This window comes from Sphingomonas sp. NIBR02145 (assembly GCF_027359115.1).
GTDB classification, from domain to species: domain Bacteria; phylum Pseudomonadota; class Alphaproteobacteria; order Sphingomonadales; family Sphingomonadaceae; genus Sphingomonas; species Sphingomonas kyeonggiensis_A.
This window is the reverse complement of sequence record NZ_CP114791.1, coordinates 4284699-4396173: the sequence shown is the minus strand read 5'-3', so window position 1 is coordinate 4396173 and position 111475 is coordinate 4284699. Positions and strand designations below refer to the sequence as shown.

At 67.6% G+C, this 111475-nt stretch carries 103 protein-coding genes and 4 pseudogenes (2 of these 107 only partly in view); 46 read left to right on the top strand and 61 right to left on the bottom strand.

From position 1 onward, the window contains the following. A protein-coding gene (locus tag O3305_RS20145) for a hybrid sensor histidine kinase/response regulator (protein WP_269574129.1) crosses the window boundary here: on the bottom strand, window positions 1-879 show its start. It extends 1026 nt beyond the left edge of the window; only the first 879 of its 1905 coding nucleotides appear in the window; it begins with the start codon at window positions 877-879; the stop codon falls past the left edge of the window. A 263-nt stretch (window positions 880-1142) separates the two neighbouring features. Between O3305_RS20145 and O3305_RS20140 the strand changes: the two genes are divergently transcribed. Then, window positions 1143-1346 carry a hypothetical protein gene (locus tag O3305_RS20140; protein WP_269574128.1) on the top strand — a complete coding sequence of 68 codons (204 nt, stop codon included), beginning with the start codon at window positions 1143-1145 and terminating at the stop codon, window positions 1344-1346. A gap of 189 nt (window positions 1347-1535) precedes the next feature. Beyond that, window positions 1536-1931: a BLUF domain-containing protein gene (locus O3305_RS20135; RefSeq protein ID WP_269574127.1), complete on the top strand. Its 396-nt coding sequence runs from the start codon at window positions 1536-1538 to the stop codon at window positions 1929-1931. Window positions 1932-2160: 229 nt separating this feature from the next. Here O3305_RS20135 and O3305_RS20130 read toward each other — a convergent pair whose 3' ends face one another. The 3 genes from O3305_RS20130 to O3305_RS20120 form a co-directional block, all read right to left on the bottom strand. Continuing rightward, the gene (locus O3305_RS20130) at window positions 2161-2577 is read right to left on the bottom strand and encodes a hypothetical protein (protein WP_269574126.1); all 417 of its coding nucleotides are present in this window, start codon (window positions 2575-2577) and stop codon (window positions 2161-2163) included. Between the two features lie 161 nt (window positions 2578-2738). After that, entirely contained in the window at window positions 2739-3050 is a 312-nt protein-coding gene (locus O3305_RS20125) for a hypothetical protein (protein WP_269574125.1), read from the bottom strand. Between the two features lie 120 nt (window positions 3051-3170). Next, window positions 3171-4304 (bottom strand): DUF2252 family protein, encoded by a 1134-nt coding sequence (locus tag O3305_RS20120; protein WP_269576571.1) that lies wholly within the window; start codon window positions 4302-4304, stop codon window positions 3171-3173. 352 nt (window positions 4305-4656) lie between these two features. Between O3305_RS20120 and O3305_RS20115 the strand changes: the two genes are divergently transcribed. Next, on the top strand, window positions 4657-5205 hold the full coding sequence (locus O3305_RS20115) for a PRC-barrel domain-containing protein (protein ID WP_269574124.1): 549 nt from the start codon (window positions 4657-4659) through the stop codon (window positions 5203-5205). A 131-nt stretch (window positions 5206-5336) separates the two neighbouring features. After that, on the top strand, window positions 5337-8540 hold the full coding sequence (locus O3305_RS20110) for a helicase-related protein (RefSeq protein WP_269574123.1): 3204 nt from the start codon (window positions 5337-5339) through the stop codon (window positions 8538-8540). A gap of 158 nt (window positions 8541-8698) precedes the next feature. Here the strand turns inward: O3305_RS20110 and O3305_RS20105 are convergent, their stop codons facing one another. The 6 genes from O3305_RS20105 to O3305_RS20080 form a co-directional block, all read right to left on the bottom strand. Beyond that, entirely contained in the window at window positions 8699-9484 is a 786-nt protein-coding gene (locus tag O3305_RS20105) for an SDR family NAD(P)-dependent oxidoreductase (RefSeq protein WP_269574122.1), read from the bottom strand. A gap of 5 nt (window positions 9485-9489) precedes the next feature. After that, a complete protein-coding gene (locus tag O3305_RS20100; RefSeq protein WP_269574121.1) occupies window positions 9490-10680 on the bottom strand; it encodes a zinc-dependent alcohol dehydrogenase in 1191 nt (396 codons plus the stop codon). A 34-nt stretch (window positions 10681-10714) separates the two neighbouring features. Next, window positions 10715-11320 carry an SRPBCC family protein gene (locus O3305_RS20095; protein WP_269574120.1) on the bottom strand — a complete coding sequence of 202 codons (606 nt, stop codon included), beginning with the start codon at window positions 11318-11320 and terminating at the stop codon, window positions 10715-10717. 243 nt (window positions 11321-11563) lie between these two features. After that, the gene (locus tag O3305_RS20090) at window positions 11564-12580 is read right to left on the bottom strand and encodes an ATP-dependent DNA ligase (protein ID WP_269574119.1); all 1017 of its coding nucleotides are present in this window, start codon (window positions 12578-12580) and stop codon (window positions 11564-11566) included. 119 nt (window positions 12581-12699) lie between these two features. After that, on the bottom strand, window positions 12700-12993 hold the full coding sequence (locus O3305_RS20085; RefSeq protein WP_269574118.1) for a hypothetical protein: 294 nt from the start codon (window positions 12991-12993) through the stop codon (window positions 12700-12702). Between the two features lie 138 nt (window positions 12994-13131). Next, window positions 13132-13638 carry a hemerythrin domain-containing protein gene (locus tag O3305_RS20080; RefSeq protein WP_269574117.1) on the bottom strand — a complete coding sequence of 169 codons (507 nt, stop codon included), beginning with the start codon at window positions 13636-13638 and terminating at the stop codon, window positions 13132-13134. A 233-nt stretch (window positions 13639-13871) separates the two neighbouring features. Here O3305_RS20080 and O3305_RS20075 point away from each other — a divergent pair, with 233 nt between their 5' ends. After that, window positions 13872-14072 carry a hypothetical protein gene (locus O3305_RS20075; RefSeq protein WP_269574116.1) on the top strand — a complete coding sequence of 67 codons (201 nt, stop codon included), beginning with the start codon at window positions 13872-13874 and terminating at the stop codon, window positions 14070-14072. 27 nt (window positions 14073-14099) lie between these two features. Here O3305_RS20075 and O3305_RS20070 read toward each other — a convergent pair whose 3' ends face one another. Together O3305_RS20070 and O3305_RS20065 are read right to left on the bottom strand one after the other, a co-directional pair. After that, window positions 14100-15218, bottom strand: coding sequence for a glycoside hydrolase family 130 protein (locus O3305_RS20070; RefSeq protein WP_269574115.1), 1119 nt, complete (start codon window positions 15216-15218; stop codon window positions 14100-14102). Next, complete coding sequence (locus tag O3305_RS20065; RefSeq protein WP_269574114.1) at window positions 15215-15997, bottom strand: SDR family oxidoreductase; 783 nt, start codon at window positions 15995-15997, stop codon at window positions 15215-15217. Before O3305_RS20065 ends, O3305_RS20070 begins: the two co-directional genes overlap by 4 nt. Window positions 15998-16127: 130 nt before the next feature. Between O3305_RS20065 and O3305_RS20060 the strand changes: the two genes are divergently transcribed. Both O3305_RS20060 and O3305_RS20055 read left to right on the top strand, forming a co-directional pair. Then, a complete protein-coding gene (locus O3305_RS20060; RefSeq protein ID WP_269574113.1) occupies window positions 16128-16427 on the top strand; it encodes a plasmid stabilization protein in 300 nt (99 codons plus the stop codon). A 7-nt stretch (window positions 16428-16434) separates the two neighbouring features. Next, on the top strand, window positions 16435-16623 hold the full coding sequence (locus O3305_RS20055) for a hypothetical protein (RefSeq protein ID WP_269574112.1): 189 nt from the start codon (window positions 16435-16437) through the stop codon (window positions 16621-16623). A gap of 1 nt (window position 16624) precedes the next feature. Here O3305_RS20055 and O3305_RS20050 read toward each other — a convergent pair whose 3' ends face one another. Beyond that, the gene (locus tag O3305_RS20050; protein WP_269574111.1) at window positions 16625-18847 is read right to left on the bottom strand and encodes a hypothetical protein; all 2223 of its coding nucleotides are present in this window, start codon (window positions 18845-18847) and stop codon (window positions 16625-16627) included. Between the two features lie 279 nt (window positions 18848-19126). Between O3305_RS20050 and O3305_RS20045 the strand changes: the two genes are divergently transcribed. Beyond that, window positions 19127-19618: a DUF421 domain-containing protein gene (locus O3305_RS20045; RefSeq protein WP_269574110.1), complete on the top strand. Its 492-nt coding sequence runs from the start codon at window positions 19127-19129 to the stop codon at window positions 19616-19618. Window positions 19619-19760: 142 nt separating this feature from the next. Here O3305_RS20045 and O3305_RS20040 read toward each other — a convergent pair whose 3' ends face one another. The 4 genes from O3305_RS20040 to O3305_RS20025 form a co-directional block, all read right to left on the bottom strand. Further along, window positions 19761-19919, bottom strand: a complete 159-nt coding sequence (locus O3305_RS20040; RefSeq protein ID WP_269574109.1) for a hypothetical protein — start codon at window positions 19917-19919, stop codon at window positions 19761-19763. 87 nt (window positions 19920-20006) lie between these two features. Further along, window positions 20007-20891 (bottom strand): NAD(P)H-hydrate dehydratase, encoded by an 885-nt coding sequence (locus O3305_RS20035; RefSeq protein ID WP_269574108.1) that lies wholly within the window; start codon window positions 20889-20891, stop codon window positions 20007-20009. Next, window positions 20888-21664 (bottom strand): histidine phosphatase family protein, encoded by a 777-nt coding sequence (locus tag O3305_RS20030; RefSeq protein WP_269574107.1) that lies wholly within the window; start codon window positions 21662-21664, stop codon window positions 20888-20890. The genes O3305_RS20035 and O3305_RS20030 overlap by 4 nt, the downstream gene beginning before the upstream one ends. A 19-nt stretch (window positions 21665-21683) precedes the next feature. Continuing rightward, on the bottom strand, window positions 21684-22259 hold the full coding sequence (locus tag O3305_RS20025; protein ID WP_269574106.1) for a DUF4142 domain-containing protein: 576 nt from the start codon (window positions 22257-22259) through the stop codon (window positions 21684-21686). 129 nt (window positions 22260-22388) lie between these two features. On the opposite strand from O3305_RS20025, the gene O3305_RS20020 reads away from it, so the two are divergent. Together O3305_RS20020 and O3305_RS20015 are read left to right on the top strand one after the other, a co-directional pair. Further along, complete coding sequence (locus tag O3305_RS20020) at window positions 22389-22784, top strand: DUF3597 family protein (protein ID WP_269574105.1); 396 nt, start codon at window positions 22389-22391, stop codon at window positions 22782-22784. 71 nt (window positions 22785-22855) lie between these two features. Further along, entirely contained in the window at window positions 22856-23083 is a 228-nt protein-coding gene (locus O3305_RS20015) for a hypothetical protein (RefSeq protein ID WP_269574104.1), read from the top strand. Between the two features lie 100 nt (window positions 23084-23183). Here the strand turns inward: O3305_RS20015 and O3305_RS20010 are convergent, their stop codons facing one another. The 4 genes from O3305_RS20010 to O3305_RS19995 all read right to left on the bottom strand — a co-directional run bounded on the left by O3305_RS20010 (window position 23184) and on the right by O3305_RS19995 (window position 27770). Further along, window positions 23184-25328, bottom strand: a complete 2145-nt coding sequence (locus O3305_RS20010; protein WP_269574103.1) for a catalase — start codon at window positions 25326-25328, stop codon at window positions 23184-23186. A gap of 99 nt (window positions 25329-25427) precedes the next feature. Then, window positions 25428-26327: an iron-containing redox enzyme family protein gene (locus O3305_RS20005; RefSeq protein ID WP_269576570.1), complete on the bottom strand. Its 900-nt coding sequence runs from the start codon at window positions 26325-26327 to the stop codon at window positions 25428-25430. 475 nt (window positions 26328-26802) lie between these two features. Then, entirely contained in the window at window positions 26803-27522 is a 720-nt protein-coding gene (locus O3305_RS20000; protein WP_269574102.1) for a Crp/Fnr family transcriptional regulator, read from the bottom strand. After that, window positions 27519-27770, bottom strand: coding sequence for a DUF6894 family protein (locus O3305_RS19995; protein WP_269574101.1), 252 nt, complete (start codon window positions 27768-27770; stop codon window positions 27519-27521). The genes O3305_RS20000 and O3305_RS19995 overlap by 4 nt, the downstream gene beginning before the upstream one ends. A 171-nt stretch (window positions 27771-27941) precedes the next feature. Between O3305_RS19995 and O3305_RS19990 the strand changes: the two genes are divergently transcribed. Next, on the top strand, window positions 27942-28697 hold the full coding sequence (locus tag O3305_RS19990) for a Crp/Fnr family transcriptional regulator (protein ID WP_269574100.1): 756 nt from the start codon (window positions 27942-27944) through the stop codon (window positions 28695-28697). A 71-nt stretch (window positions 28698-28768) separates the two neighbouring features. Here the strand turns inward: O3305_RS19990 and O3305_RS19985 are convergent, their stop codons facing one another. Next, window positions 28769-29011, bottom strand: a complete 243-nt coding sequence (locus O3305_RS19985) for a DUF6894 family protein (RefSeq protein ID WP_269574099.1) — start codon at window positions 29009-29011, stop codon at window positions 28769-28771. Between the two features lie 189 nt (window positions 29012-29200). Here O3305_RS19985 and O3305_RS19980 point away from each other — a divergent pair, with 189 nt between their 5' ends. The 3 genes from O3305_RS19980 to O3305_RS19970 all read left to right on the top strand — a co-directional run bounded on the left by O3305_RS19980 (window position 29201) and on the right by O3305_RS19970 (window position 30804). Further along, on the top strand, window positions 29201-29980 hold the full coding sequence (locus tag O3305_RS19980) for a transglutaminase-like domain-containing protein (protein WP_269574098.1): 780 nt from the start codon (window positions 29201-29203) through the stop codon (window positions 29978-29980). 91 nt (window positions 29981-30071) lie between these two features. After that, window positions 30072-30482 (top strand): low affinity iron permease family protein, encoded by a 411-nt coding sequence (locus O3305_RS19975; protein WP_269574097.1) that lies wholly within the window; start codon window positions 30072-30074, stop codon window positions 30480-30482. 82 nt (window positions 30483-30564) lie between these two features. After that, window positions 30565-30804: a GlsB/YeaQ/YmgE family stress response membrane protein gene (locus O3305_RS19970; RefSeq protein ID WP_269574096.1), complete on the top strand. Its 240-nt coding sequence runs from the start codon at window positions 30565-30567 to the stop codon at window positions 30802-30804. 88 nt (window positions 30805-30892) lie between these two features. Here the strand turns inward: O3305_RS19970 and O3305_RS19965 are convergent, their stop codons facing one another. The 5 genes from O3305_RS19965 to O3305_RS19945 all read right to left on the bottom strand — a co-directional run bounded on the left by O3305_RS19965 (window position 30893) and on the right by O3305_RS19945 (window position 34363). Next, window positions 30893-31102, bottom strand: a complete 210-nt coding sequence (locus O3305_RS19965; protein ID WP_269574095.1) for a hypothetical protein — start codon at window positions 31100-31102, stop codon at window positions 30893-30895. 1 nt (window position 31103) lies between these two features. Next, window positions 31104-31334, bottom strand: coding sequence for a hypothetical protein (locus O3305_RS19960; RefSeq protein ID WP_269574094.1), 231 nt, complete (start codon window positions 31332-31334; stop codon window positions 31104-31106). A 64-nt stretch (window positions 31335-31398) separates the two neighbouring features. Beyond that, window positions 31399-31902: an Hsp20 family protein gene (locus tag O3305_RS19955; protein ID WP_269574093.1), complete on the bottom strand. Its 504-nt coding sequence runs from the start codon at window positions 31900-31902 to the stop codon at window positions 31399-31401. Between the two features lie 252 nt (window positions 31903-32154). Further along, window positions 32155-33711 carry a Y-family DNA polymerase gene (locus O3305_RS19950; protein WP_269574092.1) on the bottom strand — a complete coding sequence of 519 codons (1557 nt, stop codon included), beginning with the start codon at window positions 33709-33711 and terminating at the stop codon, window positions 32155-32157. Beyond that, window positions 33632-34363 (bottom strand): ImuA family protein, encoded by a 732-nt coding sequence (locus tag O3305_RS19945; RefSeq protein WP_269574091.1) that lies wholly within the window; start codon window positions 34361-34363, stop codon window positions 33632-33634. The genes O3305_RS19950 and O3305_RS19945 overlap by 80 nt, the downstream gene beginning before the upstream one ends. 261 nt (window positions 34364-34624) lie before the next feature. Between O3305_RS19945 and O3305_RS19940 the strand changes: the two genes are divergently transcribed. Together O3305_RS19940 and O3305_RS19935 are read left to right on the top strand one after the other, a co-directional pair. After that, entirely contained in the window at window positions 34625-37213 is a 2589-nt protein-coding gene (locus O3305_RS19940) for a TonB-dependent receptor (protein WP_269574090.1), read from the top strand. Continuing rightward, window positions 37210-39318, top strand: coding sequence for an Atxe2 family lasso peptide isopeptidase (locus O3305_RS19935; protein ID WP_269574089.1), 2109 nt, complete (start codon window positions 37210-37212; stop codon window positions 39316-39318). Before O3305_RS19940 ends, O3305_RS19935 begins: the two co-directional genes overlap by 4 nt. A 59-nt stretch (window positions 39319-39377) precedes the next feature. Here O3305_RS19935 and O3305_RS19930 read toward each other — a convergent pair whose 3' ends face one another. The 5 genes from O3305_RS19930 to O3305_RS19910 all read right to left on the bottom strand — a co-directional run bounded on the left by O3305_RS19930 (window position 39378) and on the right by O3305_RS19910 (window position 42737). Continuing rightward, complete coding sequence (locus O3305_RS19930) at window positions 39378-39503, bottom strand: hypothetical protein (RefSeq protein WP_269574088.1); 126 nt, start codon at window positions 39501-39503, stop codon at window positions 39378-39380. 28 nt (window positions 39504-39531) lie between these two features. Then, window positions 39532-41298 (bottom strand): asparagine synthase-related protein, encoded by a 1767-nt coding sequence (locus O3305_RS19925; protein ID WP_269574087.1) that lies wholly within the window; start codon window positions 41296-41298, stop codon window positions 39532-39534. Then, a complete protein-coding gene (locus O3305_RS19920; RefSeq protein WP_269574086.1) occupies window positions 41295-41948 on the bottom strand; it encodes a lasso peptide biosynthesis B2 protein in 654 nt (217 codons plus the stop codon). The genes O3305_RS19925 and O3305_RS19920 overlap by 4 nt, the downstream gene beginning before the upstream one ends. Window positions 41949-42012: 64 nt before the next feature. Continuing rightward, window positions 42013-42141, bottom strand: coding sequence for a hypothetical protein (locus O3305_RS19915; RefSeq protein WP_269574085.1), 129 nt, complete (start codon window positions 42139-42141; stop codon window positions 42013-42015). Between the two features lie 308 nt (window positions 42142-42449). Beyond that, window positions 42450-42737, bottom strand: coding sequence for a hypothetical protein (locus O3305_RS19910; protein WP_269574084.1), 288 nt, complete (start codon window positions 42735-42737; stop codon window positions 42450-42452). A gap of 115 nt (window positions 42738-42852) precedes the next feature. Between O3305_RS19910 and O3305_RS19905 the strand changes: the two genes are divergently transcribed. Both O3305_RS19905 and O3305_RS19900 read left to right on the top strand, forming a co-directional pair. After that, complete coding sequence (locus tag O3305_RS19905) at window positions 42853-43440, top strand: hypothetical protein (protein ID WP_269574083.1); 588 nt, start codon at window positions 42853-42855, stop codon at window positions 43438-43440. A gap of 265 nt (window positions 43441-43705) precedes the next feature. Next, on the top strand, window positions 43706-43885 hold the full coding sequence (locus O3305_RS19900) for a hypothetical protein (RefSeq protein ID WP_269574082.1): 180 nt from the start codon (window positions 43706-43708) through the stop codon (window positions 43883-43885). Between the two features lie 62 nt (window positions 43886-43947). Here the strand turns inward: O3305_RS19900 and O3305_RS19895 are convergent, their stop codons facing one another. The 6 genes from O3305_RS19895 to O3305_RS19870 form a co-directional block, all read right to left on the bottom strand. Then, window positions 43948-44448 carry a DUF1543 domain-containing protein gene (locus tag O3305_RS19895; RefSeq protein ID WP_269574081.1) on the bottom strand — a complete coding sequence of 167 codons (501 nt, stop codon included), beginning with the start codon at window positions 44446-44448 and terminating at the stop codon, window positions 43948-43950. After that, complete coding sequence (locus tag O3305_RS19890; RefSeq protein ID WP_269574080.1) at window positions 44445-46022, bottom strand: FAD/NAD(P)-binding protein; 1578 nt, start codon at window positions 46020-46022, stop codon at window positions 44445-44447. The genes O3305_RS19895 and O3305_RS19890 overlap by 4 nt, the downstream gene beginning before the upstream one ends. 270 nt (window positions 46023-46292) lie before the next feature. Then, window positions 46293-46385, bottom strand: coding sequence for a hypothetical protein (locus O3305_RS23210; RefSeq protein WP_502958209.1), 93 nt, complete (start codon window positions 46383-46385; stop codon window positions 46293-46295). A 65-nt stretch (window positions 46386-46450) separates the two neighbouring features. Then, window positions 46451-47923 (bottom strand): phytoene desaturase, encoded by a 1473-nt coding sequence (locus O3305_RS19880; RefSeq protein WP_269574079.1) that lies wholly within the window; start codon window positions 47921-47923, stop codon window positions 46451-46453. 70 nt (window positions 47924-47993) lie between these two features. Continuing rightward, a complete protein-coding gene (ispH, locus tag O3305_RS19875; protein ID WP_269574078.1) occupies window positions 47994-49853 on the bottom strand; it encodes a 4-hydroxy-3-methylbut-2-enyl diphosphate reductase in 1860 nt (619 codons plus the stop codon). 123 nt (window positions 49854-49976) lie between these two features. Continuing rightward, a complete protein-coding gene (locus O3305_RS19870) occupies window positions 49977-50564 on the bottom strand; it encodes a LuxR C-terminal-related transcriptional regulator (protein ID WP_269574077.1) in 588 nt (195 codons plus the stop codon). 273 nt (window positions 50565-50837) lie between these two features. On the opposite strand from O3305_RS19870, the pseudogene O3305_RS23170 reads away from it, so the two are divergent. Continuing rightward, window positions 50838-50990 (top strand): annotated as a pseudogene (locus O3305_RS23170) (NAD(P)-binding protein); the annotation flags it as partial. Here O3305_RS23170 and O3305_RS19865 read toward each other — a convergent pair. The 5 genes from O3305_RS19865 to O3305_RS19845 all read right to left on the bottom strand — a co-directional run bounded on the left by O3305_RS19865 (window position 50952) and on the right by O3305_RS19845 (window position 55683). Beyond that, window positions 50952-51308, bottom strand: a complete 357-nt coding sequence (locus O3305_RS19865) for a hypothetical protein (RefSeq protein WP_269574076.1) — start codon at window positions 51306-51308, stop codon at window positions 50952-50954. The pseudogene O3305_RS23170 and the gene O3305_RS19865 sit on opposite strands and share 39 nt — an antisense overlap. Before the next feature lie 109 nt (window positions 51309-51417). Then, complete coding sequence (locus O3305_RS19860; protein ID WP_353739206.1) at window positions 51418-53142, bottom strand: cryptochrome/photolyase family protein; 1725 nt, start codon at window positions 53140-53142, stop codon at window positions 51418-51420. A gap of 405 nt (window positions 53143-53547) precedes the next feature. Further along, a complete protein-coding gene (locus tag O3305_RS19855; protein ID WP_269574075.1) occupies window positions 53548-53814 on the bottom strand; it encodes a GlsB/YeaQ/YmgE family stress response membrane protein in 267 nt (88 codons plus the stop codon). Window positions 53815-54112: 298 nt separating this feature from the next. Next, window positions 54113-55147, bottom strand: a complete 1035-nt coding sequence (locus tag O3305_RS19850) for a FecR family protein (protein ID WP_269574074.1) — start codon at window positions 55145-55147, stop codon at window positions 54113-54115. Beyond that, window positions 55144-55683, bottom strand: a complete 540-nt coding sequence (locus tag O3305_RS19845; protein WP_269574073.1) for an RNA polymerase sigma factor — start codon at window positions 55681-55683, stop codon at window positions 55144-55146. Before O3305_RS19845 ends, O3305_RS19850 begins: the two co-directional genes overlap by 4 nt. A gap of 413 nt (window positions 55684-56096) precedes the next feature. On the opposite strand from O3305_RS19845, the gene O3305_RS19840 reads away from it, so the two are divergent. Beyond that, window positions 56097-56312, top strand: a complete 216-nt coding sequence (locus O3305_RS19840; RefSeq protein WP_269574072.1) for a sigma factor-like helix-turn-helix DNA-binding protein — start codon at window positions 56097-56099, stop codon at window positions 56310-56312. A 78-nt stretch (window positions 56313-56390) separates the two neighbouring features. Continuing rightward, window positions 56391-56636, top strand: a pseudogene (locus tag O3305_RS19835) (nucleotidyltransferase); the annotation flags it as partial. Between the two features lie 345 nt (window positions 56637-56981). Here the strand turns inward: O3305_RS19835 and O3305_RS19830 are convergent. From O3305_RS19830 to O3305_RS19810, 5 genes are all read right to left on the bottom strand, one after another. After that, window positions 56982-58160, bottom strand: coding sequence for a cysteine desulfurase family protein (locus tag O3305_RS19830; protein ID WP_269574071.1), 1179 nt, complete (start codon window positions 58158-58160; stop codon window positions 56982-56984). Between the two features lie 163 nt (window positions 58161-58323). Next, a complete protein-coding gene (locus O3305_RS19825; protein ID WP_269574070.1) occupies window positions 58324-58938 on the bottom strand; it encodes a GntR family transcriptional regulator in 615 nt (204 codons plus the stop codon). Window positions 58939-58941: 3 nt separating this feature from the next. Then, the gene (locus O3305_RS19820; RefSeq protein WP_269574069.1) at window positions 58942-59832 is read right to left on the bottom strand and encodes a phytanoyl-CoA dioxygenase family protein; all 891 of its coding nucleotides are present in this window, start codon (window positions 59830-59832) and stop codon (window positions 58942-58944) included. After that, a complete protein-coding gene (locus tag O3305_RS19815) occupies window positions 59832-60437 on the bottom strand; it encodes an acyl-homoserine-lactone synthase (RefSeq protein WP_269574068.1) in 606 nt (201 codons plus the stop codon). The genes O3305_RS19820 and O3305_RS19815 overlap by 1 nt, the downstream gene beginning before the upstream one ends. 78 nt (window positions 60438-60515) lie before the next feature. After that, window positions 60516-61259, bottom strand: a complete 744-nt coding sequence (locus O3305_RS19810) for a LuxR family transcriptional regulator (RefSeq protein ID WP_269574067.1) — start codon at window positions 61257-61259, stop codon at window positions 60516-60518. 211 nt (window positions 61260-61470) lie between these two features. Between O3305_RS19810 and O3305_RS23165 the strand changes: the two are divergent. Both O3305_RS23165 and O3305_RS19805 read left to right on the top strand, forming a co-directional pair. Further along, window positions 61471-61620, top strand: a pseudogene (locus tag O3305_RS23165) (transcriptional regulator domain-containing protein); the annotation flags it as partial. A 31-nt stretch (window positions 61621-61651) separates the two neighbouring features. Continuing rightward, a complete protein-coding gene (locus O3305_RS19805; protein WP_269574066.1) occupies window positions 61652-62260 on the top strand; it encodes a DNA -binding domain-containing protein in 609 nt (202 codons plus the stop codon). Window positions 62261-62366: 106 nt separating this feature from the next. Here O3305_RS19805 and O3305_RS19800 read toward each other — a convergent pair whose 3' ends face one another. Beyond that, the gene (locus tag O3305_RS19800; RefSeq protein ID WP_269574065.1) at window positions 62367-63197 is read right to left on the bottom strand and encodes a hypothetical protein; all 831 of its coding nucleotides are present in this window, start codon (window positions 63195-63197) and stop codon (window positions 62367-62369) included. A 484-nt stretch (window positions 63198-63681) separates the two neighbouring features. Between O3305_RS19800 and O3305_RS19795 the strand changes: the two genes are divergently transcribed. Beyond that, complete coding sequence (locus O3305_RS19795; protein ID WP_269574064.1) at window positions 63682-65106, top strand: thiol-activated cytolysin family protein; 1425 nt, start codon at window positions 63682-63684, stop codon at window positions 65104-65106. 56 nt (window positions 65107-65162) lie between these two features. Then, window positions 65163-65882, top strand: a complete 720-nt coding sequence (locus tag O3305_RS19790) for a hypothetical protein (RefSeq protein WP_269574063.1) — start codon at window positions 65163-65165, stop codon at window positions 65880-65882. Between the two features lie 457 nt (window positions 65883-66339). On the opposite strand, the gene O3305_RS19785 is transcribed toward O3305_RS19790, so the two are convergent. The 3 genes from O3305_RS19785 to O3305_RS19775 form a co-directional block, all read right to left on the bottom strand. Beyond that, on the bottom strand, window positions 66340-66732 hold the full coding sequence (locus tag O3305_RS19785) for a hypothetical protein (RefSeq protein ID WP_269574062.1): 393 nt from the start codon (window positions 66730-66732) through the stop codon (window positions 66340-66342). 2 nt (window positions 66733-66734) lie between these two features. Next, complete coding sequence (locus O3305_RS19780) at window positions 66735-67562, bottom strand: TIGR02587 family membrane protein (protein ID WP_269574061.1); 828 nt, start codon at window positions 67560-67562, stop codon at window positions 66735-66737. Window positions 67563-67655: 93 nt separating this feature from the next. Beyond that, a complete protein-coding gene (locus tag O3305_RS19775) occupies window positions 67656-67898 on the bottom strand; it encodes a DUF7662 domain-containing protein (protein WP_269574060.1) in 243 nt (80 codons plus the stop codon). Between the two features lie 217 nt (window positions 67899-68115). Between O3305_RS19775 and O3305_RS19770 the strand changes: the two genes are divergently transcribed. Together O3305_RS19770 and O3305_RS19765 are read left to right on the top strand one after the other, a co-directional pair. Continuing rightward, window positions 68116-69825 (top strand): histidine kinase famiy protein, encoded by a 1710-nt coding sequence (locus O3305_RS19770; protein ID WP_269574059.1) that lies wholly within the window; start codon window positions 68116-68118, stop codon window positions 69823-69825. Between the two features lie 205 nt (window positions 69826-70030). Further along, window positions 70031-72964 (top strand): PAS domain-containing protein, encoded by a 2934-nt coding sequence (locus tag O3305_RS19765; RefSeq protein ID WP_269574058.1) that lies wholly within the window; start codon window positions 70031-70033, stop codon window positions 72962-72964. 193 nt (window positions 72965-73157) lie between these two features. Here the strand turns inward: O3305_RS19765 and O3305_RS19760 are convergent, their stop codons facing one another. The 3 genes from O3305_RS19760 to groES form a co-directional block, all read right to left on the bottom strand. Continuing rightward, the gene (locus tag O3305_RS19760; protein ID WP_269574057.1) at window positions 73158-73808 is read right to left on the bottom strand and encodes a GAF domain-containing protein; all 651 of its coding nucleotides are present in this window, start codon (window positions 73806-73808) and stop codon (window positions 73158-73160) included. A 1250-nt stretch (window positions 73809-75058) separates the two neighbouring features. Further along, window positions 75059-76678, bottom strand: a complete 1620-nt coding sequence (groL, locus tag O3305_RS19755; protein WP_269574056.1) for a chaperonin GroEL — start codon at window positions 76676-76678, stop codon at window positions 75059-75061. A gap of 52 nt (window positions 76679-76730) precedes the next feature. Further along, window positions 76731-77045 (bottom strand): co-chaperone GroES, encoded by a 315-nt coding sequence (groES, locus tag O3305_RS19750; protein ID WP_269574055.1) that lies wholly within the window; start codon window positions 77043-77045, stop codon window positions 76731-76733. A 276-nt stretch (window positions 77046-77321) separates the two neighbouring features. Here groES and O3305_RS19745 point away from each other — a divergent pair, with 276 nt between their 5' ends. The 3 genes from O3305_RS19745 (at window position 77322) to O3305_RS19735 (ending at window position 78191) form a co-directional block, all read left to right on the top strand. Then, window positions 77322-77561 (top strand): hypothetical protein, encoded by a 240-nt coding sequence (locus O3305_RS19745; protein WP_269574054.1) that lies wholly within the window; start codon window positions 77322-77324, stop codon window positions 77559-77561. 91 nt (window positions 77562-77652) lie between these two features. Further along, a complete protein-coding gene (locus O3305_RS23160; RefSeq protein WP_353739205.1) occupies window positions 77653-77910 on the top strand; it encodes a hypothetical protein in 258 nt (85 codons plus the stop codon). Window positions 77911-77999: 89 nt separating this feature from the next. After that, window positions 78000-78191, top strand: a complete 192-nt coding sequence (locus O3305_RS19735) for a hypothetical protein (protein ID WP_269574053.1) — start codon at window positions 78000-78002, stop codon at window positions 78189-78191. A gap of 180 nt (window positions 78192-78371) precedes the next feature. Here the strand turns inward: O3305_RS19735 and O3305_RS19730 are convergent, their stop codons facing one another. Then, on the bottom strand, window positions 78372-89378 hold the full coding sequence (locus O3305_RS19730; protein WP_269574052.1) for an autotransporter-associated beta strand repeat-containing protein: 11007 nt from the start codon (window positions 89376-89378) through the stop codon (window positions 78372-78374). Window positions 89379-89656: 278 nt separating this feature from the next. After that, window positions 89657-90589 (bottom strand): helix-turn-helix domain-containing protein, encoded by a 933-nt coding sequence (locus tag O3305_RS19725; RefSeq protein ID WP_269574051.1) that lies wholly within the window; start codon window positions 90587-90589, stop codon window positions 89657-89659. A gap of 720 nt (window positions 90590-91309) precedes the next feature. Here O3305_RS19725 and O3305_RS19720 point away from each other — a divergent pair. The 3 genes and pseudogenes from O3305_RS19720 (at window position 91310) to O3305_RS19710 (ending at window position 94519) form a co-directional block, all read left to right on the top strand. After that, window positions 91310-92251 (top strand): ArdC family protein, encoded by a 942-nt coding sequence (locus tag O3305_RS19720; protein ID WP_269574050.1) that lies wholly within the window; start codon window positions 91310-91312, stop codon window positions 92249-92251. Continuing rightward, window positions 92248-92647: pseudogene (locus tag O3305_RS19715) on the top strand (DUF2958 domain-containing protein). The gene O3305_RS19720 and the pseudogene O3305_RS19715 overlap by 4 nt, the downstream one beginning before the upstream one ends. A 102-nt stretch (window positions 92648-92749) precedes the next feature. Further along, window positions 92750-94519, top strand: a complete 1770-nt coding sequence (locus O3305_RS19710; protein WP_269574049.1) for a ParB/RepB/Spo0J family partition protein — start codon at window positions 92750-92752, stop codon at window positions 94517-94519. A gap of 34 nt (window positions 94520-94553) precedes the next feature. Here O3305_RS19710 and O3305_RS19705 read toward each other — a convergent pair whose 3' ends face one another. Further along, window positions 94554-94949, bottom strand: coding sequence for a thermonuclease family protein (locus tag O3305_RS19705; RefSeq protein ID WP_269574048.1), 396 nt, complete (start codon window positions 94947-94949; stop codon window positions 94554-94556). Beyond that, window positions 94936-95151, bottom strand: a complete 216-nt coding sequence (locus O3305_RS19700; RefSeq protein ID WP_269574047.1) for a hypothetical protein — start codon at window positions 95149-95151, stop codon at window positions 94936-94938. The genes O3305_RS19705 and O3305_RS19700 overlap by 14 nt, the downstream gene beginning before the upstream one ends. A 382-nt stretch (window positions 95152-95533) precedes the next feature. Here O3305_RS19700 and O3305_RS19695 point away from each other — a divergent pair, with 382 nt between their 5' ends. From O3305_RS19695 to O3305_RS19640, 12 genes are all read left to right on the top strand, one after another. Continuing rightward, window positions 95534-95833, top strand: a complete 300-nt coding sequence (locus O3305_RS19695) for a DUF736 domain-containing protein (protein ID WP_269574046.1) — start codon at window positions 95534-95536, stop codon at window positions 95831-95833. Window positions 95834-95975: 142 nt separating this feature from the next. Beyond that, window positions 95976-96203 carry a helix-turn-helix domain-containing protein gene (locus O3305_RS19690; RefSeq protein ID WP_269574045.1) on the top strand — a complete coding sequence of 76 codons (228 nt, stop codon included), beginning with the start codon at window positions 95976-95978 and terminating at the stop codon, window positions 96201-96203. Then, complete coding sequence (locus O3305_RS19685) at window positions 96200-96778, top strand: S26 family signal peptidase (RefSeq protein WP_269574044.1); 579 nt, start codon at window positions 96200-96202, stop codon at window positions 96776-96778. The genes O3305_RS19690 and O3305_RS19685 overlap by 4 nt, the downstream gene beginning before the upstream one ends. Further along, window positions 96766-97362 carry a lytic transglycosylase domain-containing protein gene (locus tag O3305_RS19680; RefSeq protein ID WP_269574043.1) on the top strand — a complete coding sequence of 199 codons (597 nt, stop codon included), beginning with the start codon at window positions 96766-96768 and terminating at the stop codon, window positions 97360-97362. Before O3305_RS19685 ends, O3305_RS19680 begins: the two co-directional genes overlap by 13 nt. A gap of 220 nt (window positions 97363-97582) precedes the next feature. Continuing rightward, a complete protein-coding gene (locus tag O3305_RS19675; RefSeq protein WP_269574042.1) occupies window positions 97583-97939 on the top strand; it encodes a hypothetical protein in 357 nt (118 codons plus the stop codon). 255 nt (window positions 97940-98194) lie between these two features. Continuing rightward, window positions 98195-100156 carry a relaxase/mobilization nuclease RlxS gene (rlxS, locus tag O3305_RS19670; RefSeq protein WP_269574041.1) on the top strand — a complete coding sequence of 654 codons (1962 nt, stop codon included), beginning with the start codon at window positions 98195-98197 and terminating at the stop codon, window positions 100154-100156. Between the two features lie 104 nt (window positions 100157-100260). Then, window positions 100261-100506 (top strand): hypothetical protein, encoded by a 246-nt coding sequence (locus O3305_RS19665; protein ID WP_269574040.1) that lies wholly within the window; start codon window positions 100261-100263, stop codon window positions 100504-100506. A gap of 374 nt (window positions 100507-100880) precedes the next feature. Then, complete coding sequence (locus tag O3305_RS19660; RefSeq protein ID WP_269574039.1) at window positions 100881-102791, top strand: alpha/beta fold hydrolase; 1911 nt, start codon at window positions 100881-100883, stop codon at window positions 102789-102791. A 128-nt stretch (window positions 102792-102919) separates the two neighbouring features. Further along, on the top strand, window positions 102920-103183 hold the full coding sequence (locus tag O3305_RS19655) for a hypothetical protein (RefSeq protein ID WP_269574038.1): 264 nt from the start codon (window positions 102920-102922) through the stop codon (window positions 103181-103183). Window positions 103184-103385: 202 nt separating this feature from the next. Continuing rightward, the gene (locus O3305_RS19650; RefSeq protein WP_269574037.1) at window positions 103386-104318 is read left to right on the top strand and encodes a tetratricopeptide repeat protein; all 933 of its coding nucleotides are present in this window, start codon (window positions 103386-103388) and stop codon (window positions 104316-104318) included. A 52-nt stretch (window positions 104319-104370) separates the two neighbouring features. Further along, complete coding sequence (locus O3305_RS19645; RefSeq protein WP_269574036.1) at window positions 104371-104709, top strand: hypothetical protein; 339 nt, start codon at window positions 104371-104373, stop codon at window positions 104707-104709. Window positions 104710-104751: 42 nt separating this feature from the next. Beyond that, window positions 104752-105861, top strand: a complete 1110-nt coding sequence (locus tag O3305_RS19640; protein ID WP_269574035.1) for a tetratricopeptide repeat protein — start codon at window positions 104752-104754, stop codon at window positions 105859-105861. 294 nt (window positions 105862-106155) lie between these two features. Here the strand turns inward: O3305_RS19640 and O3305_RS19635 are convergent, their stop codons facing one another. Beyond that, a complete protein-coding gene (locus O3305_RS19635; RefSeq protein ID WP_269574034.1) occupies window positions 106156-108468 on the bottom strand; it encodes a putative bifunctional diguanylate cyclase/phosphodiesterase in 2313 nt (770 codons plus the stop codon). 72 nt (window positions 108469-108540) lie between these two features. After that, a complete protein-coding gene (locus tag O3305_RS19630; RefSeq protein ID WP_269574033.1) occupies window positions 108541-110625 on the bottom strand; it encodes a FecR domain-containing protein in 2085 nt (694 codons plus the stop codon). Between the two features lie 149 nt (window positions 110626-110774). Here O3305_RS19630 and O3305_RS19625 point away from each other — a divergent pair, with 149 nt between their 5' ends. Continuing rightward, a protein-coding gene (locus O3305_RS19625; protein ID WP_269574032.1) for a ShlB/FhaC/HecB family hemolysin secretion/activation protein crosses the window boundary here: on the top strand, window positions 110775-111475 show its 5' portion. The gene runs 964 nt beyond the window's last position; 701 of the gene's 1665 nt are visible here — the first part of the coding sequence; it begins with the start codon at window positions 110775-110777; its stop codon lies beyond the right edge, outside the window.

Genomic DNA, 111475 nt, shown 5'->3' with positions numbered 1-111475 from the left:
CAGATTGTTGAAGTCGTGCGCGATGCCTCCGGCCAGCTCGCCGAGTGCCTGGAGCTTCTGCGACTGGAGGAGCGCGGCCTGGGTGTCGCGCAGCTCGTCCTGCGCGAGCTTGCGCTCGGTCACGTCGCGCGTGATCTTCGCGAAGCCGATATGGGTGCCGACCTCGTCGTAGATCGGATCGATGACGACATGGGCCCAGAACAGCGATCCATCCTTGCGGACGCGGCGAGCCTCGGCCTCGAACTTGCCTTCGCGCAGTGCCGTCTCGAGCGCCATGGCCGGCGTGCCCCGCGCGCGATCCTCTTCGGTGTGGAAGAGCGAGAAATGCTCGCCCAGCACCTCCTGCTCCTCATAGCCCTTGATTGCGCGGGCGCCGGCGTTCCAACTCGTGATGCGTCCGCTCGGATCGAGCATGTAGATGGCATAGTCGTGTACGCCCTGCACGAGCATGCGGAATTGCAGTTCGCTGGCCAGGCGCGCCTGTTCGAGCTGGCGCCGCTCGGTGATATCGCGCGTGATCTTGGCGAACCCGACCAGCGTCCCATCCTCGGCGCGGATCGGGTCGAGCACCGCATGCGCCCAGAACCGGCTGCCGTCCTTGCGCACTCGCCAGCCCTCGACCTCCGACCGCCCCTCGTCGGCCGCCTTGGCAAGCGCTTTGGCGGGAAGCCCGGCCGCGCGATCCTCCGGCGTAAAGAAACGCGAATAATGCTCGCCGACGATCTCCTCTGCGGCATAGCCCTTGAGCCGCTCGGCACCCGCGTTCCAGGTGACGATCCGGCCTTCGCGATCGAGCATGTAGATCGCATAGTCGATCACCGACTGGACCAGTATCTCGAACCGGTTTGCGACAGGATCCTCGAGCGGCGATTGGACCATATTATTCCCTGAAAAGAAGGCGCTGCGCCGCCATAGCGCGCATGGGCACGGCCGCGCAAATCCCGCTAGAAGGCGGAGATTGCTGGAAATTGTCCGGCTCCTCCGGGCCGCAGGATGCGCCACGACCGGAGCGCGCCCGAGGGGCGAGCATAGCTCAAACGGCGGGCCAGTTATGACTGTGGGCGGAACGTGCGCGTTGCCAAGGGGTTGATATCACCGCGTGGAAAGTATGCCCTGAAGTCAGCTAAGTGCAGGAAATCATTGTGTCGGATCCTCGTATCGTCGCCATTGGTCTGCTTACCCGGCAGGACCCGGAACGGCTGGGAGAAAGCTTCCGGGGCGCGATACCAGTGCCGGCCGATGGAGGGTTCGACGATCTCTTGCGCCAGCTCGACCAGGTCGAGCTGGCCGCCTCGGGCCGCGGCGTCCTGTTGGTTGCCGATCCTGCGTCGCACGGCGAGACATGATCTTCGCTCCGCCGGCTTGCTGCCATGCACGGTCCATAGCGGAGTTCGCCCATCATAGCGCGGCAGGCAAGTTCGCCCCCTATCACGCTCGAACCCACGATACCGTTTGCCCGACACGAGTCCTGATCTGGGTTAATTCGTGATTTATTAGGTAGTTAGCGCCCAGATGACCTCTGCAAGGAGAATTCGATGCTGCAACTTCTCTACATCAGCTCGGCGCGCAAGAACGAAGTCATCGATCTCGACCAGCTCCTTGCACAGGCGCAGCGCAACAATGCGCGCGACGAGATCACCGGCCTTCTCTACACCGATGGGCGTCGGTTTCTCCAGGCGCTCGAAGGACCGAAGACCGCGGTCGAGGACGTCTTCCTTCGCATCATCGCCGACCCTCGCCACCATGCGCTGGTGCTTCTCTCGCGGCGCGAAACCACGCGGCGCGAATTCGGCGAATGGTCGATGGCCCGCCGCAGCTTCCAGGAGACGCAGGACCAGTTCGGCGGCCGTATCGCCGCACTTTGCCGGGATACCGATCCGTCGATCCGCGGCACCTTCGCCGGGCTGGTCGACGTGCGGGACGCCGCCTAGCCCTCCTTGGGTCCGAAGTCGCCCATATCGTCCCGCGACGGCTGCTGCGGCGGTCGAGCGCGATCCGAACCCGGTCCGCTAGCTCCCCTTGCGATAGGGCTTGCCGACCACGTCGAGCTGTGTGCCGCGCGGAATATCCGCGACAAGATCCTCGTTATAGCCGGTCGTCATCAGAATGGGCAGCAACGGCTGGCAACCGAAGTACCCACGGCACCGGCGAAACACAACGCTAGGACTTGCCGCCTGTGGCGGTGTCGCCAGCCAGCATCGATTCGACCATGGCGCCACCGACGCCCGCGATCGCAGTCTGCGCCAGCTCCTTCACTTCCTGCCGGCCGATATCGATCGCACTCTCCGTGGCGCCGCGCGCGACGTCCTCCAGCGTGTCCGCGAGCGGACCGAGAACCTCGGCTTCGCGGCGCGTTACGGGCAACAGCAGCGCGATTCCGGCGCCGATCGTGGCAGCACCAAGCGCGGCGGTAATCGGATTTTCCGCGACCTGCCGCGCACCTGCCGATGCCAGCCGGCCGAGGCGACCGCCAGCGCCGGCGATCGCGGCGCGGCCTGTGTCGATGCGGCGTGCCTTGTGCGCGCCCCGTGCCTCGCTCGTGGCGGCGTTGAGCTTCGTAGCGGTCTGACGGGTCATGCGAGCGCCTCCTTTGCGCGTGCCTGGCTACCGGACCCGGACCGAACCAGCCCGGCCTTGAAAATGCGTCCGGCCGCGAAGCCCAGCAGCGAGGCCGCGCCGATCGCGATCACCGGGTTGCGCCCGATGACGCGCCGCGTGCCGTCGGCGATTTCGTCCAGTTACGTGTTCCGCACCGTCTTCGCGAGCCGATCGAGGGCGTCTCCACCACGATGGACGGCGCTTCCGGCAGTATCGCCAAATCTTTCCCCGGCATCGTCGCCGAACTGGCGCACGATCTCGACGACGGTGCCCATGGCATCGGCAGCTCCTGCCTTTCGCTCTTCGGCAATCCGGCCAAGCCGCGCGATACCCTGGTCGACAAGGGCATTGCTCGAGGTGCCGATGCGGCTGGCGATGTGGGACAGTGCCGAGGGCGACGCCGCCTCGGGCGCCGCGGCGGCGCCGGCGGCTTCTGTCGGAGTCGTCGTCATGTGATTTGCTCCCGTCGGAATTCGCGCTTTCAACCGACGCGAATGCACCCTGTTCCCTTTCGCCGGCAGAGTCAGGCCGTCCGCCACCGGGGACGCGACGATCGCAAGGAAGGGCGTGCGTCAGGCGGCCAGCGCGTAGCGCCTGCAATGCTCGAGATACCCCTCCTCGTGGCTCCCTGCGAGGGAAACGACGCTCTCCCAGAGCCAAGAGGGGGCGTCGATCAATCCGCGCCGGTCGGCGTCAAGCGCCTCCCCCCACGCCTTGCGGTCATGGGCGTCGAGTTGCCTCGCATGCGCCTTGGCCACCACGAAGGCGAGATAGCGTGCAGCCCTAATCGCCTGTCCCTGGCTGAACTGCTCGACTTCGATCTTGAGGTCCTGGGGCGCCAGTTCGCGCAGCACCAGGCTGCGGCCCAGCATATGCACGGGCATCATGCGCGAGCCGAGGTGAGGCGAGAGTGCCTTCGCGGCGGTGACAACCCTTTCCCCCTGGTCCTTGGGCAGGCGGGCGCCCCGATAGGCCGGCGCGATCGGCTCGACCGCCTCTTTCAAATCCATCAAGGCGTATTCCGATTTCCCCTTGCCCGTCTCCAAGCCGACGATCGCCGCGAAACGCAGCGACCCGAGCGAGCTGCAGCCTTTCATCCAATAGGCTGCATCGACGAGCCGGACGCTGCGCGCCTTCCCTTTGCGGTCGAGCGACAGGATCAGCCGCGCGACATCGCCATCCTCGAACAGGCTTTGCAGCGCGGCACGCTCGTCGGGGTCCAGCGCCCAGAAGCGCTTGCCCAGCGGCAGCCTCGGCTCGATCGCGTCCAGGCGCTCCTTGGCAAGGTGTTTCCAGCGGCGTCCCAGCGCTCGCCGCTTGACGCTGCGGACGAGCTCGGGCTCCACACCGGGGTCGTCCCGATCGGGATCGCTCAGCGCCGCGCCATAGCCATCCACCATTTCCTCCATCATTCGAGCGGTCACGACACCCGGAAGATCGGAACCGCGTGCCGCCGTCGCGAGCGACAGGCCCAGGCGAATCAGGTCGTGGGCCGGATTTCCGATGACGGCCTGGTCGAGGTCGCGGATCTGAATTTCCACGTCGCCCAGTTCGTTGGCGAGCGGTCCGAGATTGCCGAGGTGGCAGTCGCCACAAATCCATATCGCCGGCCCCTGCGGGATCCGGCGCGCGGCGGGCGATGCCGCCAGCCATTCGTAGAATTTGGCGGTGTTGCCGCGGACGAAGGCGTGCGCGGACCGGGCCATCTTCATGGCGCGGCGACTTTCCAACATGGTCTTGCGGTCGGCTGGGAGTGGCATCGGCAAATCTGGCTTCCTCATTGGGAAACGCTGCAACGCCCGAGCGGCCGGATTGTAACAAACTGTTGCTGCAACCATGCTCCCAACCGTCGCCTAGGGGTTTAACCTGAAGCAAGTGCCTGAGCGAGCGCGAGATTTCTGAGGAACGCCGTGCCCGCTTTCGAGTTGAGCAGCGCACCGACGCCATAGGGCGACGCGCCACTTTGGCAAAGGCCGCGACCTGCGCGTCGCGACCGGACAATCATCGGAGGTCGCCACGCTTATTGCGATTACTGGCTGGGTAGCGCCCTGCGCGACCATGATCGCGGCGATGATGACCGCCGCGAACCTCGGTGCCCGTTTGACGGGATGGGGCTTCGTCGTCTTCACCGTCGGATCGCTCGGCTGGGCGACGGTCGGCCTTTCCAGCGGACAGACCAATTTGCTCGCGACCAACTGCTTCCTGACGCTCGTCAACGCGGTGGGGATCTGGCGCTGGCTGGGCCGCCAGCGCGTCTATGAGGATGGCGGGAAGTCCGCCTCCCAGGCGAGCCGGCGCGCCGCCGCGCCATCGCTGTTCACTGCCACCGGCCTGGCCGGGATGCCCGTCGTCGACAGCGTCGGCGACCGCGTGGGGAAGGCGGTCGAGGGGCTTGTCGAATGCGCGACCGGCGAGATCAGCTATGTGGTAGTGGCGAGCGGACCGCCCACCGGGATTGGCGAGGCGCTGCGCGCAGTGCCGCGCCAGGCGATCCGTTTCGGCTGCGACTTCCTGGCGCTCGATATGCCGCGCAACCTCTTCGACGCGATCGAGCCGCTCGACGGCGGCGACTGGCCCGTGAAAGTCGTGCTGGACCATGCGTCGTGATCAGCATCGGCCGCTCGGGTGCGGCTCGCCGTCTGCGCCCAGCGCGTGGGGATGCGGCTCCCCGGAGGACGCTTGCCCAGCCTCCGGCTGGCATGACCTTCCCATTCGAAAGGTAGAACAGCGTGTCATCCATGCCCGAGCCTGCGGTCCGCGCCCTCGCTACCCCCGATAAGGTGCGCCCCGCCCCGATCGGCGCGGCCGCGGCCCAGTTGGCCGAGATCCTTGCCTTGGAAGACGTCATCGTCGCCGCTGGCGATGAACAGCGGGCGGCGGCGCTTGCCCGGACGCTAGACGCTCTCACCGAAGCAGAGATCATCTACTGCCCCGGCAGCGACGCGATTCCGGGCGACGACGCGCCGGCATCCCCGGTGAATGTCGGGCAACGCGTCTCTGCGTTGCGCCGCCTCCGCCTCGCCCAGGCGCACGAGCGCCAGCGCCGGATCGCATTGGTGACCAGCGGCGAGGCGCTCGGCCATCGCTACCCGCCGCCACAGGCTTTCGATGCCGAGCCGCCCAGGGTTGTCCGCGGCGAGGCAGTGGACCTGGCCGGCCTCTTCGACGGCCTCGTCGAGGCTGGCTATGTCAGCGACGAACGGGTCGACGAACCGGGAGAAGTGGCGCTTCGGGGCCAGGTCCTCGACGTGTTTCCGGCCGATGCCGAGCTTCCGCTGCGCGTCGAGATTGTCGATGGCGTGATTGTTTCCATCCGGAGCTACGATCCGATCGACCAGCGTTCGGTAGAGGAACTCGACGCGCGCGAGCTTGGGCGCGTGGCCGAGCCGGATATTGGGAACGAAGGCGTCTCGCTCGTCGATCACCTCCCGGGCGCCCGGCTCGCGATCGAGACCGGCGCGGAGGAGCGCCGGCGTCGATTGCTCGCCCTCGTCGCGGATGCCGAGCGGAGGCGTCCTGGCAAGGCGCGCCGGCACGTCGTCGGCGATCGCGACTGGTCCGCAGCGATCGCGGAGCGCAAGGCTATAGAGCTGGAAGCCGAACCGGCTCCCGTCCCCCGGTTCGTGGAGGAAAGATCCCCAATGCGCGCCTTTGGAGCATTCGCGCGCGCGCTGCTCGCGGGGGGTGGCACCCTGGCGATCCTCGGAACCGCCCGCGACCTGCGCTTTCTTCGCGCACGCGTCGCCAAGGCGGCAAAGGCCGAGATCACGGACATGCCGGACTGGGAGAGCGTCGTCGGAGCCGAGCCTGGCCGCCTTCTCGCCCTGGAAGTGCCCCTGGACCGCGGCTTCCGCCGCGGCAATCTGGTTGCCGTTGCGGCCGCCGATCTGCTCGGCAGCCGGGCGGAACGCGGCGATGAGATCGCCGACAGCCACCAAGCATTGGTCTTCGCGCTGGACGAGATCCGCATCGGCGACGTCGTCGTCCATGAGGACCATGGCATCGGCCGCGTCCATGGGCTCGGAGCCTCGCCGGCAGGGGACACGGAAGCGATCGCACTCGAATATGCAGGGGGCGCAATGCGGCTCGTGCCGATCGGCCAAGCCGATCGCCTGTGGCGCTACGGCGCGGACGCCGACGCAGTGACGCTGGACAGGCTCGACGGTTCCAGTTGGGAGAAGCGCCGTTCCGCGATCGACGCCGCGATCGCGGAGACCGCAGCGGGGCTGATCGAGATCGCAGCGGCGAGCGCCGGGCGAACGGCGCCGGTGCTCGCGCCGGACTCGGCTGAGTATGAGAAATTCGCCGGCGGATTCGCATTCACCGAGACGCGGGACCAGGCCAGGGCGATCGATGCGGTGCGCGCCGATCTCGCCTCGGGAAAGCCGATGGACCGCCTCGTCATCGGCGATGTTGGATACGGCAAGACCGAGGTGGCGCTGCGCGCGGCCGCGCTCGCTGCGCTTGCGGGATATCAGGTCGCGATCGCCGCCCCCACCACCGTGCTCGCGCGCCAGCACCTTGAAAATTTCGCCGCGCGGTTCGAGGGAACCGGAATAGAGGTCGCGGGTCTGTCCCGGCTTTCCACGCCGGCCGAGCGCAGGCGCGTCCGAGCCGGCATCGCGGACGGCTCGATCCGGGTCGTCGTCGGCACGGGCGCCGTGGCCGGCAAGGGCGTCACCTACAACAGGCTAGGCCTGGTCATCATCGACGAAGAGCAGCGGTTCGGCACAGCCGACAAGGAACGCCTTCGTAAGCTGGGGGCAGGCCATGCGCTCTCGCTGAGCGCGACTCCGATCCCGCGCACGCTGCAAAGCGCACTTGTCGGCATCCAGCAGCTCTCGATCATCGCATCGCCGCCAGCGCGGCGGCAGCCGATCCGCACTGCGGTCACCGCGTTCGACAAGGCCGCGATACGGGCGGCACTGCTGCGCGAGCGCAGCCGGGCGGGCCAGAGCTTCGTGGTCGTGCCGCGTATCGAGGACATGGCGCCGCTCGCCACAATTCTCGGCGAGCTCGTGCCGGAACTCGAGGTGCTGACTGCCCATGGCAAGATGGGCGCGGCGGAGATCGACGAGACCATGGTCCGCTTCGCTCGGGGCGACGGCGACGTCCTGCTGGCGACCAACATCATCGAGGCCGGCCTCGACGTACCGCGCGCGAACACCATGGTGATCTGGCGGGCGGACCGTTTCGGCCTGAGCCAGCTCCACCAGCTGCGCGGACGCGTCGGTCGCGGCGGACGCCGTGGCCAGGTCATCCTCCTGACCGACCCGGACAAGGCGCTGGCGCCGCGAACGTTGAAGCGCCTGCGGACGCTCGAGGCCTTCGATCGGCTCGGCGCAGGCTTCGCGGTGAGCGCGGCGGACCTGGACATGCGCGGCGCGGGCGACCTCATGGGCGACGCACAGGCCGGCCATATGAAGCTGATCGGCATAGACCTCTATCAGGATCTGCTGGGGGCGGCGCTTCGCGCCGCGCGCGGCGAATCCGTGGAGCGCTGGACGCCCGATCTTCGCCTCGGCATCGAGGGCCGGCTCCCGGGATTGTTGATTCCGGAAGCTGAGATCCGGATCACTTTCTATATCAGGCTCGCCCGTGCGCGATCGTCGAGCGAGATCGATCGGATCGAGGAGGAGCTGGAAGATCGGTTCGGATCGCTGCTTCCCGAAGCGAGGACATTGCTTGCGATCGCCCGCGTCCGAACCGAAGCGCGCTCGGCAGGCATCGCCCGCATTGATGCCGGGCCGGCTGCGATCGCGCTGACGCCGCGACCCGATAGCGGTCGCGCGTTCGAGGCCCTCGCGCTCGAGCGGAAGGGCGACCGGCTGATCGCAAGGGATCGCATCGAGGATCCGCTCGCCAGGCTCGAGCGGATAGAGGAATTGCTCGCGACGATCCGCGAGGCCGGCGAGGGCGGAGCCACGGACCCTGTTCGGTAAGGCCAGGCCCGGCTAACGGCGAAGCGCGTCGCGACCCGGACGCCATTGCCGGACTTCGCCCCGGGCTAGCCGTCCTCGCGATCGGCTCTTGCCGGCGCCAGCGATGGCTTCGCCGCGAAGTCCTCGAAGCTTGCCTCGCCACCCTGGGCCAGATCTAGTCAGTCGGAATCGGCACCAGGCTCGGCCATGCCCCGATGCAGTTCCGCCAGCACCGATTGCGGCGCGATTCCTGCAGCTGCCACCTGCAGCTTGTTGGCGAGGCCCGACACGATATGACCCTTGCCGGCCATCAGCGCATCCCAGCCGTCCTTCGCCACCTTGGCAGGATCGGCCTTGGAATCGTCCCGGCCGACCTTGGTGTCGAGCATGTCGGCACGTGCAAAGAATTCGGTGTCGGTCGCGCCAGGCATCAGCGTGGTCAGCGTGACGCCCTTGGCGTCCTTGAGCTCGTTGCGCAGCGCCTCGGTGAAATTGTCGATGAACGCCTTGGTGGCATTGTACACGGCATTGAAGCTCCCGGGGATGTATCCGGCGATCGAGCCGGTCACCAACACCTTGCCGCTGTCTCGAGCTACCATGTCGCGCAGGACGTTCTGGAGCAGATAGACGGTGCCGGTGACGTTGGTGTCGATCGAATGTCGCCAGGCCGCGACGTCCTGCTCGAGAAAAGGACCACCGGTGCCAATGCCCGCGTTCGCGCAAACCAGATCGATGGCGCGGCCGGCAGCTGTCGCGAGCAGCGCCTCGACGCCGTCGAGCGTCGAGAGGTCGGCCTGCACCGACTGTACCTCGGTGCCGAACTGCCGGAAGTCCGCTGCCGCCGCATCTATTAGCGGTTCGTCGGCGACGACGATCAGATCATAGCCTTCCTTCGCCGCGAGTGTCGCCAGTTCGAACCCGATCCCCGTGGAGGCACCGGTCACGATCGCGAGTTTGTTCGCCATTTTCCCTACTCCGCTGCCAGCGCCAGGCCGGGCTTGAGCACGACTTTGGTCACTTCGTTCTGGTTGTCGTGGAACATCTTGTAGCCCTTGGGCGCGTCCTCGAGCGGCAGCGTGTGGCTGATCAGGAAGGTCGTATCGATCTTGCCTTCCATGATCGCGTTGAGCAGCGCCGGCATGTAGTGCTGGACATGGGTCTGGCCGGTCTTCAGCGTCAGGCCCTTCTCCATGAAGGCTCCCAGGGGAAACTTGTCGACGAAACCGCCATAGACGGCTGGCATCGAGACGCGGCCGCCCTTGCGGCAGGCGTGGATCGCCTGACGGATCGAGTGGATGCGATCGGTGCCGAGAAAGGTGCTTGCCTTGATCTGGTCGATCACATTGTCGACGAAGAAGCCATGCGCTTCGAGCCCGACCGCGTCGATCACCGCGTCGGGGCCAATGCCGCCGGTCATCTCCATCAGCGCCTCGTAGGTGCGCGTCTCTTCGAAGTTGATCGTCTCCGCACCGAACTTCTTCGCGAGCTCAAGCCGGCGCGGAAAATGGTCGATCGCGATCACGCGCTCGGCCCCCATCAGGAAGGCCGACTGGACCGCGAACAACCCGACCGGGCCGCAGCCCCAGACCGCCACCGTGTCGCCGGGTTCGATCTGCGCATTCTCCGCCGCCATCCAGCCGGTCGGCAGGATGTCGGAGAGGAACAACACCTTCTCGTCCTCGATCCCCTCGGGGATGACGAGCGGGCCGACGTCGCTGAAGGGAATGCGGACATATTCGGCCTGTCCGCCCGAATAGCCGCCGGTCATGTGGCTATAGCCGAACAGCCCGCTCATCGGCTGCCCGTACAGTTCCTGGGCGATGTCCTGGTTATCGGCGGGCAGCCCGTTATCGCAGGCTGAGTACTGGTGTTTGCCGCAATGGTAGCAGCTGCCGCAGGCGATGGTGAACGGCACCACGACGCGCTGGCCCATCTTCAGCGTCGATTTGGGACCGACCTCGAGCACCTCGCCCATGAACTCATGGCCGAGAATGTCGCCCTTCATCATCGTCGGGATGTAGCCGTCGTAGAGATGAAGGTCGGATCCGCAGATCGCGGTGGAGGTCACCTTGATGATCGCGTCGCGCGGGTTGAGGATCTCGGGATCGTCGACCGTATCGACGCGGACGTCGTGCTTTCCGTGCCAGGCCAGTGCGCGCATCAGCGTGCTCCCTCTTCAAAAAGACTCGCGCGCATCAGTTCTTCCCTTCGTCCTGGAGCCGCTTGTTGCGCGCGCCGGTGGCGATCTCGCCGGTTTCCATCAGTTGCTTGAAGCGGCGCAGGTCCCGGCGCGCCTGAATGGCCGGCTCGCGCTGGAACATCTTCGCGATCAGCTTGCCGATCGCGCCGGCTGGCGGATCGTAGAGGATCGTCGCAGTCACGATCGTGCCGCGACCACCTTGCGCATCGCGAAAGTCGATGCGACCGCTGTTCGGCACGTCGGCGCCATCCTCGGAAGCCCAGGCGATGAAGCTGCCGTCCCGCTCCTCGGTGATCGCCGAGGTCCATTCGACGGTCCTGCCGCCGGGGGCCTTGACGACCCAGTGCGAGCGCCTGTCATCGAGCACGTCGATGCGTTCGACATTCTCCATGAACGTCGCAAGATTGGCGAAGTCGCGCCAATAGGCGAACAGCTCTTCGCGCGGCCGGTTGATCGTCACAGTACGACCGACCAGCACGTCGGCGTCACCCTGGCCAGGCTTGTCGATCAGCGTATCGGTCGCCGCATCGACCGCGGCCGAATCCTTGGAAGTCGCCAGTGGCGCATCGTCGCGCTGCGGCGTGTCGAGAGTCTCGCCCATCTTCGTCTCTCCGGGAGATTATCTCGTTAGAACAATGCGCTATTCGCGCCGTTCCGGCCTGCATCGATCCGTCCGTCGCGCGCCGCTTTCCATCTGTCGCCACAGTTCAGCCTGGGTTTCGCGCGGAACTGCCTGTCATGCCCGATCGGCCTGCGGCGCGCCTTGACCAAATGACATGTCGGCGGTGACCGCTCGCGCCGCGCGCCTGCGGATCGTCCACCCCGGGGCGATTCGACCGGTAGATCACGCCTTGGCCAGGATCACCTCCAACTCGGCGGGCCGGAGTTCGCGTATCAACTGGTCTCGCGTACATTGCGCCGGTGCCTTGTCGGGCCTCCAGCGCAGGAACCGCGTGCCATGGCGAAAGCGCCCTGCGCTGACCTGGTCGTAGACCACCTCGACCACCAGCGCGTGGCGCAGCTTCACATAAGGCTTGGCAACCCCGCTCCACCGGCTCGGTGCGCCGGGTGCGTCGCCGGTGAAGCCCGGCTCGCCCACGGCTCCGGTCACCCTTTGCAGGATTTCAGCTCGGTCGGCGGCCGCGAAACTCGAGGTGAAGCCAACATGATCGAGCAATCCGTCCTCGTCGTAGAGACCGAGCAACAGGGACACGCTTCCCTTGGCGCCCTGTCGATAGCCACCCACGACGCAGTCGGCGGTCCTTAGTTGCTTGACCTTGCGCATAGCGCGTTCGCCGGCACGATAAGGTTCGCCCAGCGGCTTCGCAACAATGCCGTCGAGCGCGCCGCCGCTTCCGGCGAGCCAGTTCCGTGCCACCTGCGCTTCCTCGGTCCGAGGGGACAGCATCAGCCGGGGCAATGCATGCGCCGCGTGGAAGGCCTCGAGCGCAGCGCGCCTTTCGATGAGCGGCTTGTCCGCCAGGAAAGTTTCGCCGAGCTGCAGGCAGTCGAACAGCATGAACTGTGCGGGTGCCTCGGCGACCAGCTTGGCGACACGGGAAGCCGACGGATGGAGCCGGGCCTGGAGCGCCGCGAAGGACAGGCTGTCCCCAACGGGAATGATGAGCTCGCCATCGAGAAGGAAGCGCTTCGCTGCAAGGCCCCGCAGCATATCGACGATGTCGGGAAAATATCGGCCGAGCGGCTTGCCCCACTTCGACCAGAGCTCGACCTCCTCTCCCTCGCGCAGCGCAAGCGCGCGAAATCCGTCCCATTTGGGCTCGAACTGCCAGCCGCCGCCCATAGGCAGGTCGTCGGCCAGCACTGCCTCCATCGGCTGCGGAATCGAACGCGACTTCATGATCGCGCCGAGCAACGATCGGAGCGCCGCGCCCGTTCCTGCCACGCCGGCGCCGTTTCCAGGTCGGTGCGGATGCCTGCGAATTTGCGAAAGCTTTTCGCGATACTGTGCGATCGGGGTCAGCGCCGGGTGAGCCGCCTGCGGTTCGCGCGGACCTTGCCGCCATAAAGACGCAGCAAAGCATCGGCCACGCTGTGCGGCGAGCTGCCATAGCTGCCCGTCAGCAGGCGGGTATTGGCCTCGACCAGTGCCAGCCATTTCTCGGACACCATGCGGCTCGCCTCGGCGCCGGCGCCGCTCCCGCCGCTCGCGATCTTCCAGGACCGCAGGCCGATCACGATGCTCGCCTCGACGCCGAGCTGCCAGAGGCGAAAGCCGATGGCGAACGCTTCCAACGGGGATTCGCGATCCATGGCGTTCTCCATTTCCGTCTCGGCCTCGGCATCTTGCCGGGCGGATTTCCCGCCGAGCGTTTCGCAAGCCGGCCTTTCGCGATCTTCGGCAGCAAGCGCTTAGGGTGCGGGCGAACCGGCGCCCGCATCCGGTCCTGCTCAGGCGGTGATCAAATTCACGGCCCGGGGCTTCGCCACGGGAAGCCCCGACGCTTCCTCCTGCGCAAGCAGGCTCTGCTTCAGCGCCAGCATCTCGTCGCGCAACGCGACGAGATCGACATCGGTCGCCCTGCACTGGGCGAACATGCCCTCCGAGGGCATCTCCTCCTCGTGCACATGGTGCTTGATCTCCTCGGAGAGCACCTTGACCTTGGCGTCGTAGAAGTCGTCGCCGGGATCTCCGGCCTCGATATCGTTGACCAGCACCTTGGCGCCGTCATGCTCGACATAGGCTTCCTCGAGGATATCGTCCTCGATCTTACCCTTGAACGCCGGGTAGAAAATCTCTTCCTCGATCGCAGTATGGACCTTCAGCTCCACGCAGATCTGATGGGCGATCTTCTTCTTCGCGGCGGCACCGTTGGTGCCTTCATATTGCTCGAACAAGGCCTCGACCTTGCGGTGATCGGCCTTGAGCAGTGCGATTGCGTCCGTGAATTCAGCCATGTTGGATCTCCCGCTTGCGCGCGATCTAAGCGGTCCGGAATTGCGTTCGGTTCCGCCTGCGAATCGATTGCAACTGAAAGGCGGGCGTCTTTCCGGCATCGTGATTTCGTCGCAGCGGTGCAGATACGGCCAGCGTGAATTGGCCCTCGGCAGGCAATAGTCGCTCCGCCGGTGGCCGGAGAGAACTTCGAGGCGGCGACCGCGTTATCCGCCGGTGCTTCGAGGAGATTTGCATGACCGACGACGCTTCCGCCCCGCAATCCAACAGCAAGACCGCGCTGACCGATGACATCGTCAAGCATTTCTCCGGCGACGCGCCGCTGACGGAAAAGGCCAAGGGTTTCGCCAAGGCGCGTCCCTGGACCAGCGCGGCCTTCATCGGTATCGCCGCGATGGCGCTGATCAACGGGCTGCGGGGCGTCCGCCGGCGCTGACGCCCGCGGCGGTGCCGCGCCTGTCCGTCAGGCGAAGCTGCTCTTTGGTATGTGGGTGACACGGCATGCGAGGTCCGCCTCGCCCGAGGCCACGACATAATGATCGCCCGCATCGGCGATGCCGGTGGTGAACACGACGTCGCGGACGTACATCTTGTCCTCGAGCGGCCTGGTCAGTTCGGGCGCCGCCTCGAGCAAAGGCGTATGCTCGGTGCGCAACACCCTGGCGGGATCGTCGCGGTCCAGGATCGACCAATAGGTCCGATAGATGCCGACGATCTCCTTGGGCTCGACGCCGTGCCACAAGGTGAGCCAGCCGGCATCGGTGAGGATCGGCGGTGTGCCACCGCCCATTCGCGCCGTAGCGATCGTCCCCGCGTGCGGGCGGATGCCGGGCTCGCGGTGCGGCTTCCAGTGGAGCGCGTCGGGCGAGGTCGCGAGATTGATCGACGGGCCGCCGCGCCATTCGCTGCCCGGGGGATAGGTGAAATAGAGATCGCCGAGCGGCCGCGTCTGCGCCCAGTATTTGCCGTCCACCATCCCTTCGAAGATCAGCATGTCCTTGTTCTGGTGGTCGAGGACCACGTCCTCGAAGGTGAAGTCGAGGCCGTTCTGCGAGCTGTACAGCGTCGTCGAGTGGCGCTCGGGACTCACCGAGCAGGTCGTCATCAGCCAGCGATCACCGACTTTCGACACGCGCGCATCCTCGACGCCATAGCATTGGAAGCTGCCCTTGGGGGCGATCGCCTTGTCGTAATGGATGTCGACGATCTCGAGGCCATCCGGCGTGAGCTCGACGGGGAGGATCCACGAGAGCGAAGTCAGCGCCATCACCTTCCAGCGACCGCCGCGGATCAGGAACTTGCGGGGATCGCCGGTGTCGACCAGCTCGAGCGGCCAGGGATCGAGGACGTAGCGGCCCTCGTGCCAGCGGATTGCGTGGATCTTGCCGTCGACGATCGGATCGCGGAGCGCCTCCGCCACCCGGACGAAGATCGCCAGGTTGCCGTTGGGAAGCCGCGTCAGCGCAGGGTTGAAGGCGCCGAGCACATAGGTCTCGGCATCGAAATGCCCTGCCAGCGGAGAGCGCGACAGGTCGATGTCGTCGGGGCCGAAGACGAGCCGGTCGATCGGGAAGCTGGTCATTCCTTGTCCTGCGTGCGAGGCGCGATCGTCACCTGCTGGACGACGGCGCGCCGGGGCTGGGTCAGGACGTAATGGACCCCGACGGCGATATCCTCGGCGCGCAACATCCACTCCTTGTTGATCTGCTCGGCCTGCTCCTCGGCGGTGAAGCTCGAATATTGAAAGTCGGCGCCCGTCTTGCCGGGCTCGACCAGCGCGACCTTGATTCCCTTGGGGCCGAGCTCCTTGCGCACCGCTTCGGCAAAGCCGGCGATGCCGGCCTTCATCCCGGCATAGACGCTGGAATCCGGCCCCAGCACATGCGCGCTCATCGAGCCGATCAGGACGATGTCGCCGTGATCCTGCATCACCTCCGCCGCGGCATCGACGCTCGCGAGATAGGCGGTGAAGTCGGTGGCGATGGCATAGCGGAGTTCCTCCGCGTTCATCTTGGTCACGCCCTGCGCCGGGATCGCCGCATTGAGGACCGCGATGTCGAACGCGCCGAAATAGTCCTTCGCCGCCCCCACGAAGCGGGCGACGCCGTCGGGGTCGGCGAGGTCGATGTTGATGCCGTCGCCCTTGCCGACCTCGCGGATGCGGCCGAGCCCGTCCTCGAGATGCTGCGGATCGCGGCCGCAGACGAACACGTCGACGCCTTCGGAGGCAAGCAGCACGGCGATCGCCCGGCCGATGCCGGTGGTCCCGCCGGTGACGATCGCCTTGCGCCCCTTGAGGCTCGGCATCTCGGTATGCGCGTCGGAAAGGTCGCGGGCGGGCGGGTCGGCAAGCTCGGTCATGGCTGCATTCTCCTTCCCGCCACGAACCAAAGGGACGCGCGCGGGTTCCCGGCATAACCCAGGTTATGGCGCGCAACTGGCCGCCGAAATCGGGCGTTGTTGCAGTCGGTTAGACGATGGGAGAGCGATCATGCCCCAAGGCGACAAGAGCAGTTACACCGGCAAGCAGAAGCGCAAGGCCAAGCATATCGAGGAGGGCTATGAGGACCGCGGCGTCGGCAAGGAGGAGGCCGAGCGCCGCGCCTGGGCGACCGTCAACAAGGAGTCCGGCGGCGGCAAGAATTCGGGATCGGGACGAGGCAAGCAGGAGAATCACGACAGCGCCCGCAAGGGCGGCGAGAAGGGCGGCGCCTCACAAAGCGCGGCCAAGCGCTCGGCGGCGGCGAAGAAGGGCTGGGAGACCCGCCGCCACCAGGCGCACGCGCATTGAGGCGGCGATGAGCGACCCATGGGGAGATCGCCGGGCAGGCGACGCGGCGGACCGCGACTATCTCGAGCGGCGCGCCCGGGAGGAACGCGCGCGCGCCGAGCAGGCGGACGATATGGGCGTGGCCTATGCCCATCGCCGGCTCGCCGAAGCCTATGAGCAGCGTCTTGCGGCGATGAAGACCGAGCTTGGCGCCTAGCTTACCAGAGCAACTCGATCGTCGCGTCCGCCGGAACGTGATACTCGATGCGGCCCGCGGACGCGTGCCGCGGCCGCAACGCCTTGCCGCCGTGCGCCGACAGGGTGAATTCCGGTAGCCCGGCGCTTCCCGCCCGGATCAGGCTGAGCCGAGCGTCGCGGCCTGGGCTGCCCGCGAGCTGGAAGCGCAGGGCCTTCTCTCCCGGGCGGTCCAGGCCGAGCAGGAAGTGATCGCAGAACAGCAGGAAGGGCGCACCCTCGACGCGGTGAAAGGCGCGGCTGGCGAAGACGAAGGCCGAGCCCGCGCCATAGATTTCCTGCCCGACCTGCCCCGCCGGCTGCCCGTCGACATACAGGTCCTCCACCGGGAAGGAGAGCGCGCGGTCGATATGGCCGTTGGTCGGGCGCTGCTTCGGCGCGATCGCGTCTTCCGGAAGCGCGTCGGGATAGTAGAACCAGGCGCGGTCGAGCGCGTAGCGGCAATATTCGCAGATCAACAGCTTCGCGGCGGGATCGAGCTCGGGGCCGGCGTCCTTCAGATAGCGCTCGAACGCCGCGAAGCTGTCGAAGCACTCGTACATCGCCATATAGGGCGCATCGTGGAGCGCCGTCGCGCCCAGGAAGTTGCGATAGTGGCGGGCATGGCCGATCTCGGATTCCCACATCGCAGTGTTGTGGAAGAAGCTCGCCAGATAGACATAGCTCTGGCGCAGATAGGTTTCCTCGCCGGTGATCCGCCATAGCCGAATGCAGGCGGCGGCCCCCCAGGCGGTCAGATTTGCCTGGTAGTTGAGCTCGAAGCGCATCTCGCGCGCCGCGTCGATCGCCGCGCGCGCCTCGTCGAGGTAGCGCCACTCATCGGTCAGCTCGAAGGCCTGGAGCATGACATAGGCGTACATGCCGCCGACATCGGTCTGGCCTAGCCCGGCATCGTCGCGCGCCGCCTGCAGCACCTTGAAGTCGCGCACGTCATATTGGATCGGCCATCTGTACTCGAAGTGGCGGGCAGCGCGGATTCCGTAGTCGAGCGACTTGCTGAACAGCCGCAACGCCGGCTTGTCGCCGTCGATGGCGAGGCGCCCGAGCTTCGACAGCGGATGATAGAGATACCAGCTGTCGACCGCATTCCTGTCCTTGTCCTTGCCGACATTGGGCAGATAGCGGCGCAGCGTTCCGAGCCTCGGATCGTAGAACTTGCCGAGCCCGGCCGCCAGGTCGACACCGATGGCGGCCTTCCCGCCGGCCCATACCTCCCAGTCGCGGATCCCGCTCAGCACGGAGAGCTGGACCATCGAATCCGGATATTCGGCGGCGGTATAGGGATGGACATAGCTATGGCCATAATGGCGGATCGTCGCCTTGGGCGAACGGGCGAGGTCGCGCAGCGAATCCTCGGCGCGAGCGGTCCAGTCGCGATAGGCGATGTCGGGCTGCTCGATCTGGCCGAACACGGCGCCGAGCAGCGAGAGATAGCGCTGCGCCATCGCCTGCTCGTCGCCATCGCTGTCGTCGTGGAAGGCGATCAGGGCGTGGGAAAGGAGGACTTCCTCGCCCGCGGGCAAGGGATCGACCGGCGGGGTTCCGCGCTGCGGCGGCGTCGGCAGGAGATAGCCGATCTCGGGCCAGACGCCGCCGACCGCGCCGTCGGGCTTGGTATCGGTCAGGGCGAAGTAACGGTTCAGCCGGGTGAGGTCCTGGCAATAGAGCACGCTGCCGAAGTCCGGCTCCTCGAGCCGGAAATAGATCGCGCCGGTGTTGAAGCCGCGCTGTGCCGCCTCGACCTGCCCGACCGCACCCAGGGGATCGTCGCGCGCGTCGAGCGGATATAGGTCGCGCGGCACGAAGGAGGTGAGCAACGGGACCTTGGCCTCGAGGCTCGTCGCCACCTCCAGCACCGGAATCGCACCCTCGACCAGGCGCACCGCGATCCGGTGCGTACCGATCGGGCTCCTGACCTCGATCCGCGCAGCCTCGCCCTTCCGGGCGCGCACCGTTCGCGCTTGCCGATAGCCCGCCGGGCAGAAGGCCGCCCGCATTGCGATGCCGCCGCGCCCCGGGCGGCGCACGATTACCCAGATCGCGTCATGGCCCGCCGCGAGCGAGATGGTCCGCCCGCCGAGCGACAGCTGGCAAAGCTCTGACATCGTGCCGCGGCGCAGCTCCTCTCGCAGCAGCACCGCGCCCGGCGTGGCGCCGGCAACCGGGTCATGGCTGCGACCGTGCATGGCTAGGCGACCTCCCGCCAGGCGGCGCGGCGAGGCTGCCGAGACACCTGGGTAGATCGGACAGGCGTACGGCCCGCCGCCGCGCGACCCGAACGCCGTACGACCCCGACGCTTAGCGCTCGAACCCTCGGCGAGCCCGGACGGACGAACCCGGGTTCGTCGATCACGCGCATGCTAATCATTCGACAGCCTCCCGATGCTTTTGCGCGAGAACCCTGCCAATCGGGCGCGGTTCCGGCTTGCGTGAAACCCGCGCTAAATCGCGGGCGTTGGCCGGGCATGGAATGGTTTCGCCAGCTTATCGGGCCCGACGAGGGGGCCAGCGCGCTCCAGCTTTGCTTCCGGGTGCTGCCGCTCCTCGCCTTCGGCATCCTGTGCGTGCGGATCGCGGGGCGCCGGACCTTCGCGCATTTCTCCCCGCTCGACATCGTCGTCGCGCTGATCGTCGGATCCAATATCAGTCGTGTCATGACCGGCAAGGCGCCGTTCTTCCCGGTATTGGCGGCAACGCTGGCCCTGGTGGTCCTGCACCGCCTGCTGGCCTTTGTCGCGATGCGCTGGCACTGGGTCGCCGCGCTGGTCAAGTCGCGACCGATCACGCTCGTCGAGGACGGCAAGGTCGATGCCAGGGCGATGCGGCGCGCCAACCTGTCGGACCAGGACCTTGCCCAGGGAATTCGCAGCGAGCAGATCCGCGACTTCGACGATGTCGCGCTGGCGACGCTTGAGAGCAGCGGAAAGCTCAGCGTCGTGCCAAAGCGGCGTCGCTAGCCGCGCGGCGAGCCCGGCTGCTCGGGCGGAACATCGTCGGCCCCCTCGGCGGGCTGTTGCGAGGATTAGTTCGTGGGATCGACGTCGGTGCTGCCCGGGTTGGCGCGCTCCGCCTCGCCCGGTCCCTCATTACGCTTGTCGGTCATGCCTGGTCTCCCTTGGCGGGCTCAGCATAGTCCTCGGGCTTCACGCTGCCCACGCCCGGGCGGTCCTCGACCGGCTCCGGCGGAAGGCCGCCCGGCGTCTGGTCATCCTTGTCCTGCCCGGCATCGGCGGGCGGTTCGGAAATCTGCCTGTCCATCGCGTCATCCTTTCGTCGCGCACAGAATATGTGCACCAGGGTTCAACCCGCCGGAATTTCCCCGGGGTCCGCGCCCCGCCGCAATTTTCATCGCGTGCCGAACGTGGCGAGCAGCGATGGTAAGCGCGGCGGAAGCTCGCGGGCGAGGAAGCCGATCGGGCCCGACTCCTCGGCCAGGCTGCGTCCGGCCTCGCCGTGCAGCCACACGGCCCAGGCAGCTGCCAGGCAGGGCGCCGCACCGCGCGCCAGCAGGCCGCCGAGGATACCGGCCAGCACGTCACCCGATCCCGCGGTGGCCAGGCCCGGGCCGCCGCCTCGATAATGAAGCAATTCCCCATCCGGGGCCGCGATCCAGGTCTCGGCCTGCTTGAGCACGACGACCGCACCGAAATGCGTGCTGGCGCGGCGCGCCAGCGCGTCGGGCGCATCGCGAAGCTCGGCCGCGTCGCACTCCATCAGCGCGATCATCTCGCCGGGGTGCGGCGTCAGCACCACCCTGCCATCGCGGGCGCGGACCGCGTCGGCGCATCCGCGCGCGCCCGCGATGACCGCAGCGTCCAGCAGGATCGGCAGGTCGGCGCGCGCCTCGGCAAGGATATGGCGCAGGATCGTAGCCGCGGCAGATCGCTCGCCCATCCCTGGCCCCAGGACCAGGCTGTCGCAGCGATCGAGCAGGGCGGCGATCCGTTCGCCGGCCTTGCCGGCCAGCTCGCCCTCGTCATTGGTCGGGAGCGGGAAGATGGCGGCTTCTGGCATGGCGATGCCGAGCCCCAGCCTCGCCGGCTCCGGCACCGCGAGCAGCGCCTTGCCGGCACCGGCACGCAGCGCCGCCTCGCCGGTAAGCGCGAGTGCGCCCGGAACCGTCAGCGAGCCGCCGGCGCAGAGCATGCGCCCGCGCGCATTCTTGTCGGTCTCCTGCCCGATCGCCGGCAGCGGATGCGCCGCCAGCCAGGCGGAATCGAGCGCGCTCATCCGCGTGCGGCGACGCGCGCGTCGGGCGCGCGCGTCACTTGCGCCGCGGGATCTTCCTCCATTGGCGCCACTTCATTGTAGCGGATCAGCACGAGCCCGCCGTCCTTGCCCGTCGATGCGTCGAAGCGATATTCGGTCACCGAGCAATTGGCGACATCGCCAAGCCTGTCGACGGCCAGAATCTCCTCCTCGCTCATATTCTCGAGGATGTAGCGCAGGCAAAGCACTACGACCTGGTGGGCGACGATCATCACACGGCGTCCGCCGTAGTGGAGCGACACGGTGTCGAGCAGGCCGCGCAGCCTGAGGATCACGTCCGCCCAGCTCTCGCCGCCGGGCGGACGATGGTAGAATTTGCCGAGCAGCCGGCGAAATTCCGCCTGTTGCGGCTCCTGCGCTGCGACACCGGCGGTGGTGAGCCCGTCCAGGATGCCGAACTCCTTCTCGCGCAGCCGCTCGTCGACGCAGACCGGCTCGGCGGGCTCGGCACCGCCCGCGTCGCGGAAGCGGCGCGCGGTGTCCTTCGAGCGGACATAGGGGCTGGAAAGGATCACATCGGGCAGGCCGTTGCCGCAGCCGCGCGCGAACCAGCGGCCGAGCGCCTCCGCCTGCTGCTCGCCGAGCGCCGACAGCGGGACATCGACGTCGCGCAGCGTCAGCGGGATGCGCTCGAGACCGGCCGCATGCGCCTCGTCGCGCGCGACATTGCCCGCGCTCTGGCCGTGGCGGACCAGCCAGAGCTGCAGGGGCCAGCGTGGGGCGGACTCGCGCATTGCCTCGCGAGGCCGTCGGTCAGAGCGACTTGGCCATGTTGAGGTGCGCGGCGACGGTCGGGATCAGCTTGGCCGCGAAGTCCCGCAGCGACTGCGGTACGGCGTTGTCGCCGGCATTGGCCTTGAGCGCATCGAGCGTCTTCTGGTGAGCATCGACCTGGGCCGTCGCATAGGCCTTGTCGAAATCGGCACCCTTCACGCCCTTGAGCGAGTCGAGTACCTGCTGCTGCTCGGCGGTGAGCGTGGCATCGGGAACGATCGCCGGCGTCGCGGCGCTCGCGGCGGTCTTGAGCTTGGCGGTCGAATCGGTGTGCGCCTTGATCATGTCGGCGGCGAACTTCTTGGTCTTGGCCGAAGCGCCCTGCGCATCGGCGAGCTGGGACGTCGCGATCTCGAAAGCGTCGCTTGCCGCCGCCGCATTGGCGAAGGTCTCTCCGGCCGAGGCGGCAGGGACCATCGCCATGTCGTTGGCCATCGTGCCATCGCTATTGGCGGTGACGGTCGTGGTATCCGTGGAGCTGGTCTCGGTCTTCGAACCACAGCCTGCAAGTGCCAGCGCCGCGGCGCCAAGCGTCATCCAACGAACTGCGTGCATCCTTGCCTCCCGATTGTCGCCCCTTGCGGGCTCGCTCCTCCAACGCCCGCATTTCCGGCGCGTTCCGCGCGAACCCTTTGAAGCGGTTCCGCGTTTTCTCGCCCGACGCCAGGAGACAAGGAGCAGGCCATGGGCATCTTCAGCAGCATCAAGGACAAGATCTTCGGTCACAAGGCCGCTACGCCTGCGTCCGCACCGGCGCCGGCCCCGAGCCCCGCGTCGCCGGCGCCCGCCCCGGCTCCTAACGCGACGCCCGCGCCCAATCCGGCCGTCGATGTCGGCGCCGTACTTTCGGAGATGGCGGAGATGAAGGGCGGCGGCGGCAACTACCAGACCTCCATCGTCGACCTGCTCAAGCTGCTCGATCTCGATTCGAGCCTCGAAGCGCGCAAGGCGCTCGGAGAGGAACTGGGCGTCCATGCCGGCGAAAACGGCAGCGCGGAGCAGAATATCGCCCTGCACAAGGCAGTGATGGCGAAGCTCGCCGAAAATGGCGGCGTAGTGCCCGACAGCATGCGCGGCTGACCGGGTCCTTGCCCGGCCTTTCTTAACCTGGGTTGGCGCGCGAGCTCGGCTCCGGCGGCAGAGCTTCGAGCATGGAAAAGAACCTGATCCAACGGGCGCTCGAACTCGCCGGAACCGGCGCGTACGAGCGAATCGACCAAATCGAGCGCAAGCTCACCGCCGAGGGGTATTCGCACGTCGCCTCTCATCTGGTCGGGCCGACGATCCGGCGGCAGCTGCGCGACACGGCGCGGCGCGCGCGCGGCGAGACGGCCCGGCGCAGAGGACGCCCGCCCTCGGCGCAGGGCACCACGCCATAGTCACGGGCCCTACCGGCGATATCCCGGCGGTGGGCCGGGTACCCGGCGACTGACTCGGTTGCCAAAGGGACGCGCCGCGCGGCGCGTCCCACGCGACACCCTATTCGACGGGATTGTTCTCGAGGAACGCCTCGGCATCGAGGTCGACCTTGAACTCGCGCTCCCAGAAGCGAAGCTGCCCGGTGGCGTCGAGAAAGGCCTTGGCGGACGCCGCTCCCTCGAGTTGGACGAGCGCCTCGTCCATGTCGGCCTCCGCGATTCCCGCCTTGGCGAGAAGCGGCATCGCCTCCGGGGTGTAGCCGATGAACTTGAGGTGCCCGAACGCATCGGCCACAAAGTCGCGGGCCGCCCCGTCGCGCGCGAGCTGTGCCGCGCCCTCCGCGGTCACCAGCAGCGCCACCGCATCGTACAGGACCGAGGGGCCGCCATCGATCTTCTGCTTGCCTTGCGCCAGCGTGCCGTCGTCGAGGACGACGCCGCCGACCTTCGGGGTGACGAGCTCGTAGCTCGCGGGAAGCGCCTCCACTGCCTTGACCAGGGCGGCAAGCAGTGCGGCCGGCGCGCCGTCACTGACCAGGATGCCGAGCTTGCGTCCGGCGAAGCTGCCGGGCGCGCGCTTGACGATGCTGAGCGCATCGGAAGGCGGCAGGTCGTCGCGCGGCGAGACCGCCGCCTTCGCCGCCGGCGGCAGCTTGGCGAGCCCGAGCCCTGCGGCGACGGTGCTGGCGAGTGCCGCGTCGATGTTGCGCAGATGGCCGACCATCCGCTCGCGGATATCGACGCGTGCGCATTTGGACAGCTCGAAGACCAGCGCATCGCCGATATGCTTGCGCTCGATCGGGGTCTGGCTGACGAAGAACTGGCGCGCCTGGCTATAATGGTCGGCGAAGCTCTCGGGACGAAGCTGGACCTTCTCGCCCGCTTCCTCGGCCGCGAAATGGCGATAGCCCGCCTTGGGGTCCTCGCGCGGCCCGCCCCAGCTGTTCGGCTCGTAATTTGCGCGGCCCTTGGGGTTGCGCATCGCCATGTGCCCGTCCTGCTGGAAATTGTGGACCGGGCAGCCGCGCGGCTGGTTGATCGGGATATGGGTGAAGTTCGGCGAGCCAAGCCGCTTCAGCTGCGTGTCGAGATAGGAGAAGTTGCGGCCCTGGAGCAGCGGATCGTTCGAGAAGCCGATCCCCGGCACGACATTCTGGGTGCAGAAGGCGACCTGCTCGGTCTCGGCGAAGAAATTGTCGACCAGCCCGTCGAGGACGAAGCTGCCCACGATCCGCACCGGCACCTGCTCCTCGGGGATGATCTTGGTGGGATCGAGGATGTCGAACTCGAAGCGCTCGGCGAAATCCTCGTCGAACAGCTGTACGCCCAGGTCCCATTCGGGCGGCGTCCCCATGTCGATCGCGTCCCAGAGGTCGCGGCGATGGAAATCGGGATCGGCGCCGTTGATCTTGACCGCCTCGTTCCACAGTACCGACTGGAGGCCGAGCCGCGGCTTAAAGTGGAACTTGACGAAGGTCGACTTGCCCTTGGCGTTGATCAGCCGGAAGCTGTGGACGCCGAACCCTTCCATGAAGCGGAACGAGCGCGGGATCGCGCGGTCGGACATGGTCCACATGATCATGTGCATCGCCTCGGGCGTGAGGCTGATGAAGTCCCAGAAATTGTCGTGCGCCGTCTGCGCCTGGGGGAAGTTGCGGTCGGGCGCCGGCTTGGCCGCATGGATGAGGTCCGGGAACTTGATCGCGTCCTGGATGAAGAAGACCGGGATGTTGTTGCCGACCAAGTCCCAGTTGCCATCCTTCGTGTAGAATTTGCACGCGAAGCCGCGCACGTCACGCGCAAGGTCGAACGAGCCCTTGCTGCCGGCGACGGTCGAGAAGCGCGTGAACATTGGCGTCTTCTCGCCTACTTCGGTCAGGATGCGGGCGGTCGTGAATTCCTCGAGGGACTCGGTGAGCGTGAAGGTCCCATGGACGCCGTAGCCGCGGGCGTGGACGACGCGCTCGGGGATGCGCTCGTGATCGAAGTGGAAGATCTTCTCGCGGAAATGGAAGTCCTCGAGCAGCGCCGGTCCGCGCGCGCCCAGGCGCAGCGTGTTCTGGTCGTCGGCGACCGCCACGCCCTGTTGCGTCGTGAGCGCGCCCTCGTCGCCAGCGAGCTGGTGGAGCTCGCCGCCATTGCCGCGCTTCGTCTCGAACTCGGCCGGCGCATCGCCGACCAGCTTGTCGTTCGTTCCCTTGACCATCTCCGCATCTCCCTTTGAGCCGGGCGCCCGGCGCCGATTGCCTGGGTGCCCGGTGACGTCGTTCGTTCGTCGATCGCCGGGATCGCCCGGCGGGACCGGTCAGGCGCCGGGCATCAACTGCGCGCGGTAGCGCGCGAAGCAGCGCTCGCCGCAGCGCAGGCGGATCAGGGCACCCTCGGCCATCGCGGTGGCGCGGCGCGGATCCTCCTCCACCGCCGGGCGGATCGCCTCGCGATTCCAATCCTCGCTGTGCTTGACGTCGAGCACCGCGTGCAGCGTGAAATAGCGTGCTTCCTTCGGGCTCAGGCCGACGCGCTTGAGCCCCTCGGCGACCAGCGCGGCGCGACCCGGCGCAGTCAGCTCGATCACGCCGAGGGCACCCACCGAATGCCAGGCATAGCGGCGCTGGGTCGCCATCGCGGTCATCGCATTGGCGAGGCACAGGCTTTCCCACACCGTGTTCTCGATCACGGGATTCACTTCGAGCGTCTCGACGAGCGCATCGAGCATCGGCCCGTGCATTCCCTTCTCGGTGCCGTGCCCCATCTCGTCCCAATAGTTGCGGGCGAGCTCCAGCTTGGGGCGTACCGGCAGCTTGACCTGGGTCATCGCGACGAGATCGTCGAAGCCGGCCTCGCCGGCGGCTTCCTGCTCGAAGAACCAGCGCAGCTCGTCACGGTCCGCCTCCTCGGCGAGCCAGGGGAAGAGCGGGTCGCCCTGCCCGGGGCCCACCGCCTTCAGCCCCTCGAACCAGGCGATAAAGCCCTCGACATCGGTCGGCGCCGCCGCCGCCTCCTCGGCGACCTCGGCGCGCAGCTCCTCGAGGAAACCGCCCTCGAGCCGCTGCATCTTGACGTCGCGCTCGAAAATCTTCTGCCAGTCGTCATCGGCGAGTCCGGGCGCCAGCCGCTCGCGATTCCAGTGCGCCAGTCCCCGCTGGAAACTATCGGTAAGGAACTGCGAACCGCTCTGGGTTCGTCGGTCGGCGGTAGCAAGCATCATCATCTCCGGGATTTCCTGCTCGCTGAACGTGTCGCCATATCCGCCGTTCCCCATCACGGCGCGGTTTCAAGCATTTGATAACATGGATTATTAGATCGGAACGGCGCGGCGGCGACGGCTTGCTCGAGACGCGCGGCTAGCGCTTCGTAATGCGGACGCTCACGTCCCATGCGCGTGTCCGCGTGCGATCCCGAAAGGATGGCAGTGTCGCTTAATGAAATGCTGGATTCCGGCCCGGAGGCATCGATGGCGAAGTCGAGGCACTAATACGCGAAGCCGACGCGCCGGCACCGGCCCAGGATAGTCTCGGGAGCAGACTGCGCAATCGAGCCTGGAGGGCTGTCATCTTCTCCACGGCGCCTGTCCGACAAGCGAGCCCAGGCATATTCCTCGATCGACCGGGTCGCCGCCGTCTTCCACGCAAGGCTTGGCCGCTGCCGGTGCCACGTCCCGCTTCAGGCGTCAGAAGGGCTCAGCGCGGCAATTTCTCAAGATAGAGATAGTTCGGGTCGAACTCGGCAAGCGTTTCCAGTCCCGGCAGGTCCAGTATCTTAACATGGCCGCGCCGGACATCGGCGAGTCCGCGTTCGCGCAATTGTCGGACGATGCGATTGACGTGGACGGGAGTCAGCCCGACACACTCGGCAAGTTCGACCTGGGTCAGGGGAAGTGCGAAGGCGACGCCATTGGTCATGCCGACCAGTTCGAAGCGGATGCGAAGCTCGCACAACAGGTGCGAGACGCGGGCGATCGCCATCCTGCGACCAAGCGACAATTCCCACTCGCGGTGCGACGCCGCGTCCATGTTGGTGCAAAACCAGTATAGGCGCGAAAGGTGCGGATGGTGCTCCGACAGCGCCTTCAGGCGCTCGTGCGGTACGATAGCGACCTTGCACGGCGTCAGCGTCATCAGGTGATGATCCAGTCGCTTCAGGGTAAAGCCGTGCAGGTCGACGAAATCGCCGGCGAGATGCAAATCGGTAATCTGGCGCTCGCCTTCGCGTAGGTCCTTGTGACGGCACATCATGCCTTCGAGCAGCAGGGTCGAGCTGGACAAGCGTTGCCCGGCGCGAATGAAATTCGTCTTCGCCGGCACTTCGCGCGTCTCGGAAATCAGCGCAAGCAGCACAGCTTCTTCCTCGAGCGAGACATCGTCGCGGACCCGGAGCATCCGCAGGTGCTTCTCGATCATTGCTCCATCCGCGTTCGCTGGACCAAGACGGCCTCTGTGAAGGGAATCGACAGAAGTACCCTGTCGTCCGCGTCGCAGATATCCAGGCGTCCGGAGAGGTCGACGATGCCACGCATCAGTTCCTCTCCGAGAACCGACCGGATGCCCGTCAGCGCGGACTGGCGGGCCGCATCGAGATCTACGAATTCCTGGCCTTCCTCGTCCCGAGTGCAGCCATTGCCGTTCTGGATATGGAAGAAATACCGCATGGCGGCGATAACTTCCTCGAAAGCAAGAGGTTTCAAGCTTTCGTCGGATCCAGCAGATGCAGCTGCGCGCGCTGCGTTTGCCGGCTGAAACCAACCCAGGTTGTGGAATTACTCCCGCCCAAACGGGCAGCAGCGCGACAGGGGCGCCGATCTTGCCCCTAGGGTGCGCGCATGCAGGGAGTTGGAAAATTTGCGCTGGAGCGCGTGGCCGAGCGTCTTGCCGCGCAGCACGGGCTGGGTGCATGCGAGCGCCAGGCTATCCTGGCGCTTCCCGGTACAGTCGTTCGTTGCCGAGCCGCTGCCCAGATTACGCAGGGCGACGGCGACGATCGCCTCTACCTCGTCATTGAGGGTTTGCTGGCCGGCGTCCGCCAGCTCGCCGGCGGACGACGCCAGGTCGCAGCGCTCTACGTCCCTGGCGACCTTTGCGGACTCGATAAGGCGATCGGGATACGACGCGGCTGGGAGGTGGGTACCGGCTGCGACACGCTGGCACTGAGCCTGTCGTGTAGCGCCGTACGAGGGATCGCGCAGGAATATCCCGCGGTCGCGTGGGCCTTGTGGCGCGAGACGGCGGTGCAGGCGGGAATCACCGCGGAATGGCTGGTCGGCTTGGGCCGACGCGACGCCCGGACACGCCTTGCCCATCTGCTTTGCGAGATGGGCCTGCGCCTGGAGGCTACTGGCCTAGGGTCACGGCAGCATTTTCGGCTCGATGCGTCGCAGATGCTCTTGGCCGATGTCCTGGGCCTGACGCCCGTGCATGTAAGCAGAACCTTTCAAGATCTGCGCGCCGAGGGCCTGGCGATCGCGCGCGGACGGATCATCGAGGTTCCAGATTGGCCGCGCCTCGCGCGCGCCGCGGAATTCGAGGCCGACTATCTGCGGGCAGGTCCCGCGGCAGCTTCTCCGGCCACGGCGCAATGACCGCCGAGGGCAAGGGCCAGGCGATCCTCAACTGACGGTCGCCGGTCGGCCTCTGCCGAGGACGGTGCCCGCTATGAGATCTGGTGCGCCAACTCGGAGAGATAGATACGCGCAACGACATGATTGCCTGCGTCCTGGATATCGAGGGTTCCCCGGACTTCCTCTGGCCGGCAGCGGGCGTAGTGGCGCAGAAACGCACGAGCGCGCGAATGCGCCTTCCTCAGCGCCGCCGGCAGGTCCCTGCAATCATGGCTCTCACGTCCGAAAATCTCGGCGTCGCCGTGGCGGGCGACCTGGAAATGATAGAGGGGCATGCCGACATAATGCGCAATTAATCAATCGGTTGCAGCACCGCAGGCTTAGCCTCGAGTTATCAGGCGGGCGTGTCTGCAAACGCTTCTCGCGGACCTTTCGCAAATCTCAGGGCCACTGTCTTTCAGCCAATTTTACGCCGCACCCGTGTCGGCCGGGTCCCAACCCAATTCCGGCGCGTTGCGGCGCGCATGAAGATCGATATCCATACCGAGATCGCGTACCGGCTGGCCCAGCCGACCGACATCCTGTTGCAGCTCGAGGCGGCGGCGATCCCCGAACAGTGCGTCGAGAAGGCGCATATCGAGGTTTCGCCGCATGCGCATTTCGCGCGCGTCCCGGCACAAGACGGCATCGGCGAGCGGATTTGGGTGCGCGCGGAAGGCCGGCTCCTTGTCAGCTACCGCGCTACAGTCTCCCTCCAGCGGCTGCTGACCGAGTGCGCCGACCTCGCGATCGTGCCGCCCCACCAGCTGCCCGGCGAGACGGTCCAATATCTGATGGCGTCGCGCTATTGTCCCGCCGACCAGTTCCAGAGCTTCGTGGCCGCTGAGTTCGGTAGTATCGATGGCGGGGCCAGGGTGCTCGCGATGCGCGATTGGATCCAGCGCAACTTTCGCTACGTCCCAGGGGTAAGCAATACCGAGACCACCGCCGCCGATACGTTCATCCGGCGCGAGGGCGTCTGCCGCGACTATGCGCACGTCCTGATCACCCTCGCCCGCGCAGCAGGCATTCCCGCGCGCATCGCGAGTGTCTACGCCCTGGGCGTCGAGCCTCAGGACTTCCATGCGGTCGCCGAGATATTCCTCGGCGGCGAATGGCACCTGCTCGACGCGACCGGCATGGCGACGGAGGCGGAGATGGCAAAGATCGGCATCGGTCGAGACGCCGCCGACGTCGCGTTCCTGACCGCCTTTGGCGAGGCGGTGATGGAGAACCAGTCCGTATCGGTCAAACCGGCCCAGTGACGGCGCAAGAGAGCGGTGGCGACCCGTTCGCCGGGTGAAACCGGCGCGAATGACGCTTCGTTGCTCCTTCCACCTGAGCAAGGAGGAAAAGATGGACCAATTCTTCACGCGCGTAGCGAGCCGCTCAGCCTCGCTGATGGGGCATCCCCTGGCCTTCATCATCTCGGTCGCGTTCGTGCTGCTCTGGGCCGCGAGCGGTCCGCTGCTCCACTATTCGGACACCTGGCAGCTGATCGTGAACACCGCGACGACCGTGCTCACCTTCCTCGCCGTCTTCCTGATCCAGAACAGCCAGAACCGCGACGGCGCCGCGATGCAGGCCAAGCTCGACGAACTGCTGCGCGCCGTCGACAAGGCGCGCGGCGAGTTCGTCGGCATCGAGCACCTGACCGATGCGCAGATCTGCGAGATCCGCGACGCGCTCGAGAAGGACATCGCCCAGGACCATGGCAAGGAGACGACGACCCGCCCGACGGTCGAGCGCCTGCTGGCGCGCTATTGACGGCGCCGTCCGGCTTCGGGCTCCGGCGTGCGGGAACCTGCACCGTGGCCGGCGCGTCTCGCCCTGCGCAAAGAGAAGGTCGATGGGATTCATTTTGTGGCTGGTCGTGGGCGGCGTGATCGGGTGGCTCGCGAGCATGATCATGCGGACCGATGCACAGCCGGGCGTCTTCCTCAACATCGTGGTCGGGATCGTCGGCGCCTTTATCGGCGGCCTCGTCGTCGCCGGCGGCTCGATCAACAACGCGCCGCTGACGGTGACCTCGTTCCTGGTCTCGCTGCTCGGCATCGTCAACCTGGTGCGGCGCGGCAGCCTTCACTGACGGCGCGGCGCGACGCGCGGACGATATCGGCGTCGCGCTATTTCCGAAAGACTGGGCGCCGGCTGCCTAAGGCAGCCGGCGTCCTGTTTCAGGGAGCACCTTCCAGCGCGGCACGCGCCGCGCGGATTGCCTCGGTGGCGACCCGATCCGGCGCCGATGGTCCGGGCCGTCTGCCGAACCCGAGCGCGGTCTCGAGATCGCGCCGGATGTGCGCCGCCACCCGCTGCAGATCGGCCTCGCTGGGCTGGCCGCCGCGTGCGATGCACGCGACGATCTCCGGGGCGATCGTCCCGGGCATGTCAGGCGGCTCCGGGCTGGCCCGCGTCGAGCTGGCGGAGCGCCGCGAGCAGCTCGCCCACGGGGACGGGATCGCTGAGCTCGGGCGGCTTGCGCAGCCTGGGTTGCGAGCGGACGGCGTGTGCGTCCGAGGCCCAGGACGCCAGGATGGCACGCTTGACCTCGGGCTCGAGTTGCGGGTGCTCGACCAGTTCCCGCGGATCGCGCAGCAGCCCCAGGAAATGGACGGTCATCGTCGAATCCTCCTCGATGCGGTCAATCGGGACATGCCCGCCCTTGCCAGGCGGGCATGTCGGCTTACGCCGCTTCGCGGTCTGCGGGCTCGGCCTCGCTTACGGGTGTGGAAGGGCCCTCCAGCCGATCGTTGGCGGGCGCGGAAGCCGTGCCGCCGATCGCGATGCGCCGGGGCTTCATCGCCTCGGGGACTTCGCGCTTGAGCGCGATCCGCAACAGGCCGTTGTCGAACTGCGCATCCTCGACGACGACGAAGTCGGCCAGCTGGAAGCGGCGTTCGAAGGCGCGCGTGGCGATGCCGCGGTGCAGGAAGCGACCGGTGTCGCCCTCCTCCTCTTCCTTGCGGCCGGTCACGCTGAGCTGGTTGCTCTGCGCCACGATCTCGATCTCGTCGGGGCGAAAACCCGCGACCGCCAGGGTGATGCGATAGCGGTCCTCACCGGCCTGCTCGATATCGAACGGCGGGTAGCTGTCGGTCTCGCCGCGCGCGCCTGCCTCAAGCAGGTCGAACAGACGGTCGAAGCCGACCGTCGAGCGGCGATAGGGCGAAAAGTCGAAAGTCCTCATATCCAAATCCTCCATATGAGCAATTTGAGCACGAGGCGCACCGGGAGAGAGCCGGTGCCCTCAGGTCCTGCCGGACCGAGTTTTCGCGTCCGGCGACGCGAAGATGGTTTTTGCAAAGACGGCTTCAAGACCTCTTTCGGAGAATTTTTTTCGGCATCGCCGGGCCCGTCGCGAGGACGCAGGCGGCGCGTCCGCATGCGTTCCCCGAGGTCGAGCCGACGTCCTTTCGGCACCTGGCCCGTCCCGGCACGATCAGGCAAAGGCACCGTGGATGAACCAGGTCATCGGGCCGGTGGCGCCGCGCTCGCCATCGCCGAGGCGAAACAGCCAGTAGCGCCCGCCGCCCTCGACCTCGACCTGGAAATAATCACGCACCGAATAAGGCGCCCGTGCTTCCGTGCCGCCCTCGCGCCACCATTCGCCGTGCAGGCGCTCGGGCCCGTCGGCCTGGACCACCCGGTAGCGCTTGCGTCGCCAGACGAACATCGCCGGCGGATGATCGGGCAGCATCGCCGTCACCTGGATCGGCTGGGGTGGATCGATCAGCCGGCCGGGGCGCGGCAGGTCGTCGGCCCAGCGCGCGCCTGCGGCAGGGGCGAGCGCGGGCAAGGTCGCCACCGACCGCTCGGGCATGCCGCCCGGCAAGGGCGCGGCGCGGCGAAGGCTCGCTTCGCCGAAGCGGTTCGCGAGCGTGTCGACCAGGCCCGCCACGTCCGCCTCGCGACGGCCGGCGCGGGCAAGATCGGCCTGGGCGGCGGCCAGCGGCTCGACGAGCTGCGCTACCAGGGTCATCGCCTCGATGCCGAGCCCCGGCTCGATCTGGTCGATACGCGCCTGGAGCAGCCGGGCGAGATGGGCAGCGTCGCGCGTCGGCGTGGCGGTACCGACGCGGATCGCCTGCGTCTGGCCGTCGACGCGCTGGAAATGGCAGTCGAGCCGGCGCGCGCCCTTGCCGAGCCGGACGAGCTGCGCGGTTATGTCGCCGACGAGGTCGCCGATCACCCGGCCGAACGCCTCCGGCGTCGCGATCGGCTCGAGCAGGGCGCGGTGGGCGCGCGGCACCTGCGGCGCGAAGATCGGCTCGATCGGCTCGGGCGCGTGGCCGAGCGCCTGGTCGAGCCGCTGGTGCAGCACCCGGCCGAACCGGCGGGCGAGCGGGCCGCGCGGCGTCGCGAGGATCTGCTCGATCCGCTCGAAGCCGAGCTTGCGCAGCCCTTCGACCAGCGGCGCCTCGAGCCGCAGCGCCGCGAGGGGCAGCAGCGCCATCGCCTTGCGCTGGTCGCCAGGGGGGATCGCGACCGGCCGGCCGGCAAGCACGTGCCGGGCGACCGCATGGGCGCAGCCCGGCGTATCGGCCACCGCGACCTGTACAGCGAAGCCGGCGCCGGCGATGCGGCGGTGCAGGTCCTTGAGCAGCGCGCGCTCGCTACCGAACAGCGGCGCGCAGCCGGTGACGTCGATCCAGATGCCCCGGGGCGGATCGGGGGCGACGACGGGGGAATAGCGCGAGCACCACAAGGCGAGGCGCCGGAGCGCGGCGAGATCGCCTTCCGGATCGGCATCGACCACCATCAGCCCGGGCGCCAGGCTGCGCGCCCTGGTGACGGTCATGCCGGGCGCTATGCCTAAGCTGCGCGCAGCGGGATCGATCGCGGCTACGATCTTGCGGCCATGATCGGGGAGCGCGGTGACGAGCGGCCGGTCGCCGGCCGGCGCGGCGTCGCGAGACTCAGCTCGCGAGACGCCGCTCGTCCGCCGCAGCCGGTCGGTCGACCAGCTTGGCAGGTAGAGCGAGACGACCCTGCGCATCGCAGGCCTCCACGATCCAGGACTTGGGCTCGCCGCCGCGCACCCGCTCGAGGCGCAGGTCCCAGCGGGCGCGGCCGAGGCTGGGGATGCCGAGCGGCTCGCTGGGCGCGGCGAGCACGCGCCAGCGAGTGACCGCCGCGGTGCCTTCCGCGACGGCATCGACCGGGAAGGCCCGGCGGAACACGAAGGCCGTGGTGCCCGAGCTCTCGGCGGCAAGCTGCAGCCGCTTCGATGCCGTCGTCGTGAGCTTGGCGACCTCTCCCACCACCCCGGCGAGCCCGGGATGGCGCAGGCACTCCTCCATCGCCAGCAGGACGTTCGCGTCGCTGCCCGCCTCGACATGGACGACGCGGTCCGGATGCAGGCCTGCCAGGTCGAGCGCGGGCGCGAACAGGTCGCGCCATCTGAGGCACCAGAAGACCGGACCCTCGATCCGGGCGAGGATGCCGGCAAGGAAGACGGTGGCGGCGGCGTCGTCGCACAGCGCATCACTGCCGGCGACCTCATGGAGCGCGCCGGTCGCCAGGCCGCCGCCCGGAAGCCGCCCGTCGAGCGACGCGATCCCGAACGGTACCGCTGCGTGCCGCTGCCCTACGCCTTCGATGGCGGCGATGCGTGAACGCAGATCGGCAATGACAGCTGGCTGCCGCATGAAGGTCCAAGACTCGACAAGAGGTTGATTCGTTCCCTTTTTGTTCGGAAGAATGCCGGGCCGTCAAGAACGGGGCCCGACGCCGAGGTCCGGACCGGCTTGCCGAAAACGCGGGCCGGGCCGTTCGCGCAGAGACGAATCCTCGGGTCGTTACGGGGCCGTCAGCCAAGAAAAATATTTTGTGATCCGACCCCGTATTCCGCCGGCCCGCCCGTCAATCCCCCCAACGCCGCACGAAGCTCGGCGATTGGGAGGGTGGAAATGAGAGTCTCGAGAAAAGCATTCTGCGCCGCGCTGCTCGGCGCGACGGCGATCCCGGCCGGCATGGCGATCCTGCCGGCAAGCGCGCAGGAGGCATCGATCGCCTTCGAGCTGGCGCAGCAAGACCTTGGCGCAACGCTGCGTGCGCTCGCCCGCCAGGGCGGCCGCGAGATCCTGTTCGCCGACGCCGATATCCGCGGCCGCCAGGCACCGGCGATCCGGGGCAGGTTCACTATTGAGGAGGCGGTTCGCCGGGCGATCGCGGGCACTGACCTCGTCGTCGAGCAGCAGGCCGGGGCGCTCGTCGTCAGGGTGCGCGCCCGAGCAGCTGCGGAGGACGGCACCGACCCGGCGATCATGGTGACGGGCACGCGCATCCGCGGCGCCACCGGCCCCTCGCCGGTAATCGTGATGACGCGCCGCGGCCTCGAGGAGCAGGGCCTTCCGGACATGGCGAGCATTTCGCGGATCATCCCCCAGAATTTCACCGGCGGGCAGAACCCCGGGGTCGCGGGGGGCGGTGACCAGGGCGGCTACAACAACCTTAACAACGCGACCACGCTCAACCTGCGCGGGCTGGGCTCCGACGCGACGCTGACGCTCATCAACGGTCACCGCCTTCCTTACGACGCCGTCAACCAGGGCGTCGATATCTCGATCATTCCGCTGGCGGCACTCGAGCGCATCGAGGTCATCACCGACGGGGCCTCGGCATTGTACGGCTCGGACGCGGTCGGCGGCGTCGCCAACCTCATTCTGCGCCGCGACTATGATGGTATCCAGGCGAGCGCGCGCATCGGCGGCTCGGCCGATGGGGGCAATGTCCAGCAGCAATATTCGGGGGTCGGCGGCGCGCGCTGGACCGGCGGCGGCTTCATGGCCGCGATCGACTATAGCAAGGCGACGCCGATCTACGCCGACCAGCGGGACTATACGCGCGGCCTTGCCCCGTCTCAGATGCTCGGCAGCGGATATCGGCAGGTCAGCGGCGTACTGACCGGCCATCAGGACCTTGCGAGCTGGGTCTCGTTCGAGCTCGACGCCGAACTCGCCGACCGCCGGTCGCGCAAGGGGGTCGCCTATTCCGTGACAGCCCCGGTGACCACCTATGGCCAGCTCAGCCTGCCCATCGTGCGCTCCTATTCGGTTACGCCGTCGCTGCACTTCAAGCCTGGCGGCGGGTGGGAAGCGACCCTCGCGATGACCGATGGCGAGAGCGCGACCGTCAGCAACGCGAAGCGCTACATCAACGGGCTGACCCTGGGCCGCTCCGCCTATGACAACCACCTCACCAATTTCGAGGCGAGTGCCGAGGGCCCGCTCGCCCGTCTTCCTGGCGGCGAGGCGCGCCTCGCACTGGGTGGCGGGTATAGGCGGTTCCGGCTCGACTTCGATGTGCGATCGACGAGCGGCGGGGTCACAACAATAGCCCGTGACGCCAGCGAGCGGCGCGAGAGCCTGTTCGGCTATGGCGAGCTTTCACTGCCCCTTGTCGGCGCCGCCAATCGCATGCCCTGGCTCGACGCCCTGCGCCTCAGCGCCGCAGTCCGCTACGAACGCTATGCCGGCATCGACGAGGTCGCGACGCCGAAGCTGGGCCTGATCTACGCCCCCCATCCGGGCATCACGCTCAAGTACAGCTGGGGCAAGTCCTTCAAAATCCCGACCCTGAACCAGGTCAATCAGGCCCGCCAGGCCATCCTCCTGCGCGCCAACCAGTTCTCGACGCAGCCGACCCCGCCGCTCCCGGCGGGCTCGACGGTGCTGCTCGTGGCCGGCGGTAACGCGGACCTACGTGCAGAACGCGCGACCAGTTCGACGCTGTCGATCGAGTTCAAGCCGCTCGATGGCCTGCGTATCGAGGCGAGCGGATTCGACATCGACTATCGAGGCCGCATCGCCAACGCCGTGAGCGACTATACGACTGCGTTCACCAATCCGGCCGCGGCCAATTTCGTCTCTTTCGCACCCAGCGCCAGCCAGTTGCACGGCCTGATCGCCGAGGCCCCGCTCGGGCTCGAGAACCAGAGCGGGCAGGCCTATGATCCGGCGCGGGTCGCAGCGGTCGTCGATGCGAGCCTGCGCAACACGGCGCGCGAACATGCCCGCGGCGTCGATGTCGCTATCGACTATAGCGCCGCGCTCCGTGGCGGCGGCCAGCTCCAGTTGGCAGCATCCGCGAGCTATCTCGACGACAAGCGACAGCCGGTGGCGAACCAGCCCTATGAGGAACGCGCCGGGCTGATCTTCACCCCGCCGCATTGGCGGGCCCGTGCCTCGGCGAGCTGGCAGTCCCGGACGCTGCAGTTCGCCGCCGCGCTCAACTATGCCGGCAGCACACTCGACAGGCGCCGCCCGCCCCAATCGACCGTGGGCGCCTTCACCACGCTCGACCTGAGCGGGTCGTTCCGCCCCGCCATCGAGCATGGTCCGCTCGCCAAGCTCGAGCTTCGGCTCACGGTACAGAACCTGCTGAACGAGGCGCCGGATCCGATTAGCAATCCATCCGCCGCCTCGATTCCATTCGATTCGACCAACCAGTCGCCGATCGGACGGTTCGTCGCCTTGTCGGTGACGAAGCAATGGTGACGCGTCGCCTCCTGATTGCCCTTGCCGCGCTGGTGCTATCGAGCCCGGCAAGGGCCGCCCCGGACTGTATGGACCTCGTACCGTCCGGGGCGCACCTGCCCCGGCACGCCCTGGTGCCCGAGGACCTGGTGCGGCTGCGCGACATCGGCCCGGTCGATCCCAACCAGCAATATGACCGACTCTTCTCGGTCTCGGCCGATGGCACACGCGCGGCCTTCCAGCTTCGACGGGGCGATCCTGCGACCAACAGCTTCTGTATCGCCATGATGGTGGTCGATATCCGGGCCGGCGGACTCGCACGCATCGTGGATCGTGGCGGTACGTTCCTGCGGCTCTCCTATGACTTCCGCGGCAAGGCCGAGTTCCCGAACGGCTTCGCCGATCCGATCACGCCGCGCTGGACGCCGGACGGCCAGTCGATCGTCTATCGCAGGCGCGACGCGGGGGCCGTACAGCTGTGGCGGGCCGCCGCCGATGGCAGCGGCAGCGCGCCCCTGACGACGAGCGCCGACGACATCGGCGACTTCCGGATCACGGCGGATGGGCGCGGCATCGTCTATGCGACCCGGCCGGGGCTGCGTACCGCCCTCGCCGCCATCGATCGCGAAAGCCTTGTCGGCTATCATTATGACGACCGCTTCGCGCCCTCGGCCAGCGATCGGCCCTTCGCGCCGGCACCGATCCCCAGGTCCATCCACTTCCTCGACCTGGCCAGCGGCGCGACCCGGGAAGCGGCTCCAGCCGAGGCAGGACTGCTGGGCGCGGCGTCGATGCAGGAGGGGAGCTGGACCGAGACGCCGACGGTCGCCGGGGCCCGGGCCTGGGTGGAGGTCCCAGTCCCGAGCCTGTATCCGACGCGGGGCAGGCTGCATGCCGATACCGGCGCGCGCACCTTCGCCTGCGACGCGCCCGAATGCGCCGATGCGAGCTTTCCCTGGTGGGTGCATGGCAGGGTTCGCTTCATGCGGCGCGAAGGCTGGGCGAATGCCGCGACCGCAATCTACGAATGGACGCCGGGTGCCTCCCGCGTCCGCCGGCTATACGCCACCGACGACTTCCTGCTCAGCTGCGTGCCGACCGGGCCCGGGCTCACCTGCCTGCGCGAAGGCGCGAGCCAACCGCGCCGGCTCGAACGGCTCGATCCGGCAAATGGCCGACGCGAGATACTCTTCGATCCCAACCCCGAATTCGTGCGCCTGACGCTCGGCAGGGTCGAGCGCCTGCGCGTGCGCAACAGTTTCCGCCTCGACGCGTTCGCCGACCTGGTCCTTCCCGTCGGCTATGTGCCGGGCCGGCGCTACCCGCTGGTGGTGGTGCAATATACCTCACGCGGCTTCCTTCGCGGCGGTACGGGCGACGAATATCCGATCCAGGCCTTTGCCAATCGCGGCTTTGCGGTCCTGAGCTTCAATCGACCACCCCTGGTCGGCCTGAAGGGGCATACGGATTTCATCAAGATGGAGCAGGTCAACCTCAAGGGGTTCGCCGACCGCCGCAGCGTGCTCGAGACGCTCGAGGCGGCGGTACGCGAAGCGATTGCGCGCGGCGTCGCCGACCCTGGCCGCATCGGCATCACCGGTCTCAGCGACGGCTCCTCCACTGCGGGCTTCGCCTTGCTGCACAGCAAGCTCTTCTCCGCCTATGCGATGAGCAGTTGCTGCTGGGACACCAATCTCGCGATGCGCGTCGGACCGAGCGCCGCCCGGGAATTCTATGCCATGGGCTATCCGCGGACGACGGACGACGCTCCGGAGGCGAGGAAATTCTGGCAGGAGATCGCCATTTCCCCGAACGCACGGCAGGTTCGTGCGCCCATCCTCGTGCAGGTCGCCGACACCGAAGCACTGAGCGCATTGCAAAGCTACACCGTGCTGCGCGAGCTGAACCGCCCGATCGACATGTTCGTTTTCCCCGGGGAAGGGCATGTCAAATGGCAGCCCGCACACCGGCTCGCGGTCTACACCCGGTCGATCGACTGGTTCGACTATTGGCTGAACGGCGCGAAGCCGGCGGGCCGTGCTTCCGAACTCGCGCATTGGGACGCGCTGCGCCGAGAGATGGAGGTGATGCCCGGCGCGCCGGCGAAGACGTCCGCGCGACCCTGAGGCTGGGCTTTGCCTACATGGGAGACCGAGCGGGCGACTTGCGCCCGCTCGGTCTCCGGTCAGTCGTCCATGAGACCCGGGAACACCATGAACCCAGAATCGCCGTCGGACACACCGGTCACGCCGCCCTGGGTGGTGGTGCTCACAGCACCCAAGTCGATCGGGTTCCTGTCGTCGGTAGCCATCGTCTTCTCCTCATACAGCCCCGGTGGATCATGCCCGAGCCGGCAGGGGCTCATTGCAGAGGCGCGACGACCAGGTCGCGGTCCACGCCTCCGCATTGACCAGTTCGAGCAGGCGCACATTCTCCTCTCCGGTCGTCTGTCGATCGGGCCGGAGTGCTTCCTCGATCGCGCCGGGATCGAGAATTCCATGTCGGGCAAGCTGGCCGTCCATCAGGCGCTCGCGCAGTTCGGCGCGTCTGCGCCGGACGATCTCGCCGCAGAACGGATCGGGGGTGCCCTTGACCCTGCGCTCGACGATCTCCCTGGGCAGCCATTCGGCGAAGGCGGCCCGCGCCACCGCGCGGTCGCGGCCCCCCTCGCGCCATTGCCAGCTTGGAATCGACAGGCAGGTCTCGAGTATCGGCTGGGAAAGCAGCGGATTGATCAGCGACGCGATCCGGCTCCGGTCGGACTCCAGATTGAGATGGGCACGAAGCAGCCCGGCGATATGCACTGCCTTGCCCGGCAGCGCGCCACGCGGAGCCTCGAGCCACGGGTGCGCGAACAACAGCCCGCACAGCGCGGCGGCGAGGTCGGGATGGAGGAAGCCGAGATTCGGCTTCCAGCGATAGCCGGGTGGTTGCCGCGCGACCCGCACCGCAGCGCGCGTCACGCGCAGCGGACCTGCGTTCGTATGCCGGCAGATATCGCGCAGCGTCGCGAACGCGCCGGCCCCGGGGCCCTCGCTCAGCATCCGATCCGCCAGCGCCGCGGCGGACTGCGAAAAGGCGAAGACATTGTCGCCGCCATTGCCGCTGAAAAAGGCATCGGCATCGATCCTGGCGGCGATCGCGCGGTGCGCCGCTTCATAGGGCTGCGCCTCGGCACGGCCGATCGGATAGGGCAGATGGGCACCGAGCGCATGTCCCAGATCGACCTGCGCCAGATCGTAGCGGCACGCCTCCAATGACAGGCCGAGTTCGTCGCACAGCGACCGGGCGTAGGCGCGCTCGTCCCCGGCCGGATCGTCGGTATACAGGGTGAGGCAGGCTGCATTCCGGTTCGAGCGCGCCAGGCAGGCCGCGATGATCGAGGAATCGAGGCCCCCCGACAGGCTGAGCAGCGGGTGCCGGTAAAGCGACGACCAGGTGCTGACGCATTGCTCGACGACACGCCGCAGCCGCTCGGCGGTCGCGGCGCTTTCCTCCCCGTTGCGTGGCGTGACGAAATCCCAGGGCGACCAGCCGCGCGTCGTCGTTTCGGAGGCGCCGTCGAGGATCAGCACTTCGCCTGCGAGTAGTACGCCCACGCCCCCCAGCGCGGTTTCGGCGGTGGGAAGGCCGGACGAATATAGGAACCGGCCGAGCCTGTCCCAGGCAATTCCCCCGAGATCGGCGCCGGCGAGCGAGAGCAGTTCGACGTCCGAGGCGAACAGCTGGGTGCCGCCGGAGCGCGCCCGGAAGCAGGGCAGCGCAGCGGACGGATCGCGCAGGATCTGGATGGTGCCGCCCTTCGACCACAGCCCGAGATAGCCACCCCACCAGGACTTGAGCAGCGCCTCCCGCCCGCCCTGCACCAGCGCAGCCCGCTCGGCCTCGCCCAGCATCTCTGTCGCGCGCGGCGGTCCATGCCGGTGGAACAGCGTGCCGATCACCATGCTGTCCGCATCGATTTCCAGGGAGCGGCAAGCCTCATCGACCAGCACGGCGAATCGCTCGGTCGCATGCGCGATGCGCAGGCCCGTCCGCTCCGCGGCATAACGGACCAGTCCGGAATCGATCGGAAACCCGACGAGGAGCAGGTAGCGCGGCCTCATCGCAGCACCAGGATCGGCGTGTAGAGCCGCGCCCGCTCATAGTCGCCGACAAGGACGGCATCGCCTGCCTGCACCCAGCTGTGCGCGGCGAACGGATCGAGGCGCACGCCCAGGATCAAGGCGGCGTCGATCCCGCCGCGCCGGCAAAGCCGCCAGGCCGCGATCGCCCGCGGCAGGCACTGGTCTGCGGCACGCAGCAACGTCGAGCTGGTCCCGAACGCAGCGACGAGCTGGCGCGCGCGTGCTTCGCTTTGTGCCTTGCGCGGTGTGCACCTGCGTTCCCGGGCGAGCCGTGCGACGATATCCGCCATCGTCCGATGCCGCAGCCAGAACCGGGCGCGCAGCTGGCCGATGACTGCTGAGAGGGTGAAGCGCCATTGCCCGGTCCTGGCGGCTTCCGCCGGATGGTCATGCCGTGGGCGCCGGTACCAGGCGCAGGCACCACGCGCGCCGTCGCCCGGCTCAAGTATGCCTGCCTCGACCAGCGCTTGCTCGGCATCCGCGCCGATGTCGCTGCCGGCGGCCCAGCGCTGGAATGCGCGGTCGAGACTTGCCGGCAGGCAGAGATAGCGGTCGCGCGCGAGGTCCGCGACCACGGCTTGCTCGGCGCAGATGCACCAGGAAAGTCCCGAGCGCAGGACCAGCTTCATGGGAAGCCCCTTGTCTGAAGATGCGGCGGAAGGGCGCGTGCCGTGAGGCACGCGCCAGGTCCGATCAGTCGTCGGCGAGATCGATGACGATCTGCTGCTTGCCGCTGTCGGTGTCGGGGGCGCCCTCGGGCAGGCCCTTGGTGTCGGTGCTCACGACGCCGAGTTCGATCGTCTCTTCATGCTTGCGGTTCATGGCATTTCTCCAGTTGCGGGAAACGTCATGGCCATGACCATTCGAATGTACGGGATCACGAGATTATAAGAAGCTTATAATCCAATTATAATCCGATTGTTTTCCGTAGGCTTGGATCGTCGCAAAAGCCGGGCGGGAAAAGCATGCCTTGGAGCACGCGCCACCACCTTTAGCCGAATGGCCTGGACATAATGGTGGCCACCCGGCCGCGTTGATCTATGCGATAACTTTGTTGCCGGCTGATATACTCGCGAGCAATTCGAGAAAGCCGATTACTCCAAAATCGACTTATTCCCCATTTAGCTGCATCACCGGGCCGATGCCCGGCGGATCGAGGCGACCGAGATCCCGGACTGGCCGTGCAGCATCGATGGCGAGGCCGGCCCGCCTGGCGACGTGACCCCGCGCTTCGCGCTGGTGACGCCGGTCGACACCTCCAGGTCGCCGGTATCACTCTCCATCCGGCCAATGGCAGGGCTCGGCGGGCGCGGCAGCGATGTCGTCGGCACGATCAGCAACATGCCATGGTGGGACGACCGGTCGCCGCCAGGAGCCGGCAGCCCGCCGTGGCTCAGGAACTTCGCCCACGACACCACGTTGCATATCCCGGCCAACCAACAGGGAGACTAAGCTTGGGCAAGGGAATTCTATTGTGGCTGCTGGGGGTTCCGATCCCCGTGATCCTCCTCCTGCTGCTATTCTGGCACTGAGATGGCGCGCGATCCCTATAGCCGCCCGGACCCGAACCTCTATCCGGGGCACGACCTCGAGGTTCCGACGGGCTCGGCCGTTTCGCTGTCGGCAATCCTTGCTGGCACGATCGTCGCAATCGCCGTTTCGCTCACACTCGGTGTGATCGGCACGGGCTTCGGATTGGCTTCGCTGTCGGTCTGGCCAGGCGTCGGCGCCGCCGCGAAGACTTTCACCATTGGCGCCGGAATCTGGTTGATCGTCACCCAATGGCTGTCGGCTGCCATTGGCGGCTATATCGCCGGCCGGCTTCGTACGCGCTGGCACGGCCTCCACACCGACGAGGTATTCTTTCGTGACACAGCCCACGGGTTCGTCACCTGGGCCCTCGCGACGCTCGTGGTGGCGATGGTTGCGGCAGGCGCATCCGCCATCGCCAGCCTCGCTCCTGTTCCGGCCGACGTGACGGTCACCGCCGACGCCGTCGAGGCCGCGCGCAAGGCAGCGGCGACCTTCGCGGCGTTCACCGGGATTTCGCTGGTGGTCGGAGCCTTTATCGGATCCGTGGCCGGCGCGATCGGCGGCCGGCTCCGGGACCTGCACCCCTAGGACCCGTCATGGGGCAGCGCCTTGCGGGGCTGCCCCATTTTCCGGCCGGATTACCGGCAGTCGACGCCACCCATTCGACCGCTTCGCTGGTCACCGCGGCTTGCGGGAGTCAACTGCCCGTGGCGGCTTTACCGGGAAAGGCAGCCGGACAGCCGGCGCCCCGAATGGCATCCGCGCGCGTGGTTACGGCGAAGGCGCTCGGGAACCGGATCACATCGCCAGTGTTTCTTCAAGTGATTGTTTTCAATCGAGTAAGGAGAGTATCATGAGCATCGAAGGCAAGATCAAGGAAGCCGCCGGCTATGTGAAGGAAGAAGCTTTCGAGCACGGCACCTCGGCGGAAAGCCAGGCAAAGGCCAAGGAGGGCCGCGACCTTCGCAACGAAGGCCGCATCGAGGACGGCAAGGCGCCGAAGACCACCGAACCCGGCTCCGGTGCGAAGTAGACCTCGCATCCGGCTAACAAGCGCCGCCCTTCGGGCGGCGCTTTTCGTATGCGCGCCTGCCCCTATTTGAGCGGCGTGTAGCGGCAGGTGAATTGCGGGGCGGCAGCGTCGTCGACAGGGCTCAGATGGATGTGCAGCCGGTCGCCGATCTTGCCGTCGAGCGCGAACGCCAGCTCTGCCTCGTAGATGTCGTCGCGATGCGCATCCCTCCAGCTCTCGATCGTGGCCATGGCACGCGCCTTGGCATCCCTCGCCGACGACGCGACCACGAACAGATTCTTGTGCTGCTCGGCGAAATCCCTGCCATCATAGCCGCCCAGGTTGACGAACCAGAGTTTCTCGGTCGCCTTTGACGGTTCGGGACGCAGGGTCACCCTATAACCATCGACCTGGGCGATCTCGGCCCAGCAATCGATATGCAGCGTGCCGGGGGTTCCCCACCACTCGGCGCGCAGCTGGGCATGGGTGTCGCGGATCGTCTCAGCGACGATGAAGCGAACGTCGTGGACTTCGATATGCGCCGAGGGATGCTCGCCGCCGATATAGATTGCGAACAGCTTCATGCCCACTTCTCCCGACACTCGGCGCCCCCGGCTGCGGCAGCCAGTTCGGCGCCCACGATGTTGCCCATTTCGTGGGAGCTGGTGATCCCCTGGATGAACGGGTGCCGCTCGAGGAGGAACGGAATGCTGAGGCAGAACAGGCGATGGCGGGCCGGATGGGCGCTTACCGGATGGAATTGCTCGTCGACCACGATGCCCTTGATGCGCGCACCGTCGTCCTCTGCCGCGTCGCGAACCACCTGCTGCTCGAGCAAGGTGGGGAAGGGAAACGCCTCCGCCGCCAACGGACGCTGGCCGGTCGCATCGATGAATGCCGGGAAATGCCGGCGCTGGCCGTGCATGGTGACCTCCGCCCCCGATTCCGTGCCATGGGTATCGATACGGTGGTCCTCGCCGAGCGCAGCGACGTGCAGGTGACCGCTCCGGTGAAGTGCCAGCAGCCGCTCGATCGAGAGATGCGGGACCGTCGCATATTCATCGACGAAGACGGGCTTGAGGTAGCGGTTGAACCGCTCGAGCGCTTCTTCCTCCAGATGCGGCACGATGCGGCCCAGTACCTCGTGCATGCGCAGGATCGCGTAGCGCCAGGGCACCGTATATTCGCGTGCGAAATTGGCCCGGGCCTCTGCAAGATCGGCCTCGGCCCATTCAAAAGGATCGGCCGCGATGCGATCCGCGAAATAGCGGTCGGCGAATTCCTCCAGCGCAAGCGCGTCCAATCCGACCGTCGCGGCATAGTCGGGATCGGCAGCACGCAACTCCGCCCGGAAAAGGTCATAGGACCGGTCGAGCAGATGATCGCAATCCGCCGCGATGAGCGCCTCGATCGCCTCGGGGGTGCAGATCGACAGCGGCTCGTAGGGGATCGGATGATAGAAGTCGGCTTCCGGCAACAACCCCTTGCGCGACATCATGGTGATGCCGAAGCCCTCGGCACCCGGGTGAATGCGATATTCGATCGACTTCCCTTCGGTCTCGATCAATGTGCCATGCGCGACCGCCAGCGCGACCGCCGCATCGATCGCAGTCAGTGAAGAGCCGCGGATGCCGATCGCGACCGACGGGATCCTCTGGAGCGCAGTCGCGGGCCAGGGACTGAGGAAATAGCCTGGCCGCACTTCAGGTTCTTCGGGCCACTGGTGCCCGGTCGCAAGCACGACGCGATCGTAAATCCGCTCGCAGGCGTCTCCCCGTCGCGGCGAGAGAAACAAGTGCAACCCGTCGCCGGCAGCGCGAATGTCGGTCACGCGGCAGCTCGTGGCGATCTCGACCGCTATGCCCCGTCCGCGCGCTTCCTCGATGAGGCCGTTGAACTGGTCGAGGAAATATTCACCCAGTGCCAGTCGTGGATAGAAGGCATGCGCGTCGATCTCTTCGGGATCGATGCCGAGCCGCACGAGCCGCGCGCGCGGCTGGCGGGCGAGCCAGTCGATCAACGTCTCGCATATCGGGGGGATTTCGATACTGGCGATGTTGGACAACATCGCCGGGTCGTTCCAGCCGGGCCGATAGGGCGTGCCCAGCCCCGCGCGCGGCTGCTCCTCGAAGATCGTCACTTCCGCCGCGCCGGTCACGCTGCGAAGAAGCGCACAGAAGGTATAGATGGTGGTCGGACCCGCTCCGACAAAGGCTATGGAAAAGGACATCGAAAGTCACAATGCTTGGCGCGCACTGTAGTGCCCGGCATAGCGGTGGAGCCCGACAAGGCCGCGCGCCAGGCCGCTCGGAGCCGAAGAACAAAGCGACCAGCCACCAGCCACCAGCTACCAGCTACCAACTACCAGCTACCAGCTACCAGCGAACGCGGGTCGGGATCCGGTCGCAACGCCCCAGAACCCTCGATGCTAGAGGAAATATCGAACCCGAACCGGGATCGAGACGTCGCTTCCCGAGATAGCCAGGCGTGCCTGGGCGAAGCTCGCCGGTCCGAAGCGGATTCGCGGGTTGTTCGAGAAACCGAAGCCCTCGCGCGGAACCCCTGCGAACTTGTCGAGCCTTCCTGCTATCCATCGCCGAGGATCAGCGATGCCGTGGCCTTCGCGCTGGCGACCACGCCCGGGATGCCGGCCCCTGGATGCGTGCCCGCGCCGACAAGGTAGAGATTCTCGAAATGGTCGTCGCGGTTATGTGCCCGAAACCAGGCGCTCTGCGTCAGCAGCGGCTCGAGGCTGAAGGCATTGCCGAGATGGGCACCGAGGTCCGCGGAAAAGTCGACCGGGGTGTAATGGAACATGGTCGTGATTCGCTCGCGCACGTCGGGGATCAACTGGTCGCGAATGCGATCGAGGACGATCTCACGATAGCGGTCGCCGAAGCTGTGCCAGTCCGGGTCGGCATGTCCAAGATGCGGCACCGGCGCCAGGGCGTAGAGCGTCGAGTGCCCCGGCGGCGCCAGCGAGGGATCGGTCGCGGAAGGGTGGTGGATATAGAGCGAGGGATCGGGTGGTATCCGCCCGTCCCGGTAGATGTCGTTGAGAAGCGGCTTGAACCGATCCGAAAACAGGATCGTGTGGTGTGCCAGGTCCGGAAACGTCCCGCGCAATCCCAGGTGAAGGACGAACAGGCTTGGCGAGAACCGCCTGCGCGCAAGCACGCGCGTTTGCCGTGCGGCATAGCGGCTTCCCGCGATCAGCCCGTAGCTATGGACCAGGTCGCCATTGGAAGCGATCATGTCGGCATGCAGGGTCCGCCCGCTGCGCGTTCGCAGCCCAGTGACCTTGCGTGCCTCGAAGAGGATCTGCTCCACCGGATCGGCGAGGATCAGCTTGCCGCCGAGCCGCTCGAAGAGCCGCACCATGCCGTCAACCAGGGCGTTCGTGCCACCGCGCGCGAACCAGACGCCGCCGCGCTTCTCCAGGCTGTGGATGAGCGCGTAGATGCTGCTGGTCCGCATCGGATCACCCCCGACCAGCAAGGTGTGGAAGGAGAAGGCCTGCCGGAGCCGCTCGTCGCGAATATGGGTGGACACCGAGCGATAGACCGATTGCCAGGCTTTGCGCCGGACCAGCGCTGGCGCTGCGCGGACCATGTCCAGAAAGGACAGGAACGGCTTCGCCCCGAGCTCGACATAGCCGGTCTGGTAGACCGCCTCCGAATAGCGCAGGAACCGCGCATAGCCCTCGACGTCGCGGCGATCGAAGGCCGCGATTTCCGCAAGGAGTGCCGGATCGTCATTGCCATAGTCGAACGATGCGCCGTCGCTCCATTTCAGGCGGTAGAAGGGACTGACCGCGATGAGATCGACATCGTCCGCCATCGTGCTGCCCGACAGGTCCCATAATTCGCGCAGGCAATCGGGGTCGGTGATGACCGTCGGGCCGGCGTCGAAGACGAAGCCGTCCTTGCGCCAGACATAGGCGCGGCCGCCCGGCCGGTCGCGCGCCTCTACGATGGTCGTGGCGATCCCGGCGCTTTGCAGTCTGAGCGCCAGGGCCAGCCCGCCGAAACCGGCTCCGATGATCAGCGCGGTGTTCATGATGCTATTACTTTCAAGGAGGAATTGGCGTCCGGCTCCGAACGCGCGAGGTGTCGCTACCCGCCCCGGCTCAGTGCAGGCGTGAGACTGCAAAACTGGCGATCTCGCGCAGGCGGTCAGCCCTGGACCCGAATTGCGCCAAGTCCTCGAGGCACGCCTCGGCAAGCCGCTGCGACTGTCGCTTCGCGCCCTCGAGCCCGAATATCTCGATGGTCGTGACGCGCCCGGCACGGCTGTCCTTCCCGACCCGCTTGCCGAGCGCCTCGGCGCTTCCGACCCTGTCGAGGATGTCGTCGCGGATCTGGAATGCCAGGCCCAGTTTCTCCGAGAAGCGCATCAGGCGCTCGCGTTCCTCCCCCTCGCATCCGGCGAGCAGGGTGGCAGCCTCGACGCAGTAGCTGAGCAGGGTTCCGGTCTTGAGCTGCTCGCACAGCGCCACCGCCTCGGCGCTCGCATCCTCGGCGGGGTAGAGATCCATCATCTGCCCCAGCGCCAGTCCATCCTTGCCGATCGTCCGGGCCAATGCGGACACGAGGCGGGTACGGACGGCGGCGTCGGGATGGGCGCGTTCGTCGGAAAGCATCTCGAAAGACAATGCCAGCAGCGCGTCGCCCGCAAGCACGGCCGTCGCCTCGTCGAAGGCGCGATGCAGGCTGGGCTTGCCGCGCCGGAAGTCGTCATCGTCCATGCACGGCAGGTCGTCATGGACAAGCGACTGGGCATGCAGGCATTCGATGGCGCAGGCGGCCCAGATCGCATGGCGATATTCGGCGCCCAGCATCTCGGCGACCAGCACCGTCAGCAGAGCCCGGAGCCGCTTGCCGCCTCCGAGCACCGCATAGCGCATCGCGTCGTTGAGGCGCGCAGGTGCCCCCGGTCCGGGTATCAGTACCTGCTCGAGACAGCGCTCGACATCACGCCGCACCTGATCGCCGCGCATCGCGAGCGGCACGGCATCGAGCGGGGTCATCGACACCGGCTTGAAGACCGCATTCTCGGCCCTGCCGGGCAATTCTTCGGCGGCGAAGCCGAGCGCCACCAGCCGCGCGACGACGGCGTCGATCGCCTCGGGGGGCGCCGAGGCCGCGGCGGTGAGCCCGACGACCCGCGCTGCGGCGATCCGCCCGAGATCGAGCGCGTCGGGACCGTCCACCAACTGGGCATCGCCGCAGCCCGCGGCACGCGACACCTCGACCAGCCGGCGGGCATTGGACGACAATCGGTCGCCGACCACCACCACATGGTCCGCGCGTGCCGCGATCGCGCCGATCGCTTCCTGCCGGTTGGAGGAAGCATAGCAGATGTCGCTCGCCCGCGGCGCCACCACATCGTCGAACCTGGCCCGGATCGCCTCGATGACCGAGGTCGCCTCCTGCATCGCGAAGGTCGTCTGGACAGCGTAGGAAACCGCGATGTTGCGCGCGAGCGGCAGGCCGTCGACATCCCCGGGCGAACCGACGACCGAAATGGCGCCACCCGGCACCTGGCCGAGCGTACCGATGATCTCGGGATGCCCCTGGTGACCGATCAGCAGCACATGCCGCCCGGCCTGGTAATGGTCCAGCACTTGCGCATGGACCCGGGCGACGAGCGGGCAGGTCGTGTCCAGGGTCTTGAGCTGGCGCTGGCGGGCTTCGCGCAGGACCGACTGGGCAACGCCGTGGGCGGAAAGGATGGCGACGGCGCCTTCGGGAACTTCGGCGAGTTCGGTCACGAAGACCGCCCCCCTCGCCTTCAGCCGATCGACCACACCCTGGTTGTGCACGATGTGCCGGCGGACATAGACCGGGGCACCATGATGGACGAGCGCAGTCTCGACCGCGGCGATCGCGCGCTCGACCCCCGCGCAAAATCCGCGCGGGTTGGCCAGGAGCAGTTTCCTTTCCCCAGCCCGTTCACCAGCCCTGGTCTGCCGACGCCTCTCACTCATTGCCTGCCGCATCCCTGCTCGAGCCGGCGGCCGCCGGCTGCGCTCGAAGCCCGGGCAATGCTATCGCCGCGGCTCCCGGCGCCTAGATGCACTTAAGGGCAGGCGCGCTGCGGCATGGGGTGTTCAAAAGCCCGCCTCGACGGCGAGGCGGATCGCGTCCGCATTGGCCCTCACGCCCAATGCCTGCAACAAGGCCGCGCGGTGCATCTTGACCGTCCGCTCGCTCAGCTGGAGCGCATGGGCGATCTGCTTGTTGAGCTTGCCGCCGGACATCATCTTGAGAATCTCTCGCTGGCGCGGGCTGAGCCCGTCGATCCGCTGCCGCGCCACGCTCTGGCGGGTGGCAGCGTCGGAAGGGCGTTCGGCAAGCGCGACCTGCGAGCCGAGAAAATATTCGAGTTCGCCTTCGGCATCGAAGATCGGGGCGACCATCACCGCGTTGCGAAAGGCCGAGCCATCCTTGCGGTAGTTGAGGATCTCGACCAGCACCGGCTGGCGGTTGCGGATGCCGGTCCGCAGCGTCTCGCTGAGCGCCGGCTCGGTGTCCGGCCCGCTGAGGAAGCGGCAGTTGCGACCGATCACATCGTCGCGCGCATAGCCCGTCAGTTCCAGGAACGCAGCATTGCAGGCGACGATCGGATTGTCCGGCTGGCGCGGGTCGCTGATCACAGCAGCGGTCGCGCTCGCCTCGATCATTTGCAGGATCGCCATGGCGCGATGCTAGCGGCGACGGCGCGCAAATCCAAGCTTTGCCCTTTTGGCCATGTTGGCCGCGCCGGCCCGATGCCGCAGGCCTCTGCTGCAAGGAGTTGTGCCAATGCCCCGGGCGCGTCGCATTATGAACCAGAGGCCTCCGGCGTGCTGCCTGCCGGGCCGTGCCGGTCGCGCGCATCTGCTTTGGCGGGGACTGCTGCAAGGCATCTCGGCCGATGACCCCGGCTGGAGGGGCGACATAACGGCGCCGCTTGCCCCGGGCCTGCCGGCGTGAAGGTCGGCATCGTCGGCGCCGGCCTTGCCGGGCTTTCCTGCGGGACGGCGCTCCAGGCGCATGGCGTGGAGGTCGCCCTGTTCGAAAAGGCACGCGGTCCCGGCGGACGACTATGCTCGCGCCGCCTGGAGACCCGCTTGGGAACCGCGACATTCGATTTCGGTGCGCAGGCGATCGGTGCGAGCGATCCCAAGTTCCTGCGCCAGCTTGAGGCGTGGCGCGCCTGCGGCACCGCCGACCGCTGGCAGGCCGGCGGCGCGGCCGCCTGGGCAGGCACGCCCGCGATGAACGCGATACCGAAGCACTTGGCCCTGGGCCTCAAACTGGCCTGCTCGGTCTTTGTCCGCGGCATGGTGCGCGACCGCGGCGAGTGGCATCTCCTCCATGACGCCGGCAGCATCGGCCCCTTCGATGCGGTCGTGATCGCCCTGCCGGCGGAGCAGGCCGCAACCATGCTCGCGCTGCACGACCTCCCGATGGCCCGGATCGCCATCGCCGCGCCGTCGGCGCCCTGCTGGACCGCGATGCTGGCGCTTGCTCCCCGCGAGGGGCCCTTGCTGCTCGAATCCCACGGGATCATCGACCGCGCCGCGAGCAGCGCGTCCAAGCCCGGACGCAGCGGGCCGCAAGCCTGGACGGTGCATGCCGGAGCACAGTGGAGCCAAGCGCATCTCGACGCCGATGCCGCGTTCGTGATCGAGACGCTGCGGGGGGCGCTGGCCGACGGCCTTGGCGGGGCTCCGCTCGACGTCCTGGCCGCGGATTCGCATCGCTGGCGCTATGCCACCTCGGGCGCGGCGGGCCGGGACTCGCTTTGGAACGCGGCACTCGGAATCGGCGCTTGCGGAGACTGGCTGATCGGCCCCGGCGCCCAGTCCGCCTGGCTGTCGGGAGTGCATCTGGCTGGCCGGATCGCAGGCGCTTCCTAGCCGCGACCATGTCCTGCCACGCCGCGAGTGCGCGCGCGCGCCCGGCTTCGTGCCCGATCAGACGCCGGGGATAGCCTCGCGGCGGATCGCCCTTCAGGTGCAGCGCGTGGATCCGCGCATCGTCCAGGTCCCGGAGCTCGGGCACGAATTGCCGCACATAGCCGGCCATGTCGAACTTCTCGCTCTGGAGATAGGGCGCCATGATCCGGGAAAAGACCGGCGCGTCGACCCCGCTGCCCGCGACATATTGCCAGTTCATCGCATTGGATCCCAGGTCGGCATCGACCAGCGTATCCCAGAACCAGCGCTCGCCGCGCCGCCAGTCGATCAGCAGGTGCTTCACCAGGAACGACGCGGTCACCATGCGCACCCGGTTGTGCATCCAGCCTGTCTGCCAGAGCTGGCGCATGCCGGCATCGACGACCGGAAAGCCGGTGCGCCCGCGCGTCCAGGCACGAAAGTCACGCTCCGCCTCGGTGCCTTCGCGCCAGCCGAGCCGCTCGAACGCTTCCCGGCCATTGCGCTCGGGATAGTCGGGCATCTGGTCGAGCAGGTTTATGCCATGGTCGCGCCAGGCCAGTTCGCGGCGGAACGCCGAGGCCCCCGCTCCTTTGCGATCGTCGAGCGCGGACCAGAGGCAGCGCGGCGAGATTTCCCCGAAATGCAGGTGCGGCGACAGCCGCGAGGTACCCTCGAGTGCCGGATAGTCGCGATCATGCCCGTACCGCTCCAGCGTCTCGAGAAAGGACCGCCAGCGCCGCCAGGCGCCCTTTTCGCCCGGCGTCCAGTCGGCGAAGCCGCCTGCCCAGTCAGGCGCGCGGGGCAGCAGCGCCCAATCGTCGAGCACTTCGGAGGCCGGCATGCGCTCCGGCGCACCGATGCGGGACGGCGCCGCCAGGGGATGCAGCGGCGGGAGCGCCTCGCTCATCGTGCGGTACCAGGGGGTGAAGACCCTGTAGCGGCTGCCGCTGCCATTCAGGATGGCGTCGGGCCGGACCAGATAATTGCCGTCATGCAGCTCCAGATCCGCGACCTTCGCGACCGCACGCTCGGTCGCCTGGTTCCAGGGTTCGTAATGGCGCAGCGCATGGATTCGACTGGCGCCCGCCTCGCGGACAAGTGCGGCAAGCGTGTCCGCCGTGTCCCCGCGGCGCAGCACGAGATCGCCACCGCGCTTCTCGAGGCTGCGGCCGAGCGCTGTCAGGCTGTGGTGCAGCCACCAGCGCTGCGCACCGCCCATCGCCCAGGGGCCGGCTAGCGCATCGTCGAGGATGAAGACCGGCACGACGTCGCCCTCCTCCACCGCAGCGCAAAGCGCGGGCTGGTCGGTCAGTCGGAGATCCTGCCGGAGCCAAAGCAGCGTGGTCGGCATCGGTTGGGTGGTCCTCGAAAGCGTGCACCATCCGATACGGCGCGCCGCCCGCTGCGGGGAACATGTCCAAAGGTGCAGCGCGGTCGCTCCCAGCGCATTTAGGGCCGGGGATCTTGGCACCAGCATGACCGCCGCAGCGGCGGCGGGACCGGCCCCGCCAACGGGCCCGGCACTAGGCTCAACCGTCGGACAGAAAATTTCACAGAAAGCCAGGCGTGCAAGGCCTGGGAAGCCGAGCCCACCGGCCGGTCAGGCAAATTGCTTGCGCCCGATCAGCACCCCTGGCCGGTCGAACGGCTGGGTGAGGGCAAAGGCGCCTGCCCTCCCGTCCAGGCCGTCGCCAGCCACCTGCGCCGGGGCCTCTTTTGCGCGGTAGCACCGCCTGGCGCGGCGACCGCGTGCCCCTCAACGAACCCGGTTACGCTGGACCAGGTTGAAGATGCCGAGCAGCACCACGGCGCCGACAAAGGCGATCACCAGGCCGGTCACCGAGAATTCCTGCACGCTGCCCCGGACCCCGAGGAGGGGACCGGAAAGCCAGTTGCCGATGACCGAGCCGACGCAGCCTACGACGATGTTGAGGACGATGCCCATCGAGGCGTTGCGGCCCATCACGATGCTGGCCAGCCAGCCGGCGATGCCACCCACGATAAGAGCGATGATCCAACCCATTGCAGTTCTCCCTGGCTGAAAATCCGAATGGGCAATCCATAGGGATCGGCTTTGTTCCGCAACTGCAACGCCCTGTCGCGACAGTGCCCTGCACCGCCGGTGCGGCTTGGCACCCGAAGCCGGCCTGTCCCTCGGTCCTGTTGTGCGCAGGTCGGGCCAGCGGGCGCACGCTCCGGGTCGATGCGCTGCGGTCTCGTTGTTCTTGTCGGGCGGCCGGATCGGCTCGCTTTCGCGTGGAGAACAGGCCCACCCGCGATGGGCGAGCGCTGGCCCTGTCCGTCCGTCCCGATTGCCCTTCTCAGTCGCCGGGCTGCGCCAGCACGATCTCGCGCGGATCGCCGTCCCGCACCTCGCTTCCGAACAGCGCGCCGAGCCGCCTTGCCAGCAGCCCGGTATCGCCGACCTGGAAGCGGCCCGATACGCGCTTTGGCCCGAGCGAAGCATCGGCCAGCCTGATCGGCCGTGCAGACCCCTTGTTGGCGAGCGCAACCAGCTCGGCGACGGGCACTGCCTCGAACTCGTGCGCCGCATTGGTTGGCAATGCCTTCCCGCCATCGGATGCGGCCGGTGTTGCCGCAGCTTCCGGCTGCGCCGCGAAGGAGACGCCCTCGCCCGCCGCGAGCTTGCGGATCGCCGGCTGCGCGCTCGGTGCCGGGCGCGGCAATGCGACATCGACCGCGCCCTGCAGCAGGCGGACATCGACCTTGCCCGCGCGCGTCAGCGCGACCTCGAAGACCGTGCCGCGGGCGGTGACGCTGCCGCCGCCGGCATGGACGATGAAAGGTCGCTGCTCATGGGCGACCTCGAAGCGTGCCTGGCCCTGGAGCAATCTCAGGTCGCGCTGCCGGGCGGCGATATCGATGTCGATTATGGTGCCGTCACCAAGATGCACGGTCGACCCGTCGGCCAGGCGCACCACGCGCCTCTCCCCTGCGACCGTCGAGATCCTGCGATGGTCGGTCGTGGCGGCGACTGCTTCCTGGCCCGACGGGGCCGAGCGGTTCGGATGCCACGCGACCCAGCCGCCGACGCCCGCGACCAGCGCGACCGATGCGGCCAGTTCCACTGCCGGCATCCTGCGTCGCCGCTGCGGCCGCGGCCGCGGCGGCGGCGCGGGGGCAGGCTCGCCCGATTCGGCGAGCAACTTGCCCAGCGCGAAGACCTCGGCGGCGTCGTTATAGGCGCCCCGGTGCTCCGCCCCTTGCGCGAGCCATGCCTCGAACTCGGCGCGACTGGCATCGGCATCGGGACCGCGCATCCGCGCGAACCAGTGCGCAGCCTCGCGCGCGAGCGCGTCGTCGCCTTCCTCCGCCTGGTCTTCCGACATGGTCATTGCTTCAGGTCCCTGCCGATCCGCAGCAGCGCCTCGCCCATATGCCATTCGACGGTACGGACGCTGATGCCGAGCTGAGTCGCGATCTCCTTGTAGCCCAGGCCCTCGAGGCGGTGCAGCACGAACACCTCGCGGGTGCGCGGCGGCAGCGCGGCCACTGCCGCTCGGTAGCGTTCCCGCATCTGGGCGACCTCGATTCCATCTTCCTGGGTGGCACGCGCCGCCGGCGCGTTGACCTCGTCGATCGGCACGTGCGGCATGCGGTTGGCTACGCGGCGCGACCGGTCGATGAGCAGGTTGCGCACGATCCGGTTGAGGAACGCCTCGGGCTGGCGCAGCCCGTTACGGGCATCCGAGCCGAGCAGGCGCGCGAACGCATCCTGCACCAGGTCGTTCGCTTCCTCGCTCGAGCGCAGGCGCACATCGAGCCAGCGGCGCAGGCGGGGGGCCTGCTCGCGGTACAATGCGTCCAGGCGCAGCGGACCGGTGCCGCCGCCACCGGGCGCCTCGCAGGGGTCTTCGTCAGGCCGCCGCATGCGCTACCGCAAGCGGGTGCCGCCGCGCGGGGCGCGGGCATGAAAGGTCGATCGCACGAGCGCCTGTCTCGTGCCGGGCGATGCCTCGGAAGATTACCGCCGACCGTGATGGCCGGAAGCGCTTGATGCCTGGCGGTCAGTTCCGCAGCGGGCTGCCGGCCCGAGACCGCGCTGCAGGGGTGAGTCTGCGTCAGTTCGCGCCGATGCGCAACAGCCAGCGGACGGGCCTGGACATCGCCCCTCCCGCCGGCCGGGACCGGGCGCCGCGTGTCGGGCGCGCCGCGGTGCCCCGCAACCCGGCGATGCCGGGTGCTCCGCTTAGCGCTTCGCCCTGCGGTGCGGGCCACCGCTGATGGCGTGCCCGGTGTGCGTCTCCTCCGGTCCCCTTGGGCCGGCTGGAAGGAGGTTTTACGATGTCCGATATCGATGTCAGGCTGGTTGCGCGCATGCGCGCGGCAGTGGCCGCACTGCCCGCACCGGAGCAGGCGGTGTTCCTGCTCCATGCCGTCGACGAACACGACTTCGCCACCGTCGCCGCGCGGCTCGGCATCGGCGTGGACGAGGTCGAGCGACTGCTCGCGAGCGCGCTCGTGCGGCTCGGTCGCGATCTCGGCGTCGGTGGACGTTGATGGACGACCGCTCGGAAATGGCGCTTGATCGGCGCTCCGGCGGTTGCATCGCCGCCCCGGCACTCTAGGATTCCGCGCATGCGTACCGATCTCGATCATCTGCCACCTGCCAAGCAGCGCGAGCTCGAGCGCGTGGTGCAGATCCTGTTCGAGGAATTCCGCGACGCGACCGCGACCGCCACGGTCGACTGGAAGCGCCAGGCACGCATCCTCAAGGTGATCCTCTACGGCAGCTATGCGCGGGGCGGCTGGATCGATGAGCCGCATACCGCCAAGGGCTATCAGTCCGACTTCGACCTGCTGATCAGGTTGACCCAGAAAGTCTGGTCCTGCTTGGGCGTGGTCTTCTGGACCATAATGGGAAGCCTTAGCCCGGGAACAACTCCTCGCATCCGTTCGAGGACGGAATCGAGATGGTGCGCAATCAGCGGGGCTTCCACGAGCGTGTCATTGGCTACGACGTGGACCTGGCGCTTTCGTTCGCTTGGCGGCAAGTCGAGTAGCATCTCGAAAACAAGCTGGACGACTAGGGTGCTGTCCTTGCCCCCGGAAAATCCAATGATCCAAGGATAATCGTGATCGGCGCGATATTCTTCGAGCAAATCACGACGTGCTATCTCAAGTTTGTCACCAAGGCTTTCCTCGGCGGCGATCATCGTTGCCATGTCTTTAAACACCCTCCGCAGCGGAGTGGCTCAGCTGACGGAGCCGTTGCACTGCGCTGATCAAGATTGCCGCCGCTCTATCGATCTCTTCCGCGCTGGTCGAGCGTCCGAAGCCGATCCGCACCGCATTTTCGGCACGGTCCGGATCATCGACGATTGCGGTGATCACATGCGAAGGCTCGAGTGATTGTGCGGTGCATGCTGACCCAGACGATAGAGCAAGGACTTCTCCGACGGACATCAGCAGGGCTTCGGCATCGACTGCATCGAAGCTCAAGTTAAGGTTGCCGGGCCAGCGACGCGCCAGTTCACCGTTGATGACATAGGCCATGCGAGCATCATCGAGAAGCGCGAGAAAACGGTCCCTGAAGCGTGTCAGTTGCTCCCGTTCCCGCACCATTTCCTCTTGCGCGATCTGCGCTGCGCTACCTAGCCCAACACATAGCGCGGTCGGCAACGTGCCGGAACGAAGTCCGCCCTCTTGGCCGCCGCCTACCGCCCTCGGCGGAAAATTCGGCTTGATCGCCCGTCGAATATAGGCCGCGCCGATACCTTGGGGGCCGTAAAATTTATGCGCCGAGAGGCTGAGCAGATCGATATTGGCTTCCACAACATCGATAGGGATTTTGCCCACCGCTTGCGCAGCATCCGTGTGGAACAGAGCACCGTGCTCTCGACAGAGGGCGCCGATCGCAGTGATCGGCTGCTCGACGCCGATCTCATTATTGATCGCCATGATGGAAACTAGCCCGACATCGCTTCCCATATGACGAGCGATATCAACCGGATCGATGATTCCCGAGGCCGGGACATCAAGCATGGTTACGGGGTGGCCTTTGATAGCCAGCTGAGCGACAACCTCAAGCACCGCTTTATGTTCGGTTGCACAAGTTATAACACGCGACCGGCCCGCGGCTGCCATCACCGCCGATGCTCCCTGGAGCAGAAAATTGTTCGATTCCGTCGCACCGGAAGAAAAAATAATCTCTCGCGGATCAGCCCCGATCAGTGTGGCGACCTGCTGTCGGGCGATTTGGATTGCCTGGGCTGCGTCGCGGCCAAAGCGATGATCAGTGGCGTGCGGGTTACCCCATCGCTCGGCGAACCAGGGTAGCATTTCGGCCAGCACACGCGGATCAACCGGTGTCGTCGCTTGGAAATCGAGGTAGATTGGCGTGGTCATATTCACAGACGACAGCCTAGCACCAGGCCCCGGGAACCCCAACAAAAAGCATCCGTGCCGGCCGACACTGCCTCACGCCTGAAGCTCGCACTACGTCCCGAGGCAAAGGCACACAAGGCAGTGAGGCTCAGCGTAAAGCTCGACGCAGCGTCCAATCAATGCCCTATCTGCCGACGCGGCTAATCAGATGCGCGAGGATTTGGGCGACAACTGCGGTCCTTCGGCGATGATATCGCAGGAGCGCAGCCGCCAGCGCAGCCCGATCGCCAGATGTGGCCACCTCGGCCAGCGTAGAAAGCTCATCGGTGACGGCGTTTAGAGTGGCGAGTTCCGCGCGACGGAATATCTCGAGCCGGTCATTGAGCAGGCCGATGGCAGCGCCAAGTTCGACGTTGCCCGTGTGTCGAGCAATTCCGTGGAAAAGTGCCGCCGTGGCAGACGGGGTGTCCGTCCTAGCGACCCAGCGATCGAGCCCCTCAAGCTTAAGACCAGTTGTGAGTTGTTTGGCAGCGAGAGCGAGGACGAGACCGTTCCAGCTGTAGAGGTCTCGTAGCCCCGCTTCTGTCAGGAGTGGCACGCGAAACCCATTATGGTTCGGCGCTTCAACCAGCCTCTCACCGGTGAGCCGGTGTAGGGCGTCCCGAATAGGCGTGATGCTTGAGGCGATCTGTTTGCCAATCAAGGCGGGCTCGATCGGGCTGCCGGGGGGCAGCTCGCCCTCTGCCAGCATGCGCTTGAGCTCGTTGTAGACGCGCTCGAAGGTGGCGCCGGGGCTCATGGCTTATCCCCCGGCGCGCTGGCCGGCGACATGCGCCTCGATCAGCGCCTGCTGGTCTGGACGCAGCGCATCGACCGCGCCGATCGGGTGGTTGGGTGCGTCGTGGAGCAGGATCGAGGGGCATTGCCCTTCGTAATTGCCGAGGTTGGGACGGTGCTGGCGGTAGCCGACGAGAGCGGCGAGTTCGGGCGGGAAGTGTCGGGCGGTCTCCGGTGGATAGGCGAGCCACTGGTTTTCATAGGGCTTGAGCCAGCCCAGGCAGTAGCTGATGATTGCGCCGCGGCGCGTGGTGAAGCTGCGGTTGCCGCCCGCGCCGTGCAGCGTCGATCCGAGGAAGACGAGCGCGTCGCCGGGATCGAGCTCGATTGCGATCGGCGCGGCGTCGGGATTGGGTTCGAGCGCCTTTGGGCCGTGGCTGTCGGGCCAGAGCAGTGTGGTGCCGTTCATTTCGCGATAGGGCGTGAATGGCCACATCACGTTGACGAGATACTCGATGGTGCCGGTGGGGCCTCGCCACATGTCCTGGTCGCGGTGCGGCAGTTGCGGCAGTGCGCCGGGATGCAGCGCGATCGCCTGGGTCAGGTTGAGCTGGATGCAGTCGCACCAGGGACCGAGGACCTGGGTTGCGACGGCGAGGATTTCGGGATGTAGGACGAGCTCGGCGGCATGGGGGCTGCGCGCGAGCAGTCGCCCGAAGCGCTTGGTGCGCTCGCCGTAGAAGACGCCCTGGCAGAACGGCGTGTCGGCGAAGGCCTGGGCGAGGTCGTCGTCCAGCGCCTTGATCGTCGCGCCCGGGAGAGCGTTGGGCAGGACGCAATAGCCCTGGTCGAGCAGGCGCCGCGCCGTATCGGGCGCTGCCTGGTGCCGGGGTGCGATCTCGAGCCGGTCCGCCATCACGCCGCCGCCTGGTCCAGCATCGCGGGGGCCTGGATGCCGCCCGCCGCGAGAAGGCGGGGAGTATCCGGGGTAATGGTGATCCGCAGCGCGCCGAGCGCCAGGGTGCCGATGCGGTTCGGCCGGCCGAGCGGCTCGGCCTGCCAGCCGAATGCGAGGATCTGCTCGAGCCATCCCTGCTCGGCGACGCCGGTATAGGTGGTGATGCCGTTGGCCAGCGCATAGTGCGCCAGCGCGGTGACCAGCGCGTCGCGACAGCGCCGGCGCTCGGGCGCGCGCAGCCTGCGCTCGAGGCAGAAGCGGGAGATCTCCCAGGTGTCGGGACCGCTCGGCACGGATGCCTCGCACAGCTCGAGAAACAGCTCGCCGAGGATGTGCGGTCCCGTCGTCGGCAGGATGCGCGCCGAGGCCAGGTGGTTCTGGTCGGTGTCGGTGAGGATCAGGTAGCGGGCATGCCCGTCGTCATACTGGTCCACCTCGTACAGGCCGGCCAGGACCGGCAGGTCCCAGCCGAGCAGGTCGACGAAGACGCGCTTCCTGGCCTCGAACATGGCGCGCATCACCTTGTCGCTGGCGGCGCTCTCGTCGTCGTGCGTGAACAGCATCTCCGGGCTCCCCTGGTCGTGGAGGCCCGATGCTGTGCCTGGCGGCCGGTGCTGGCCATTCCCCAGAAATGGGGAGTTTCAACGGATCATCGCATCGGTGAAGGTGAGCGCCCCGTCATAGAGGGCGTGGATCGCGAGTTGGGTCTTGTTGAAGACGCCGTAGCGCCGCCGCGCCTCCTTCATGTGCTGGACCGCCGTGCCATGCCCGATGCCGAGTATCTGCGCCGTCTCCCACTCCGACTTGCCCCTGGCTGCCCAGTAGATGCAGTCGCGCTGGCGGTCGCTGAGCCGCGGCCGGTCGAGGTCGGTGCGGCGCATGCCCGACAGGCGGCGCGCCGCCTCAAAGGCTGCGGTACCGACAAACTGGGCGAGCGGGATCCACTCGACGCGGTAGCTTCGCCCGTGGACGGTGGCGAAGGAACACGACCCCTCCGCCTCGCCCGGCAGGTGCGCGGGCACCGTATAGCCATCCGCGAGGCCGGCACGCTTCGAGCGCAGGAGAATGTCCTCGTCGCGCCTTGTCAGGTCGATCAGCTCGCGCAGCATCGCCCAGGGAAAGCCGAGATTGCGCAGGTGACTCGCCCGGTGCACCGGATCGGAGCGGCCGAGCCCCTCAGCGTCGAAGAACGCTTCCCAGTCCGGCGGATAATTGTGGATGCGGATCGCAGGATGCGGCGCCCGCCACATGTCGACATGATGGGTCAGCGCGAAATAGCGGAACCCCATCTCGCGGGTGATCGCATCGACCAGGCGACCGAGTTCGCCGATGCTCGCGGCGGCCTCGACCGCAAGCGCGAATTGTTGTGCTGTCGCAATTACCATGGGGGACGCCGTACCGATGAAGGACGCGCCCCAAGCCGCAGCGACCGAAATCGACACCTGCCCTGCCCGCGCATGGCGCTTTCCCATCGCCGCCGCGGTCGGATCGATAAGGCTGCCTGTCTAGCCCGAGTCGGCCGGCTGGGCAAATTCGGGTGGCCGGAAACATGGTCAAGCCTTTGTTGGGCATGGCCTTGGCCCCGATGGGCGGGCGATGGGCCCCGCTGCTGAAGGCCGTCCGGACTGGCGGGACAGCGCGCCCTACCGCGCGCTGTCCGGCATCGACCGCGCCGGCCTCGCCTGGGAATGGCTGCGCCGCGATCCCGATTATGCCGCCGCGAGCGCCCGCCTGCGCCGCATCGGCGGCACGGCACCCCATCTCGAGATGGAGGCGGATGCCCGGGCTTTCGGGCTGTGCTTTCGCCGAGCATGCCGCGCGCGCGGCACCGCAGGCGCGCCTGCTCTGGCATGCCGATCTCGACCCCTTCGTGCTACAGGTCCGGGCGGTGCCGAGCGGCGGCGCGGATCCCGAGGCGATCGACCTGGCCCGCCTGGCGCGCTGGGCAACGATCGTGCGCGGCGCCGGCCGCGAGCACGTCGCTTTGTCCGACGGCTGGCACCGCATCCGCATCGATGTCGTCGAGGGCACGCTGGTCGAGGAAGGGCCGGCCCGGCTCGACTATCTGCTGTCGGGGCTGACCCGCGTCGATGCGCCGGTGCTGACCCTGCGGCGCATGCTGGGCCTGTGGCGCACCGGCCGCTTCGCGCGCCCGCTCTACCCGGCCGAGCCAGGCCTGCCCCGGCGCCTCGAGACGCTGCGCGTCGGCGACGCGCTCGCGGCAGGCGCATCCTATCGCGAGATGGCCGTGGCGCTCTATGGCGAGGAACGGGTTCGCACGGACTGGAAGGGGCGCTCGGACTATCTGATGTCGCGGGTCCGTCGCCGCGTGGCCGAGGCACGGGCGATGGCGGCGGGCGGATGGCGGGGCCTGCTGCGCGATTAGCCTGTTTGGAATCCGCGTCGTGGCGCAGTGACCAAGATGGCGGGCGCGCTAAGGCGCGGCCGGGCCGGTCGTTTCGTGCTTCCGGTGGCACGCGGGCATCGGTGGGTCAGGCGGGGGATTCGGCGATGCAGGCCTGGGCCGCGCAGGTCGCCCGCGCCAGCTCGACCGCGGCGAACAGCCGCAGCCGGTGATGGATTTCCGGGTTCCAGATTATGGCCGGCCCGGCATGGGTCGTCCACAGGCCCGCTCGCGCCGCCGCCGCCAGGATCTTCGCCACCTGCATGCGCGAGACGTGGAGCCGGCGTGCGAGATCGCCGACCCGGATCGCGACCGGCGCGCCCGGTGGCGCCTGTTCCGACAACGCCAGCAGATGGAAGAGCAGCATATATCCCGCCACGCGGTCGGCGAAAGGCGCCAGCTCGGGAAAGGCCTGCCGCGGCATGCGGTTCTCGGCGAGGAGCGGCGCGACCAGCTGGTCGAGATAGACCGGCAATATCCGATCAGGCTGCCCCGCGGCGGACGGCAGGGGGCCGAGCAGGGCCGCCGCATCGAGCCGGGCGGCGAGCCCGGCCGTGAGATAATCGGTCAGCGGCGCGGCGGGGACCAGGCGCCGCGACCGGGCATCGGGCAGGGCCGCCTCGCAGACGAAGCCGAAGTGCAGCAGCACGTCGAGGATCGCCCCGATGCCCCGGCGGGTGCCCAGCCCCGCCCGCTGCGCCAGCCTGGTCAGCATCGCCCGGGTCGGCGCCGGCCCGAGCCCGCTTCGGAAGCGCCCGTCGAAATAGACGACCAGCGCCGCGACGCCGTAGCGGCGATGCTGCCCGATCGCGCGGGCGCAGGACCGGTTCGCCTCGGAGATCGCGAGCAGGTTGCCGCCGAGCCGGACCAGCGCCGCACCGAACGCCGGATGCGAGAAAAGGCGAGCGGCCTCTTCCATCCACTCCGCCGCGCGCGCGAACGCAAGCTCGGGCGCAATGGTGGCTGCCGCGTCGCCTGGGAGGGAGGATATGCCACCAAAGTTACGTTGCAGATCGGTCCTCCGCACGTAGCATGTGCCGGTCGACCAAGAATATTGCCCACCGGAAAGCCGGGCCAGAGCAGTTGATGATTGGCAGGGCCTTAAGCACTGCTTGCCGATCACCCCGGCCCCTTATTGCCGAACCTGTTGGCGGGTCGCGGACAGGGTCGTGCAGCCGCGCCCGCAGCACTGGACCCGCGTATTGCCGAGGGGTGCGCCGGCAGCGCCGGACCTGACCATGCGGCCGCGCAGCGGGGGCAGATCGCGTGCTGCGCGGGGAACCGGCGCCCGCCGCGCCGGGCGCTTTGCTGCCGGCGTGAACACCTGATGCGGCGGCTGTGCCGTCCGCGCGCTCCAACCGATGAAAGGACAGCCACTCATGCGTGCCATCCTGCCAGCGACAATGCTTCTCGCCCTGGCCCCGGGCGTCGCGGCCCAAGTCGCCGATCCGGTCGAGTCCTTCCTGCTCGGCCTGCCGCGCGATGCGACCCAGTTGCTGTCGCTCGCGGCACCGGCCGTGCCGCCCGTTTCCCGCCGCGAGACGCAGGTACAGACGATCGTCTGTGAACCGCAGGAGCTCAGCGGCAGCCAGCTGGAGGATTCCTTTGCGATCCTGTCCGCCGACACCAACCGGATCTACCCCGGGGCGATCCTGGTCGTCGACCAGCGGCTCGCCCAGGGCCGGCCGACCGTCACCAGCTACCCGCGCCCGCCCCTCGCCCTGAACATCTCGCTGCCCGGCCTCGGCGCCGATGCGCGGTTCCTGGTCCAGCAGCCGAGTGCGGGCACCGTCCATGCCGCGGTCGACGGCGTCGTCAGCGCCTGGCTATCCGGCCCGGCCGGGCGAGGCTATCAGGCGCCGGCGATCGTCAGCTACCGCAGGACGCGCTCCTACAACGCGCAGCAGGCCGCCGCGGGCCTGGGCTTCAGCGCGCAATGGGCCGGGGGCCGGGCTTCGGCAATGCTCTCGGCGTCGAGCGACCAGTCCAGGGCGACCTACCTCGCGGTCTTCCGGCAGGTTTTCTATACTGTCGGGGTCGACCGCCCGCGCAACGTCGCAGGCTTCTTCCGCAGGGATGTCAGCCTCGCGCGGCTGCGCAGCGACTTCGGCCCTGCCCGGTTGCCCGGCTATGTGAGCAGCGTCGCCTATGGCCGGCTCATCCTGGTCAGCATGGAGACCGACGCCTCGGTCACCGAAGCGGACGCGAAAGCGGCGCTCGACTATGCGACGGGCGGGACCGGCGCCAAGGGGCAGGTCAACGCGCACGCGCGGCGCGTGGCGAACAATTCGCGCTTCGGGGTCATCGTCCTTGGCGGCGGCGCCGAACATGCGGCGCGGGTCGTCGCCCATGGTCCGGACAACGACCGGCAGGTGAAGGACATCATCGAGAGCGGCAGCCAGCTCGCCCGGGACAATCCGGGCCTGCCGATCGGCTATACGGTCAACCTGCTGACCGGCGAGCTGGCCCATGCCCGCTACGATGGTCCCTTCGCGGTACCGAGTTGCAGGACCCTCGACAATTACGCGATCGAGCTGCGCCACGACGGCGGGTACCGGGGCCGGTTCATCGTCAGATGGCAGCAGCCGCGGGGTGTCGGCGAGGAGACCGAGGACAGAAGCTGGCATAGCGGTGTCCAGACCGCGGGCTGGCGGCGCACCATTTCCGTTCCCGCGGACGCCCTGGGCCTCACCGTGCTGGGCGAGCTGGATTTCTTCCACAACGACTGGCGCCAGGCTGGCTACTGGAATGAGGTTTCGAGGCGGCGCGCGGGGACCTGCCTGCGCATCGCCGGGACGACCGTGCAGCCGCAATCCGGCACCTGCTGAGCTTTTCGATCGCATGCTTGACCGCCCAATCCCGGGCGAAGGAAAGGAGAAACTTCATGGCGAAGGTTCGATATGGCTGGGTCGTGTCCGACCAGGCCGCAGCGCTCCCAGGAATCGCGTTCGGGCCCCGGTGGCTGAAGGGTGGCAGGCGAAGCGGATCGCTCACCGTCCTGCGCCGCCACAACCTTCTCTTCAAGGACGTCGTCTTCGAGGGCCGCGGCACCCACGCGCTGGAGGCGGTGCTTCGCGAAATGGCCGGTCACGACGAACGCTTCGTCTGGAGCGGGATCGCTGCCGGCGCGAAGATCGAGGAGTTCGTGCCTTCGCCCTATGGCGGGCCGGACGAGCAGGTCATTCGCGTCAATGAAGTCGACATCCCGAGCGACTATCACGCGCATGTCTTCATCCCGGACAAGACGTACAGTTTCGACGGCGTCCTCACCAGCTTCGTGACCCCGTTCACCGGCTTTGCCGGGACCCCGGGCCTCGCCGGCCTCGTCAGGGATACGATCGAGGGAGTCGGCGAGATCATCGATCGGGCCGGCCAGATTCACGAATCCCATCTGCCGGCGGTCAAGCGGCTTACGGGCTCGAAGCACGTGGTCGTCCTGCTTACGGCGCGAACCTTATCCGCACCGCCGCTCCTGACACGCCGGGGCGAGGAGAGTATCGCAGCGATCGGTCGAAACCTGGCCGGTCGCCTCGGCGTCGCGCTCGCGCCGAAGGACAAGAAGGCCGCGTCGCCTGCCAAGCGCACCGCGCGCGAACGCCGTTGACCGAATCCCGTATGCATCGACATTGACCGGCTGGCCCCGATTGCCCTGGGCCGTCTGCTCATAGGCGTTGCGGTAGTTATAGGCCAGGCGCATCTGCAGCGGCCCCTTCTCGTAGAAGCCGACGACATTGTAGGTCGTGGCGGGCTGCTGCTTGCCGGACCGCGTCGCTGTGTTTTCGTCATTCATTTCCTGCGTATCAGCGGGTGTGTCGCCTGGCTTTGCTCCGCCGCCTCGTTCCTGATCGTCGCGCATCTGAGACCTCTCCGTGCAACTGCGTACAGGTCCAACGCTTCAGAGGCGGCAGGGTCCCAAGGCAGCGCCGGACGGGCATAGCGAACGGCGCCTGCCCTTCGGCGCGCAGCTAATGGTGCTTCGCCGGTTCGTCGGTGCCTGGCGCCGCGCGGCCGGCCAGCGGATGAGGAATTCCCCCGATGCCCGAGAGCAGGGCGGCGGTCCGTCACGGATCTTGATAGCCGAGCGCCCGCAACCTGAGCCTGCCCTGGCGCGGGTCCTGTGCGAACATGAGCCCGCCCTCGACCCGGGCGCCAGCCGCGACATAGTCGAGCGTCGCGCTTGCCGTCTCGGACGGCTTGCCGGGGACGGACAGCGTGCCTTCGATCTCTACCGAAGCAGCGGTACCGCCGCGGTTGATCGCGTCGAATACGACCACGAACCCTTGCCCCGATGCTGCTACTTCACGCACCTCGACGGTGATCGCCGGCGGGGTGGCGCCCCCGCGCCGGAGGTCGGCGCCGATCACGGCGAACACCAGCAGCAGCACGGCCAGGCCGAGCGCCGCCGATGCCCATTCGAGCGCCGAGGTTCGTGCATGCGGTTCGCGCCTTGCCATGGTCAGACCACCAGCCGCGCGATCGCGGCCCCGGTCGCGGCGGGAAAGCCGAGCACGACGACGATGCGCGCGATGGTGAAGCTGTCCTGCCCGTCGAGGCTGCCGAAGGTCCAAAGCACATAGAGGCTGACCAGCAGCGCGATGGCATAGCCGGGAACGGTAAAGACCAGGAACAGGCGCAGGGGCGCAGCGCCTTCCGGGCCGGCTTCCTGTCCCGCCAGTCCGACCGTGAACACCAGGATGTGCAGCAGAACGAGCGAGGCGAGAACGAGCGCCAGGGCATGTCCGGCGCTCATCTTGTACGCGATCAATATCATCTCCTCGGTCGGTGCGACGTTGAAGGCGAAGAACAGCGCACCCGCGAGCATCAGGAACAATTGCCCGGCATAGCCGGCCGATCGATGCGCAAGGCTCTCGTCCTCGTCCCCTTCGCCCGAGCCCAGTTGCTTGCGCGCGATCATCGCGCCGAAGCTGGCGGGCACGCACTGGATCGCGACCTGCCCGAGCGCGGCGTCGAACGGGAGATCTAGGCGCAGGAGCCCGAACAGGGCGAGGATCGCGATGGAGGCGATCATGCCGACCGCCTGGGCCGCCAGGGCGTCGAGCACGTCCTCGGTCAGCGTCGCCGTCCGCTCGAAGCCCCCGAAGCGCGACAACACCACCAGCCCCGCGAAGTTGAAGAGCAGGAACAGCAACAGGCGCGCCGGCGCGATGTGCAGGCCGATCGCCCACATCTCCATCGTCATCAGCAGCGGCAGCCCGAAAAGGATCGCACCGGCAAAGGCACGTGCCAGCCCGACCGCATAATCCCGGTTCAGTTGTGCCGCCATCGACGTCATCGTCAGGACAATGCCGGTGCCATGCCTTCGTTCCCCATGCCGCGGACATTGCCCAAGCCGAAGCGGCGGGGGCAGGCGCCGGGATCAGCCCCTGCGAAACAGCACCATCTGGCTCATCAGGTCCGGCTCGGCGATATAGCCGGCATCGCGCCAGGCGCGCGCCTGGACATAGCGCGAACTGCCTCGCTGGTTGGACCACCACGACCGGTAGTCCGAGGCGGAATCAGGCAGGCCGCCGACCAGGCGGGAAATGGTCGTGAACGAGAGGGTGATCAGCGGCCTGCCATCGGACTTGAGGTGATCGCGGAGGGGATCGTACTTTGCCATGGCCGGCTGATAGCGGGGCATGCCGGCGGCGAAAGCCCTTCCGGCGGGTGCGCCACGATTCTCGCGTGAGGCCCCGCCTTGCGGGGAAGGCCCGCGGCGGTGTCGGTCTCCCGGTTCGATGGCGGTCGCCCGTGGCGGACATTGCGGCGGATTTGCGCGCGCATGGAAACCGAAACGCTCCGGGAACATTCTTGCCATAGACTTTTCTTCGAGGACAATGGTGAGCAGCAAGGACAGCGGCGAAGCCGACACTGCCCAGGAAGCGACCGGCGAGCCGGCGGGCAATCTCAAGGACCCCACGTCGTACAGCCCCACGGGCAACAAGGGGCAGCATCACTGGAAGCGCTCGACCGTTGCCGAGCCCGGCCTCGACCAGCGCGGCACCGTGTTCTTCGCGGCGCTCCAGATGACGCGCATGCCGATGATCCTGACCGACCCCCGGCAGGACGACAATCCGATCGTCTTCTCGAACAAGGCCTTTCTCGACCTGACCGGCTATGCAGAGGCGGAGGTCGTTGGCCGCAATTGCCGCTTCCTGCAGGGCACCGACACCGATCGCGAGACCGTCCGCGAGCTGCGCGATGCGATCGCTGCCGAGGAAGCGATATCGATCGAGATCCTCAACTATCGCCGCGACGGCTCGGCCTTCTGGAACGCGGTGTTCGTCGCTCCCGTCTACGATGCCGACGGCCAGCTGATATATTTCTTCGCCAGCCAGCTCGACGTGACGCGCCGTCGTTCCTCCGAGCAGGCCTTCCGCCAGGCGCAGAAGATGGAGGCCATCGGCCAGCTCACCGCCGGGCTCGCGCACGACTTCAATAACCTGCTCCAGGTCGTCGCCGGCAACCTCGACATGCTGCAGGGCGACGCGCTCACCGATCGGCAGCACCGGCTGGTCGCCAACGCGGCGCGCGCCGCCGATCGAGGCTCGCGCCTGACCCGCCAGCTGCTCGCCTTCGCCCGCAAGACCCGCCTCGAGCCCAGGCGGACCGACCTCAACACCCTGATCCACGAGTTCGGCGACCTCATCGACAACACCGTCGGCGCGCAGGTTCGCCTGGTCACTGCGCTCGAGCGCCGGCTGCCCGAGATCGACATCGATGCGACGCATCTCGAGATGGCCGTCCTCAATGTCCTGCTCAACGCGCGCGACGCCATGCCCCAGGGCGGCAAGGTGACGATCGCGACCGAACTGTGGAAGCTCAACGGCAATGCCGCCGCGCATCAGCTGCCCGAGGGCGACTATGTCGTGCTCGCGATCACCGACGAGGGCAGTGGCATGAGCGAGGAGGTGCGCCAGCGCGCCACCGAACCCTTCTTCACCACCAAGGGCAGCGAGCGCGGTACCGGGCTCGGCCTCGCGATGGTCCACGGATTCCTCCAGCAGTCGCGCGGGCGCCTCGAGATCGATTCCGAGCCGGGGCGCGGCACCACCGTGCGCATGCTGTTCCCGGTGGCCGGAACGCAGAGCGTCGCCGCGCCCGCGCCGCGTGTCGACAAGGCGAGCACCGGTGGCAGCGAGACGATCCTGCTTGTCGAGGACAGCGACGATGTCCGCGCACTTGCCCAGGAGCAGCTGGAGGCGCTCGGCTACACGGTGCTGGTCGTATCGAGCGGCGAAGAAGCTTTGGCGCTGCTGGGAGACCGTCCGGTCGACCTCCTGTTTACCGACATCGTGATGCCTGGCGGCATGAGCGGCCTGGAACTGGTCGAGCAATTCCATGCACTGCGGCCCGAAACGCCCATCCTGATGACCACCGGCTATAACGAGGACCTGGTCGCGGACATTCCGCGGGGCAGCCGTCTCGACGTGATCGGCAAGCCCTATCGCCGCCAGGAACTGGCGGATCGCATCCGGGTGGCGCTTGATCGCCATTCACCCGGCGAACGTCCCGTCGAACAGGGCTTCGGCCACAAGGAAGGCTGAGGGTGCGGTATGCGCGCTGGACGCCAAGGCGGCGTTTCGGAGGATGCCTGCCGCCTGGTGGTCCGCATCCGGGCCGCCGCGCGCCCGCGCCCGGACTTGTCCCGGTGATGGGCCAGCGCGCCTCGCTGGCGCATGGACCGCGACGCTGTAACAAAGAGCGGATCGGCTGCAGGCGATCGCGCCGGCCAGGGGGGATAGCGAGATCGTGACATCTTCCGGCCTTGTTGGCGGCGGGGATACCGGCGACCGCATTCGCTCGATGGACTGGGGCGCAACGCCGCTCGGTGCCATCGAGGACTGGCCGAGCGCGCTGCTCGCCCATGTCCAGATCGTTCTGGCGTCCCCCGTGCCCATGGCCCTGCTCTGGGGGCCGGACGGCATCCTTCTCTACAATGACGGCTATGCGGAGATCTGCGGGCCGCGCCATCCCGCGGCGCTCGGCGGCAAGCTGCTCGATGTCTGGCCCGAGGCGCGCGCGTTCAATGCGCGCGTGCTGGATGCCGCGATGCGGGGCGAGTCCCTCAGCTTTCACGCCCAGGAACTGGAGCCCTGGCGGCACGGCCGCCCCGAACAGGTCTGGATGGACCTGGAATATCTTCCCGTGCGCGATGCGACCGGCCAAGCGGTTGGCATGCTCGCGCTGGTCTTCGATATCACGCAGCGGATTCTCGCCGAGCGGCGGCTTGCGCGGAGCGAGGAACTCTATCGCTTCCTGGACGAGCTCGGCCAGGCGATCGCGCCCCTGCAGGACGCGCAGCAGGTCCTGTCGGTCACCGTGCGCATGGTCGCGTCGCACCTGTCCGTCACCAACTGCGCCTATGCCGACATGGATGCCGATGCGGATGGCTTCACCATTCGCGGCAACTGGCATGCCGAAGGCTCGCCTTCGATCCTGGGCCATTACAGCCTGGCCGATTTCGGACGGCTGGCGGTCAGCGAGCTGAGCGCTGGCCGGCCGCTGGTCATCAATGACAACCTTGTCGAAATCGCGCCCGAGGAGGCCAGGACCTTCCAGGACATCGGTGTCGCCGCCACCCTTTGCATGCCGCTGGTGAAGAACGGCCGCCTGACCGCCCTGATGGCCATCCATGACAGAGTGCCGCGTCGCTGGAGCGAGTATGACCTGGCCGTGATGCGCGAAGTCACGAGTCGATCCTGGGCACATGTCGAGCGGGTAGCGGCCGAGGCCAATCTTCGCGCGAGCGAGGAGCAGCTCCGCCTGGCGCTGGATGCCGCGGAGATCGGGCAGTGGGACGTCGATACGGTCGCGGACACCCTGTTCTGGCCGGCGCGGGTCAAGGCGATGTTCGGCATCTCGCCCGATGTGCCTATCTCGATGAAGGATTTCTACGCCGGGCTGCACCCTGAGGACTTTGAGGCGACCGTGGCGGCCTATGGCGCCGCCGCCGATCCGGCGCGGCGTGCCCTTTACGACGTCGAGTATCGCACGATCGGCAAGGAGGACGGTATCGTCCGCTGGGTCGCCGCAAAGGGCCGCGGCGTCTTCGAAGGGGACAGGTGCGTCCGTATCATCGGCACCGCGATCGACATCACGACGCGCAAGCGGACCGAGCGCGCCCTGCTCGAGCTGAACCAGACGCTCGAGCAACGCGTCGCCGAGGGACTGGCAGAGCGCAAGCTGCTGGCCGACGTGGTCGAGAACACCACGGCGATCATCCTCGTCGCCGACCTCGACTATCGCTGGCTGGCGGTGAACCGCGCCGCCGCCAAGGCCTTCGAGGCCGTCTATGGCATCCGGCCCAGCGTCGGCACCTCGATGCTCGACGCGCTCGATCACTTGCCGGAGCATCGCGAGCAGGTGCGCCGGACCTGGGGACGCGCGCTGGCCGGTGAGGAATTCACCATGGTCGAGGAATTCGGAGACCCGGGGCGCGAGCGACGCTTCTTCGAGATCACCTTCAATGTGCTGCGCGACCGCTCGGGCCAGCGGATCGGCGCCTATCAGATCGTGCACGACGTCACCGAGCGGATGGCCGAGCAGCGACGGCTGTCCCAGGCGGAAGAGCAGCTGCGCCAGTCCCAGAAGGTCGAGGCGCTTGGCCAGCTCACCGGCGGCGTGGCCCATGACTTCAACAATCTGCTGACGCCCATCATCGGCTCGCTGGACTTGCTCAGCCGCAAGCAGCTCGGCAACGAGCGCGAGCAGCGGCTCGTGGCGGGCGCGCTCCAGTCGGCGGAGCGGGCGCGGACCCTCGTGCAGCGCCTGCTCGCCTTTGCGCGGCGCCAGCCGCTCCAGCCGACCGCCATCGACGTAGGTGCGCTGGTCGCCGGCATGGGCGACCTGATCGCGAGCACGACGGGCCCGCAGATTCAGGTGCGGGTCGAGGCGGCCAGCGATCTGCCCGCAGCGATGGCGGATTATAACCAGGTCGAGATGGCCCTGTTGAACCTGAGCGTGAACGCGCGCGACGCGATGCCCGAGGGCGGGACGCTTCGCATCGGCGCCACCGTGCGGGACGTGCGCGGCAAGGAGCAAGGCGAACTGCGGCCCGGCCGCTACGTGATGATCTCGGTGGCCGACAGCGGGATTGGTATGGACTCGGACACGCTGGCGCGCGCCATCGAGCCCTTCTTCTCCACCAAGGGGATTGGGAAAGGCACGGGTCTCGGGCTCTCAATGGTTCACGGACTGGCGCAGCAGCTGGGCGGCGGCCTTCGCATCCTCAGCACGCCGGGACTCGGCACGAACGTCGAGATCTGGCTTCCAGCCGCAGCGGAGGCCGCGATACCGTCGCCCGCCGGCTCCGACGAGGCCATCGCTCGCGCCGGACCGCGGGGTACGGCGTTGCTCGTCGATGACGAGGAAGCAGTTCGTGCGAGTACGGCGCACATGCTCGAGGAATGCGGGTTCGACGTGGTGGAGGCGGAATCGGCGCAGGCAGCACTCAACCTGCTCAAGGCGGGCGAGCATTTCGCCCTGCTCGTGACCGATCATCTCATGGCGGGCATGGACGGGACCCAGCTCGTCAGGGCAGTAGGGAGGATACGGCCTGGGCTCCCCTGCCTGATCGTGTCGGGCTATGCCGATGTCGAAGGGATTGCCCCCGACCTGCCACGGCTGACCAAGCCGTTTCGCGCGAGCGAACTGCAGGATGCGCTGGCCGGAATTGGCCTCTAATCTGGTGTCCCTCCGGCACGCCGCGAGACTCGGATCCCACGCAGCATGCAGGCCAGGTCGTGAACCGACAAACGACTGCATTCGGCATCCCCGGTCAATCGGCTGATTGGGTGGACTGCCGCCCGACCGTTCCCGGCGTATCCCCGAAAAGGCAGCCGTTCTTGCGCGCTACACGCGGCCAGCGCCAGAGCTTCTATTTCCAATGAGTCCCAAATTTCGCCTCCATCCGACGAAGTTCCTCGTCGAGCACGGCCACCTCAGAGTCATTCTGGTCCGCAACTGCGAAGCGGATACGGGTACTGAGCTCGGCCATGGCATGTTTGGCGTATGCCAGCGCGTTTGCCTCGCGCTCGATCACCTCGGTCGCCTGGCTTGCGAGGGATTTCAGGAGTTCGAGGCCGTTCGCGTCCATGGTCCTGGGTTTCTGGTCCAGAAGGCATAATGTACCCAGCGCAAAGCCATCGCTGGTAACCAGAGGTGCGGCGAAATAGGCACGCACGTTCATCTCGAGCACGGCGGGAGCGAACTTGAAGCGTGGCTCGTGCCAAGCATCGGGGACACACAAAGGCGCGTAATTGCGAACTCCAATCGCGGCGTCGCAGAAGCTGTCGGGCCTGGCGAACTCCCTGGGATCGAAGCCGTAGGCGACGGCCAGCCACAGAGTCGAGCAGTCTACGATAGACACTGCAGAAAAGGGAAAACCGGTCTCTGCGGCGACCCGCTCAACGATTTGGGAGAGCTCGGCGTCGCCGCTCATGCCAAACACGCCGCTCGTCAGCACGCGCGCCTGACGCCGCAGCTCTGCGAGTTCCGCTTGGTTACATGCGCGAGCCTGTTCGATCAATTCGAAATTCCTTAATCGATCCCGACGCCCCTGGGTTGAGTATTTTGCCCAATTCATGAGCAGGGGCGATGTCACGTAACAAAGCATTCCTGAGCAACTCAGTAATGTAACGGGTGCAATCTTACAGATTTGAAAAACATGGCGTGTGCATGAGACTAGCTCGCATCGGCTCATCTAAGCTGGGTTGTTGCTTGGGAACGGTGAAATGAAATGGGGCACTGGAGCATGCCATGAAGATCGATGCAGTGGATTATTATAGTGCCTTGGCGGATCGTCATTTTCAGGCCGCGGAAGAAATGGGCGGTCAATCCGAGGCACGCCATCACGCTTGGCTGGCGACCCTATGTCTGCTTCGTGCTGGAGAGGCCGCGCGCGCGATGCGCGAGGTTGGCATGTCAGCCCGGTACCTCGGGAGTAATAGGCTTGGAGGCGGCAACCCTCGCGACTGCCAGTCACAAACATAGCGCCTGTTATTGGGGCGTTTACAGCCTGACCGCTTCTGGATCGGCCGCCTCTTCGCTCAACGGCCGACATTGGAGCGTTTGCCGAAAGGCCGCATTTATGAGTCTGCGGCCTAGTTCAAGCCGCCCGCTTCCGGTGCCGGGCTCGGCGATCGCAACCCCTCCTTCATCCCGCCGCCCGAACGCGGAGGGCCACGAAATAGAGATGCGATAAACCGTCGTCGCGATCAGGCGCGAAAATCGGTGCTTTGGCCAAGAGCGGCGCAGGGCTGAACGCGCTGCGCGGAGGCGCGCCGAGGTCGCGAAGTCCGGCGGGCCGTATTAGAAGCATGTTCCCCTGCTTCAACCCGGGTCCGGCAGGCGGGCTATCTCAGCCGGCCCTGGGGCCGCCGGTCAGCGGGCGGAACCGCAGCCGCGCCGCATCGTTGGGAAGGAGACGGCATCGCATATGGGGTCCGGTCACCACCGTCCCTGTATCCGGACAGGACGTGTAGTTTGCCCTCGCGTCCTGTCCGGCTTTCTCCCTGGCTTGAATTCTTCCTGCGATCCGCCCTTGTCGGGTTCCTGGATCAAGGGCTCACGCAATCCGCTGTCGCTGCTGATCTCGCGATCGGTGGTCCCGACCATGGGTGCCCGCCTTGGCTCCGGCGCCCATGTGGGCCGTGCGGCCGCTTTCCTTTCGACGACCCAAGGGATGGCCGGCCGATATTTCGCGGCCATATCGCCCCAGGGACGGTAAGATGTGCGTCCATTCAAAATGGGCCCGGCCAAGCGGCCGGGCCCAAGCGCTCAATACTCCATCGCGGGCATCGCTGCCGGCTTTTCCTCCTTCGGCAACTCGGCGACGAGCGCCTCGGTGGTGATCAGCAGCGAGGCCACGGAAGCGGCGTCCTGGAGCGCGGTGCGCACGACCTTGGCCGGGTCGATCACGCCCGACGCGAACAGGTCCTGATATTCGCCGGTCGCGGCATTGAAGCCCCAGTTATAGTCCTCGCTCTCGAGCAGCTTGCCGACGATCCACGCGCCGTCCTCGCCGGCATTGTCGGCGATCTGGCGCGCGGGCGCGCGCAGCGCCCTGCGGACGATGTCGATACCCGACTGCTGGTCGTCATTCGCCGCCTTGAGGCCGTCGAGCGCCTTCAGCGCGCGCAGCAGCGCGATGCCGCCACCCGGCAGGATGCCTTCCTCGACCGCGGCGCGGGTGGCGTGGAGCGCGTCGTCGACGCGGTCCTTCCTTTCCTTCACCTCGACCTCGGTCGCGCCGCCGACCCGGATCACCGCGACCCCGCCGGCGAGCTTGGCAAGCCGCTCCTGCAGCTTCTCGCGGTCATAGTCGCTGGTGGTCGCCTCGATCTGCTGGCGGATCTGGGCAACGCGGCTGTCGATGTCGGCCTTGGTGCCGACGCCGTCGATGATCGTGGTGTTGTCCTTGTCGATCACCACCTTCTTGGCGCGCCCGAGCATCGAGATGGTGACATTCTCGAGCTTGGTGCCGAGATCCTCGCTCACCACGTTGCCGCCGGTGAGCACGGCGATGTCCTCGAGCATCGCCTTACGGCGATCGCCGAAGCCCGGCGCCTTGACCGCGGCGACCTTGAGGCCGCCGCGCAGCTTGTTGACCACCAGCGTGGCGAGCGCCTCGCCCTCGACATCCTCCGCGATGATCAGCAGCGGGCGACCCGACTGGACCACCTTCTCGAGCAGCGGCACCAGCGCCTGGAGGTTGGCGAGCTTCTTCTCGTGGATCAGGATATAGGGGTCGTCGAGCTCTGCGCGCAGCTTCTCGGGGTTGGTGACGAAATAGGGCGAGAGATAGCCGCGGTCGAACTGCATGCCCTCGACCGTCTCGAGCTCGGTCTCGAGGCTCTTGGCCTCCTCGACGGTGATCACGCCCTCGTTGCCGACCTTCTCCATCGCCGCCGCCAGGATGCGGCCGACTTCCTCGTCGCCATTGGCCGAGATGGTCGCGACCTGGGCGATCTCGCTATTGGCGCTGACCTGCCTGGCATGCGCTTCGAGATCCTTGACGACCGCACCGACCGCCAGGTCGATGCCGCGCTTGACGTCCATCGGGTTCATGCCCGCGGCGACCGCCTTGGAGCCCTCGCGAACGATCGCTTGGGCGAGCACGGTCGCGGTGGTGGTACCGTCGCCCGCCTTGTCGTTCTGCTTGTTGGCGACCTCGCGCAGCATCTGCGCGCCCATATTCTCGAACTTGTCGGCGAGTTCGATCTCCTTGGCGACCGTCACGCCGTCCTTGGTGATGCGGGGCGCGCCGAAGCTCTTCTCGATCACGACGTTGCGGCCTTTCGGCCCCAGCGTGACCTTCACTGCATTCGCAAGCGTATCCACGCCGCGCAGCATGCGATCACGCGCGTCCGACGCAAATTTCACTTCCTTGGCAGCCATTTTGGCTAACTCCTTTCTTATGTCCTTCCTGAGATGTTGAGGGATCGGGCGATCACGCAGCCTGCTTGAGCTCGGCCTGCGCCTCGATCACGCCGAGGATGTCGCTCTCCTTCATGATGAGCAGGTCCTCGCCATCGATCTTGACCTCGGTGCCGGACCATTTGCCGAACAGGATGCGGTCGCCGGCTTGGACCGACAGGGCGACGAGCGTGCCATTGGCGTCACGCGCGCCCGGGCCGACGGCGACGACTTCGCCCTCCTGCGGCTTTTCCTTGGCGGTGTCGGGGATGATGATGCCGCCCGAGGTCTTCTCCTCGGCTTCGATGCGGCGGACGACCACACGGTCGTGCAAGGGGCGGAAATGCATGGCAAAACCTCCAGTTGCAAAAGCATGATGTCAATGTGCCCGACGCTCCCTAGCAGCGGCGGGCGGCGGCGAATTAGGAAACTCGATTTTTCCGTTCAAGACCCGGAGGGTGAATTTTTTCACCGGGTGAGTTCGCCGGGTGAGAACGCGGCATAAAACCCTGCGATCCTGGACGCCTGGCACAAGCCAAGCCCTTGACGAGGGCGCGCAATCCACCAAAATTCTGCCCGGCCAGAAGGCCACGAGAAAGGAGCGACCAAGGAAAGGAGGACGATCATGTCGCAACCCGTCTCCCGCATTCTTCACCCGTTCGAATTCGCGCACCACCCGAGCCCGGAGCCCGAAGTGAAACGCGCGATCCTGGCGCGTTGGGCTTCCGACAGCTCTGCGCGCCCCTGCGTGCCGGCACCGCGGGTGCCACCAGGCGCGAAGAGGCGGATGAGAGCCGAAAGGGCGCTGCGGTCCTCGGGTGACCTCGGTCTCCCGCACATTCGTGCAGATGGCGTAGGACGATGACCGACAACATCTTCATGGCACGGTCGGACGGCCATGGGCGCACTGCCGCCGAGGTCCGTTACTACCGCCCGGCGCGCCCTTCCGGCTTCAGTTGTTCGTCTGGCAGCAGAACGATCGGGCGCCGGACTTTCCGGCGCTGTTCGAGTTTCTCGATCATAGGCGCCAGGAAATCGGGGCGGCGCTCCATTCCCTCCGGGTGGCGCATAACCAGCGCATCCGCCCTGCCGAATGGCGCGCCTTGGACGGGGTGTTTGAAATCCAATGCGCCCGGATCCGAGTCGGCGCTGGCGAGGGCCTGGGGGCGGACAGACCGCCCGGTGCTGGTGGCATGAGAAGCGATCTACGGTGAGGGATGCGCGGACGCACCAGCCGTCCTCGGCATCGGATGGCGCGAACTTGGCCTTGGGCGGGTTCGCGGAAACAGGACAGGGAGTGGCAATGAAACAAATTGGCGGTGAGGTATCGACTCTCTTCGCACTGACATCGGCGGAGTGGGAGAAACTGGTGGAAGCGATCGAAAGCGATCGGCTGCAATCTCCCCTCTCCCTGCATCCGGAGGGACCAGCCGGTGGCCTCGTTCGATTCCGTTCGCTCGAGGATATTAAGCACGCACTGCTCGCGGTCGCCTGAAGCCGGCACCCGGCCAGCAGCTGGTGTAAAGTAACGCGGGCTGTCCTGCATGCGCCTCAACCGCAAGGTCGGCGCCAGACAAGACACCGGAACCGCGAGCCAGCCTCGGGAAGGCCCGGGCCGGACGCCGAGGCGCGCGATCCCCGGGATCGGCGTCGGCGGGCCGCGCCATACCGCAGCTTAGAATCGCAGGCGCAGCGCCGCGCGGGCGCCGTGATCGGTCGTCCGCTCGCCAAGGTTGCCGGCATAGGAGATTTCGAGCGTGACACGCCGGGAGAGATCGAGCTCCAGCCCGCCATCGATCGCCGCGCTGTCGCGGTCCAATGCGTTGCCCGCGACGGCGAAGCCGGGACCGGCAGCGAAGCCGAAATCCACGCCCGGCAGCGTGTCGCCAAAGGCATGGCGTAGCGCCGTCGATCCCTTGAAGCGCAACACCGTGCGGCCAAGGTCGAGCGCCGTGTTCGCGCGCAGGCCGAACGTGCCATAGGTCATGCGCTCGTCCCGCGTGCCGCCGTGAAGCGCAGCGCTACCCCCATGCTCGGCGATCTGCGCGCCCCCGAGGCGGACATGGGCCAGGCCGGCAAAGGGCTGGAGCGTAACACCGCGCAGATCGGCCCTGGCCGCGACTTCGCCGAACAGCTGCAGGGTATCAGCGCGGTAGCGGTCGCCCAGTCCCTGGGCGAGACCGCCGAACGCGATGCGGCGCTGCGAGCGGACCTCGTTCCATGCATAGGCCGCGCCCAGCTGGATCGAGGCAATGCCGTAGCCGCCGGCAAGGTAGCCGCCGGCATGATAGCTGTCCGCCTTGTGCGTGGCGCTGCCGGTCCGCAGGTCGGTCGTGCTGTAGCCGGTGGCGAGGCCCGCGCGCCAATGACCGCCAAGCGCGGCATCGAAGCCGGCGACCAGTCCCTTGAGGTCGCGATCATAGCCCTGCGCGAGCGCCCCGCCCCGCATCGAACCCCAGCCGCCGAGCGCCGTGCCCCAGGCGGCGGGGCCTTCCTCGCCCGCGAGTTCGCCGCGCGCGAGCAGCGCGTCGCGCACGAAGCGGCTGTCCTCGATCAGGCGCCCGCGCATGCTGGCATAGTCCGAGCCCGCGAGCTGGTCGAAGGCGCGTCGTGCTTCCGGCGCGGCGAGAGCGACGACGGCGTCATGGAGCGGGTTGCCGAGCCCGAGCGCCTCCACCGCCGGCGCCACGCCCTGCTGGTTTCGGGTCTGCGCCACCGCCGCGAAGTCGATCATGTTGCGCCTGAGGGTCAGCGTCACGGCGTTGGCGCTATAGGCCAGGCTCGGCGTGAGGAAGGCAAGGTTCGAAGTCACGTTCGAGAATGTGCCGGAGAGCCCGCCCGCCGCGGTCAGGATGGTGTAGCTGGTGTTGACCGCGTAATTGCCTTCCGCCGCCAGCACCCGGACCACCGCCCCGCTCTGGATCGAGGCGGTCCCGGCTACGACGATCCGGTCGCTCTGTCCCGCGGCATTGGCTTCGACCTCGTAGGTGCTGCCCGCAAGGAAGCTGAGATTGCCGGTGACGTTGAGCGTGCCGATCGAATTGCCCGGCGCGACCGTGCCGGCGATCCGTCCCGACCCGATCGTGCCATTGCCCTGGAGACGACCGCCGGCGAGGAGGTCGAGCGTGCCGCCCAGCGTGCCGTTGACCGAGACCAGGCCGCCGGCGGTCGTGATTCCCTGGAAGCCTGAGGAATTGCCGGTGAGCGATACCGCGCCGCCGCCGCGCAGGACCAGGCTTCCGGTGCCGGTGAGCGTCCCGGCATAGCGTCCCGCCGCCGATTGGTCGAAGGTGAGGCTCGTGCCGGCCGCCAGATCGACATCGCCGGTGAACAGGGCAGTCGTGGAGACCAGGCTGCCGCCGGTGACGCGCCAGTCGCCGGCATTGGCGCCGGCCAGGGTCAGCACGCCCTGCCCGGCCTTGGTCGTCACGCCGGTGCCGCTGACGCTGCCGCCATAGCTGCCGGCATTGGCCAGGTCGAACACAAGGCTCGCATTGTTGGTGACATTGCCCTGGATCGAGCGGGTGTCGCCGACCAGCGTGCCCGCCTCGATCACGGTGCCGCCGGTATAGCTGTTGGCGCCGGTCAGCACGAGCGTGCCCCGGTCCGTCTTGACCAGGGCGGCGCCGCCGGTGAGCGCCGAGCCGATGGTGGCGATAAAGCCGGCGCCCGCCGCGCTGCCGTCGCCGACCCGGATCGTTGCGCGGTCACCCGAGAGCGCGACGGTACCGCCGGTCACTGTGTAGCCGGTCGTGGCGAACTGCATGCCGGTCGTCGAGACGTGGCCGTCCACCGTCACCGTGCCGGCCATGCCGCCGAACACCGCGAAGCTCGGCACCGGCTGCATCGGTCCATTGAGCGTGCCGCCGGTATCGGTCCAGTTGCGGCTACCGGCGTCCCAGCTGCCGGAGCCGCCATTGATCGCGCCATTGTCGTGAAGCACGCTATTGCCGCCGTCCCAGAAGGCAAGCGTCGCGCCGGCGCTGTTGAGCAGATTGACCTGGCCCGCCACCGCGGTCTGGATCGTCAGCGCATCGGTGGCGGCCCCGACGACAGTGCCGAGTACCAGGCCATTGTCGGTGAGCGTACCGCGATAGTCGAACAGCCGGTAGATTCCCGCGCCGAACCCCGGTGCGGCCGTGACGTTGAGCATGCCGTCGAGCGTAAGGTTGCCCGCTACGTCGAACAGCGCGCTATCCGATGCGTGGGACAGCGCCACGTCCACGATCCCCCCTGACCCGAGCGTCAATGCGCCGAGCGATAGCGTTCCGCCCTGGCTGCCGGCGAGATGCGCGCCATCGGAGATCTTCACCGCGCCGCCGATCGTGCCAGTGCCCTCCAGCGTGCCGCTCGCGACCGTCACGGTCGAGCTGGCCGAACCGAGCGTGCCGGTCACGGTGAGGCCACCGCTGACAAGGGTCACGGTACCCTCGAACGCCGCATTGTCGCCGCTCAGCGTCAACAGCGCGCCCGACTTGGTCAGAGTGCCGCTGCCGGAGACGCTGCCTGCATAGGTGCCGGCCGCTGCCTGATCGAAGGTGAGGCCGGTGCCCGCTGCCAGCGCCACGTCGCCGGTTAGCGAGGCGCTGCTCGCCATCAGCCCGCCACCCGAGACCGTCCAGTCGGTCGTGCTGGTGCCGGCAAGGGTGAGAATGCCCTGCCCGGCCTTGGTCGTCATGCCGCTGCCTGTGAGCGCGCCGGCATAGCTGCCGTCCCGACCCATATCGAACATCAGCGCCGCATTGTTGGCGATGGCGCCCTGAAGCGACCGCGTGTCGCCGACCAGCATGCCGGCCGATACCAATGTTCCACCGGAATAGCTGTTGGCGCCCGCCAGCACGAGCGTACCGAGATCGTCCTTCACCAGCGTCGAATTGCCAGTGAGCGCAACCGCGATCGTGGCGGTAATGCCGGCCCCCGCCGCGCTGCCGTCGCCGACGCGGATCGACGCGCTCGGTCCCGACAAGGCGATCGCGCCACCGGCCAGCACATAGCCGCCGGAAGCGAACTGCATACCGAGCGCCGAGACCTGGCCAGCGCTATTGTCGACCGTCACCGTGCCGCCATTGCCCTGGAACACCGCGAAGCTTGGCTGCGGCGTCATCGCACCATTCACGCTGCCATTGGCGTCGGTCCAGTTGCGTCCACCCAGGCTCCAGGTGCCGGCACCGCCCTCGACCGCGCCATTGTCATGCCGCGCGACGATGCCGCCGTCCCAGAAGGCGAGCGCGACGCCGGCATTATTGACCAGGTTGACCCGGCCGGCGGCGCCGGTCTGGATAGAGAGCCTATCGGTAGACGAACCTGCCACCGCCCCTAGCACCATGCCGTTGTCGGTGAGCGTCCCGCCATAGTCGAACAGCCGGTAGACGCCGGCCCCGAAGCCCGGCACCGCGGTGACGTTGAGCGTGCCATCAAGCGTCAGGTTGCCGGCCACGTCGAACAGCGCGCTGGTCGATGCCCGGGCCAGCGTCACGTCGACGATCGACCCCGCGCCTAGCGTCAGCGCACCGAGCGACAGGGTGCTGCCCTGCGCGCCGACCAGATGCGCACCGTCCGCCAGCGTGACCGCGCCGCCGATGATGCCGGTGCCCGACAGGCTGCCGCTATCGATGCGGAGGGTCGAGCCCGTGCCGCCGAAACTGCCGGTTACGGCCAACCCGCCCGAGACGGTCATCGTCCCGGTGAAGTCCCCGCTGTCGCCCGCCAGCGTCAGCAAGCCGCCCGCCTGGGTGATCGTGCCACCGCCCGAAAGGCTGCCGGCATAGGTGACCGCATCGGCGCGATCAAAAGCCAGAATGCCGCCATTGACCGCGATGTCGCCCGCCAGCGTGCCGGTCGTTCCGCCATCGCCGATGCGGAGCGTGCCGCCCTCGATCCGCGCCGAACCGGAGGCTTGGCCGAGCAGGGTCGAGACACCCGAGTGCTGCACCACTTCTCCAGCGCCCAGATTGGCGAGGATCGTCGCGCCGTCGAGCGTGTAACTCCCCGCGGTCAGCGTGCCGCTACCGGCGAGCGTGCCGGCGAGCCCGGCGGTGCCGACCGTCTCGTCGAACGCGCCCAGGTCCAGCGTCCCACCGGACCGGATCAGCAGCGCCGCAGTGTCGGCGAGCCGCTCGTGGGCGCCCAGCCGCAGCGTGCCGCCATTGACGCGCACGTCGAGCGCGCCCGCCGTGCCGGTCAGCAGGGTCGTGCCGCTGCGCTGGTCGAGCAGGCCGCCGCCCAGCGCATGGTCGATGATGCCGCCATCGAGGACATATTCATTGGCGCGCAGCGTGCCGCCGCCGATCAGATTGCCCTGGATCACGAAGCGTGCGACGACTTCGTCATAGCCGTTGAGGTCGAGCGTCGCCCCGTCCCGCACTTCGAGCAGCGAATCATCCGCGAGCACATTCACCCCGCCGATGCGCAGCGTGCCCGCGCTGACCAGGGTGAGACCGGTATAGCTGTTGGCCCCCGAGAGCGTCAGCGTGCCGGTGCCGGTCTTGGTCAGCCCGCCACCGCCGGAGATCGTGCCGGCGAAACTGGTGTCACCATCGTTGCCGCCGAGCACCAGCGCATGACTGCCGAGCAGCACCGAACCGTTGCCGGTCAGATCGACGATCGCGGTGTCGCCGCCCGTGCCGCGCAGATCGAGCGTACCGCCCAGCACCACCGGCGCGCCGGTGATCGCCGCCGATCCGGTCAGCGCCAGCGTGGCGCCGCCCAGCACCGAGAGGGTGTCGCTGCCCGAGATCGTGCCGCCGAAGCTGCTCGCGCCGGTGAGCGTCAGCGCATGCCCGCCGAGCTGGACCGAACCCGTGCCGCCGAGGCTGGCGAGCGTCAGCGCAGCGCCCGCGCCGGCAGCGTCGAACACGCCATTGGCGACGATCGTATCGCTGGCGAGCGTGCCGCCGTCGAGGCGCAGGGTCGCACCGGCATCGACGGTGGTGGCGCCGGTATAGAAGTTCGCGCCGGTGAGCGTGACGACGCCCGCCTGGGCGCGCAGGCCGCCCAGCCCGTCGATCGTCCCGTCGAAGGTGCCGCCGCCGCTCAGCAGGTCATGCGCGCCAAGCGATATCGAGCCGGCGCCGCTAAGCCCGGCAAAGCCGATATCCCCCTCGATCAGGCCGAGGCCGAGCGCGCCACGCACCTCCAGTTGCGTGCCGTCCGCCGATGCGCCGCCGCCCAGATGGAGCGTCGTGCCCGAGGCGATGGCGAGCGTGCCGCCCGAGATCGTGCCCGAATACTCGCTGTCGCCGCGAAGCGTCAGTTGGCCGTTGCCGAGCGCCAGCGTGCCGCTGCCGTACAGGCCCGCGAGCGACACCGGCACGGTGGCGGCGCTGATGTCGAAGGTGCCATTGGTATCGACGATGGCATTCTCCATCGATCCGTTGCCGATCAGCGCGATCGTCGCGCCCTCCGCAATGCCCGCGCTGCCGCCGAAATAGTTGGTGCCGGACAGGTTCAGCCTGCCCGCGAGCAGCGTGATCCCCGCGCTCTCGCTTTCGATCGCACCGCCGAAGTCGCCGCCGCCGGTGAGGATAAGCTCGTTGCTACCGAGCGAGACCGTGCCTTTGCCGTTGAGCCCGCCAAAGCTGCTCGAGAAATTATATTGCGAGATGTCGAGCGTGCCCTCGACCCGCACCGAACTCGCGAGTTGGGCGGCGGCGGTGTAGAGCGCCGCATCCGCATCGATCACCGTCTCGCCGGTATAGTCGTGTGCGCCGGTGAGCCCGAGCCATCCCGAGACGAGGTGCAGCCCGCCGGTGCCGGTGATCGTGCCTTCGTAGATGTCCCCGCCATTGTTGATCGTCAGCGTGGTCGCGCCGAGCACGATCGTGCTGGGGCCGCCGCTCAGGCCGCCGATCGCGAATTGTCCGCCGGTGACGCCGGACAAATCGAGGGTCGAATCCCACATCGACACCCAGGCATTCTCGCCGAGCGTCCCCGCCCCGGCCATCTTGACCGTGCCGTTCTCGATATCGACTTCGCGCAGGTCGTTGGCACCGCTCAGCGTCAGCGTACCCGTGCCGAGTGCGAATACCCGACCGACCCACGCCGGATCCAGCGTGCCCCGGATGGTGCCGGCGAACTCGGTCTCGCGGTCATTGTCGATCAAAAGGACACCGCTATAGCCCAGCCCGATCGTGCTGCCCGCCACGCCCGAGAGATTGTGCAGCGTCGCGGCGGCGGCGAAACCATCGAGCACCGACAGGTCGATGGCCGTATCCGCGCCGGTCAGCGACACCGAGCGGGCCTGGGCGATCGCACCGGGATCGCTGAGCTTGAGCGTGCCGTTGGCCAGGGTCACATCGCCGGTGAAGCTTCCTTCGCGCCACAGGCTGGTGGTGCCGCTACCCGTCTTGACGAAGCTGCCGGCCGCGCCGTCGATCTGCTCGATGACGACATCGCCGGCACGATCCACCGTGAAGATGCCGTCGTCGATCGTGACCGGACCGAGCATGCCGGAAACCAGGCCACTGCCGCCCAGCGTGAGATTTGCGCCGCCGCGCAGGGTCGTCGCGCCGGTATAGGAGAGATCGCCGGCAAGCAGCAGGCTGGCGCCGCTGACGCTGAGCGAACCGTCTCCGCCGATCGGCCCGGACAGCACGGCGCTGCCGCTCGCCACGTCCACGGTGAGCTGGCCGTCATAGCCCTGGCCGCTATCGCGAACGAGATCGATGGCATTGGCGATAACCCGTCCGTTGCCGAGCGCGATCGTGCCGGTACCGACGACATGGACCGTGCCCGTGCCGAAGGCATCGTCTGTCCCGGCAACGATCGTGCCGCGCTCGAGGACAGTGCCCTGGGTATAGCTGTTATGGCCCGCCAGCGTCAGCGTGCCGCCGCCGCGCTTGATCAGCACGCCGCCATAGCCGGTGCCGCGCTCGGCCACTGTCCCGGTCAGCGTCAGGTCGTGATCGCCGCCGATGGCAAGATTGCCGTAGGTGGAGTCGTTCCGCTCGATGAAGATGTTGTTGGCGAGCGTGACGCTCCTGTTCGATTCGAGCTGCGCCTCGAGGATCGCGGCGACGAGGTCACCGGTGCCGAGCGCCGCGTCATTGCCGACGATCAGTCTCGAGCCGTTGTTGATCTCGGTGCCGCCGCCATAGCTGTTGGCCGCGTCGAGCACGAGTGTGCCCCAGATCGAGCGAACCCGGACATCGTCGCCGCTGATCTCGCCCGCCATGGTCAGGGTGCCGCTGCCCTGCTTGGCGAAGAAGCCGGCCCCGCCGACCGTGCCGGCATAGCGGGTGTCGGCGTCCTGCTCGATCACCAGGCCGTAGTTCGCATCGATGAGCTGGATCGCCCCCGAAGTGCCGCTGAGCGGCCCGAGGATCGAGCCGAAGCGGTTCATCACCAGCGTTCCGCCATTGAAGTCGACCGGGCTGTACCCCGCCAGGGTCGCGTTGACGCCGAGCACGGTGGTGCCGCCATTGAAATGCATGCCGCCGGTGAAGCTGTTCTGTACGTCGAGGTAGAGCGTGCCGTTGCCGGTCTTGGTCAGGCTGCCGCTTCCCGAGACGGCCTTGCTGATGTGCGCGGCGCCACTCGCGACATCGACGGCCAGGTTGCCGTTCAGGATCAGCCCGTTTTGCGCGACGTTGATGCCGTCCGCGAGCACCAGCCGCGTGCCGTCCGAGGCGGTCACCGATCCGGTACCGAGCGCCTGGTTGGCCAGGACCGCGATGCCGCCCTGCTGGAGCAGCATGTTGGACGCCATGTAGTTGGTCCGCGAGAAGGCGAGCGTGCCGCCCCCCTGCTTGACGATCGGTCGGTTGCCGTTGATCTGGCCGGCAAGGCTCAGCGTCTCGCCGTCATCGACCGAGATGACCGTCTGGGTGCCCAGCGCGCCGCCGAGATAGAGGTCGTTCGACAGCGTCAGGCTGCCGACGGCCTCGATCCGGCCGAGGCTGCTGCTGGTGAACAGGTCGGCCCGTCCCAGCGCATTGTCTCCGGAAAGGCGCAGCGTCGCGGCGCGGAGATAGACTTCGCCGGTGAAGTCGTTGTCCCCACTCAGGGTCAGCGCGCCGCCATCGAGGTTGATCGTGCCCAGGCCTCCGGTCAGCACGCCCGAGAGCGTCAGCGCGCCGGTGCCGCGCTTGTTGAGCGTGCTGGCATAGTCGGCGCCGCTGAAGTCGATCGACCCGGCATAGATGCTGTCGCCGGCCTGGTTGACGTCCAGCACCCCGGCCTGCAACAGGAGGGTACCGCCGGCGCCAGAGAGCACCGACGCGGCCTGCGTATAGCCACGCAGCTGCAGCATACCGCCGGTGAGCGTCAGGGCACCGGCACCGAGTGCCTGGCTGCCGCCCAGGATGAGGTTACCGTTCTCCAAGGTGGTGCCGCCGGCATAGCCGTTGTTCGCCGCGAGCGTCAGCGCACCGGTGCCGCGTTTCACGAGCGCCCCGCTGCCGGATATCGCCGAGAGATGCCCCCCATAGCCGCTCCAGTCGAAGACGAGCGTGCCGTTGTTGACAATTCCCGTAGTGCCGTCGGGCCCCAGCGTGCCGGGGGCGAGCGAGACGAGTGTCGTGCCTGCGTCGATCGTGGTCGTGCCGGTCCAGCTGTTGGCGGCATTGGTCAGCGTCAGCGTGCCGCCACCGCCGATCACCAGCGGCTGGCTGCCGGTCTCGCTGATCCGGCCGTTGAGATAGGCGCTGATTCCCGCATCGACGAGGATCCGCGAGGGATCGTTCACCGGGTCGATTGCCTCGAGCACGATGTCGTTGCCATAGCTGCCACTGGCGCTGAGCTGGATCGTCGGATCGACCAGATGGATCGTGCCGGTGCCGAACGCCTCCGCTGCCCCGGCGCGGATCGATCCGCCATTGACGCGTATGTCTGCGGTCAGGTTGCGGCCATCGAGGAAGTCCATGATGCCGCTGCCGATGTCTATGCGCGTCAGGCTCGCCATCGCCCCGCCGATCGCGGCGATGCCCGAGCGCTGGTCGAGGATTTCGAATCCCGTGACGTCGAGTTGCGCGGTGATGCCGTCGCCGACATCGATCGCCAGCGTGTCGGTACCCGTACCGCCATCGACCCGGCCGGCGAGATCGCCGCCGCGGTAGAGGAAGGTGTCGTCGCCCGCGCCGAGGCTGGCGCCGGCGAGCGAACCGGTCGCCTCGAGCGTGACGAAATCCGCGGAGGTGCCGCTGGCGTCGAAGCGACCGTCGAGCCGGCCGGCGATGATCAGCGTGTTGGCGCCGCTTCCGGCCATCACGATGTCGCCGATCGTTCTCGACCCGAGCTGGAGGTCGATGGCGTGCGTGGCGGCGCCCTGGAGCGAGATCGCGCGGCTGCCGCCCTGGATCGTCGCGCCGGCCCGGTTGGTGATGGTAAGCGGGCCGCCGGACGTGCCCAGCTGGATCGCCGCGCCGTTGCCGAGGCTCTCGTCGGCACCGTTGCGGATCATGCCGCTGTTGTCGATCGATCCGCCAAGGGTCACGATAGTGCCCATGCCCGTATTGCCCCGATTGCCCCGGACAGTGACGCCCTCGCCTATGCTGATGTCGTAGGCTCCGATACCGCGCGATATGATAACGGCTGATCTGGTCGCGGTGAGGTCGCCTCCCAGGGCGATGCTGTTCCCCGCGGCAGCGCCGGAACCGCTCGAGATACCCGTCACGGCCGTGATGCTTGCGGTCGTGCTGATTGAAACCTTGCCGCTCGAAGTCGCGGCGGTACCTGCGCTGATGCCTATCCCGAGATTGAAGCTGGCGCTGCCGATGGCCGCGCCGATGTCCAGGTTGACGCCGCCAGAGCCCGAATCAGAATCAGCCGAGATCCCGACATTGCCGGTGGTGCGGGCAGGCCCCAAGGCATCGATCGTGCCGCCCGCGCTGGTGGTCACGGTTATCGCGCCGGTATCCGAAGCGCCGGTTCCTTCATAATCGAGGTTCAGGCCGAAGCCGCCCATGTTGGTGTTGGTGATCAGGATCGCGCCCTGCAGGTCCACGGTGACGTTGGCGGATGGCCCCCGGACGCTGGCCATGATCCCCCTTTCGAGCGCGCGTATGGTGCCACCCTGCGTTGCCACCGAGACCGCCCCCTCCGCGATGGCGCTCGCCCGGATACCGTAGTTGCCCTGGATATCGACCTGGCCCAGCCGCAGGTCGACGCTGCCGCCGGTCGCGTAGATCCCGTTAGGCGCCGTAATGCTGAGACTTCCGGTGTTGACCAGAGTAGCCGCGCCTACGGTGGAGCGCAGGCGGATCCCTTCGTCCGAGCCGGTGAAACTGTGGCTTCCGCTATCGAGCGTCAGCGTCGCGGCGCCTTTGTCCGCGCCATCGATGAAGATCGCGGCGCCATCCCCACCGATGGTCTGGGTGCTTGAGATGCGGGTGCTGCCGCGCAGCGTCGCCACGGCGTCGCCCGTGGCCGAGAGCTGATAATAGCCATCCTGGGGACGGACATTGCCGCCCGGGTTGGAACCGCTGGTGTTGCCGATCACGACATTGGTCAGCACCACCTCGCCGGTCGTTCCCAGCAGCCGGACGCCTCCATTGGCGGCGGTGCTATCGATCACCGTGCCGGGATTCTCCCCCAGGATGTCGCCGCCATCGCGCGGTAGCGCGGCCAACTGCGCATGCGCCGGCAGGGCCAGCGCGGCGGCAACCAGTGCGCTCGAGCAGAGCAGGCCGTGGCGTACCCGCGCCGGTGTGAACGGGCGGCGGACGGTGCGGCGAAGCGTAGGCATGCGGACTCCTTCGGGCGCGCGGACAGGCGCTCCGGTATGGGTTTGCGAAAAGACAATCCGTCGGTCGGGTGGTCAGGCCGCGCGCAGCGGATGGCAGCCGCGCGCAGGCACGGCGCCGGCCTTGCTGTCGTGTCGCATGATCCCCCGTTTCGATCAGCCGTTCAGACGGTCACGGGAGTGGATCGACGCGGGTCCCCAAGTCAATCGAGGCACAAGAAGTTGAGACGCAGGACCAAAGGACTGAGACGCGGCGCAAAAAATCCGCGCCGATTAGGACGTTATTCGGCGAGCCGGTTCATCCAGTCGCCCCACATCATCATCCGCTCGGGCGGCGACAAGGCCAGCTTCTCCGGGTCACCGGCCAGCCGGTCGACCTTCTGGAGCCCGCGCATCGCGCGCGCCTCGCTGGCGGTGTAGCCATATTCGCGGCGGAAGGCCCGGCTGAAGCTCGCTTCGTCGGGAAAGCCATAGGTCAGCGCGATCTCGCTGATCCGGCGATGCTCCTCCGCGCTCGACAGCAGGTCGTGGATGCGCTGGAGCCGGCGCTGCTGGATGAAGCGGGCGACGCCCCCGAGCGGGCGGAACAGCCGGTAGAGGCTGGCGCGCGACATCGCCAGGCCCTCCGCCATGATCTCCGGTCCGAGGTCCGCCGAGGTCAGATGCGCATCGACGAAGCGCCGTGCGCGACCCAGCTGGGTGGCGTCGAGCACGCTGCGCGTCTGGCTTTCGGTGCCCTCGCGCGGCTCGAGGCAGGAGCGCATCATCGCGATCATGCTGTCGGCCATGGCCGGGCCGTCCGCATTGTCCAGCCCGCTCGCCTGGCTCGCCAGCACCTTCATATAGTCGGCAAAAATCCGTCCCCGCGCGCCGGTGACGATCCGGCCGTGCAGCGCGGCGATGCCATGCATCGCGCCGTCGACCATGTCGCGCGGCACGAAGATGCACAGGCAATGCATGGGAGCCAGCGGCAGCTCGATCGGCTGGCCCAGGTCGATGACGAAGAGCAGCCCTTCGGGGTTTTCCCGCGTGAAATCGAGCCGGATCAGATAATGGTCGATGCCGTCGGTGCGGATCTTGGCGGCTGTGCGCGAATAGGCGAGCGCATCGACATCGGTACCGCCGAACGCGATCCGTCCCATCAGATAGGTGAAGGCGGTGCCGCGGAACTCGGATGCATCCCCACACGCGGGAATCTCGAACATCGGTGCCATGGCACGGTGCCAGGCTGCGAAACGCTCGCACGCGGGGAAGTCGTCCGTCGAGAAGCGTATCAGCGGAATGCGGGAAGCGCGTTGGGCCATGCCGCAGCTTGCCCCGCAAAGCGAGGCCGCTCAATCCCCCAGCTGTCCAACCCGTTGGTCCTGAAGCGGAATGCTGGTTGGTCCTTCGCTCTTGGCGCCTCGCGGGCGATGTCGAAGGGGCGCGGGAATAATGGGCGTACACACGGGGGCTGGGTAGCCCCCGGGGTCCGCGCGTTCGCGAGCGCCCGCGCATGCACGCTTGCCTTGGACCGGGGGGCGCGGCGGCGGCTGACGCACAGCTCGCGCGCGCACGCCGCCCCGCCTGCGGTGTCGGCAAGGGTGCGTCTCCTCTTTTTCTTACATCGCTTTGTTCCGCGACCGCGCTCTACGGCAAGCCGCCGGGCCGCGCTGCGCGCGTCCCCGTCCCTTCGGGTGACGATCGCTGGCGCGGGACTGTGGTCGGCGCTGGCAGCGCCGGCGTTGTCGGCCGGGCCTTGCGCAAGCGAGGTGGCCGGCACGCCCTTCTGGGCCCGCTCGGCCAGGGCGCAACCCGGCCTGCGGTCCGGGTCCTCCACTCACGTTCCGGCCTGCGGTGCGCCCTGCCCTGTGCCGCGGGCCCGTGCGGGCGTCCTCGCCGCCCACCCCGCTTTCGCAGGGCCGGGTGTGGCTTTTTGGTCGAGGAGGCTGGGCATGGGCAGGGTTCGCGGGCGTCGCGCGGGGGGAGCTGCTGGAGGCGCTGCGCGCCCCTCGCTCTATGACGAGGTGACGGCACGGATCGTCGCCGAGCTGGAGGCCGGGCGCTTCCCATGGGTGCGGCCTTGGGACAGCGCCGCCGCCGCGCCCGGCCTGCCGCGCAACGCCGCCTCCAACCGCGCCTATTCCGGGATCAACGTCCTGATCCTGTGGGGCGAGGGGTTCGCGCGCGGCTATGCCTCGCAGGGCTGGCTGACCTTCCGGCAGGCCATCGAGGCCGGCGGCTGCGTCCGCAAGGGCGAGCACGGCGTCGGCGTGGTCTATGCCGACAGGTTCACCCCCGAGGCGGAAAAGGAACGCGCCGCTGCCGAGGGCGACGCGGCCCGCGCGGTGCCGTTCCTCAAGCGCTTCACCGTGTTCAACGTCGCGCAAGTAGCGGGGTTGCCCGAGCGCATGCTGGCAGGCGCCGCGCCGCTTCCCGAGCGCGAGCTTGTGCCCGTCGCCGAGGCGCTGATAGCGGCTTGCCGAGCCGACTTCCGGATAGGCGGGGCCGAGGCCTATTATGCGCCGGGCGAGGACTATGTCCGGGTGCCGCCGCAGCCCGCCTTTCGCCACCAGATCGATTATTACCGCACCGCGCTGCATGAGCTTGGCCACTGGACCGGGCACCCCAGCCGTCTCGCGCGCGACCTCTCCAACCCGTTCGGCAGCGCCGGCTATGCCCGCGAGGAACTGGTCGCCGAGCTGGCGTCGGCGTTTCTCTGCGCCGCGCTCGGAATCCAGCCGAGCGTCCGCCATGCCGATTATCTCGGGTCGTGGCTCGCGGTGCTGCGCGCCGACAATCGCGCGATCTTCCGCGCCGCCAGCCTCGCCAGCAAGGCCGCCGACTATCTGCTCGCCTTGGGGGCCGAATCTCCTGTGCTGGGAGAGGCCGCATGAGCCTGCTCACTCCCGAGCTGCGCGCCGTGCTCCGCGCGCAATATCGCAGCGAGGCGACGGACAAGCGCCCGCTGGTCAAGCTGTTCCATCCCCTCTCCGCCGCGACATGGCTGGCGAGCGAGATGGCCGAGGACGGCGACGCGCTGTTCGGCCTCGCCGACCTCGGCTTCGGCTGCCCCGAAACTCGGCTGGTTCTCGCTGTCCGAGATCGCGGCGCTGCGCCTGCCCTATGGGCTACGCATCGAGCGCGACCTGTATTTCGCGACCGACCTGCCGCTGACCGATTGGGCGGACTGGGCGCGCAAGGCGGGGTCGATCCTCTGGGCCGAGGCGCTCCTGCGGCGCGCGCGCCGCACCGCATCCGACCTGTCCGACCGGTTTCCGCCGCCCGAATGACGGCGCGGAAGGCGCGCGGCGCGCCGCTTCCGCCGCATAACCGAAGCCGGTCCCGCTCACTGTCCAGATGCACGGGACCGGCGCCCACAAGGAGCAAGACCGATGAAACTCGACTTCCTGCCGCTCGACAAGCTCTATGTCGACAAGGCCAATATGCGCTTCGCCAAGCGGGCGCCCGACGTCGCCGACATCCTGCCGAGCGTCCGCAAGCGCGGCATCCTCCAGACGTTGATCGTCCGGCCCGGCGACGAAGACCGGTTCGGCATTCTCGCAGGCGCCCGGCGCTTCCGCGCCGGGGAAATCGTCGCGGGCGAGCGCACCGACGCCGACGTCCCGGACCCCGAGCCCTTCCTCTTCCCTTGCGCGATCCTCGAGGCCGGCGACGATGCCGCCGCCGTCGAGGCCTCGCTGATCGAGAACATGGCGCGGCTCGACCCCGACGAGGTGACGCGCTGGGAGAGCTTCGTCCGGCTGGTCCGCGAGGGCCGCTCGCCCGAGGAGATCGCCGACACCTTCGCGCTACCGGTGCTCGCGGTGCGGCGGACGCTGGCGCTCGGCAACCTCCTCCCGCGCATCCGCGACCTCTACCGCCGCGAGAAGATCGACGCGGCGACGGTGCGCCACCTGACGCTTGCCAGCAAGGCGCGGCAGCGCGACTGGCTCGCGCTGTTTGATTCGCCCGACTCGCATTGTCCGACCGGCTGGCAACTGCGCGGCTGGCTGCTCGGCGGGCAGGCGATCAGCGCGCATCATGCGCTGTTCGACGTGGAGGAAAGCGGGCTCGCACTGGTCGCCGACCTGTTCGCCGAGCAGCGTTATGTCGCGGACCCCGACGCCTTCTGGACCGCGCAGAATGCGGCGATCGAGGCGCGGCGGGCAGCCTATCTCGAGGCCGGCTGGAGCGCGGTCGAGATTATCGGCCCCACGCAGCAGTATCAGGGCTGGGAGCAGGTGAAGACCCCGAAGCGCAAGGGCGGCCGCGTCTATATCGAGGTCCGCGCCAATGGCGAGGTCGTGTTCCACGAAGGCTATCTGACCCGCAAAGAGGTCAAGCGCATTGAACGCGGCGAGACGCCCGAGGCGGCGCAGGCCAGGCAGGTTCGGCCGGAAGTCAGCGGGCCGCTGCAGGTCTATATCGACCTGCATCGCCATGCTGCCGTGCGCGCCGCCTTGCTGTCGCGGCCCAAGGTCGCGTTGCGGCTGATGGTCGCGCACGCCATCGCCGGCTCGCCGCTCTGGCGGGTCGAGGCCGAGCCGCAACTGGCGCGTAGCGACGCCATCGCGGAGTCGGTCGAGACCTGCCGGGGCGAGACGGTCTTCGACGCCAAGCGGCGGCGGATGCTGGCGGTGCTCGGCTTCGATCCCGAGGCCCCGACGATCCGGGGCGGGCATGGCGGACACGGCGTCGTCGGCGTCTTCCTCGCCCTGCTCGACCTGCCCGATGCCAAGCTGATGGACGTGATCGCGGTGCTGATGGGTGAGACGCTCGCCGCGGGGAGCGCGGCGGTCGAGGCAGTCGGGTCGGAGCTCGGTGTCCGCATGGCGGACTGGTGGCAGGCCGATACCGCCTTCCTCGAACTGGTCCGCGACAGGGAAGTGCTGGCGCATATCGTCGCCGACGTGGCCGGCCCCACCGTCGCCGATGCCAATGCCGGCGAGACCGGCAAGACGCTGCGCCGGATCGTCGCCGACCATCTGGCCGGTGCCGGAGGACGCGCCAAGGTCGAGCACTGGATACCGCGCTGGATGGCCTTCCCGCCTAGCGCCTATACCGCGCGTGGCGGCGTCGGCACGGTCGCCATGCGTGCCGAGGTCGAGGCGGCGCTCGCGGCGCACGTGCCCGAGTCGCAGCCGCAGCCGCTCGCGGCCTGACCTTCGAGGGGCGGCGTCCTGCCGCCCCTTTTTCCTAGCCCCGGCACCAGTTGGGCTTCGCCTTCCCGCGCGGCCACCAGCGCGCGATTCCCTTGTCGACCAGCGTCGCGGCGAGGTCCCGGCCGTCGAGCCGTACCCGGGCCACGGAGCGGTTGTGGCTGCGCCCCACCCGCTCGATCTCGACCGTCCGGCCCTTGAGCAGCACGATCGCGGCCCGGGTCGCCTGCTTGCCGCGGGCCAGCTCGGCGCTGCACTTGGCGTTGCCGGGTTGCGTCTCGGGCGCGTCGATCCCGGCGATGCGGATGCGCTCGCCGCTCTCCAGCCGGAAGGTATCGCCATCGGTCACCCAGGCGACGACGCCCGATTGCGGGGCGGGCGCGGCGGCGATCAACAGCAGCGCCGCAATGGCGAGCGCCTCAATGCGCGCCACGCCGGATCACCATCCTGGTCTCCCCGCACAGCGAGCAGACATCCTTTCGGCGCTCGAACCCGCCTACGCCTGCGAGCTCGCGGGTCCTGATATTGGCGTGCTGCCGGACGCTCAACGCCAGCCGCTCCGCGATGCAGTCGTCGCATACCGGCTCGGGCGCCAGCCGCTCGATCAGGGCGCGGACCTGGTCCGATGTCGTCATGTCGCTTCCCTCGGTCCTGCCATATTGCCCTTTGCATCTAGTGGGTTCGGGCCGGTGGCGGCAAGCTGGATGGTTCGCGCGCGGCGTACCCGTTGCGGCGCGGGCATCACGCCCGGGATTCCCGAAAGCCGCACGCGGCCTCTCCACGATGGCTGTCTGGCACCGCGCGCCCTGGGTCAGCAACGGCGTCGCCGGCTTTCTTCCCCGGCTTCGGGCTTCTCCCTGCGCCTTCCTCGCGAGGCAAGAAAGCCGGCTTTGGCCGCCCTTCGCTTTCGCTGCGGCCCGGCCCTGCGGGGCCGGGTGCATGCCGGCCGCTGGCGGCGCCGCCTCGACGCCATCGAGGCCGCAATGGCGCGGCTTCGTAGGAACGAGGAGAAATACCATGGCCACCATCGGCAGCTTCACCCGCGACGAGTCCGGCGTGTTCACCGGCACCATCCGGACCCTGACGCTCAACGTGAAGGCGAGCATCCGGCCCGCGACCAAGGACAATGACAAGGCGCCCGACTACCGGGTCGTGAACTCGGGCAATGTCGAGTTCGGCGCCGGCTGGACCAAGACCTCGCGCGAGGACCGGCCCTATGTCTCGGTCAAGCTCGACGATCCGTCGCTGCCCGCCCCGATCTACGCGACGTTGGTCGAGGGCGAGCAGGGCGTCCACAACCTGATCTGGTCGCGCTGAGCCCCTCGCGTCCCGCGCCGACCGGCGCGGGACGCAGCCTTGCAGGGGGTGTCGAAATCGCACGGGTCGGTTTTCGACACTCTTCGCCGGGTGCCTCGTCCGCCATCCCCGGTGCCGTTCGAAGCACCCGAGGAGTTGCGGCATGGACGGCGACGATATCGACCGGGCGGCCAGCGCCAAGCGCGGCTCGCCCTTCCTCAACACCGAACAGGCGGCCGCCTATCTGGGCCTATCGAGCCGCTCGCTGAAGCGGCTGCGGGTGCGCGGCGACGGGCCGGTGTTCCGCCGGCATTGCCGCTTCGTCCAATACCATATCGACGACCTCGACGCCTGGAGCCGCGAGCATAGCGCACGCGGGATCCGGCCATGAGCCGACGCCGTCCGCCCGGCGACGCACCGCTGCTCGCCTGGGGCGAGGCTCGGCATAGCCATCGCCAGCGCGAGCTCCGCCGGCTGCGCCTCGCCATTCTCGGCAGCGCCGCGCTGGTCCTGCTCGCAGCGCCGCCGGTCTATGGCCCGGCACCACGCCTGGTGTGGAACGCCAGCGCCAGCGCGCCGACCGGCCTCTACTGGGTATGGCCGGGCGATGCGCCCGCACGCGGCGAGATGGCGATAGCCTGGCCGCCGCCGCGCTGGCGCGCGCTTGCCGCCGAGCGCCATTATCTCCCCGCCAATGTCCCGCTGGTGAAGCGCGTCGCCGCCGCGCAGGGTGACCTGGTCTGCGCCTCCGGGCCCGAGGTCTCGGTCAACGGCGTGCGCGTCGCCACGCGCGTCGAGCGCGATCCGAGCGGCCGCGCACTTCCCTGGTGGCAGGGCTGCCGCCGGCTCGGCCCAAGCGAATATCTGCTGCTGATGGATGCGCCCGGCTCATTCGACGGACGCTATTTCGGGATCAGCGCGGGCCATGACCTGATCGGCCGGGCGAGACTGATATGGCGGTGCTGACCCTTGCGCTCGCCGGCGCACTGGCTCTGGCCGATCCGGCCAATGGGGTTTCGCGCTGGTCGGCCGAGATCGACGCGGCCGCGGCACGCTGCGGCGTCCCTCGCGACTGGATCGCGCGCGTGATGCACGCCGAGAGCGCGGGCCGGACGACGCTCGACGGACAGCCAATCCGCAGTCCCAAGGGCGCGATCGGGCTGATGCAGCTGATGCCGGCGACCTGGGAGGAGCTCCGGCGCGAGCTTGGGCTTGGCGACGATCCCGATTTGCCGGCCGACAATATCGTCGCGGGGGCCTGCTATCTGCGGCGCATGTACGACCGCTTCGGCTATCCTGGGCTGTTCGGCGCGTACAATGCCGGGCCTTCGCGCTACGCCGCCTGGCTTGTCGGCGAGACAAGGTTGCCGGCCGAGACCATCATCTATTTGCGGCGCGTCACCGCCGCTGCGCCGGCACCGACCGAGAGGGCCGCGAGCCCGCGCGAGCCGCTGTTCCTCGTCCGCCGCGAGGTGCCCCCGCCGAGTGTCACGGTCCCGGCTGCGAGCCAGATGCCGGCGATGTTCGTGATCCGCCGCGAGGTGCCGTGACATGGTGAGGGTGGGAAGGCTCGTCGTGAAGTCCCAGCATGACGGGCGGCAAAGCGGCCCTCAAGGCCCATGGGCACCCCCCAATTTGCTCCGCAAATCGGTTCCCCCCATGTCCGCTTCGCGGCGCCTCCGCTCGCGCTCCGGCGGCCCTGACCGCCGCTTCGCCGTCCGTCTTCGAGACGCTGTCCTCGATGGTGAGGACCGCAAGCGGAGACTGATCATGGCACAGCTTCTATCCATCTCGGACGCGGCCGATCGCGTGATGGCGGCACTAGTCTCGGGGCTCGAGATCGAGTTTGGACGGCAGGCGGGCGCAGCGCTCGCCGAACGTTTCCTCGATGCCGAGGAGGCCGATTTTCTCTGGGACGCACGGGTCGAGGAGCGCTGGCTCGGCTGCTATTTCGGCGGTGGGGAGAGCGAAATCGAACTCGACCGGGTGCGGATTCTCGCTCGGATCGACGGGGGCTGGTTCGTTGCGGTGATGCTCGTCGACGGCGATGGCGACGCGCACGGGATGCTCGGCAAGCGCAGCTTCGGGCGCGCGGAGCAGGCGCGAAGGGCGTTCGCGGATGCGTGAAATGCTCCTCGGATCGGGCCGGGATGCGCTGCGGCACAGGCAGCGTGTCCCGGCTTTCTTTTTGCGCCTTGTGGGAGGCAGGGTGGAGAGACAGGGAAAACAAGATAAAGGCAGTGTCTCGCGACCCTGCTCAAGTGACTGTCTGCACATCCTTTTTTCGCGAGATTCGGCGGCGACGGCGCGAGACAGGCTCTTGGCAACTGGCGGAAATCCGCCGTTTTTGGTGCCTTTCCGCGAGCCTCCGCGAGGCCGGCGGTGAGCGAGGACGAGTTCACGCCCAGGCTGGGCAAGCCTGGCGCGAAGGACGCCAAGCGCCTGGTCAAATATGGCGGGCGCGTCCTCGCCGCAGCGCGCCTCGCGGGCAGCAAGACCGGCGTACTGTCGCGGCGCTTCGATGGCAGCCGGATCGGCCGCGGCGCGAGCATCGGACGGCTGCTGTCGAGCCGCGACCGGTTCGCCGGGGCCCGGGCGCGGCGCGCGATGGTCAAGGTGCGGCTGGTGCGGATGGCCGGGAGCGGCCTCTCCGCCGCGCGCGCGCACCTGCGCTACATCCAGCGCGACGGAGTGACGCGCGAGGGCAATCCCGGCGAGCTCTACGGGCGCGACATGGATGCCGCCGACGGCAAGGCGTTCCTCGATCGCTGCGCCGGCGACCGCCACCAGTTCCGCTTCATCGTCTCGGCCGAAGACGGCGCGGAATATCCCGACCTCAAGCCCTATGTCCGCCGGCTGATGGCGCAGGCCGAGCATGACCTCGGCACCCGGCTCGACTGGGTCGCGGTCGACCACTTCAACACCGACAATCCGCACACCCACATCATGCTGCGCGGCGTCGACGACCAGGGGCAGAATCTCGTCATTGCCCGCGAATATATCGCGCACGGGCTCCGCGAGCGCGCCGCCGAGCTCGCCACGCTCGACCTGGGTCCGCGTACTGATCGCGAGATCCAGGACCGGCTGCGCCGGGATGTCGAGCAGGAACGGCTGACCGCGATCGACCGCCGGCTGCTTAGGCGGATGGACGCCGACCGGATCACGGGGCCGAAGCACAACGATCCGTTCCAGCAGGCGGTGGCGACCGGACGCCTGCGCAAGCTGGGGGCGATGGGGCTCGCCGAGGATCTCGGCAACGGCCGCTGGGAGCTAGCCGACGGGCTGGAGGATACGCTGCGCCGGATGGGTGAGCGCAACGACATCATCCGGCTGATGCAACGCGAACTGACCGCGCGCCGGCTCGAGCGGGCGCCAGCCGACCGGGTCATCGAGAGTGAACTGCGGGAGCCTGTGATCGGGCGCGTCCTCCGGCGTGGCTTCTCCGACGAGCATCGCGATCGTCATTACCTGATCGTCGATGGTATCGACGGCAGGGCGCATTATCTCGACATCGGCCGCGCCACCGCGACCGATCTTACCCCCGAGGGCGCGATCGTCCGCGTGGCGCCGCGGGCGGCCGGGGTCCGGGAGGTCGATCGCACCATAGCCTCGGTCGCCGCGTCGAATGACGGGCGCTATTCGGCGGAGCATCATCTCGAGCACGATCCTCAGGCCGGCCGAGCATTCGCCGAGGCGCATGTCCGCCGCCTCGAGGCGATGCGGCGGGCGGGGCTCTCCGAACGACTGGCGGACGGAAGCTGGGCTATTCCGGAGGACCATGTCGAGCGGGCGGTCGCCTATGAGACGCGGCAGCTTTGCGACCAGCCCGTCGCGATCGAGACGCTGTCCGCGGTACCGCTGGACCGGTTGCCCGGCGCCGACGCCGCAACCTGGCTTGATCATGCGCTTGGGGCGGATGAGCCGGTGGTCGCGCGCGACGCCGGGTTCGGGCGCGAGGTTCGCAGCGCGCTTGCCGCGCGCCGGCAATGGCTGGTCGAGCAGGGCCTGGCGGACGAAGCGGGGAGCGGCATCCAGCTGAGGCGCGGGACGATGGCCCTGCTGCAGCGCCGCGAGCTGCTGCGGATTGCCGGCGAGCTGACGGACGAACTCGGCAAGACCCATGTCGAGGCCGTACGAGGCGGGCGCATCGAAGGGCGGCTGACCCGGCAGATCGAGGCGGTGGGCGGGCGCTACGCGCTGGTCGAGCGCAGCCGCGAGTTCAATCTCGCGCCGTGGCGACCCGTCCTGGAACGACAGCTGGGCAAGCCGGTCGCGGGGCTCATCCAGCGCGACGGGATTAATTGGCAGTTCGGGCGAGACCGCACGGGACCCCAAATCTCATGAAGCAATTTCGGCTTCTCGCCTCAATAGCGACCGTCCCGAATCGCGACCGACATCATCAGCCTTCGCTTGGTAGGTATTCTTAATCGAAGGGCTTGGGAGGATTAATGTCCGACCTAATCGTGTTCGCGCTGCTGCATTCAGTTCCGATTGCGCCACTTAATGTGGCATTCATCGTTCTCGAACCGCACGTCGAGGCTCGCCCAGCAGCCAATTATACCTTGACCAAATATGCCGAGAGTATTTTGCGCGATCTCCAGCGCAATGGGCAACTCCGATACCGCCGAGCGCACCTTGCGGACGATGCCATCTCCAACCGCCTCAGATTTGCGCTGAACCGAGTGAGCGGCTGAGCTGTGTCCGACAGGCATGCCGGCTACTGAAGCAGGTTCTCCCGTGGTGGCGATCCTTGTTGGGTACACTGGCAACCCGTTGCCTGGCAGCGGACGGAGTGTACCGGATCGCGCGGCGACGGATCCTGCGAAATGTCTCTTCAATGAAGTCGCCATCCCTCGGCCGACACAAGCGGACGGGCACGATCGCAAGTTCAGCGATGTTCAAGACGCCTTGAAGGCGGGACCCTAGAGGCGGGCCACTGACTGAACATTGCCTTCCAAATCTGCACCGGACTGGCTTGCGACGCCCGCCCAGCATTAGCGGATGGACTTTGCCCGAAAATTTTGCCGTGATCCGGGGAGTCTACAGGTTGAAGATTTTCGGAGTTCCTATGTCCACCGGGCCCGGCCAGCAAGACCACGACTCAACCTGGGCTTGGCGGGGTACGGCCCCCTGGTCGAACGGCTTTCATGATGCGCTGCGGAGCTGGATCGAAACGCCCGAGGCGATGATTGAGGCGGTGCGCAGCGAAGCCGCCGCCATTGAGCGAGTGCTTAAGGCTGATTTTGGACCTGAGGAAATGCGGATCTATCCGCTCCTGCGTCCGGAAAGCTTGGCCGCCGCGCTTGTCGATGCATCGGGTGACGTCGTTGTCGCCAGCGCCGTGTTCGCCGCCGAAGGCGCTGCAAGCCACATCGACACCGAGATCGTCAGCCAGGTGCTTCGGACGGGTCGCGGCCATGTCGCACCCGTCGCCGTCGAAGCGCCCGACGGCCAGTCCGACCCCGCGATTTTCGCCTATAGCACCGCCACCGAAGCCGCTTCCTGGGTGCTTCCCCGAGAAATCCGAGAGCGCCCCGAACTCGGCGGTGGCCATGTCGTGGTCCTGGCGACGATTACCAGTCTTCGGGCGACACCCCTTAAGGCGGCCTGCGAGAGCTTCGGGCTGACGGGCCTTCAGACGCGCGTCGCGATGGCTACCATCCGCTGCGGTACGATCAAGCAGGCGGCCGCTCAGTTGGGAATATCCTACGATACCGCGCGGGAGAGCCTGTCCGAGGCGATGCGGCGCGCCGGCGTGGACCGACTTCCCGCGCTGGTCGCCAGCCTCGCCTCGCTGGCCTTCGGCGTCCTCCCGCAGAGGTCCGGCGTGCCCTTGCTCGAGGATATCTGGGGGCTATCTTCGCGCCAGGCGGCGCTCGCGGGCCTGATCGCCGAGGGCTTGCCCCGCGAGGTGGCGGCGCGCCGTCTCGGCATGTCCGCTGCCGCGGCCAAGAAGGAACTCGATCGGATCTATGCCGGCCTCGGCGTCTCCAGCGCCGCGGCACTCGCGCGCACCGTAGTGGAAGCGCAGGCGCTCTCCTGCACCACGGCGGCCACGCGCGGCTATGTCGCGCTTCCCCACGACCATGCCGAGCCGTTGCGCATGCTGCCGCGCGAAGATGGCAGCAGGATCGCGTGGAGCGACTATGGGCCCGTCTCGGGAAAGCCGGTGCTGGTCGTCCATAGCAGCATGACCTCGCGGCCGGTGAGCCGCAGCCTGGTGGCGGCGCTCCAGGCGGAGGGCTGTCGCCCGATCGCGATAGACCGGCCCGGATTCGGCATGTCCGATCCCATTGCCGGCGCCGAGCCGGGCGGGCATGATCCATTCGCCGCAGCGGTGCCGGACGTGCTGCGGGTGTGCCGGAAACTGGATATCTCGATTCTCGACGTCGTTGCGCGAGGCGGCGCGCAGCATGTGTTGGCACTGGCCGATGCCGCCCCCGGCCTGATCGACCGGGTAGTGTTGGTCAATCCCGATCCGCACACCGAGGAGAAGGGTCGCCGGGCCGGGCCGCTCGGCGCGGTCAAGGAAGCCTATTATCGCAACCCGCGCCTCGTCGCGATGATGGCGCGGCTGATATCTGCCCATCTCACTCGGGAACGGCTGCTGCGCATGATGGAGCGCTCCTTCGCCGGGAGCCCACCCGACCAGAAGGCACTACGCGACCCGCAAGTCGTCACCGACTATTACCGAGCGGTCCGGATGTTCGCGGCGGGCCGGGTTGCCGGCTATGTCAACGAGCAGATCGCAATGGCGACCGCGGCGCGCCCCTCTCCCCGCAAGGGTACGCACCGCTGGTCGGTGATGATCGGCGAGCACGATACGCTCCACGATCCTGCCGATGTGCGCGCTTATTGGCGGGCGGTGCTGCCCGATGCGCGGTTCGTGGACGCGGAAGGGTCGGGGCGATTATTGGCTTTGGCCGAACCCGGCCGTGTCGCCCAGGCCTTGCGCGAGATTTCCTCCCGCCAGGAATAACGCCTCCACACGGGTCAACGGGATTTCGACACCCCACAAAAGGGGATGTGCCCGCTCGGAACGACGCAGCAGATTTCCCGCATCAACCGGATGCAGGAAGCTGGCGCCCGGCAAGAGGAGGGAAGAGCATGCGAACCAAACCCGTTCTGATCGCCATCGCGTTCGCCGTGATCGCCGTGCCAAGCGCCGCCTATGCTGGGGAGCGCATCTGGGGAAGCGGCGAGACGCGCACTTCGGCTATGGACGACGCGGAGCGCCGCGGCAGGGTCGTCGCAGCCGAAAAGCATACATGCATCACGACCCACGCCACGCCGCAGAATTGCACCCAGGATGCCGGCGGCTGGTCCTGCTGGGTCACGGTCGCGAACGAGCAGGGAAGTTGCGCCAACTAAGGCTCCCGGCCACCGATTTCCAAGACCCGCCCCGTGCCCGAGCGCACGGGGCAGCAGGACATTGATCATGCGACAGCATCGCAGCCTTCTTCTCGCCGGCCTTGCCGGCGGATTTCTCTTGCTTGCGGGCGCGCCGGTCTCGGCGGTCCCCAACCCTGGTCCCATGGCTCCGCAATCCGGCACGGCGTGGGGAATCACGGAAATGCAATGGCGTACGCTCACCGGGCCCGAACTGCGGCGCCTGGCGGGTTTCCCCGGCTCCGCAGCCGCTGTGCTCGCCGCCGCACAGAATGGCGACCCGCGCGCCATGGCGCTGATCTCGGGCGCCTATGCGACGGGATCCGGCGTGCCTCGGAACGACAGCGAGGCGTTCCGCTGGGCGCAGCGCTCCGCGGCGACGGGCTTGCCCCTTGGCATCCATGTTCTCGGCCTCGACTATTTCTACGGCACCGGCGTTGCGCCCGATCCGGCGCAATATCTGCGCCTGCTTCGTCAGGCCGCCGACGCAGGTTCGATCGTCGCCGCGGGCGAATATGCCAAGGCGCTGTTCCGCGGCGAGATCACCGCGAAGGACCTGGCGGGAGCGCTGCGCTACGCCAAAATCGGTGCAGAAGGCGGGATCGCAGAGAGCAAGATGCTCTATGGCACGCTGCTCTACGACCGCTCGCTGGCCGGTCGCAATCCGGCCGAAGGCGGCAAATGGATCCGGGCGGCCGCCGCGGACGGCTATGACTTTGCCCGCAAAGCTGCTGCGGCGCTCGATGCCCAGGACGGTTTCTCGGCGTCGGCGAAACAGCTGTTCGTGTCCAACTTCGGCAACAGCCTTGTCGGTGCCCACACCGTGATCGCGGCGGCGGACGATCCCTGCGTCACCCAGATCGTCGTCGATCTGAACGGCACCACCGGATCCTTCCTCGTCAACTGGCAGGAAACGGTAGTCGCCAGCGCGGGCAATTCGTTCCTCAATCTGTCCGGTGCGATCCTCAACGGCACCCAGCGGGCGGGGGACGATGTGCGGAACAGCCTCGGACTCTCGCTCCACCGCGACCAATCGGACGCGCCCGAGGAACAGGACCGCATGTTCGAGCTCGCTTCCTCGGCAAAGCGGGTGTCCGACATCTGCCACGCGCTTTGAGGCCGCCGGCGCGCGCATGCGGCGGGCGATTAAGACAAAGGAGAATATGGCAATGCGAGCGAAGTTGATCATCGGCACCGCCGCAGCCTTCCTGCTGCTAGCCGGCGCATTGCCGGCCGGCGCGCAGAGCGGCAACCACGGCTATTGCTATGTCTATGGGTCGGACATGAAGACCGTCTATGTCTCGGACCCCTATCCGGTCCCGAGCGGCCCCGACATGTCCTTCCAGCAATTTGGCGACTATCTCGGCAAGAACCAGGGCGTCACTAAGCGGCCGGGATGCGATTCGGGATATAATGGACGGGCCGTCGCCACTCAGGCGCGCCAGAATCGGATCAGCGAGGCGCGGCAACAGGGCATCAGGGTTGTTGAGGTGCGCTGGCCGCTTTGACGCAGAGTGAAGGCCGGACTGCGCTCGCTTGGGGTTGGGTTTATGATCAGGACCGTCTGTATCGTTTTCGTGTTGCTGGCCAGCGGAACCGCCGCCGCACAAGGCCGTATGTCGGACTATGTGCGCGGCATTTACGAGGAGCGTTGCCTCAAGGAGGACGTCTCGGCGTGCCGTGAACTATTGGCCGAGGATTTCGGTGTGCCCGCTGCAACCCGGGCGCGCGCGCTAGCGGTTCGTGGTCAGGCCTTTATGCGGAGCAACGCGATTGCCGATGCGGCTGCCGACTTCGCCAACGCCCTGAAGATCGCCGAAACCCCGCAGGACCCGGCAATGGCCAAGCTGGATGCCGCGCGCGGCGTTTCGAGCCTCACGTCCGAGTGGCGCAGCATGGTACAGGCAAGACTGGCCGACGCGCTGCTTCGACGCACCGATAAGGCCAATGCCCGTGTCGCGGTGGAAAAGGCAATCAAGCTCGATAGCCGCAATGGCTATGCCTATTCGATCCGTGCACGATTGAGCGGAAGCGACCAGCAATGGCCGGCCGCGCTTGCCGATTTCGATCGGGCGATAGAGCTTGGGATCACGGACACGACCGAGCGAGCGCTCAGCCTTTATCGCCGGGGCCTCGTTCGCGGCATGCTCAAGCGGCCGGCCGACAGCCAGATCGCCGATTTCACGGCGGCACTGGTCGCTGACCCGAGCCTTTCGGCTGCTCTGGAAGCGCGAGCGGGCGTCTACCAGGATCTAGGCCGGTACGAAGAAGCGCTGCGCGACTATGATGCGCTTACACTGCGCGAACCCAAATATGCCGCGGGCTTCAACGCCGCGTGCTGGACGCGGGCCGCCTATCTCAAACGCGATTTCGAGAAGGCCCGCGAACAGTGTGACCGTGCGTTGGCTCTGGCGGCCGAACCGAACACTTATGACAGCGCCGGTCTGGTCGCCCTTCAGCAGCAGCGATGGCAAGATGCCTGGGCACTTTACGACAAGGCGGTCAAGGGCGATGCCAAAATGGCGTCCGCGATGTACGGTCGTGGGATCGCGGCCAAACGCCTCGGTCGTAGGCCCGAGGCTGAGGCGGACCTTGCCGCTGCTATGCGCATGGAAGCGCGGGTTGCGGCGAACTACCTATCTTATGGGCAGGCACCGTAGCGCAGGGCGACTGGGTCTCAGCCGCCTCGGTTTGACTGCGCCTAATTGGTTCGAAAGCCGCCCATTCAAAAACTACGTACTAAATGTCGACAATACCCGTCGGGGCACCAGACCGCAGCGAGAATGCGCTGACCCAGGCCGTGACCCAGGCGGCCGACAAAGTCGGCGACGCCGCAAAGTAGGTGACCAAATAAGGTCGCATGAAAATCGGCAATGGGATTTACCCCCATCCCATTGGGCAGCAACTCGCCGCGTTGGCGACGTTCTCAAATTCCCCATGTTGAAGACCGCCGCTCAGGCGGCGAGATCGAATGAACGCGGGAGCAGGGCTTCCAGCTCCGCCGCTGGCACGGGCCGGCTGATGACATAGCCCTGCACGAGATCGCAGCCGATCGAACGGAGAAAGGCGAGGCATTCTTGGTCCTCGGCCCCTTCCGCCACCACTTTCAGCCCCAGATCATGCGCCAACTCCACCGTAGAGCGCACCAGCACCCCGTCGCCGCGGTTCTGATGCGCGAACTGGACGAAGCTGCGGTCGATCTTGAGCTCGTTGAGCGGCAACTGCTTTAGATAGCTGAGCGTTGACTGGCCGGTGCCGTAATCGTCCATGGAGATCGCGATGCCGAGATCGCGGAACAAGTGCAGCGCGGCGACCGCGGCCTCCGGATCGTGCATCGCGGCGGATTCGGTCACTTCGAAGGTCAGCGCGTCCGGCTCGATGCCGCTGGTGCGGATCAGCTCACGCAGCATCGCGATGAACTCGGCCGAGCTCAGCAGCTTGACGGAGAGATTCACTGCGCCGGTGATGCGATGGCCGAGCGCGTGCCAGCGCCGTAGGTCGGCGATGGTCTCGGCAACTACGTGGAGCGTCAGCGCGGCGATGCGGTCGTTGCGCTCGGCGAGCGGGATGAACAGGTCAGGGCGCAGGAAGCCGCGCGTGCCGTGGTGCCAGCGCACTAGCGCCTCGACGCTGGCAATCCGGCCCGAGCGCAGATCGAGCTTGGGCTGGTAGACGAGATGGATCTCGCCCTTGCCAATCGCCTCGTCGAGCTCGCCGAGCAGCGAAAGCTCGCGCTCGATCGTCTCGTCCTCGCCGGCGTCATGGACATGCCAGCGCCCGCCAGAGGCCATCGCGCGCTGGGCGGCGAGCGCGGCATTGGCGACGCAGCGGTCGGGCGAGGCGGCCGCCGCTTCCGAGGCGAAGCCTATCGCCAGCGTGACATCGACCCGTCGCCCGCCGATCTCGACCGGCGCCAGCATCGCCGAGCGCAGAGAGGCGAGGCGGGACTCGAGCGCCTCCTCGTCATAGCAACGCCAGGCGAGCACGCGGTCCTCGACGCGGTAGACGGTGCTGCCTTCCGATACGAGCGCGATACGATCGCGAACGCGGCGCACCAGTTCGGTGATCGCGGATGCCGGGAGTCCGGCCGCCAGCTTGTCGAACTCGGCCAGATGCGCAGTGACCACGCCGATTCCGGCATAGCTGCGCATCGCCTCGCGCAGTGCCAGGCGGTTGGGCAGGCCGGTACCCGCGTCGTGCATCCGCCGGCGGCGTGCCGCAGCGGTGGCACGCGTAGCCAGCGCCAGACCGCTCGCCGACGTGATCGTGATGAAGGCCGGGATCATCGGCAGCAACCAATGGCCAGCTGCATCGGCCAGCGCCGACGTGGCGAACAGGATGACCGGACTGGCGAGGGTCGCAGCCGCGAGATGCTGGCGCGTGCGCATGCGGAGGATCGTCCACCCGAGCAGCGCGGCCAGCACCAACGGCAGCGGCCAGCCCGCCTCGCGCGGGAGGCCGCGGCGCAGTGTCTCGGTAGCCAGCGCCTGGATGACCACGCCAGGGATCACACCGTAATTCGGCACGGCATAGCGATCGCCCATCTCCACCGCGGTCGCGCCGATCACCACGTCCTTGCCGGCGATGGCGCGCGAATCGAAGCTGCCGTCGCGGATGTCGATGAAGCTGTGCCGCGGAATCGTGTTCGGATCGATCGCGAAGTCGATCGGGAAATCCTGGTCGGCGGTGCCGTCCATCCCCGCGATCATCGCCGACAGTGACGGGCGCGGCAGCCCATCAGTCATGGTGCCCAGCGGCGCGCGGCGGACATAGCCATCAGCATCGGGCAGGATGCTGACCGCAGCGAGCGTTGCGTGCTCGCGCAGCTGCGCGGTGGGTAGCGAGTCGGTCCAGCCTTCCTGGCCGCCGCCCGCTTCCTGGCCGAAGGTGGGCAACACCACCTTGCCCTCGGCGCGGTCGAGCGCGGCGGCGAAGGCGGCGTCTTCGTCCGGCACCGGCGATTGCGACGAGAAGTCGACGTCGAATAGAATCGAGGCAGCGCCCGCTTCGCGTAGTCGATCGATCAGCCGGGCATAGTTGCTGCGCGGCCAGGGCCATTTGTCGATCGCGCCGATGCTGCGCGCATCGATCTCGACGATATGGATCTGGCCGCTGGCGGGATGCTGGCGCAGATGCCAGCCCGCCTCGCGAAGGGCCCGCTCGCCGCCGACGCCGACGCCCGACATCCCTGCCGCAATGCCGGCGAAGCAACTCAGCGTCAGCGCGGCGATCCGCCAATGGCCCTTTAGAAATTCGATCGCCTTCATGCGTCCGTTCCGCTTCGAAGCACCAAGTCTAGCGCGGGCGCCCTAACGTCAGGTCAACGCATCCGCCCGGCATCAATCGCCGCGCACATTGTGCTTGCCAGGGTTTCTGCCCTTCCCCTTGCCCGGAGCGATTCCGGTATCGACGCCGACATCGACCGAGACATCAGTGCTCGTGCCCGAACCCGAGTTGGCGCCGCCATTGCCGTTGCCGTTCCCATTGCCGTTGCCGTTATTGCCGGTCCCGACATCATCGCTGCCCGAACCCGAGCTGGCACCGCCGTTGCCGTTACCCTGGCCGTTGCCGTTGTTTCCGGTGCCGACATCGTCGCTGCCCGAGCCCGAGCTGGCCCCGCCGTTGCCGTTACCCTGGCCGTTGCCGTTGTTTCCGGTGCCGACATCGTCGCTGCCCGAGCCCGAGCTAACCCCGCCGTTGCCGTTGCCCTGTCCGTTGCCGTTGTTTCCGGTGCCGACATCGTCGCTGCCCGAGCCCGAGCTAACCCCGCCGTTGCCGTTGCCCTGGCCATTGCCGTTGCTCCCGGTACCGACATCGTCGCTGCCAGAACCCGAGCTGGCACTGCCGTCGCCGTTGCCTTGGCCATTGCCGTTATCCCCTGTACCGACATCGTCGCTGCCCGAACTCGAGCCCGAGCTGGCACCGCCATTGCCGTTGCCGTTGCCGTTGCCGTTGTTGCCGGTCCCGGTGTCGCTGCCCGAACTCGAGCCCGAGCTGGCACCGCCATTGCCGTTACCGTTGCCGTTGTTGCCGGTCCCGGCGTCGCTGCCCGATCCCGAACCCGAGCTGGCACCGCCATTGCCGTTGCCGTTGCCGTTGTTGCCCTGGCCGTTGCCGCCCTGATCGTTTCCGTTGCCGTTGCCGTTGTTGCCGGTCCCGGCGTCGCTGCCCGATCCCGAGCCCGAGCTGGCACCGCCATTGCCGTTGCCATTGCCGTTGTTGCCCTGGCCGTTGCCGCCCTGATCGTTTCCGTTGCCGTTGCCGTTGTTGCCGGTCCCGGCGTCGCTGCCCGAACTCGAGCCCGAGCTGGCACCGCCATTGCCGTTGTTGCCCTGGCCGTTGCCGCCCTGATCGTTTCCGTTCCCGTTGCCGTTGTTGCCGGTCCCGGCGTCGCTGCCCGATCCCGAACCCGAGCTGGCACCGCCATTGCCGTTGCCGTTGCCATTGTTGCCCTGGCCGTTGCCGCCCTGAGCGCTTCCGTTCCCGTTGTTGCCGGTCCAGGCGTCGCTGCCCGATCCCGAGCCCGAGCTGGCACCGCCATTGCCGTTGTTGCCCTGGCCGTTGCCGCCGGAATTGTTGCGGCCGCTATCGATACGCGTCAGGGCGACGACCTCGGCGCTCGCCACCTGGACCGCGCTGGTACCGCCGACGAGCCCGCCGGTCGCCTTGCCGAGATCGGTGGGCTGTGCCGTAATTGTCTCGCTGATCGTCTGCGCGGCAAGCAGGTCGGCGCCGCTGGGGCCCTCCTCGGCCTCGCTACCGCCGGTCGGCGTCGATTCGGTGCCGCCGGACGCCGGTGCGGCGTCCTGCGGTTGGGGCGCCTGCGCGGGCGCAGTGCCGCGCGCCGGAGAATCGATCGTGCGCGTATCGGCCCCGCGCACAGTCAGGCGGAACTGGTCGGCAGCGGATACCGAAGCGACGATGCCCGGTCGGATGAGCTCGCGCGCGCCGCCGTCGCCGGTCGAGGTCTCGACCGCGCCCTCCAGAACCTGGAGCGAAGCACCCTCGCGCGTCACGGTGATCGAGAAGGTCGTGCCCTTGACCACGGCGGCGAGATAGGGGGTGCGCACGCCGAAATGCGGGTTCTTCTTCTTCTCGATCTGGAAGATCGCATTGCCCCATTCCTGCACCACGTCGAAGCCGCCGCTATTCTGGACGGCGGTCGGGATGCGGATGCGGCTGTTCGCCGCCACGGTGACGAAATCCTTGCCGCGCACGACCACTGCGCGTGACCCGGTGCCGGTAGAAAGTGTTGCGCCCGGCGCGACCGTCATGCCCCGCCGCGCGGCATGCTCGCCCGCATTGTCTCGCACCGTGACGCGGCCGCTCGCCTCGCTCAGCGTCCATGCCGGGACCTGCGCGATTGCGGTTTGCGTAAATAGCAGGAAGAACGCGCCGGCGAGCAGCTTGAACGTGCGGATCATGCGGAAAAGCCCCCAAATTATGCCCGCAATTTAGGGCGGCGGGGGTTTCGGCTCAGTTGGCCTACGTAGTTAACACACCAGAAATTTGACGAAAATTAAACGGGTTAGCCTCTATCCACCTACGCAATATTACTAATCCATGTTGTGAAATGTTGCGCTCCAAGGCCTTGCTGGCCACCTGCCTGACCAGTCTTGCTTTCGTCGTCGCAAGCCCTGCGGCGGCGCAGAATGCGCTCGACCGCATCAATCCGATCGACAATAGCCAGAACGAGCGCAAGGAAGCCTCGCCGGCCCGGCCAAACGTCCCTGCACCCGTCGAGGTCCAGGTCGAGACGCCTGCGGCGGAGGCTCCGGCCGGCCCGGCGATCACCGTCGGGGCGATCGTGCTGATCGGTCTCGAAGCGTTGCAGCCCGCCGATTTCGCCGATGTCCTGGCCGAGCGGGTCGGCAGGACGCTGAGCCCCGACGACCTGCGCGCGCTCGCCACTGCGATTACGCGCCGAGCCCAGGAGCGCGGCTATCAGCTCGCCGCCGCCTGGATCGAGCCGCAGCGCCTCGACAAGGGCGTGCTCGCCGTGCGCATCGACGAAGGCCGGATCGACGAGATCCGCTTCGATGGCGTCGCCGATCCCGCGATCCGCAGCGCGCTGCAGCCGCTCGTCGACGGTAAGCCGGTGCGGATGGGCGAGATCGAGCGCCGGCTGCTGATCGCCGGCGACATCGATGGCGCGCGCATCCGGTCGAGCCGCTTCTTCCGCGAGAAGGGCAAGGGTGTGCTGCTCGTCCGCGCCAGCCGCGAGCGCGTGACCGGGCGCATCGGCATCAACAATGACGGCACCCGCCCGCTCGG

What these genes read in the sequence shown, in the direction of transcription:
- O3305_RS19905 (WP_269574083.1), top strand. Translation starts at nt 42,853, where the DNA reads ATGGCGCGCGATCCCTATAGCCGCCCGGACCCGAACCTCTATCCGGGG.
- O3305_RS20100 (WP_269574121.1), bottom strand. Translation starts at nt 10,680, where the DNA reads ATGCGCGCACTGGCCTGGCACGGAAAGCACGACGTCCGCGTCGATACG.
- O3305_RS19860 (WP_353739206.1), bottom strand. Translation starts at nt 53,142, where the DNA reads ATGCCGACCACGCTGCTTTGGCTCCGGCAGGATCTCCGACTGACCGAC.
- O3305_RS19665 (WP_269574040.1), top strand. Translation starts at nt 100,261, where the DNA reads ATGTCCGACCTAATCGTGTTCGCGCTGCTGCATTCAGTTCCGATTGCG.
- O3305_RS20020 (WP_269574105.1), top strand. Translation starts at nt 22,389, where the DNA reads ATGGGCATCTTCAGCAGCATCAAGGACAAGATCTTCGGTCACAAGGCC.
- O3305_RS19895 (WP_269574081.1), bottom strand. Translation starts at nt 44,448, where the DNA reads ATGAAGCTGTTCGCAATCTATATCGGCGGCGAGCATCCCTCGGCGCAT.
- O3305_RS20075 (WP_269574116.1), top strand. Translation starts at nt 13,872, where the DNA reads ATGACCGACGACGCTTCCGCCCCGCAATCCAACAGCAAGACCGCGCTG.
- O3305_RS20135 (WP_269574127.1), top strand. Translation starts at nt 1,536, where the DNA reads ATGCTGCAACTTCTCTACATCAGCTCGGCGCGCAAGAACGAAGTCATC.
- O3305_RS20050 (WP_269574111.1), bottom strand. Translation starts at nt 18,847, where the DNA reads ATGCACGGTCGCAGCCATGACCCGGTTGCCGGCGCCACGCCGGGCGCG.
- O3305_RS19780 (WP_269574061.1), bottom strand. Translation starts at nt 67,562, where the DNA reads ATGGCGGCACAACTGAACCGGGATTATGCGGTCGGGCTGGCACGTGCC.
- O3305_RS19680 (WP_269574043.1), top strand. Translation starts at nt 96,766, where the DNA reads ATGGCGGTGCTGACCCTTGCGCTCGCCGGCGCACTGGCTCTGGCCGAT.
- O3305_RS19945 (WP_269574091.1), bottom strand. Translation starts at nt 34,363, where the DNA reads ATGCGGCAGCCAGCTGTCATTGCCGATCTGCGTTCACGCATCGCCGCC.
- O3305_RS19660 (WP_269574039.1), top strand. Translation starts at nt 100,881, where the DNA reads ATGTCCACCGGGCCCGGCCAGCAAGACCACGACTCAACCTGGGCTTGG.
- O3305_RS19950 (WP_269574092.1), bottom strand. Translation starts at nt 33,711, where the DNA reads ATGCGCAGGGTCGTCTCGCTCTACCTGCCAAGCTGGTCGACCGACCGG.
- O3305_RS19815 (WP_269574068.1), bottom strand. Translation starts at nt 60,437, where the DNA reads ATGCTGTTCACGCACGACGACGAGAGCGCCGCCAGCGACAAGGTGATG.
- O3305_RS20040 (WP_269574109.1), bottom strand. Translation starts at nt 19,919, where the DNA reads ATGGACAGGCAGATTTCCGAACCGCCCGCCGATGCCGGGCAGGACAAG.
- O3305_RS19850 (WP_269574074.1), bottom strand. Translation starts at nt 55,147, where the DNA reads ATGACCATGTCGGAAGACCAGGCGGAGGAAGGCGACGACGCGCTCGCG.
- O3305_RS19725 (WP_269574051.1), bottom strand. Translation starts at nt 90,589, where the DNA reads ATGGCACCGATGTTCGAGATTCCCGCGTGTGGGGATGCATCCGAGTTC.
- O3305_RS20085 (WP_269574118.1), bottom strand. Translation starts at nt 12,993, where the DNA reads ATGGATCGCGAATCCCCGTTGGAAGCGTTCGCCATCGGCTTTCGCCTC.
- O3305_RS19825 (WP_269574070.1), bottom strand. Translation starts at nt 58,938, where the DNA reads ATGAGCCCCGGCGCCACCTTCGAGCGCGTCTACAACGAGCTCAAGCGC.
- O3305_RS19690 (WP_269574045.1), top strand. Translation starts at nt 95,976, where the DNA reads ATGGACGGCGACGATATCGACCGGGCGGCCAGCGCCAAGCGCGGCTCG.
- O3305_RS20035 (WP_269574108.1), bottom strand. Translation starts at nt 20,891, where the DNA reads ATGAGCGCGCTCGATTCCGCCTGGCTGGCGGCGCATCCGCTGCCGGCG.
- O3305_RS20095 (WP_269574120.1), bottom strand. Translation starts at nt 11,320, where the DNA reads ATGGGCGAGACTCTCGACACGCCGCAGCGCGACGATGCGCCACTGGCG.
- O3305_RS19990 (WP_269574100.1), top strand. Translation starts at nt 27,942, where the DNA reads ATGCAGGGAGTTGGAAAATTTGCGCTGGAGCGCGTGGCCGAGCGTCTT.
- O3305_RS20005 (WP_269576570.1), bottom strand. Translation starts at nt 26,327, where the DNA reads ATGCTTGCTACCGCCGACCGACGAACCCAGAGCGGTTCGCAGTTCCTT.
- O3305_RS19870 (WP_269574077.1), bottom strand. Translation starts at nt 50,564, where the DNA reads ATGGCGATCCTGCAAATGATCGAGGCGAGCGCGACCGCTGCTGTGATC.
- O3305_RS19645 (WP_269574036.1), top strand. Translation starts at nt 104,371, where the DNA reads ATGCGAGCGAAGTTGATCATCGGCACCGCCGCAGCCTTCCTGCTGCTA.
- O3305_RS20105 (WP_269574122.1), bottom strand. Translation starts at nt 9,484, where the DNA reads ATGGCGAACAAACTCGCGATCGTGACCGGTGCCTCCACGGGGATCGGG.
- O3305_RS19795 (WP_269574064.1), top strand. Translation starts at nt 63,682, where the DNA reads ATGCTTCTCGCCCTGGCCCCGGGCGTCGCGGCCCAAGTCGCCGATCCG.
- O3305_RS19900 (WP_269574082.1), top strand. Translation starts at nt 43,706, where the DNA reads ATGAGCATCGAAGGCAAGATCAAGGAAGCCGCCGGCTATGTGAAGGAA.
- O3305_RS19920 (WP_269574086.1), bottom strand. Translation starts at nt 41,948, where the DNA reads ATGAAGCTGGTCCTGCGCTCGGGACTTTCCTGGTGCATCTGCGCCGAG.
- O3305_RS19805 (WP_269574066.1), top strand. Translation starts at nt 61,652, where the DNA reads ATGCCCGGGCTTTCGGGCTGTGCTTTCGCCGAGCATGCCGCGCGCGCG.
- O3305_RS20045 (WP_269574110.1), top strand. Translation starts at nt 19,127, where the DNA reads ATGGAATGGTTTCGCCAGCTTATCGGGCCCGACGAGGGGGCCAGCGCG.
- O3305_RS19770 (WP_269574059.1), top strand. Translation starts at nt 68,116, where the DNA reads ATGGTGAGCAGCAAGGACAGCGGCGAAGCCGACACTGCCCAGGAAGCG.
- O3305_RS19800 (WP_269574065.1), bottom strand. Translation starts at nt 63,197, where the DNA reads ATGGAAGAGGCCGCTCGCCTTTTCTCGCATCCGGCGTTCGGTGCGGCG.
- O3305_RS20015 (WP_269574104.1), top strand. Translation starts at nt 22,856, where the DNA reads ATGGAAAAGAACCTGATCCAACGGGCGCTCGAACTCGCCGGAACCGGC.
- O3305_RS19995 (WP_269574101.1), bottom strand. Translation starts at nt 27,770, where the DNA reads ATGCGGTATTTCTTCCATATCCAGAACGGCAATGGCTGCACTCGGGAC.
- O3305_RS19940 (WP_269574090.1), top strand. Translation starts at nt 34,625, where the DNA reads ATGAGAGTCTCGAGAAAAGCATTCTGCGCCGCGCTGCTCGGCGCGACG.
- O3305_RS19785 (WP_269574062.1), bottom strand. Translation starts at nt 66,732, where the DNA reads ATGGCAAGGCGCGAACCGCATGCACGAACCTCGGCGCTCGAATGGGCA.
- groL (WP_269574056.1), bottom strand. Translation starts at nt 76,678, where the DNA reads ATGGCTGCCAAGGAAGTGAAATTTGCGTCGGACGCGCGTGATCGCATG.
- O3305_RS19735 (WP_269574053.1), top strand. Translation starts at nt 78,000, where the DNA reads ATGAAACAAATTGGCGGTGAGGTATCGACTCTCTTCGCACTGACATCG.
- O3305_RS20025 (WP_269574106.1), bottom strand. Translation starts at nt 22,259, where the DNA reads ATGCACGCAGTTCGTTGGATGACGCTTGGCGCCGCGGCGCTGGCACTT.
- O3305_RS19930 (WP_269574088.1), bottom strand. Translation starts at nt 39,503, where the DNA reads ATGGCTACCGACGACAGGAACCCGATCGACTTGGGTGCTGTGAGCACC.
- O3305_RS19855 (WP_269574075.1), bottom strand. Translation starts at nt 53,814, where the DNA reads ATGGGTTGGATCATCGCTCTTATCGTGGGTGGCATCGCCGGCTGGCTG.
- O3305_RS20060 (WP_269574113.1), top strand. Translation starts at nt 16,128, where the DNA reads ATGCCCCAAGGCGACAAGAGCAGTTACACCGGCAAGCAGAAGCGCAAG.
- O3305_RS19730 (WP_269574052.1), bottom strand. Translation starts at nt 89,378, where the DNA reads ATGCCTACGCTTCGCCGCACCGTCCGCCGCCCGTTCACACCGGCGCGG.
- O3305_RS19790 (WP_269574063.1), top strand. Translation starts at nt 65,163, where the DNA reads ATGGCGAAGGTTCGATATGGCTGGGTCGTGTCCGACCAGGCCGCAGCG.
- groES (WP_269574055.1), bottom strand. Translation starts at nt 77,045, where the DNA reads ATGCATTTCCGCCCCTTGCACGACCGTGTGGTCGTCCGCCGCATCGAA.
- O3305_RS19975 (WP_269574097.1), top strand. Translation starts at nt 30,072, where the DNA reads ATGGACCAATTCTTCACGCGCGTAGCGAGCCGCTCAGCCTCGCTGATG.
- O3305_RS19675 (WP_269574042.1), top strand. Translation starts at nt 97,583, where the DNA reads ATGGCACAGCTTCTATCCATCTCGGACGCGGCCGATCGCGTGATGGCG.
- O3305_RS20070 (WP_269574115.1), bottom strand. Translation starts at nt 15,218, where the DNA reads ATGACCAGCTTCCCGATCGACCGGCTCGTCTTCGGCCCCGACGACATC.
- O3305_RS19810 (WP_269574067.1), bottom strand. Translation starts at nt 61,259, where the DNA reads ATGGTAATTGCGACAGCACAACAATTCGCGCTTGCGGTCGAGGCCGCC.
- O3305_RS19650 (WP_269574037.1), top strand. Translation starts at nt 103,386, where the DNA reads ATGCAATGGCGTACGCTCACCGGGCCCGAACTGCGGCGCCTGGCGGGT.
- O3305_RS19970 (WP_269574096.1), top strand. Translation starts at nt 30,565, where the DNA reads ATGGGATTCATTTTGTGGCTGGTCGTGGGCGGCGTGATCGGGTGGCTC.
- O3305_RS19925 (WP_269574087.1), bottom strand. Translation starts at nt 41,298, where the DNA reads ATGAGGCCGCGCTACCTGCTCCTCGTCGGGTTTCCGATCGATTCCGGA.
- O3305_RS19965 (WP_269574095.1), bottom strand. Translation starts at nt 31,102, where the DNA reads ATGCCCGGGACGATCGCCCCGGAGATCGTCGCGTGCATCGCACGCGGC.
- O3305_RS19840 (WP_269574072.1), top strand. Translation starts at nt 56,097, where the DNA reads ATGTCCGATATCGATGTCAGGCTGGTTGCGCGCATGCGCGCGGCAGTG.
- O3305_RS19640 (WP_269574035.1), top strand. Translation starts at nt 104,752, where the DNA reads ATGATCAGGACCGTCTGTATCGTTTTCGTGTTGCTGGCCAGCGGAACC.
- O3305_RS19695 (WP_269574046.1), top strand. Translation starts at nt 95,534, where the DNA reads ATGGCCACCATCGGCAGCTTCACCCGCGACGAGTCCGGCGTGTTCACC.
- O3305_RS20120 (WP_269576571.1), bottom strand. Translation starts at nt 4,304, where the DNA reads ATGGCCCGGTCCGCGCACGCCTTCGTCCGCGGCAACACCGCCAAATTC.
- O3305_RS19960 (WP_269574094.1), bottom strand. Translation starts at nt 31,334, where the DNA reads ATGACCGTCCATTTCCTGGGGCTGCTGCGCGATCCGCGGGAACTGGTC.
- O3305_RS19685 (WP_269574044.1), top strand. Translation starts at nt 96,200, where the DNA reads ATGAGCCGACGCCGTCCGCCCGGCGACGCACCGCTGCTCGCCTGGGGC.
- O3305_RS20030 (WP_269574107.1), bottom strand. Translation starts at nt 21,664, where the DNA reads ATGCGCGAGTCCGCCCCACGCTGGCCCCTGCAGCTCTGGCTGGTCCGC.
- O3305_RS19915 (WP_269574085.1), bottom strand. Translation starts at nt 42,141, where the DNA reads ATGAACCGCAAGCATGAAGAGACGATCGAACTCGGCGTCGTGAGCACC.
- O3305_RS19880 (WP_269574079.1), bottom strand. Translation starts at nt 47,923, where the DNA reads ATGAACACCGCGCTGATCATCGGAGCCGGTTTCGGCGGGCTGGCCCTG.
- O3305_RS20000 (WP_269574102.1), bottom strand. Translation starts at nt 27,522, where the DNA reads ATGATCGAGAAGCACCTGCGGATGCTCCGGGTCCGCGACGATGTCTCG.
- O3305_RS19775 (WP_269574060.1), bottom strand. Translation starts at nt 67,898, where the DNA reads ATGGCAAAGTACGATCCCCTCCGCGATCACCTCAAGTCCGATGGCAGG.
- O3305_RS19745 (WP_269574054.1), top strand. Translation starts at nt 77,322, where the DNA reads ATGTCGCAACCCGTCTCCCGCATTCTTCACCCGTTCGAATTCGCGCAC.
- O3305_RS19635 (WP_269574034.1), bottom strand. Translation starts at nt 108,468, where the DNA reads ATGAAGGCGATCGAATTTCTAAAGGGCCATTGGCGGATCGCCGCGCTG.
- O3305_RS20010 (WP_269574103.1), bottom strand. Translation starts at nt 25,328, where the DNA reads ATGGTCAAGGGAACGAACGACAAGCTGGTCGGCGATGCGCCGGCCGAG.
- O3305_RS19630 (WP_269574033.1), bottom strand. Translation starts at nt 110,625, where the DNA reads ATGATCCGCACGTTCAAGCTGCTCGCCGGCGCGTTCTTCCTGCTATTT.
- O3305_RS20090 (WP_269574119.1), bottom strand. Translation starts at nt 12,580, where the DNA reads ATGAAGTCGCGTTCGATTCCGCAGCCGATGGAGGCAGTGCTGGCCGAC.
- O3305_RS19700 (WP_269574047.1), bottom strand. Translation starts at nt 95,151, where the DNA reads ATGACGACATCGGACCAGGTCCGCGCCCTGATCGAGCGGCTGGCGCCC.
- O3305_RS20065 (WP_269574114.1), bottom strand. Translation starts at nt 15,997, where the DNA reads ATGACCGAGCTTGCCGACCCGCCCGCCCGCGACCTTTCCGACGCGCAT.
- O3305_RS19955 (WP_269574093.1), bottom strand. Translation starts at nt 31,902, where the DNA reads ATGAGGACTTTCGACTTTTCGCCCTATCGCCGCTCGACGGTCGGCTTC.
- O3305_RS19720 (WP_269574050.1), top strand. Translation starts at nt 91,310, where the DNA reads ATGGGCAGGGTTCGCGGGCGTCGCGCGGGGGGAGCTGCTGGAGGCGCT.
- O3305_RS19820 (WP_269574069.1), bottom strand. Translation starts at nt 59,832, where the DNA reads ATGGCGGACCGGCTCGAGATCGCACCCCGGCACCAGGCAGCGCCCGAT.
- O3305_RS20130 (WP_269574126.1), bottom strand. Translation starts at nt 2,577, where the DNA reads ATGACCCGTCAGACCGCTACGAAGCTCAACGCCGCCACGAGCGAGGCA.
- O3305_RS19985 (WP_269574099.1), bottom strand. Translation starts at nt 29,011, where the DNA reads ATGCCCCTCTATCATTTCCAGGTCGCCCGCCACGGCGACGCCGAGATT.
- O3305_RS19655 (WP_269574038.1), top strand. Translation starts at nt 102,920, where the DNA reads ATGCGAACCAAACCCGTTCTGATCGCCATCGCGTTCGCCGTGATCGCC.
- O3305_RS19710 (WP_269574049.1), top strand. Translation starts at nt 92,750, where the DNA reads ATGAAACTCGACTTCCTGCCGCTCGACAAGCTCTATGTCGACAAGGCC.
- O3305_RS19845 (WP_269574073.1), bottom strand. Translation starts at nt 55,683, where the DNA reads ATGCGGCGGCCTGACGAAGACCCCTGCGAGGCGCCCGGTGGCGGCGGC.
- O3305_RS20055 (WP_269574112.1), top strand. Translation starts at nt 16,435, where the DNA reads ATGAGCGACCCATGGGGAGATCGCCGGGCAGGCGACGCGGCGGACCGC.
- O3305_RS19980 (WP_269574098.1), top strand. Translation starts at nt 29,201, where the DNA reads ATGAAGATCGATATCCATACCGAGATCGCGTACCGGCTGGCCCAGCCG.
- O3305_RS20110 (WP_269574123.1), top strand. Translation starts at nt 5,337, where the DNA reads ATGCCCGAGCCTGCGGTCCGCGCCCTCGCTACCCCCGATAAGGTGCGC.
- O3305_RS20115 (WP_269574124.1), top strand. Translation starts at nt 4,657, where the DNA reads ATGATCGCGGCGATGATGACCGCCGCGAACCTCGGTGCCCGTTTGACG.
- O3305_RS19830 (WP_269574071.1), bottom strand. Translation starts at nt 58,160, where the DNA reads ATGACCACGCCAATCTACCTCGATTTCCAAGCGACGACACCGGTTGAT.
- O3305_RS20080 (WP_269574117.1), bottom strand. Translation starts at nt 13,638, where the DNA reads ATGGCTGAATTCACGGACGCAATCGCACTGCTCAAGGCCGATCACCGC.
- ispH (WP_269574078.1), bottom strand. Translation starts at nt 49,853, where the DNA reads ATGAGTGAGAGGCGTCGGCAGACCAGGGCTGGTGAACGGGCTGGGGAA.
- O3305_RS20125 (WP_269574125.1), bottom strand. Translation starts at nt 3,050, where the DNA reads ATGACGACGACTCCGACAGAAGCCGCCGGCGCCGCCGCGGCGCCCGAG.